The organism is Streptomyces marinisediminis (genome assembly GCF_026262575.1).
In the GTDB taxonomy this organism is placed as follows: Bacteria; Actinomycetota; Actinomycetes; order Streptomycetales; family Streptomycetaceae; genus Streptomyces; species Streptomyces marinisediminis.
Window position 1 is genome coordinate 1 of the sequence record NZ_JAPKFL010000004.1, and the last position, 113987, is coordinate 113987.

95 protein-coding genes, 3 tRNA genes, 3 pseudogenes and 1 riboswitch (1 of these 102 running past the window's edge) are annotated in these 113987 nt (G+C 75.1%); of the genes and pseudogenes, 44 read left to right on the plus strand and 57 right to left on the minus strand.

Annotation, left to right across the window (positions count from 1 at the left end):
* Positions 1-33: 33 nt before the first annotated feature.
* The 6 genes from OSB71_RS04265 to OSB71_RS04295 form a co-directional block, all read right to left on the minus strand.
* Entirely contained in the window at positions 34-678 is a 645-nt protein-coding gene (locus OSB71_RS04265) for a LysM peptidoglycan-binding domain-containing protein (RefSeq protein WP_265944350.1), read from the minus strand.
* A gap of 5 nt (positions 679-683) precedes the next feature.
* A riboswitch (cyclic di-AMP (ydaO/yuaA leader) is annotated at positions 684-843 on the minus strand.
* Between the two features lie 256 nt (positions 844-1099).
* Positions 1100-2182, minus strand: a complete 1083-nt coding sequence (locus tag OSB71_RS24455; RefSeq protein ID WP_323055249.1) for a transglycosylase family protein — start codon at positions 2180-2182, stop codon at positions 1100-1102.
* A 101-nt stretch (positions 2183-2283) separates the two neighbouring features.
* A complete protein-coding gene (locus OSB71_RS04280; protein ID WP_265944352.1) occupies positions 2284-3558 on the minus strand; it encodes a cytochrome P450 family protein in 1275 nt (424 codons plus the stop codon).
* Between the two features lie 144 nt (positions 3559-3702).
* Positions 3703-4038 (minus strand): DUF6479 family protein, encoded by a 336-nt coding sequence (locus OSB71_RS04285; RefSeq protein WP_265944354.1) that lies wholly within the window; start codon positions 4036-4038, stop codon positions 3703-3705.
* 48 nt (positions 4039-4086) lie between these two features.
* Entirely contained in the window at positions 4087-5118 is a 1032-nt protein-coding gene (locus tag OSB71_RS04290) for a nucleoside triphosphate pyrophosphohydrolase (protein ID WP_265944356.1), read from the minus strand.
* A 56-nt stretch (positions 5119-5174) separates the two neighbouring features.
* Positions 5175-5795 carry a SurA N-terminal domain-containing protein gene (locus OSB71_RS04295; RefSeq protein WP_265944358.1) on the minus strand — a complete coding sequence of 207 codons (621 nt, stop codon included), beginning with the start codon at positions 5793-5795 and terminating at the stop codon, positions 5175-5177.
* Positions 5796-6296: 501 nt separating this feature from the next.
* Between OSB71_RS04295 and OSB71_RS04300 the strand changes: the two genes are divergently transcribed.
* On the plus strand, positions 6297-7397 hold the full coding sequence (locus tag OSB71_RS04300) for an acyltransferase (protein ID WP_265944360.1): 1101 nt from the start codon (positions 6297-6299) through the stop codon (positions 7395-7397).
* A gap of 78 nt (positions 7398-7475) precedes the next feature.
* On the opposite strand, the gene OSB71_RS04305 is transcribed toward OSB71_RS04300, so the two are convergent.
* From OSB71_RS04305 to OSB71_RS04335, 7 genes are all read right to left on the minus strand, one after another.
* A complete protein-coding gene (locus OSB71_RS04305) occupies positions 7476-9755 on the minus strand; it encodes a polysaccharide pyruvyl transferase family protein (protein ID WP_265944361.1) in 2280 nt (759 codons plus the stop codon).
* Entirely contained in the window at positions 9752-11131 is a 1380-nt protein-coding gene (locus tag OSB71_RS04310) for a hypothetical protein (protein ID WP_265944362.1), read from the minus strand. The genes OSB71_RS04305 and OSB71_RS04310 overlap by 4 nt, the downstream gene beginning before the upstream one ends.
* Before the next feature lie 284 nt (positions 11132-11415).
* The gene (locus tag OSB71_RS04315; RefSeq protein ID WP_265944364.1) at positions 11416-12801 is read right to left on the minus strand and encodes a polysialyltransferase family glycosyltransferase; all 1386 of its coding nucleotides are present in this window, start codon (positions 12799-12801) and stop codon (positions 11416-11418) included.
* 2 nt (positions 12802-12803) lie between these two features.
* Positions 12804-13781 carry a glycosyltransferase family 2 protein gene (locus OSB71_RS04320; protein WP_265944366.1) on the minus strand — a complete coding sequence of 326 codons (978 nt, stop codon included), beginning with the start codon at positions 13779-13781 and terminating at the stop codon, positions 12804-12806.
* A gap of 178 nt (positions 13782-13959) precedes the next feature.
* Entirely contained in the window at positions 13960-15246 is a 1287-nt protein-coding gene (locus OSB71_RS04325) for a serine/threonine-protein kinase (protein WP_265944368.1), read from the minus strand.
* A complete protein-coding gene (locus OSB71_RS04330) occupies positions 15243-16055 on the minus strand; it encodes a hypothetical protein (RefSeq protein WP_265944370.1) in 813 nt (270 codons plus the stop codon). Before OSB71_RS04330 ends, OSB71_RS04325 begins: the two co-directional genes overlap by 4 nt.
* A 99-nt stretch (positions 16056-16154) precedes the next feature.
* Positions 16155-17972 carry an N-6 DNA methylase gene (locus OSB71_RS04335; protein WP_265944770.1) on the minus strand — a complete coding sequence of 606 codons (1818 nt, stop codon included), beginning with the start codon at positions 17970-17972 and terminating at the stop codon, positions 16155-16157.
* Between the two features lie 250 nt (positions 17973-18222).
* On the opposite strand from OSB71_RS04335, the gene OSB71_RS04340 reads away from it, so the two are divergent.
* Complete coding sequence (locus OSB71_RS04340) at positions 18223-18807, plus strand: DUF4352 domain-containing protein (RefSeq protein WP_265944372.1); 585 nt, start codon at positions 18223-18225, stop codon at positions 18805-18807.
* A 124-nt stretch (positions 18808-18931) separates the two neighbouring features.
* Here OSB71_RS04340 and mfd read toward each other — a convergent pair whose 3' ends face one another.
* Positions 18932-22489: a transcription-repair coupling factor gene (gene mfd / locus OSB71_RS04345; protein WP_265944374.1), complete on the minus strand. Its 3558-nt coding sequence runs from the start codon at positions 22487-22489 to the stop codon at positions 18932-18934.
* Positions 22490-22888: 399 nt separating this feature from the next.
* Positions 22889-22960 (minus strand) — tRNA-Gln (locus OSB71_RS04350).
* A 235-nt stretch (positions 22961-23195) separates the two neighbouring features.
* On the opposite strand from OSB71_RS04350, the gene OSB71_RS04355 reads away from it, so the two are divergent.
* The gene (locus tag OSB71_RS04355; RefSeq protein WP_265944376.1) at positions 23196-24518 is read left to right on the plus strand and encodes a sensor histidine kinase; all 1323 of its coding nucleotides are present in this window, start codon (positions 23196-23198) and stop codon (positions 24516-24518) included.
* A 155-nt stretch (positions 24519-24673) separates the two neighbouring features.
* Here the strand turns inward: OSB71_RS04355 and OSB71_RS04360 are convergent, their stop codons facing one another.
* Positions 24674-25168, minus strand: a complete 495-nt coding sequence (locus OSB71_RS04360) for an SUKH-3 domain-containing protein (RefSeq protein WP_265944379.1) — start codon at positions 25166-25168, stop codon at positions 24674-24676.
* Positions 25165-25674: a YwqJ-related putative deaminase gene (locus OSB71_RS04365; protein WP_265944381.1), complete on the minus strand. Its 510-nt coding sequence runs from the start codon at positions 25672-25674 to the stop codon at positions 25165-25167. The genes OSB71_RS04360 and OSB71_RS04365 overlap by 4 nt, the downstream gene beginning before the upstream one ends.
* A gap of 243 nt (positions 25675-25917) precedes the next feature.
* Here OSB71_RS04365 and OSB71_RS04370 point away from each other — a divergent pair, with 243 nt between their 5' ends.
* The 7 genes from OSB71_RS04370 (at position 25918) to pth (ending at position 34738) form a co-directional block, all read left to right on the plus strand.
* A complete protein-coding gene (locus OSB71_RS04370) occupies positions 25918-26892 on the plus strand; it encodes an SMI1/KNR4 family protein (RefSeq protein WP_265944383.1) in 975 nt (324 codons plus the stop codon).
* A 5-nt stretch (positions 26893-26897) separates the two neighbouring features.
* Positions 26898-29315 carry an SUKH-4 family immunity protein gene (locus OSB71_RS04375; protein ID WP_265944385.1) on the plus strand — a complete coding sequence of 806 codons (2418 nt, stop codon included), beginning with the start codon at positions 26898-26900 and terminating at the stop codon, positions 29313-29315.
* A 168-nt stretch (positions 29316-29483) separates the two neighbouring features.
* The gene (locus OSB71_RS04380) at positions 29484-30377 is read left to right on the plus strand and encodes a cellulose-binding protein (RefSeq protein WP_265944387.1); all 894 of its coding nucleotides are present in this window, start codon (positions 29484-29486) and stop codon (positions 30375-30377) included.
* A gap of 239 nt (positions 30378-30616) precedes the next feature.
* Positions 30617-32158, plus strand: coding sequence for a bifunctional UDP-N-acetylglucosamine diphosphorylase/glucosamine-1-phosphate N-acetyltransferase GlmU (gene glmU, locus OSB71_RS04385; RefSeq protein ID WP_265944389.1), 1542 nt, complete (start codon positions 30617-30619; stop codon positions 32156-32158).
* A 124-nt stretch (positions 32159-32282) separates the two neighbouring features.
* Positions 32283-33260 (plus strand): ribose-phosphate diphosphokinase, encoded by a 978-nt coding sequence (locus OSB71_RS04390; RefSeq protein ID WP_265944391.1) that lies wholly within the window; start codon positions 32283-32285, stop codon positions 33258-33260.
* A 173-nt stretch (positions 33261-33433) separates the two neighbouring features.
* Positions 33434-34018 carry a 50S ribosomal protein L25/general stress protein Ctc gene (locus tag OSB71_RS04395; RefSeq protein WP_265944393.1) on the plus strand — a complete coding sequence of 195 codons (585 nt, stop codon included), beginning with the start codon at positions 33434-33436 and terminating at the stop codon, positions 34016-34018.
* Between the two features lie 126 nt (positions 34019-34144).
* On the plus strand, positions 34145-34738 hold the full coding sequence (gene pth, locus OSB71_RS04400) for an aminoacyl-tRNA hydrolase (RefSeq protein WP_265944395.1): 594 nt from the start codon (positions 34145-34147) through the stop codon (positions 34736-34738).
* A gap of 134 nt (positions 34739-34872) precedes the next feature.
* On the opposite strand, the gene OSB71_RS04405 is transcribed toward pth, so the two are convergent.
* Positions 34873-35544, minus strand: coding sequence for a TetR/AcrR family transcriptional regulator (locus OSB71_RS04405; RefSeq protein WP_416237189.1), 672 nt, complete (start codon positions 35542-35544; stop codon positions 34873-34875).
* A 7-nt stretch (positions 35545-35551) separates the two neighbouring features.
* Positions 35552-36586 carry an acyl-CoA desaturase gene (locus OSB71_RS04410; protein WP_265944397.1) on the minus strand — a complete coding sequence of 345 codons (1035 nt, stop codon included), beginning with the start codon at positions 36584-36586 and terminating at the stop codon, positions 35552-35554.
* Between the two features lie 332 nt (positions 36587-36918).
* On the opposite strand from OSB71_RS04410, the gene ppc reads away from it, so the two are divergent.
* Positions 36919-39672, plus strand: coding sequence for a phosphoenolpyruvate carboxylase (gene ppc / locus OSB71_RS04415; RefSeq protein ID WP_265944399.1), 2754 nt, complete (start codon positions 36919-36921; stop codon positions 39670-39672).
* A 93-nt stretch (positions 39673-39765) separates the two neighbouring features.
* On the opposite strand, the gene OSB71_RS04420 is transcribed toward ppc, so the two are convergent.
* Positions 39766-40584, minus strand: coding sequence for a trans-aconitate 2-methyltransferase (locus OSB71_RS04420; protein WP_265944401.1), 819 nt, complete (start codon positions 40582-40584; stop codon positions 39766-39768).
* 143 nt (positions 40585-40727) lie between these two features.
* Here OSB71_RS04420 and OSB71_RS04425 point away from each other — a divergent pair, with 143 nt between their 5' ends.
* Entirely contained in the window at positions 40728-41225 is a 498-nt protein-coding gene (locus OSB71_RS04425) for a MarR family winged helix-turn-helix transcriptional regulator (protein WP_265944403.1), read from the plus strand.
* Between the two features lie 30 nt (positions 41226-41255).
* Here OSB71_RS04425 and OSB71_RS04430 read toward each other — a convergent pair whose 3' ends face one another.
* The 6 genes from OSB71_RS04430 to OSB71_RS04455 form a co-directional block, all read right to left on the minus strand.
* Positions 41256-41522 carry a DUF3072 domain-containing protein gene (locus tag OSB71_RS04430; RefSeq protein ID WP_265944405.1) on the minus strand — a complete coding sequence of 89 codons (267 nt, stop codon included), beginning with the start codon at positions 41520-41522 and terminating at the stop codon, positions 41256-41258.
* A 145-nt stretch (positions 41523-41667) separates the two neighbouring features.
* A complete protein-coding gene (locus OSB71_RS04435; protein ID WP_265944407.1) occupies positions 41668-43647 on the minus strand; it encodes an outer membrane protein assembly factor BamB family protein in 1980 nt (659 codons plus the stop codon).
* A 281-nt stretch (positions 43648-43928) separates the two neighbouring features.
* Entirely contained in the window at positions 43929-45770 is a 1842-nt protein-coding gene (locus OSB71_RS04440) for an ABC-F family ATP-binding cassette domain-containing protein (protein WP_265944408.1), read from the minus strand.
* 137 nt (positions 45771-45907) lie between these two features.
* Positions 45908-47557, minus strand: coding sequence for a penicillin-binding transpeptidase domain-containing protein (locus OSB71_RS04445; protein WP_265944409.1), 1650 nt, complete (start codon positions 47555-47557; stop codon positions 45908-45910).
* A 480-nt stretch (positions 47558-48037) separates the two neighbouring features.
* Positions 48038-48430: a Rid family hydrolase gene (locus OSB71_RS04450; RefSeq protein ID WP_265944410.1), complete on the minus strand. Its 393-nt coding sequence runs from the start codon at positions 48428-48430 to the stop codon at positions 48038-48040.
* Positions 48431-48518: 88 nt separating this feature from the next.
* On the minus strand, positions 48519-50204 hold the full coding sequence (locus tag OSB71_RS04455) for a dolichyl-phosphate-mannose--protein mannosyltransferase (protein ID WP_265944411.1): 1686 nt from the start codon (positions 50202-50204) through the stop codon (positions 48519-48521).
* Positions 50205-50316: 112 nt separating this feature from the next.
* On the opposite strand from OSB71_RS04455, the gene rsmI reads away from it, so the two are divergent.
* From rsmI to OSB71_RS04480, 5 genes are all read left to right on the plus strand, one after another.
* Positions 50317-51165: a 16S rRNA (cytidine(1402)-2'-O)-methyltransferase gene (rsmI, locus tag OSB71_RS04460; protein ID WP_265944413.1), complete on the plus strand. Its 849-nt coding sequence runs from the start codon at positions 50317-50319 to the stop codon at positions 51163-51165.
* Positions 51166-51396: 231 nt separating this feature from the next.
* Complete coding sequence (locus OSB71_RS04465) at positions 51397-51693, plus strand: hypothetical protein (RefSeq protein WP_416237190.1); 297 nt, start codon at positions 51397-51399, stop codon at positions 51691-51693.
* 49 nt (positions 51694-51742) lie between these two features.
* The gene (locus OSB71_RS04470; protein ID WP_265944415.1) at positions 51743-52582 is read left to right on the plus strand and encodes a TatD family hydrolase; all 840 of its coding nucleotides are present in this window, start codon (positions 51743-51745) and stop codon (positions 52580-52582) included.
* Positions 52583-52657: 75 nt separating this feature from the next.
* On the plus strand, positions 52658-53578 hold the full coding sequence (gene rsmA / locus OSB71_RS04475; RefSeq protein ID WP_265944417.1) for a 16S rRNA (adenine(1518)-N(6)/adenine(1519)-N(6))-dimethyltransferase RsmA: 921 nt from the start codon (positions 52658-52660) through the stop codon (positions 53576-53578).
* Positions 53575-54462 (plus strand): 4-(cytidine 5'-diphospho)-2-C-methyl-D-erythritol kinase, encoded by an 888-nt coding sequence (locus tag OSB71_RS04480; protein ID WP_265944418.1) that lies wholly within the window; start codon positions 53575-53577, stop codon positions 54460-54462. Before rsmA ends, OSB71_RS04480 begins: the two co-directional genes overlap by 4 nt.
* A gap of 22 nt (positions 54463-54484) precedes the next feature.
* Here the strand turns inward: OSB71_RS04480 and OSB71_RS04485 are convergent, their stop codons facing one another.
* Complete coding sequence (locus tag OSB71_RS04485; RefSeq protein ID WP_265944420.1) at positions 54485-54763, minus strand: hypothetical protein; 279 nt, start codon at positions 54761-54763, stop codon at positions 54485-54487.
* A 420-nt stretch (positions 54764-55183) separates the two neighbouring features.
* Here OSB71_RS04485 and OSB71_RS04490 point away from each other — a divergent pair, with 420 nt between their 5' ends.
* Together OSB71_RS04490 and OSB71_RS04495 are read left to right on the plus strand one after the other, a co-directional pair.
* Positions 55184-55612 (plus strand): hypothetical protein, encoded by a 429-nt coding sequence (locus OSB71_RS04490; RefSeq protein WP_265944422.1) that lies wholly within the window; start codon positions 55184-55186, stop codon positions 55610-55612.
* Between the two features lie 278 nt (positions 55613-55890).
* Entirely contained in the window at positions 55891-56388 is a 498-nt protein-coding gene (locus OSB71_RS04495; protein WP_265944425.1) for a CAP domain-containing protein, read from the plus strand.
* 22 nt (positions 56389-56410) lie between these two features.
* On the opposite strand, the gene OSB71_RS04500 is transcribed toward OSB71_RS04495, so the two are convergent.
* Positions 56411-57679 (minus strand): serine hydrolase domain-containing protein, encoded by a 1269-nt coding sequence (locus tag OSB71_RS04500; protein WP_265944774.1) that lies wholly within the window; start codon positions 57677-57679, stop codon positions 56411-56413.
* Positions 57680-58194: 515 nt separating this feature from the next.
* Here OSB71_RS04500 and OSB71_RS04505 point away from each other — a divergent pair.
* Positions 58195-58635: an SsgA family sporulation/cell division regulator gene (locus OSB71_RS04505; RefSeq protein WP_265944427.1), complete on the plus strand. Its 441-nt coding sequence runs from the start codon at positions 58195-58197 to the stop codon at positions 58633-58635.
* A gap of 19 nt (positions 58636-58654) precedes the next feature.
* Here OSB71_RS04505 and OSB71_RS04510 read toward each other — a convergent pair whose 3' ends face one another.
* Both OSB71_RS04510 and OSB71_RS04515 read right to left on the minus strand, forming a co-directional pair.
* Positions 58655-59674: a hemolysin family protein gene (locus tag OSB71_RS04510; protein WP_265944429.1), complete on the minus strand. Its 1020-nt coding sequence runs from the start codon at positions 59672-59674 to the stop codon at positions 58655-58657.
* Entirely contained in the window at positions 59671-60990 is a 1320-nt protein-coding gene (locus OSB71_RS04515; protein WP_265944431.1) for a hemolysin family protein, read from the minus strand. Before OSB71_RS04515 ends, OSB71_RS04510 begins: the two co-directional genes overlap by 4 nt.
* An 815-nt stretch (positions 60991-61805) precedes the next feature.
* Here OSB71_RS04515 and OSB71_RS04520 point away from each other — a divergent pair.
* Positions 61806-62024 carry a hypothetical protein gene (locus tag OSB71_RS04520; RefSeq protein WP_265944433.1) on the plus strand — a complete coding sequence of 73 codons (219 nt, stop codon included), beginning with the start codon at positions 61806-61808 and terminating at the stop codon, positions 62022-62024.
* A gap of 190 nt (positions 62025-62214) precedes the next feature.
* Here the strand turns inward: OSB71_RS04520 and OSB71_RS04525 are convergent, their stop codons facing one another.
* The 3 genes from OSB71_RS04525 to OSB71_RS04535 all read right to left on the minus strand — a co-directional run bounded on the left by OSB71_RS04525 (position 62215) and on the right by OSB71_RS04535 (position 66061).
* A complete protein-coding gene (locus OSB71_RS04525; RefSeq protein WP_265944435.1) occupies positions 62215-63147 on the minus strand; it encodes a M56 family metallopeptidase in 933 nt (310 codons plus the stop codon).
* A 5-nt stretch (positions 63148-63152) separates the two neighbouring features.
* Positions 63153-63638, minus strand: coding sequence for a BlaI/MecI/CopY family transcriptional regulator (locus tag OSB71_RS04530; protein WP_416237191.1), 486 nt, complete (start codon positions 63636-63638; stop codon positions 63153-63155).
* Between the two features lie 176 nt (positions 63639-63814).
* Positions 63815-66061 carry an MMPL family transporter gene (locus OSB71_RS04535; protein WP_265944439.1) on the minus strand — a complete coding sequence of 749 codons (2247 nt, stop codon included), beginning with the start codon at positions 66059-66061 and terminating at the stop codon, positions 63815-63817.
* A gap of 327 nt (positions 66062-66388) precedes the next feature.
* Between OSB71_RS04535 and OSB71_RS04540 the strand changes: the two genes are divergently transcribed.
* Positions 66389-69808, plus strand: coding sequence for a S41 family peptidase (locus OSB71_RS04540; RefSeq protein ID WP_265944441.1), 3420 nt, complete (start codon positions 66389-66391; stop codon positions 69806-69808).
* 94 nt (positions 69809-69902) lie between these two features.
* The gene (locus tag OSB71_RS04545) at positions 69903-70091 is read left to right on the plus strand and encodes a hypothetical protein (RefSeq protein WP_265944443.1); all 189 of its coding nucleotides are present in this window, start codon (positions 69903-69905) and stop codon (positions 70089-70091) included.
* A 215-nt stretch (positions 70092-70306) separates the two neighbouring features.
* On the opposite strand, the gene OSB71_RS04550 is transcribed toward OSB71_RS04545, so the two are convergent.
* From OSB71_RS04550 to OSB71_RS04560, 3 genes are read right to left on the minus strand one after another with little or no spacing between them, the layout of a single operon-like run.
* On the minus strand, positions 70307-71185 hold the full coding sequence (locus OSB71_RS04550; protein ID WP_265944444.1) for an SDR family oxidoreductase: 879 nt from the start codon (positions 71183-71185) through the stop codon (positions 70307-70309).
* Positions 71182-72129, minus strand: coding sequence for an alpha/beta fold hydrolase (locus OSB71_RS04555; RefSeq protein WP_265944447.1), 948 nt, complete (start codon positions 72127-72129; stop codon positions 71182-71184). The genes OSB71_RS04550 and OSB71_RS04555 overlap by 4 nt, the downstream gene beginning before the upstream one ends.
* Complete coding sequence (locus OSB71_RS04560) at positions 72126-73655, minus strand: flavin-containing monooxygenase (RefSeq protein ID WP_265944449.1); 1530 nt, start codon at positions 73653-73655, stop codon at positions 72126-72128. Before OSB71_RS04560 ends, OSB71_RS04555 begins: the two co-directional genes overlap by 4 nt.
* 249 nt (positions 73656-73904) lie before the next feature.
* On the opposite strand from OSB71_RS04560, the gene OSB71_RS04565 reads away from it, so the two are divergent.
* Both OSB71_RS04565 and OSB71_RS04570 read left to right on the plus strand, forming a co-directional pair.
* The gene (locus OSB71_RS04565; protein ID WP_265944775.1) at positions 73905-74624 is read left to right on the plus strand and encodes a MerR family transcriptional regulator; all 720 of its coding nucleotides are present in this window, start codon (positions 73905-73907) and stop codon (positions 74622-74624) included.
* Positions 74625-75126: 502 nt separating this feature from the next.
* Positions 75127-75840, plus strand: coding sequence for a L,D-transpeptidase (locus tag OSB71_RS04570; RefSeq protein ID WP_265944451.1), 714 nt, complete (start codon positions 75127-75129; stop codon positions 75838-75840).
* A gap of 34 nt (positions 75841-75874) precedes the next feature.
* On the opposite strand, the gene OSB71_RS04575 is transcribed toward OSB71_RS04570, so the two are convergent.
* Complete coding sequence (locus OSB71_RS04575) at positions 75875-76678, minus strand: exodeoxyribonuclease III (protein ID WP_265944453.1); 804 nt, start codon at positions 76676-76678, stop codon at positions 75875-75877.
* Between the two features lie 26 nt (positions 76679-76704).
* On the opposite strand from OSB71_RS04575, the gene OSB71_RS04580 reads away from it, so the two are divergent.
* Positions 76705-77184, plus strand: a complete 480-nt coding sequence (locus OSB71_RS04580; protein ID WP_265944455.1) for a GNAT family N-acetyltransferase — start codon at positions 76705-76707, stop codon at positions 77182-77184.
* Between the two features lie 145 nt (positions 77185-77329).
* On the opposite strand, the gene OSB71_RS04585 is transcribed toward OSB71_RS04580, so the two are convergent.
* A complete protein-coding gene (locus tag OSB71_RS04585) occupies positions 77330-77491 on the minus strand; it encodes a hypothetical protein (protein ID WP_265944457.1) in 162 nt (53 codons plus the stop codon).
* A gap of 572 nt (positions 77492-78063) precedes the next feature.
* Between OSB71_RS04585 and OSB71_RS04590 the strand changes: the two genes are divergently transcribed.
* Positions 78064-78417 carry a VOC family protein gene (locus OSB71_RS04590; RefSeq protein WP_265944459.1) on the plus strand — a complete coding sequence of 118 codons (354 nt, stop codon included), beginning with the start codon at positions 78064-78066 and terminating at the stop codon, positions 78415-78417.
* 312 nt (positions 78418-78729) lie between these two features.
* Here OSB71_RS04590 and OSB71_RS04595 read toward each other — a convergent pair.
* The 7 genes and pseudogenes from OSB71_RS04595 to galU all read right to left on the minus strand — a co-directional run.
* A tRNA-Ala gene (locus tag OSB71_RS04595) sits at positions 78730-78803 on the minus strand.
* Positions 78804-78859: 56 nt separating this feature from the next.
* Positions 78860-79792 carry a divisome protein SepX/GlpR gene (sepX, locus tag OSB71_RS04600; RefSeq protein ID WP_265944461.1) on the minus strand — a complete coding sequence of 311 codons (933 nt, stop codon included), beginning with the start codon at positions 79790-79792 and terminating at the stop codon, positions 78860-78862.
* A 172-nt stretch (positions 79793-79964) separates the two neighbouring features.
* A complete protein-coding gene (locus tag OSB71_RS04605) occupies positions 79965-80573 on the minus strand; it encodes a GNAT family N-acetyltransferase (RefSeq protein WP_416237192.1) in 609 nt (202 codons plus the stop codon).
* Positions 80574-80587: 14 nt separating this feature from the next.
* On the minus strand, positions 80588-81082 hold the full coding sequence (locus tag OSB71_RS04610) for a MogA/MoaB family molybdenum cofactor biosynthesis protein (protein ID WP_265944463.1): 495 nt from the start codon (positions 81080-81082) through the stop codon (positions 80588-80590).
* Positions 81079-81564 carry a cyclic pyranopterin monophosphate synthase MoaC gene (gene moaC / locus OSB71_RS04615; protein ID WP_265944464.1) on the minus strand — a complete coding sequence of 162 codons (486 nt, stop codon included), beginning with the start codon at positions 81562-81564 and terminating at the stop codon, positions 81079-81081. Before moaC ends, OSB71_RS04610 begins: the two co-directional genes overlap by 4 nt.
* 39 nt (positions 81565-81603) lie before the next feature.
* Positions 81604-82941: a molybdotransferase-like divisome protein Glp gene (gene glp / locus OSB71_RS04620; protein WP_265944466.1), complete on the minus strand. Its 1338-nt coding sequence runs from the start codon at positions 82939-82941 to the stop codon at positions 81604-81606.
* Positions 82942-83048: 107 nt separating this feature from the next.
* A pseudogene (gene galU, locus OSB71_RS04625) lies at positions 83049-83948 on the minus strand (UTP--glucose-1-phosphate uridylyltransferase GalU); the annotation flags it as partial.
* Positions 83949-84060: 112 nt separating this feature from the next.
* On the opposite strand from galU, the gene OSB71_RS04630 reads away from it, so the two are divergent.
* A complete protein-coding gene (locus OSB71_RS04630) occupies positions 84061-84666 on the plus strand; it encodes a 5-formyltetrahydrofolate cyclo-ligase (protein WP_265944470.1) in 606 nt (201 codons plus the stop codon).
* Positions 84667-84809: 143 nt separating this feature from the next.
* On the opposite strand, the gene OSB71_RS04635 is transcribed toward OSB71_RS04630, so the two are convergent.
* On the minus strand, positions 84810-87524 hold the full coding sequence (locus OSB71_RS04635) for a penicillin acylase family protein (protein ID WP_265944472.1): 2715 nt from the start codon (positions 87522-87524) through the stop codon (positions 84810-84812).
* A 507-nt stretch (positions 87525-88031) separates the two neighbouring features.
* On the opposite strand from OSB71_RS04635, the gene OSB71_RS04640 reads away from it, so the two are divergent.
* From OSB71_RS04640 to mscL, 6 genes are all read left to right on the plus strand, one after another.
* On the plus strand, positions 88032-89621 hold the full coding sequence (locus tag OSB71_RS04640) for a potassium/proton antiporter (RefSeq protein WP_265944474.1): 1590 nt from the start codon (positions 88032-88034) through the stop codon (positions 89619-89621).
* Positions 89622-89991: 370 nt separating this feature from the next.
* The gene (locus OSB71_RS04645; RefSeq protein WP_265944476.1) at positions 89992-91260 is read left to right on the plus strand and encodes an MFS transporter; all 1269 of its coding nucleotides are present in this window, start codon (positions 89992-89994) and stop codon (positions 91258-91260) included.
* A gap of 66 nt (positions 91261-91326) precedes the next feature.
* A complete protein-coding gene (locus tag OSB71_RS04650; protein ID WP_265944777.1) occupies positions 91327-91710 on the plus strand; it encodes an FmdB family zinc ribbon protein in 384 nt (127 codons plus the stop codon).
* Positions 91711-92320: 610 nt separating this feature from the next.
* Entirely contained in the window at positions 92321-93160 is an 840-nt protein-coding gene (locus OSB71_RS04655) for an S-methyl-5'-thioadenosine phosphorylase (protein ID WP_265944478.1), read from the plus strand.
* Positions 93161-93557: 397 nt separating this feature from the next.
* Entirely contained in the window at positions 93558-94133 is a 576-nt protein-coding gene (locus OSB71_RS04660; protein ID WP_265944480.1) for an RcpC/CpaB family pilus assembly protein, read from the plus strand.
* A 195-nt stretch (positions 94134-94328) separates the two neighbouring features.
* Positions 94329-94835: a large conductance mechanosensitive channel protein MscL gene (gene mscL, locus OSB71_RS04665; RefSeq protein ID WP_265944482.1), complete on the plus strand. Its 507-nt coding sequence runs from the start codon at positions 94329-94331 to the stop codon at positions 94833-94835.
* Between the two features lie 195 nt (positions 94836-95030).
* Here the strand turns inward: mscL and OSB71_RS04670 are convergent, their stop codons facing one another.
* Complete coding sequence (locus tag OSB71_RS04670) at positions 95031-95222, minus strand: hypothetical protein (protein ID WP_265944483.1); 192 nt, start codon at positions 95220-95222, stop codon at positions 95031-95033.
* On the minus strand, positions 95219-95731 hold the full coding sequence (locus OSB71_RS04675; RefSeq protein WP_265944485.1) for an AMP-binding protein: 513 nt from the start codon (positions 95729-95731) through the stop codon (positions 95219-95221). The genes OSB71_RS04670 and OSB71_RS04675 overlap by 4 nt, the downstream gene beginning before the upstream one ends.
* 133 nt (positions 95732-95864) lie before the next feature.
* On the opposite strand from OSB71_RS04675, the gene OSB71_RS04680 reads away from it, so the two are divergent.
* A complete protein-coding gene (locus OSB71_RS04680) occupies positions 95865-96917 on the plus strand; it encodes a P1 family peptidase (RefSeq protein WP_416237193.1) in 1053 nt (350 codons plus the stop codon).
* A gap of 286 nt (positions 96918-97203) precedes the next feature.
* Here the strand turns inward: OSB71_RS04680 and OSB71_RS04685 are convergent, their stop codons facing one another.
* Complete coding sequence (locus tag OSB71_RS04685; protein WP_265944487.1) at positions 97204-98211, minus strand: sigma-70 family RNA polymerase sigma factor; 1008 nt, start codon at positions 98209-98211, stop codon at positions 97204-97206.
* Between the two features lie 871 nt (positions 98212-99082).
* On the opposite strand from OSB71_RS04685, the gene OSB71_RS04690 reads away from it, so the two are divergent.
* The 3 genes from OSB71_RS04690 to OSB71_RS04695 all read left to right on the plus strand — a co-directional run bounded on the left by OSB71_RS04690 (position 99083) and on the right by OSB71_RS04695 (position 100763).
* A complete protein-coding gene (locus tag OSB71_RS04690; RefSeq protein ID WP_265944489.1) occupies positions 99083-99847 on the plus strand; it encodes a GNAT family N-acetyltransferase in 765 nt (254 codons plus the stop codon).
* Positions 99848-100047: 200 nt separating this feature from the next.
* A complete protein-coding gene (locus OSB71_RS24570) occupies positions 100048-100728 on the plus strand; it encodes a lysophospholipid acyltransferase family protein (RefSeq protein ID WP_416237197.1) in 681 nt (226 codons plus the stop codon).
* Positions 100691-100763, plus strand: a tRNA-Arg gene (locus tag OSB71_RS04695). The genes OSB71_RS24570 and OSB71_RS04695 overlap by 38 nt, the downstream gene beginning before the upstream one ends.
* A gap of 206 nt (positions 100764-100969) precedes the next feature.
* Here OSB71_RS04695 and OSB71_RS04700 read toward each other — a convergent pair.
* Both OSB71_RS04700 and OSB71_RS04705 read right to left on the minus strand, forming a co-directional pair.
* Positions 100970-101266, minus strand: a complete 297-nt coding sequence (locus tag OSB71_RS04700; RefSeq protein WP_265944491.1) for a hypothetical protein — start codon at positions 101264-101266, stop codon at positions 100970-100972.
* A 161-nt stretch (positions 101267-101427) separates the two neighbouring features.
* A protein-coding gene (locus OSB71_RS04705; RefSeq protein ID WP_416237194.1) for an IS5 family transposase occupies positions 101428-102245 on the minus strand; the annotation gives its coding sequence in 2 pieces (ribosomal slippage) (positions 101428-101903 and positions 101903-102245; 819 coding nt in all).
* Between the two features lie 276 nt (positions 102246-102521).
* Between OSB71_RS04705 and OSB71_RS04710 the strand changes: the two genes are divergently transcribed.
* Positions 102522-103583, plus strand: a complete 1062-nt coding sequence (locus tag OSB71_RS04710) for an IS630 family transposase (RefSeq protein WP_265944495.1) — start codon at positions 102522-102524, stop codon at positions 103581-103583.
* Between the two features lie 57 nt (positions 103584-103640).
* Here the strand turns inward: OSB71_RS04710 and OSB71_RS04715 are convergent.
* Positions 103641-103829 (minus strand): annotated as a pseudogene (locus OSB71_RS04715) (replication initiator); the annotation flags it as partial.
* On the opposite strand from OSB71_RS04715, the gene OSB71_RS04720 reads away from it, so the two are divergent.
* The gene (locus OSB71_RS04720; RefSeq protein WP_265944497.1) at positions 103782-104045 is read left to right on the plus strand and encodes a hypothetical protein; all 264 of its coding nucleotides are present in this window, start codon (positions 103782-103784) and stop codon (positions 104043-104045) included. The pseudogene OSB71_RS04715 and the gene OSB71_RS04720 sit on opposite strands and share 48 nt — an antisense overlap.
* A 221-nt stretch (positions 104046-104266) precedes the next feature.
* Here the strand turns inward: OSB71_RS04720 and OSB71_RS04725 are convergent.
* The 3 genes and pseudogenes from OSB71_RS04725 to OSB71_RS04735 all read right to left on the minus strand — a co-directional run.
* Positions 104267-104666, minus strand: a pseudogene (locus OSB71_RS04725) (tyrosine-type recombinase/integrase); the annotation flags it as partial.
* Between the two features lie 14 nt (positions 104667-104680).
* Entirely contained in the window at positions 104681-105304 is a 624-nt protein-coding gene (locus tag OSB71_RS04730; RefSeq protein ID WP_265944499.1) for a hypothetical protein, read from the minus strand.
* A 629-nt stretch (positions 105305-105933) separates the two neighbouring features.
* Entirely contained in the window at positions 105934-106458 is a 525-nt protein-coding gene (locus OSB71_RS04735) for a hypothetical protein (protein ID WP_265944501.1), read from the minus strand.
* 143 nt (positions 106459-106601) lie between these two features.
* On the opposite strand from OSB71_RS04735, the gene OSB71_RS04740 reads away from it, so the two are divergent.
* Together OSB71_RS04740 and OSB71_RS04745 are read left to right on the plus strand one after the other, a co-directional pair.
* Complete coding sequence (locus OSB71_RS04740) at positions 106602-107141, plus strand: aldo/keto reductase (RefSeq protein ID WP_265944503.1); 540 nt, start codon at positions 106602-106604, stop codon at positions 107139-107141.
* A gap of 236 nt (positions 107142-107377) precedes the next feature.
* Positions 107378-107560 (plus strand): hypothetical protein, encoded by a 183-nt coding sequence (locus tag OSB71_RS04745; protein WP_265944505.1) that lies wholly within the window; start codon positions 107378-107380, stop codon positions 107558-107560.
* A gap of 544 nt (positions 107561-108104) precedes the next feature.
* Here OSB71_RS04745 and OSB71_RS04750 read toward each other — a convergent pair.
* Together OSB71_RS04750 and OSB71_RS04755 are read right to left on the minus strand one after the other, a co-directional pair.
* Positions 108105-108773 carry a hypothetical protein gene (locus tag OSB71_RS04750; RefSeq protein WP_265944507.1) on the minus strand — a complete coding sequence of 223 codons (669 nt, stop codon included), beginning with the start codon at positions 108771-108773 and terminating at the stop codon, positions 108105-108107.
* On the minus strand, positions 108770-112213 hold the full coding sequence (locus tag OSB71_RS04755; protein ID WP_265944509.1) for a CHAT domain-containing protein: 3444 nt from the start codon (positions 112211-112213) through the stop codon (positions 108770-108772). The genes OSB71_RS04750 and OSB71_RS04755 overlap by 4 nt, the downstream gene beginning before the upstream one ends.
* 583 nt (positions 112214-112796) lie before the next feature.
* On the opposite strand from OSB71_RS04755, the gene OSB71_RS04760 reads away from it, so the two are divergent.
* Together OSB71_RS04760 and OSB71_RS04765 are read left to right on the plus strand one after the other, a co-directional pair.
* Entirely contained in the window at positions 112797-113549 is a 753-nt protein-coding gene (locus tag OSB71_RS04760) for an SCO4225 family membrane protein (protein ID WP_265944511.1), read from the plus strand.
* Positions 113550-113868: 319 nt separating this feature from the next.
* On the plus strand, positions 113869-113987 hold the start of the coding sequence (locus OSB71_RS04765) for an MBL fold metallo-hydrolase (protein ID WP_265944513.1). The gene runs 883 nt beyond the window's last position; 119 of the gene's 1002 nt are visible here — the first part of the coding sequence; the start codon lies at positions 113869-113871; its stop codon lies beyond the right edge, outside the window.

The window sequence follows — 113987 nt, forward strand, 5'->3', positions numbered from 1 at the left end:
CGCGCGCCGGGGCCCGGCCGGGTCCGCTCCGGGTCACACCGTGAGCTGCTGACCGGGGAAGATCAGGTTCGGGTCGGCGCCCACGACGGACTCGTTCTGGGCGTACAGCTCCTGCCACGACATGCCGTAGGCGGCCGCGATGCCGGAGAGCGTGTCCCCCGGCCGCACGGTGTAGGTCTGCCCGCTCGGCGGCGCGGACTGCCGGGCGGCGGGGCGCTCGGGCGCCTCGGCGGCGGGCGCGGCCTGCGGTGCGGCGGGGCGCTGGCCCGGCTGGACGTCGGCGGCCGGGCCGTTCGCGGTGAGGCCGCCCTCCTCCGCGCACGCCCAGGCTCCCGGGCCCTGCATCTCCAGCAGCCGCTCGGCGGTGGCGATCTGCTGCTCCTTGGTGGCCAGGTCGGCGCGCGGCGCGTACTGGGTCCCGCCGGCGGCTTCCCAGCTCGACTGGGCGAACTGCAGCCCGCCGTAGTAGCCGTTGCCCGTGTTGATGGACCAGTTGCCGCTCGACTCGCACTCGGCGACCCGCTCCCAGGTGTCGACGGAAGCGGCCTGCGCGGCACCGGCCATCGCGACCTGCCCGCCGGTGGCCGCGCCCGCGAACCCGGCCAGGGAGGCCGCGAGCCGGACGAAGACGGACTGGCGGTTCTGCTGCTTCTCGTAGCCCTTTTCGGTGAACAGCATCGGAGTCTTCCTCACCGGACGCCTGCGGGGTGAGCTGTCGGGTTCGGGCGGTGAGACGCCCGGCCCGGCGCGGTGACCCGCTCCGGACTTCACCCCTAGCCGCTGGGCGGCACGTGCCTGGTTCCCCCGCTCCTGCCAGCGGCGCGGACGCGACGACGATCCCGACGGACCGTCGGCAGGATTCGGCGTGACGGTCCACGGACCCGCGGTAGCGGGCGATGTGACGGTAAGCACACCGCAATAATCGGATCAAACACCTTCATATCGGACACACGAGGGTGATTTGACGCGTTGAGCGCCCCATCGCCGCAGGTCCGCCCATATCGCCACCGATCACCGCAACCGGGACACGCCGTCACGCGATGTGACGATCGTCACACTCGGCGCGAACGAGTGACGCGGCGCCCCCGCGCCCCGCCAACTAGGGCTGCTCGGTGGGCAGTTCGAGCGTCTGGCCGGGGAGTATCAGGTCCGCGTCGGCGCCGACGACCTCCTCGTTGACCGCGTACAGGGCGGGCCAGCCCCCGGCGACCCGGTGCTCGGCGGCGATACCGGAGAGCGAGTCGCCCGGGACGACGCGGTGGGCGGGCGCGAGGTCGGGGTCGTCCGCGGGTGCGGAGGGGACGGGTCCCGGGGGCGCGGTCTCCGGGGGCGCCGCGTGGCGGCCGCCGCTGCGGTCGGAGCGCTCGTCCGCGCTCGGCAGGCCCTCGGCGGGGTCCGGCTCGCCGCGGTGGCGCCCACCGCCGGACCGGTCGGTCCCGGCGGGCTCCCCGGTCTCGGCGCGCTGCGAGGGGGCGGGGGAGACGGCGCCCGCGCCCGGGGACGGCTCCGGCCGCGCGGAGGCGCCGTCCGGCGCGGCGCCGGAGGGCCGCCCGGTGGGCTCCGCCCCGGCGTCCGGCCCCTCCGCGGGCGCGGAGGGGCCGGCCTCCGGGGACGTGGCCTCGGGGCGGGCCGGGTCCGTGCCCGGCCGCGTCGCGTCCGGCCGGGCCCGCTCCGCGGGCTCCCCGGCCTCCGGCGCGCCCTCCCCGGCGGGCCCGTCGGCGGGGCCACCGGTGGGCCCCGCGCCGTCCGGCTCCTCCGGGGCGTCCGGGGCGGTCGGCGCCGGGGGCGACTCGGGCAACCCGTTCGCGGCCGCCGTCAGGCCGCTGGTGACGGCGCAGGTGGGCCAGGCGTCGGAGCCCTGGCCGGCCAGGATCTCCTCGGCCACGGCGATCTGCTGGCCCCGGCTGGCCAGGTCCGGGCGGTCGGCGTGGACCGTGCCGCCGTAGCGCTTCCAGGTGTCCAGGGTGAGCTGGAAGCCGCCGTAGTAGCCGGTGCCGTCGTTGGCGCTCCACACGCCGTCGCTCTCGCACTGGGCGACGCGGTCCCACACGGTGCCGTCCACGGCGTGGGCGCCGGACGCGCCGAGCAGCGGCAGCGCCACCCCGGCACCGGTCACCCCCGCGGCGACGACGACGGCTGGGGCCTGGCGGGGTCGGCGGTGCCGACCGGTCCCGGAACGCATGCGGAGCCCTCTCCTACGACTTGCCGGCGGCCCTGCCGGGCGCGCCCAGCGGCTGAAGGTAGCGGCGAACGTCCGTGCGTCACAAGCCAGTGTCGCGTAGATCACGCGTTGGTCACGGGGTCCGCACGCTCCGTGCGGGGCCGCGGGGTGAACTCCACCGGGAGGGTGCGCAGGCCGCGCATGATGAGTCCGCCGCGCCAGCGCAGGTCGGCCGGGTCCGCGGCGAGCCGCAGGTCGGGCAGGCGCCGCAGCAGGGTCGCCAGCGCGACCTGGCCCTCCAGCCGGGCCAGCGGCGCTCCCAGACAGTAGTGGATGCCGTGCCCGTAGCCCAGGTGCTGGTTGTCCCCGCGGGCGAGGTCCAGGGTGTCCGGACGGGCGAACTTGCGCGGGTCCCGGTCGGCGGCGGCCAGCACCACCAGGACGGGGTCGCCCGGCGCGACGCGCTGCCCGCCCAGCGTCAGCGGCTCGGTGGCGAACCGCCAGGTGGCCAGCTCCACCGGCCCGTCGTAGCGCAGCAGCTCCTCCACCCCCGTCGCCAGCAGCGCGGAGTCCCCGGCGGCCAGCGCGTCCTGGAGCCGGCGGCGCTCCCCGGGGTGGCGCAGCAGGGCCAGCGTGCCGTTGCCGATGAGGTTGACGGTCGTCTCGAACCCCGCGAACAGCAGGATGAACGCCATCGCGGCGGCCTCGCTCTCGCTGAGGTGCTCCCCGTGGTCGCTGGCCCGGATCAGGCCGGAGATCAGGTCGTCCCCGAGGTCGTCGCGCTTGCGGTGGATCAGCTCGGCCAGGTACCGGCGGATCTTCTTCACCGCCCGCCCGACGCCGCCGCGCGGACCGCCGCCGTGCCGCAGCATCATGCCGGCCCAGTCGCGGAAGTCGTCCCGGTCCTCCGCGGGGACGCCCAGCAGGTCGCAGATGGCGTAGATGGGCAGCGGGAACGCGAACTCGTGGATCAGGTCCGCCTCGCCGCGCTCCGCGAAGCCGTCGATGAGGGCGTCCGTCAGCTCCTGCACGCGCGGGGCGAAGGCGGCCACCCGGCGCGGGGTGAACGCGCGGGAGACCAAGCGGCGCAGCCGGGTGTGGTCGGGCGGGTCGATGTTGAGCAGGTGGGTCATCAGCCCCGCGCTGCGCTCCCCCGGGATGCCGACCTTGCCCCTGCCGTGCGCGCGCTCGCTGTGCGCGCCGGGGTTCTTGCTCAGCCGCTGGTCGGCGAGGGCCTGCCGGGCGTCGTCGTACCGGGTCACCAGCCAGGCCGACACGCCGCTGGGCAGCTCCGCCCGGTGCACGGGCGCGTGCTCGCGCAGCCACGCGTAGGCGGGGTAGGGATCGGCGGCGAACTCCCAGGTGAAGAGTTCCGGCGGGGTGTCGCGGTCGGTCACGCCCCCGACGCTACGCGGTCCCCCGCCCGCCCCCGTCCGGCGCCCCGCGCGCCCACCGCCCGCCCGGTCGCCCGGGCGGCGGCTCGTGGGGCGGGCGGCGCGGCGGCCCGGCCCCGGTGGCCGGGGGCCGCGGGGGCGGCGGGGTCACTCGCCGCCCTTGGGGGTGCCGCCGCCGCGGGTACCCTCGCTCCAGCGCGGGCGCTCGCTCCACTCGCCGCGCCGGGAGGTCGCGGTGCCGCCGCCGTGCATGTCGTGCGGCAGGCGCCGCTTGCCGTCCTTGGGCAGCTCGTCCGGCTCCCGGAACTCCCGTTCGTGCCCGGTCTCCTCGGCCTCGCCCGGGGCCGGGGTGTGCCGGGCGGGCGGCCGGGAGATCCCGGTACTGCGCAGCCGGCGGATGCCGTAGAGCACGGCGAACGCCAGGAGGGCGGCGACGACGAGGCCCGCCGCAAAAGGTGCGATGCCGACAAGTAGGTCCCTCATGCTGTGCGGGTACCCGGCTGGGCGGCGCTTACGCGACCGGCCGGGGGGTCACCGTGCCCGTGCCCGCTCCTCGGCGGCGAGGACGGCGTCCCGGTAGGCCCGGGCCGCCGCCCGCAGCGCCGTCTCCGGGTCCACGCCCCCGGCCTCGGCGCGCACGGCCAGCGCGAGCAGCTCGTAACCGACACCGGACGCCGCGTCGGGCGCCGCGTCGGGCGCCCCTTCGGCGCGGGCCGCCTCGGCGGGCACGTCGAGCCCTGCCGTGCGGGCGCGGCCGGCGAGCTTGGCGGCGAGCGCCAGCGCGGGCTGCCCGAGCGGCACCCCCTCGGTCACCGACGTGCGCCGCTTCTCGGCGGCCTTCGTGCGCCGCCAGTGCGCCTTGACGTCCTCGGCCGTCTCGGCGCTCTCCTCGCCGAAGACGTGCGGGTGGCGGTGCACCAGCTTGGTGACGATGCCCGCCGCGACGTCGTCGACGGAGAACGGCTCCTCCTCGGCGTCCTCGGCGATCCGGGCGTGGAAGACGACCTGGAGCAGCACGTCGCCCAGCTCCTCGCGCAGCGCCTCGCGGTCCCCGGACTCGATCGCCTCGACGAGTTCGTACGCCTCCTCGATGCCGTACTTGACCAGGTCCTCGTGCGTGCGCGGGCCCGTCCACGGGCAGGCCCGCCGGATGCGGTCCATGACCTCGACCAGATCCAGCAGCCGCGCGCCGGGCAGGTCGTAGGAGCCGGGCAGCAGCTCCAGGTCCGGCATAACCTCCCGGCCGCTCCCGGCCAGGCGGGCCAGGCCGTCGGTCAGCGCCGACTCGCCGTCGGCCCCGGCGACCACCACGACCGTGCGCCCGCCCGCGCACTCCGCCAGCAGCTCGCGCGCCGCGGGCGCGGCCACCTCCACCGCCACGCCCGCTTCCCGCAGGTACGGCACCTGCGGATGGCCGGCGTCCGCGCACACCACCCGGTCGGCCGACCGCAGCGCCTGCCAGGCGGGCCAGGACAGCAGCCCCGGCGCGACCCGGTGGCTGGTGGTGAGCAGGACGACGCGGCCGGCGTCGGCGGAGTCGGGTACGGGTTCGGCTGTGGTCACCCGACGAGCCTAACCCCGGGCGGAGCGGCTCCGGCCGGGCCCGCGGCGGTCGCCGGTCAGGCCGGTTCCTGCGGGATCGTGGCGGGCTTGAGCCACGGGTCCTGCGTGCCGGTCAGCGTCACCTGCTCGGCGCTCCACGTGCCGTAGCGGGGGTTGACGTCGATGCCCAGTTCCCGCGCCGTCTCGGCGAAGACGCGTTCGACGTCCGCGCCGAGCTTCTCGGCCGTGCGCTGCGCCAGCATCTCCACGCGCAGCGCGTCGTCGATCTGCTCCGGCGCGACGGCCCGCTCGCGCAGCATGACCGCCTCCAGCATCTCCGCCCCGCGGAACCGCTCCTCCTCGGCGGCCCGGTACTCCTGCACGTCCCGGCGGCTGACGCTGACGCCCGCGTCCCGTGCGGCCTCCTCCACCACGCGCTCGACGAGCAGGTAGTTGAGCATGTACCGCTGGAGCGGACCGGTGCTCTGGATGAGCTGCTCGGCCTCCGGGTCCGCCCGCTGGGCGTCGCGCACGGCCTCGGCACGCGCCTGCACGGCCGAGACGGCGATCTGCTCGCCGTCCACCACGGCGGCCGCCCCCGGATGCGCGTCCGCGCTGCCGCACCCGGACAGCAGCGGCACGCCGAGCAGCAGCGCGGCTGCGGCGGACACGGTGAGCGCGGACCTACGGCGGTGCATGGGGGCCTCCTGCTGGGCCGAAACGACGAGGTTGCTCCTGCCCGGTGATCGTAAGGACTCCCCGCCCCCCACCACCACTGTTTCGCCACAACCGGCCCACCGGACCACGCGGACCGGCCCGGATTGGGCCGGGTGGAGCCACGCCGACGCCGGAGCGCACCGCGCACCGCGCCCGCACCGCCCCACACCGGACCGCACCGCACCACGCCGGACCGCGCCGCGCCGGGGTGCGGCCGCGTGCGAACGGGTGCGGGCCGGCCGGGTGCCGCCCGGAGGAGTGGGGCGGCCGGGCGGCGCGGGCGCCCGGGCCGGGCCCGGCCCGCGGAACACCCGCCCGCCCGCGCCGATCGCCCCGGACCGGGTGGGCGGCGGGCGTCACCCGGGTGGGGCAGGCGCACATGCGGTGTTCACCGGGCGGCCATGTGTGCCATGCATGGTGTTGCGGCGGGGCCGGGTTCGGGTTCCGCGTGTCCCCTTCCGTTCCGCCGAGATCGCAGGACCATGTCACCGAGAATCCTCGCCGCCCGTGACGCGGCCGCACCCCCCACCGCCGCCGACGGCCGGCCCTCCACCCCGCCCGGCGCGCGCGAGCACCGGTTCGACATCGACGTGCTGCGCCTGGTCGCCTCCTGCACGGTGATCCTCGGGCACGTGGCCGCCGCCTTCGTACAGGCCGTGGACGACGACCGGGCGGGTGGTCCCGGCGTCTACTGGACCGGCCACCTCTTCGAAGCGGTCAACTCCTTCGCCGTGCCCGTCTTCTTCGCCATCGCCGGCTGGGGCGTCCTGGTGGGGGCGCGGCCGCGCGACGAGGCCAAGATGTGGCAGCGCATCGCGCGCACCGGGCTCCCGCTGTTCGTGTGGACCGGGCTCTACCTGGTGTGGGCGTGGCTGCGGGACCGCAACGAGGAGCCGATGGTCCACCTGGCCGTCGACGCGCTGTTCGGCTCCGTGCGCCCCGCCTACCACCTGTGGTTCCTCTACGCCTACCTGCCCGTCGTCGCCGTGCTCGCGTTCGCCGTGCTCGTCCGCGACGGCAAGCGGCCCTGGAAGCTGGGGCTGGCGCTGCTCGGGGTGGCGGCGCTGCCCAGCCTGCTGGGCACCGTCCGCGAGGTGACGGGGTGGGCGGCGCCCACCGTCGGCTGGAGCTTCGGCACGTACTCGGTCGTCTACGCCGTGGGCGGCGCCCTGCTGCTGGCGCTCCCGGCCGACGCGCTGCGGGGGCGCCGGTGGCCGCTCGCGGTGCTGCTGCCGCTCACGATGGCCGGCTGCTTCTGGTACCACACCCAGGTGCACTACGTGATCCCCAACGCCCACCTCTTCGTCGGCGCCATGACCGTCTGCGTGGTGCTGCTGCTGAGCCGGGCGCGGGTGCCGGAGCGGTGGCGGCCGCTGCTCGGCCGGTGGGGCGGGGCGGCGATGGGCGCCTACATGGTGCACGTCCTCTTCGTCGAGGAGCTGCTGCGGCCGCTCATCTCGCCGGGCATGGGCGCGGTGGCGGCCACCGGCCTGCTGCTGGCGATGTTCGTCGTGGTCACGGCGCTGTCGTACGCGGTGAGCCTGGCCTGGGGCCGCCTCGGCCTCCGCCGCTACCTGGGCTGACCCCCGCGCCGGGCCTCCGTCCAACCCCACGGGCCCGGCCCCGGCCCGCGCCGGGCCGGGCCGGGCCGGGCCCGCGGGTCAGTGGAAGGGGAGGGCGGCGACGTTGCGGCGGGTGGTGTCCCACAGGCCGGCCTGGAGCGCGTGGACGTCGGCGACGGCCGCGTCGTGGGCGTCCAGCACCGCCACGGCCCGCTCGGTGAGGCGGGCGGCGAGGTGCTCGGCGTGCACGGAGACGCCCCACTCGGGCCGGCCGAGGTCGGCGAGGAAGTACGCCATCTTCGGGTGCGACACCAGGCTGATGATCGGCGTGCCGCAGCCGAACGGGATCATCCCCGCGTGGCCGCGCATGCCGACGACGAGCCGGGTGCGGGCGTAGACGGCGTGGATCTCGTCGTTGCCCCGGTCGTACAGCGGGACGACGGGCAGGGAGATGCCGTGCGCGCGGCGCAGGTCGTGGGCGACGCGCTCGTCCTCGGGGGCGTGGGCGACGCAGCGGACCTCGGCGTGCGCGCGCAGCGCGGTGACGGCGCGGGCCAGCTCGCCGAGGAAGTGCTCGTAGTCGTGGCCGAAGCGCAGCCCCGCGCGGTCGTAGGCGCAGTTGAGCAGGACGGTGTCCTCGCGCGTGGCCGGGTCCTGCCAGCCGGGCACCAGGTGCCGGGTGACCGTCGTCGGGCAGGGCTGGTACCGGACCCGGTCGTGCAGCTCGGCCGGGAGCAGGTCGCGGACGCGTTCGATGGATCCGTGGTTGCGCAGGCCGAAGAACGCCGACTTGGCCACCAGCAGACGCAGGCTCGCGGCGAACCGGGCGGAGCGCGCGTAGGGCTGGCCGTCGAAGGCGTTGTAGCCGACGCCGAAGACGGCCAGCGGCACCCGCAGGCGCCCGAGCACCGCGTCGGGCACGTTCCACTGCCAGGCGGTGTGGCCGTTGGGCGCGGTGTCGGGGATGAACAGGCCACCCCCGCCGACGACGAGACCGCGCCGGGCGTTCACCCGGTCGAGCGCGGCGTCGTCGAACAGCCGGTGGGCGTGCTGGGCGTGCCAGCGGGCCGGTGAGGTGTCGGGGCCGAAGCACCGGCGCACGGCCTCGGGGAGCACCTTGTCCCCCGCGTTGCCCTGCCGGTCCATGTAGAAGGCGACGTGGGCGAGCTGCTCGGCGGGGTCCTGCGGTGCGCGCGGCGCGGGCACCTCGGGCCGGGTGCGCTCGTGCAGGGTGCGGCAGGTGCGGTGCAGGGGGTCGACGCCGAGCCCGGCGGTGGCGTACCGGTGGGCGGCGGCGTCCTCGCCCCGGGTCCAGGCGAGCTGGGCCAGGCGGCCGTAGGCGTTGGCGGCGCCCTTGGGGTCGGCGGTGGCGAGCAGCAGGTGGGACTCGGCCTCGTCGTACCGGGACAGGGCCATCAGCGCCGTGCCGAGCACCTCGTGCGGCCACGGGGTGCGCACCGGGATGCGGACGCCGCCGAGTACGTCGGCCGCCGCCTGGTAGTCACCGGTGCTCAGGCAGGCGGCGGCCACCTGGCGGGCGGTGCCGGCGTCGCCGGTGCGCGCGACGACGCGGTGGCCCAGGTGCCGGACGAGGTCGGGGTGCTTGGTGCCGGGGAGCGCCAGGTACTGCTTCGCGAACGGGTCGTCGCCGAGCGCGTACCGGCGCCAGGCGGCCTCCGCCGCGGCGTGGCCGCCGTCTCCGCCGCCCGTCCACGGCGCGTGGCGGGTCGCCAGGCGCAGCACGACGGCGTCGTCGGGGACGGGCGCGTCGGCCGCGAGGTCCCGCGCGGTGACGTCGTAGCGGGCGTCGAGGCGGACGGCGTCGCTCTCCGGCACCGCGTCGGCCGGGGACTCGCCCGCCGCCAGCCGGGTGCGGAGCGCGTCGGTGAGGTGGGAGCGCTGGAGGACCATGAGTCCCTCGCCGGGCCGGACGGCGGCGAACCCGGTGCGCAGGCGCAGCAGCGGGCCGAGGTCGCCGAGCACCACGGTGTCGGGGGTGAGGACCACGACGGTGTCGTAGTCGCGCACGCCGAACAGCTCCCGCGCGCCGCGCGCCGGGCGGAACACCACGCGCGGGTGCAGGCGGCGCACCGCGCTGACGGAGGTGGGCCGCAGGTCGTCGTGGAGGACGAGGAAGTCCTCGCAGACGCCGGGGTTGGACAGGGCCAGGCTGCGCAGGAGCGCGAGCAGGCCGGGCGCGTCGTCGTCGCGGACGTACGCCGCGAAGGCCACGCGGCGCTTGCCGGTGCGCGACGGCTCGGCCGGGGCGGCCCAGGCAGGGGCGCCGGTGCTGTTGGCGTCCGTGGTGGAGGCGGTGGGCGTGCGGCCCGGGGAGTCCGTCGGAACCGGGCGGGCGCCGGGGGCGGCGGGGGCCGTCATCGCAGGGAGATCCTCGTGTCGGTGCGGTCCGTGGCGCGGGCCGCGAGCCAGTCCCGCTCGTGCGGGCGGTCGGGGAGGTCGAGGCCGACGGCGTCCAGGCGCGGGCAGACGTCCAGGAAGTCCAGCAGCCACAGCACGTGCAGCGCGGTGCCCGGCGGCGCGGGCCAGGGGCCGCCGCCCAGGGTGCGCAGCGGCCAGCGCAGCGAGGCGTCCCCGACGCGGTGCTGCGCGCCGGGCACGAGGCGTTCGCGCACGGCGCGCTTCCAGGGCTCGTCCTGCTCGCACAGGACGATCCGGGTGCCCACGGGCTCGGCCCAGCCGTCCGGGGCGGCCGGGGTGGTGACGTGGAGGTCGGTGCGGGCGCCGGGCCCGGCGCGGCCGGGGCGGAAGGCGTCGCAGCGGACGACGAGGTCGTAGCCGTCCCCCGCGAACTCCCCGGAGGAGCCCTCGGCCACGACGCACACGCTGCGGCCGGCCACCAGGGAGCGCAGGTCGCCGACGCCGACGGCGCGGGCCGCCCCGAGCGTGGGGTCGGGCACCGGGGCCTGGGCGCGCAGCCGGACGTGGTCGGCGTAGTGGGCGAACAGCGCGGCGCAGCCGGTGAGCGGGCCGCCGGTCTCCTCGCGGTGCCGGAGCAGGAAGCGGTCCATGAACTCGGTCAGGGCCGCGCCGGTCTCGGCGGCGTGGAGCGGGCGCTCGGCCATCGCGTGCAGGGCCGCCACCAGGCGGGGCGCGGCGCCGGCCCAGTCCCCGGCGGCGTCCCGGGCGAGCCCGTCCGCCCACAGCTCCGTCGCGCCGCCACCGGTGAACTCGGCCGCGCGCGGGTACCGTTCGCGCAGCTCGCGCAGGAGTTCGCCCCGGTGCGCGGCGCTCGCCCGCAGCCCGGCCGCGCGGGCGGACAGCTCCGGGACGGGCTCCGGCCGCAGCGCCAGGTAGCGTTCCCAGGCCGCGGCGGCGGTCACGTCCTCGCCGAGCGCGTCCAGCGCCCGGGCGCGCAGCCGCCAGCCGCCGCGCGAACCGCCGCGCTCGGTGAGCACGGTGTCGGCGATGGTGACCGCGAGCCGCAGGCCGTCCTCCTGCTCGCCCGCGAGCGCGGCCTCGCCCGCCGCGAGCAGGGCGTCCAGCAGCGCGGGACGCGCCGTCGACCAGCCCGGGGGCAGGGCGGCCGCCTCCGGGTGCTCGCTCAGCAGGCGGCGCAGGGCGGCGGCGCGATCCCGGCGGTGCCGGTCGCCGCTGCCCGCCAGGGCGTCGGCGTGGGCCGCGCAGCGTGCCAGGCCCTCGGCGAGCGGCACGGTGGCGGCGGGCGCCCCGGGCGCCTCGCCGCCGCGTGCGGAACGGCGGCGGCGTGCCAGCCACCCGGTTCGGACCCTCTTCATGGTGCTCCCGGATCGATCCGCCGCCCTCGGGGCGGCCCAGCGAGCACCGTAGGGAGCCGAGGTGGCGCACCGGTGAACGGGCCCCGTCCTGCGGCCGAACGGCGCCACCCCGGCACCGGCGCCGACCGGCACCCGTGCGCGCGCCGACCGGGGGCTCTCCCCCGCACACACGGCCCGGCCGCCAGGGCACCGGTCGACGCGACCCCGCCGTCCCCAGGGCCGGGCGCCGCACCCCGGCAGCGGGACACCCCCGGACGCCGGGGCCGGGCGGCCGGGCGCCGGCGTCAGCGCTTCTTCGTACGCTCCGTGCGCGCCCGGTGGGTGGCGCGCTTGACCCGCCGGGCCACGTGCAGCGCGGTGCGGCCGCCGGGGAAGCGCTCCGTGGCGGGTACCAGGCTGCCGGGCAGCTCCAGGCTGGTGAGGCGGCGGCGCTTGAAGTAGTGCTGGGTCTGGGGCCCCCAGTGCTCGGCGAGCCAGGCGTGCGCCTCGCCGCGCAGGTGCGGGTAGAGCCGCGGCTGCATGCAGTAGCCCACCGCGCGCACCAGCGCCTCGGCCTCCGCGACGCTCATCTCCGGCCCGGCGCCCCGCTCCTCCAGGTCGGGCACGGTGGCGTCGACCAGGGTGAGCGGCACCCGGTTGCTGTTCTGGTACGGCACGATGCGGTCCAGCAGCTCCCGGGTGCCGACGCGGGCGACGGGCACGTCGTAGAAGGCGGACGCGGTCAGCAGCGCGGTGGAGAAGCAGCCGACGACGAGCCGGGGGCGGTAGCGGTCGAAGAGGCACTCGGCCAGCAGCGCGGTCGTCGGCGTCAGCAGCCGCACCCCGCAGTCGGCGGCGGCCTTCTCCAGCGCGCGCGAGTAGCGGGCGGGGGCGGTGGGGTGGGCCTTGAACAGCACCGTCTGGTGGCCGGCCGCCGCCGCCGCGCGCACCATGCGCGCGTGCAGCTCCTCCTCCTCCTCGGCGGTGAGGATGCCCAGGGCGGCGAGGTACTGGCCCAGGATGACGGCGCCGGGCGCGTGCGCGCGGTCGGCGGGCAGGCCGGGGTCGGCGTCGGCGGCGTCGGTCAGCTCGTCCAGCACCGCGCGGAAGGCGTGCGTGGGCACCGTCTCGGCCGGGACGTCGTACTCGGACAGCAGCAGGGGGCGCAGGCCGGGGACGAGGTCGAGGTGCAGCAGGCGCTGGATGCGCGGTGCGGTGGCGGCGGGCAGCCGCTCGCGGGTGGGCCCGTAGCTCATCAGGCCGTCGGCGTACACGTGGACGTCGGCGTCGGCGAAGATCCCGGCCAGCGCGGCGGCGGGGTTGACGTGGACGGACTCCACCACCAGGTCCATCGGCCCGTCGGCCAGGCCCCAGGCGTCGCGCAGCATGCGCTGCCACAGCGGGCGGTCCTGCTCGCGCGGCGTCCAGTGGCTGGGGTGCAGCGGGCGGATGGTCTCGTTCCAGTCCACGACGCGGTCGAAGCGGGCCGCGACGGCGTCCCAGCCGGACATCTCGGACAGGTGGGTGGCCGTCTCCGGGACGGTGGCGTTGAGCGAGACCACCAGGATGCGGCGCGCCGCGGCGGCCGGGCCGAACTGGCCGGCGTCCAGGGCGGCGGCCAGGGTCGCCGCGCCGTAGAGGGTGGAGACCTCGAAGATCTGCGGGCGCCGGGCGTGGGAGGTCACGGGCATGGTCAGGCCGCCTTTCCGCTCTTCGTGCCGCCGCGTCCCAGCAGCCGCCTCAGGACCTTCGCGCGGGGTGCGTCGAGCACCCGGAGCACCTCGTCGAGCACGTCCGGCGGCATGCGGCGCAGGGCCGCGGCCGACTCGCGGCGCAGCGCCTTGGCGGTGGCGGGCTCGTAGCGCGCGGCACCGGCGGCGTGGAAGGCGATCATGGCGCAGTAGGTGCGCACGATCTTGGGCAGGAAGCGCTCGGCCTCGGCGTCGGCGGCGACGGCGCGCAGGATGTGGTCGTGGGCCGGGATGAAGTCGAGCTGCCGTTCGTCGCCGATCTGGGTGAGGGAGGTCGTCACGCCGCGCCGGTAGTGCACGCCGTACAGGCCGACGGTGGCGAACGTGCGGGCACGCAGGTGGAGTTGCCAGGTGAACACCCGGTCCTCCGCGGTGCGCAGGTGGGGGACGAAGCGCAGCCCGTCGTCGAAGAGGGCGCGGCGGTAGATCCCGGCCCAGACGAAGGGGTAGTCCACCATCGTCTTCATCGCCGCCGGGGCGATCGCGGTGCGCGGTGAGAGGGCCACGCCGCGGCGCGGGGCGGGGGCGCGCTGCACCACGCGGGCCCGGTCCGTGACCTGGACGTGATCGGTGCGCACGAAGTCGGCGTCCAGCCGGCGGGCGGCGGCGAGCAGCGCGTCGAGGTAGCCGGGGGCGTACCAGTCGTCGCCGTCCAGGAACGTGAGCCAGTCGCCGCGGGCGGCCTCGATGCCGGAGTTGCGGGCCTGGGAGATGCCCTGGTTCGTCTCGTGGCGGAGCACTCTGGCTCCGGGGACGCCGGGCGCGGCACGCTCCAGCAGGTCCGCGGTGGCGTCCGTGGAGCAGTCGTCCACCAGGAGGAACTCCGTGTCCGGACCCGCGTTGCGGGCGAGGCTGCGGAGGGTGTCCGGGACGAACTCCTGGACGTTGTGGCAAGGCACGATGACAGAGAGCTTGGGCACGTGGTTTCCAGACGCTGCGGGCAGGTCAGGAGACCGGTCCAGGCCACGGCCTCCGTCCCGGAGCGTAGGGCGGGCCGCTGGTCGCGGGATGCCGCGCAGGCAACGCCCGGGTGAACGTCACGCGTCGTGTGACTGAAGCCGATATCACGCCGGGGCGCGCGGCCGGGCCCGGCCCGCCTCAGCCGTGCCCGGTGAGGCGGTGGCGGCAGAACGCCTCGTCCTGGAGGAGCTGGGTGACCACCGGGTCGTGCGGCCCGAGTTCGGCGGCGTACTCGCGGACCAGGCGCGTCACCTCCGGCAGGGCTCGGGCGTACTCCCCCGCCTCCAGCAACGTCGCGGCGTACTGCTTGCGCAGCGTGCGCACGACGGGCGAGCCCTCGCCGTGCTCGGCGGCCGCGGCGGGCAGCGCGTGGCCGAGCACCTCGGCGACCCGCGCGTACCGCCCGGCCGCCAGCAGGCGCCGGACCTCCTCCAGGGTGGCGGCCAGGCCGGTGGCCGGGGGCGGGCCGAAGCCGGGCGGCGCGGGCGCGGGGCGCGGCGGCCAGGGGGCCATGGGCTCCAGGAACGGCCGGGTCGGGTCCAGGGGCAGCGCGGGGCCGCGGGGCCCGCCGGCCCGGGGCAGCAGCGGGGCCAGCTCGTCGTAGACCTCGTGCGCGTCGGCGGGGCGCGCGGCGGGGTCCCGGTGCAGGAGCCGGTGCACGAGGTGGGCCAGGCGCTCGGGGACCTCCGGGCGCAGCTCGCGCACCGGCGGGGGCTCCTCGTGCAGCTTCTTGTAGAGCAGGCCGGAGGCCTCGGGCGCCTCGAAGGGCGCCTGGCCGGTGAGGAGTTCGTAGAGCATGCCGCCGAGCGCGTACAGGTCGGCGGCCGGGCCGACGGCGGCGCTGCCGGTCGCCTGCTCGGGGGCCATGTAGACCGGCGTGCCGATGAGCGCGCCGGTGCGGGTCAGGCGGGTGGCCTCGCCCGCGGTGCCGACGGCGGCGATGCCCAGGTCGAGGATGACGGCGCGGCCCTCGGGGCGCACGATGACGTTGCCGGGTTTGAGGTCCCGGTGCACGATGCCGACGGCGTGCACCGCGACCAGCGCGGAGCACAGTTGGGCGGCGACCGCGACCGCCCAGGGGACGGGGTAGGGGTCGTGCTCGGCGAGGTGGTCGGCCAGGTCGCTGCCGTCCAGGCGCTGCATGACGAGGAACAGCTCGTCGCCCTCCCGGCCCGCGTCGAAGACGGTGACCAGGTTGGGGTGGTCGAGCTGCGCCGTCACCCGGCACTCGCGCTCGAACCGCTCGCGCAGCTCCTCCGGCCCGGCGCTGCCCGACAGGGAGGCCAGGTGACCGGAGTGCATGAGCTTCACGGCCACCGAGCGGCCGCCCAGGCCCCGGTCGTGGCCGCCCCAGACCTGGCCCATCGCCCCTTTGCCCAGGGGCTCGGTCAGTTCGTAGCGGTCCGCTATGACGCGCCCGGTCACCGGCCGCCGTCCCGCTTGCGCAGGAGCTCGTCCAGCTCGTCCAGCTCGGAGGCGACCTGCCGCATGCGGCCGTGCCGCCCCGACGGCGCCGCGCCCGGGTGCGGGGCGGCACCGGGGTGCGCGCCGCCGGGCGGGGGCGGCGCCGGGTTTCCGGGGCGCGGGACGGCGCCGGGGTACGGGGCCGGACCCGGGCCGGCGGCGGGCCCGGGCGCGGGGTGGGGCGCGTGAGCCGGGTGGGGCGCGGGGTGGGCGTAGAGCGTCGGCTCGTGGTGGGCGGGCGGGGCCGGACGGAGCGGCGGGGCGGTGTGCGGGCCGGGCGGAACGGGTCGCGGATAGCCGTAGCCGGTGGGCTCGGGGGCGGCGGCCGGGGGCGGGTACCCGTAGCCGTAGGACGCCGGCGAAACCGGGTGAGCGGGGTGAGCGAGGTGGCCGGGGTGGGCGGGATGGCCGGGGCGCGCGAAGCGGTCCGCCAGGATGGCGTGCGTCGTGGCGACGACGATCAGGCCGAGCAGGAAGAACCCGAGGAGGTCGCTGATGGTCGACTCCCCGGAGGGGTCCTCGGGCGTGCGGGCCAGGCCCACGATCTCCACGACGCTGCCGAGGGCGAACAGCGCGAACACCGCCCAGTCCAGCGGGCGTCGGCGAAGGACGGCGAAGCGCAGCGAGGGCACCCAGGCGAGCAGGCCGAGCGACCACACCGGGAACGACGCGAACAGCAGCCGGACCGTCATCGCCTTCGCGCCGGGACCCGCGCGGTAGGGCGGTGGCGGCGGTGGCGTCGGATGTGCGCCCGCCCCGTACATCTGCAAGCTCCCGTCCCTCGCCTGGCGTCATCGTAGGAGGCGAGGGTATCCGCGGGGCGGGCGGACCGGGGGCCGGGTCCGGGAATCGGCCGGGCGGCGCGGCCGTCAGCGCGGGTCGAGGCTGCCGTCGGTCAGGCCGTCGTAGAGCCCTTGCACCAGGCGTTCGCCCAGCTCACCGGCGAGCCGCAGCGCGGCCTCGAACTCCGCCAGGCGCCGGAAGTGCGCGCCGTAGCGGCGCTGCCCGGCCAGGTCGAGGCGGGGCAGGCGCAGGCGGCGCACGTCGAGCCGGGAGGCGCTGGACGCGTAGCTGCTGGCCTGCCGGGTGTTGGCGGTCGAGCGCAGGAACCCGGCGAGGAACCACGGGTCCAGCGCGGCCGGTTCGGGGCGGAGCAGGTACAGCGGCTTGGCCAGCGTCTCCCCCGCTCCGGCGGCGTCCACGACGTAGGCGGCGCCCCGGCCCTGCACGGGGATGACGACGTCGCCCTCGCGGGTCACGGCCGGTTCGCCCTCGGCGCCGCCGGCCCGGACCTGGAGGGCGCCCGCGCGCGCCAGTTCGCCGACGGTGGTCACCGTCCAGCGCGGCGTGTGGTCGTCCTCGGCCGGGGCGGGGGCCGGGGTGAGGTCGAGGCTGCGGCGCAGGGTGCGGGTGAGGTCGGCGCGGGTCCCGGCCAGCTCCGCGACGCCCCCGGCGCCGGGCGCGGGGGGCAGGTGGCGGGCGGGGGCGAGGTCGACGTCGTCGTCCAGCAGGTCGATGACGGGCCGGGTGCCGCACAGGCCGGGTTCCTCGGGCACCGCGGCGCCGCCGGCGAACGCGTGCCAGGCGGTGAGCACGGTGGCGCGCAGCGCGTCCCAGGGCAGCGGCTCGCGCCCGTCGGCCTGGTACCGGGTGCTGGTGTCCAGCAGGAGCAGCCGGGGGTCCGGGGCGGCGGCGCCGTCCGGCTTGCGCAGCACCCACAGGTGCAGCGGCAGGCTGTGCGGCGGGGCCGCCCCGGCGGGCAGCGCGACGACGGCGCGCAGCGCGCCCCGGCGCAGCAGCGCGGCGCGGACGCGGCGGCCGGTGCGGCGCGAGGCGGCGGCCGGCGGCATCAGCAGCACGGCGACGCCGCCGGGCCGCAGCCGGGCCAGGGCGTGCTGCACCCAGGCCAGTTCGGACTCGGTGCGGGCGGGCAGGCCGTACTCCCAGCGGGCGTCGTAGGCCAGTTCGTCGTGGCCCCAGTGGCGCTCGTTGAACGGCGGGTGGCACAGCACGGCGTCGGCGGCCGGCTGCCCGGTGGGCGGGGTGCGCAGCGCGTCCTCGGTGCGCACGTGCACGGCGGCGGGCCGGGGGGTGCCGCACAGGGTCAGGCGCAGCGCGGTCAGCCGGGCGAGCACGGCGTCGGTCTCCTGGCCGTGCAGACCGGGGCCGCGCCGGGTGGTGGCGGCGCGCTGGACGGCGGCGAGGAGTTCCCCGGAGCCGCAGGCCGGGTCCAGGACGGTGTCGGGGCGGCCGGTGGCGGCGGCGAGCGCGGCCATCAGGTCGGCGGCCGGGGCCGGGGTGAGGGTGTGGGCGCGCGGGTTGGCGTCGAAGTAGCGGCCCAGCAGGAAGGCGAACGCCGCCCCCGGGCCGCCCAGCTCGCCCGCCAGGTGGTCCAGCGGGGTGGGCTCCGCGGGGTCGGGCCCGGCCAGCAGGGCTTCCCCGGCGCGGACCAGGGCGGCGGCCGGGCCGTCGGGGTCGGTCTCGATCCGCTGCCACACCCGCTCGCGCAGGGGCACCTCGGCGAGCTTGCCGTGCGCGCGCAGCCACTCCTCGACTTCGCGCAGGGCGAAGGCGGGGCTGGCCTCGGTGCCGCCGACGGGCTGCGGGAAGTGCGCGTAGCGGCGGCGCCAGTTGCTGACGGCGGCCCGGCCGACGCCGGCGAGCCGGGCGATCCCGGCCGCCGTCACCTCCGGTACTTCGGGCGTGCTCTGCGACACGTCAGGGCCTTCCTGCAAGTCGTCGTGGCGGTGTGTCGAGCATACCCGCGCTTTTGTCGTGTGTACCGGTTCACTTGGTGAACCGTCTGGCTTGCGTGAACCGTGTTGACTCGATTCACAAACTCTGCTGTGATTGACCCATCGGTTCACCGCGAGCCGCGTTGACGTCCCTCTCCGGCACGTCATGCCTTCCGTCACAGCTCCAACGAGGGGTCCTGCCATGTCCGTGAACACCACCCGCACTCGCACGCTCGTCGCCGCCGTGGCCACCGCCGTCCTCGCGGTCGGGGGACTGTCCGCGTGCGGTGGCGTGGACGAGCCGTCGAAGGAGAGCGGCAGCAGCCAGGAGTCGACGGACGACGGCGGCTCGGAGACCGAGGCGGACGGCGGCTCCGAGGGCGGCTCCGAGGAGGGCCCGTACGCGGCCGGCGACACCGCCGCCTACGAGAGCGGGCTGAAGGTCACCGTCTCCGAGGCGAGCGCCTACGAGCCCGACGAGTTCTCCATCGGGCACACCGAGGGGAACGAGGCCTACCAGCTCACCGTCACGCTGGAGAACACCGGCGAGGAGAACGTCTCCACCGACCTGCTGACGGTCTCCGCGCGGGCCGGCGAGGAGGGCACGACGGCCGAGGAGATCTACGACGACACGATGGGCACCGGCTTCACCGGCGAGCTGCTGCCCGGCAAGAAGGCCACCGCGAAGTTCGCGTTCGACGCCCCGGCGAGCGCGGAGGTGCTGGACGTGGAGGTCGAGCTGCTGGACCTCTCGACGGCCCCGGCCCAGTGGAGCCTGACGCTCTGAGCGCGCACCACGACGCGCACTAGCACGCGCCCCGCGCACCACGGTGGGCCCGCCGGGACGATCCCCGTCCCGGCGGGCCCACCGGCCGTTCCCGCCCGCGTCCCGGACGGTCACCGCCCGGGGCTCAGGACCCCAGGACCGTGGTGAGGAACTCGCCCGTCCAGGCGAGCAGGTCGCGGCCCACGACCGGCTTGCCGCCGATGCCGCCGGCCTTCGGGCGCGGCACGAGGACCTGGCCGGCGGACGCCTTCACCACCGAGCCGGGGTAGACCCGCTTCAGCCGCAGCTCCTGGGACTCGCGCAGCTCCACCGGGGAGAACCGCACCTTGGTGCCCTGGAGGGTGACGTCGGTGACACCGCACGCCCGGGCCAGCAGCCGCAGCCCGGCGACCAGCAGCAGGTTCTCCACCGGCTCCGGCAGCGGGCCGTAGCGGTCGGCCAGCTCCTCGCGGACGGCCGCGATGTCCTCCTCGGAGTTCACCGAGGCGATCGACCGGTAGGCCTGGAGCCGCAGCCGCTCGCCGGGCGCGTAGTCGTGCGGCACGTGCGCGTCGACCGGGAGCTCGATCTTGACCTCCAGCGGCGCGGCCTCCTCCTCGCGGCCCTCGAGGCCCGCCCGGAAGTCCGCGACCGCCTCGCCGACCATCCGCACGTACAGGTCGAAGCCGACGCCGGCGATGTGGCCGGACTGCTCGCCGCCCAGCAGGTTGCCCGCGCCGCGGATCTCCAGGTCCTTCATCGCCACGTACATGCCCGCGCCCATCTCGGTGTGCTGGGCGATCGTGGCCAGCCGCTCGTGCGCCGTCTCCGTGAGCGGCTTCTCCGGCGGGTACAGGAAGTAGGCGTACCCGCGCTCGCGGCCCCGGCCCACCCGGCCGCGCAACTGGTGGAGCTGGGAGAGGCCGAAGGTGTCGCCGCGCTCGACGATGAGGGTGTTGGCGTTGGAGATGTCGATGCCGGACTCCACGATCGTCGTCGAGACCAGCACGTCGAACCGCTTCTCCCAGAAGTCGACCACCACCTTCTCCAGCGCGGCCTCCGTCATCTGCCCGTGCGCGGTGGCGATCCGCGCCTCCGGCACCGCCTGGCGCAGCCGCGCCGCCGCCCGGTCGATCGACTCCACCCGGTTGTGGATGTAGAACACCTGGCCCTCGCGCAGCAGCTCGCGCCGGACGGCCGCGCCGATCTGCCGCTCCTCGTAGGGGCCGACGAACGTCAGCACCGGGTGCCGCTCCTCCGGCGGCGTGGTGATCGTCGACATCTCCCGGATGCCGGTCACCGCCATCTCCAGCGTGCGCGGGATGGGCGTGGCCGACATGGTCAGCACGTCCACGTTGGCCCGCAGCTTCTTGAGCTGCTCCTTGTGCTCGACGCCGAACCGCTGCTCCTCGTCGACGACGACCAGGCCCAGGTCCTTGAACTTCGTCTCGGAGGAGAACAGGCGGTGGGTGCCGATGACGACGTCCACCGAGCCGTCGCGCAGCCCGTCCAGTACCGCGCGCGCCTCGGTGTCCGACTGGAACCGCGACAGCGCCCGCACCGTGACCGGGAACTGGCCGTAACGCTCGCTGAACGTGCCGAAGTGCTGCTGCACCAGCAGGGTGGTCGGCACCAGCACGGCGACCTGCTTGCCGTCCTGCACCGCCTTGAACGCCGCCCGCACGGCGATCTCCGTCTTGCCGTAGCCGACGTCGCCGCAGATCAGCCGGTCCATCGGCACGGCCTTCTCCATGTCCTCCTTGACCTCGCCGATCGTGGTGAGCTGATCGGGGGTCTCGGCGTACGGGAAGGCATCCTCCAGCTCACGCTGCCACGGGGTGTCCGCGCCGAAGGCGTGCCCGGGGGCGGCCATGCGCGCCGAGTACAGCTTGATCAGGTCGGCGGCGATCTCCTTGACCGCCTTCTTCGCCCGCGCCTTGGTCTTCGTCCAGTCCGCGCCGCCCAGCCGGTGCAGCGAGGGCGCCTCGCCGCCGACGTACTTGGTGATCTGCTCGAGCTGGTCCGTCGGCACGAACAGCCGGTCCCCCGGCTGGCCGCGCTTGGCGGGCGCGTACTCCACCACCAGGTACTCGCGGGTGGCGCCCTGCACCGTGCGCTGCACCATCTCCACGTAGCGGCCCACGCCGTGCTGCTCGTGCACGATGTAGTCGCCCGGGTCGAGGGTGAGCGGGTCGATCGTCTTGCGGCGCCGCACGGGCATGCGCGCCGCCTCCCGGCCCGCCGCCTTCTGGCCGGTCAGGTCCGTCTCGGTGAGCACGGCCAGCCGCAGCTCCGGGGCGAGGAAGCCGTGCTCCAGCGCGCCGCAGGAGACCTGGACGACCGACTCCGCCAGCGTCGTCAGCTCCTCGTCCAGCCGCGCCGCGACGCCCTCCCCGCCCAGCACCTCGACCGTGCGCTGCGCCGGCCCGTGGCCCTCGGTGAGGTAGACGCACCGCCAGCCGTCGGCCAGCCGCCCCTTGGTGTCGGCCAGCGCCCGCGCGGTGTCGCCCCGGTAGGACTCGGCCGCCCGCAGCCCGAGGCGCACCACGTCGTCGCCGTCGCCCTCGCCCTCGTCGTCGGCCGTCAGCTCCGCGTCGGCGGTGAACGGGCTCACCGACCACCACGGCAGCGACAGCTCCCGGGCGCGCTCCCGCACGTCCGCCAGGGACCACAGGGACGCGGCGCCCAGGTCCACCGGGGCCTCGCCGCCGCCCGCGCTCGCCGCCCACGAGGCCTGGAGGAACTCCTGGCTGGTGGCCACCAGGTCGGCGGCGCGGGCGCGCACGCGCTCCGGGTCGCACACGAGCGCCATGGCCCCGGCCGGGAGCACGTCGAGCAGCAGCTCCATCTCGTCCACCAGCACCGGCGCCAGCGCCTCCATGCCCTCCACGGCGATGCCCTCGGCCACCTTCCCGAGCAGCTCGCCCAGCTCCGGGTGCTCCTCGGCCAGCCGTGCCGCGCGCGAGCGGACCTCCCGCGTCAGCAGCAGCTCCCGGCACGGCGGCGCCCACAGCCCGTGCTCGGCGACCTCCAGCGAGCGCTGGTCGGCCACCTTGAAGTACCGGATCTCCTCGACGTCGTCGCCCCAGAACTCCACGCGCAGCGGGTGTTCCTCGGTGGGCGGGAAGACGTCCAGGATGCCGCCGCGCACCGCGAACTCCCCGCGCTTCTCCACCAGCTCCACGCGCGCGTACGCGGCGGCCGCCAGGCCGTCCACCACCGTGTCCAGGTCCGCCGTCTCCCCCGTGCGCAGGCTGACCGGCGTCAGCTCGCCCAACCCCTTGACCTGCGGCTGGAGCACCGAGCGGACGGGCGCCACCACGACGGAGACCGGCCCGGCGGCCGGGTCGTCGGCGCTGGGGTGGACCAGTCGGCGCAGCACGGCCAGGCGGCGGCCGACGGTGTCGCTGCGCGGGGAGAGGCGCTCGTGCGGCAGCGTCTCCCACGCCGGGAACTCCGCGACGCCCTCGGGCGGCAGCAGCGAACGCAGGGCCGCCGCCAGGTCCTCGGCCTCGCGGCCCGTCGCCGTCACCGCGAGCACCGGGCGCCGCGCGTCACGCGCCAGCGCGGCCACCGCCAGCGGGCGCGCGGCGGCGGGACCCACCAGGTCCACGTGCGGGCGGCGCCCGGCCCGGGCGGCCTCCACCGCCTCGTGCAGACCCGCGTCGCGGGTCACGGCGTCAAGCAGACCAGGCAGGCTCATGACCGCATCACTTTCGTCCCACAACATCATCAACCGGACAGCGCGAAGGCCCGGCACGCGCCGCGAGCCGGGCCTTCCACCCTACGCGCCCACGCGCTCCCGCCGACGGCCTCCCGTCGCGCACGGGCGGGCCCGGCGTGCGCCGGCAGCCGCCGCGGGCGCCCTTCCGGCGGTTGTGCCGCGGGGTCTGCGGCACGCGCGGGCGGGCGGTGCGGAAGGCCGGGCCCGACCCGTGGCCGGGCCGACCAGCGCGGCGCCGGGAAGGACGGTCGCGATCACCGCCCGCGGGGTCGCGGTCCGCCTCCGCGCGGCCCGGGGCCGCCAGGGCGCGTCGCGGCGTCGGGCGCGGGAGAACGGAAAAGGCCCCGGCCGACGCACGACCGGAGCCTTCGCGGGCAGCTCCCCCGCCAGGACTCGAACCTGGAATGATGGGACCAAAACCCATAGTGTTGCCAATTACACCACAGGGGACCGCTTTTGCCGCACTTCGGGCATTCGGCCCCGCAGCCCGCAGTGCTGCCCCCCACTATGCCGTACCACCCGCCTCCGACGCGACGAGGCCGCCGGCGACACCGCCGACGCCCCCCACGGCGACGCCGGTCAGGGGCACGGCGGGGGTGCCGGCGCCGGGCCCGCGCGAGGGGCCGGTTCCCTACCCCGCCCACGGCCGGGAAAACCAGTGGCAGCGGGTCTTAGGGTGGGCGGTATGACCGAGTCGGGGGTTGGGGCGTCGCCCAGGCGGCGGGCGGGACCGCTGTGGTGGGAGCGCCCGCGCGGAGCCGTGCTGGACGTGGCGCTGGGCGCGGCGTCGGCCGTGGAGTGCGCGCTGGAGGGCGTGCCGTTCGCCCGGGAGTCCGGCGTCCCGGTGGAGCTGGCCTTGCTGCTCGGGGTGGTGGCGGGCGGCTCGCTGGTGCTGCGCCGCCGCTTCCCCGTCGCCGTCGTCCTGGTGGCCATCGCGGTGCTGCCCGCGCAGATGGGCGCCCTGCTGGCCACCGTGGGCCTGTACACGCTGGCGGCCACGGACGTGCCCCGGCGGATCATCGCCCTGCTCGCCGGGCTCCAGGTGACCGGCGGGTTCGTCGTCATGTACGTGCGCATGCAGCCCGGCGGTGTGGAGGACGTCGGCGGGCCCCCCTGGTTCCCGCTCCTCGTCGCCTCCCTGCTGGCGGTGGTGACGGTGCTGCCGCCGGTGCTGCTCGGCCTGTACGTGGGTGCCCGCCGGCGGCTGGTGGACGCCCTGCGGGAGCGGGCGGACGGCCTGGAGCGCGAGCTGTCGCTGCTGGCGGAGCGCGCGGAGGAGCGCGCGGAGTGGGCGCGCAACGAGGAGCGCACGCGGATCGCGCGCGAGATGCACGACGTGGTGGCGCACCGGGTGTCGCTGATGGTGGTGCACGCGGCGGCGCTGCAGGCGGTGGCGCTGAAGGACCCGGCCAAGGCGTCGCGGAACGCGGCGCTGGTGGGCGACATGGGGCGGCAGGCCCTGTCGGAGCTGCGCGCGATGCTGGGCGTGCTGCGCGCCCACGAGGAGGACGGCGCCCGGGCGGCCGGGGAGCGCCCGCTGGAGCGGGTGGCGGCGTCGGCGGCGGCCGCCGCGGCGGCCGCCGAGCGCGACACCGAGCGGCCCGAGGACGGCGACGGGCCGCGGCTGTGCGAGCTGGAGCAGTTGGTGGGGCAGTCGCGGGCCGCGGGGATGGCGGTGGAGCTGTCGGTCGAGGGCGAGGTCCGCGCCTACGCCGCGGCCGTGGAGCGGACGGCGTTCCGGGTGGTGCAGGAGGCGCTGACCAACGTGCACAAGCACGCGGGCGGCGCGCGGACCCGGGTGCGGCTGGCCCACCGCGGCGCCGAGGTGGCGGTGCTGGTGGAGAACGCCGCTCCGGCCGACGGAGTGGCCGACGCCGGGCTGCCCAGCGGCGGCAACGGGCTGCTGGGCATGAAGGAGCGGGTGACGGCGCTCGGCGGCGGCTTCGTCTCGGGCCCGACCCCGGCGGGCGGCTTCCGCGTCTCGGCGGTCATCCCGGACCGCTCGTAGCCGACGCGCCCGGCGTGCCCGACCCGCCCGGTGCGCCGGTGCACCCGGCCCGCGCACGCTCCGCGCGGCGCCCGCCGGGCGGTTCCGGCCGCCCGTCCGCACGCGTCCCGGAGCCGCCGTCGGAAATCACCCGGAAGGGGGAGGAACCAAGCGCGCTACTCCGCCTCGTACGCGAGCCGCAGCGGCTGCGTGCCGGTGACGAGGACGCCGAGCGCGGCGTCGAAGGTGGCCCCGAGGTACCAGTCGCCGCTGTGGTCGAGGCTGTAGACCCGGCCCTGGGCGTCGATGGCGACCAGGGCGGTGGCCTGGCCGTGGTGGCCCTCCTCCGTGCCGAGCGGCGCGACCTCGGTGTCCAGCGCGCGGCCCAGGTCGCCGAGGGTGCGCGCCCAGTGCAGCCCGGCGGCCGGGTCGACGGTCAGCGGCGTCGGGGCGATGTGCCGCCCCGGGGCGGTGCCGGCGACGCGCAGTCCGCCGAACTCGGCCCACACCTCCACCGCGGCCGGGAAGACGGCGTGCCGGTACCCGGAGGGCGAGGTGTGGGCGCGCAGGGTGTCGGCCCAGACCTCCGCCTGCCGGATGTCCCAGCGGCCCGGGCTCCAGCCCGCGTCGCGCAGCGCGGCGTCGACGGCGACGGGGAAGCGGGTGGTCATGCCGGCTCCACCTGCGTGGGCTCGACGGCGCGGACGCCGAAGTGGTCCAGCAGCGCGGCGCAGGAGCGGCACGGCGGCGCGTACGTGCCGTGCCACGGATCACCTTGTTCGCGAATGCGACGGGTGGTGAGCTTGGCGTGCTTGAGCGCGCGCCGTGCGTCACCGGCCGTGAACGGCTTGCGGGCCGCGCGCTTGGAGCGGTCGGCCTCGGCGGACGTGAGGTAGCGGGTGAGCAGGACGGCCTCCGGGCAGCGGCCGGTGTGGCGTTCGCGACGTTCGCTGGTGAGCGTGTCGAGGAAGTCCTGCACGAGCGGGTGGTGCGTGGGGGGCGTGGCGGACTTGCCCCCGGCGCAGGTCAGGGTGGTGCCGCGCACGGAGAGCGCCGCCGCGGTGGTGGGCATGATGCCGTCCCGGCGGTGCCGGGGCACGGGCGCGCTGCCGTCGCCGGGCCCCGGGGTGCTGCCCCAGCCGATCCGGGGATCGGCCGTGTGGTGAGTCGCGGGCATGGTGTGGCTTCCTCCCCGTCGCGTCCCCGGTGTGCTGTGAGACTTTGCCAAATATTCGCGCGATTGCGGAATCCGGGTCCGCCGGGGCGCGGGCGGGTGGACGGTGCCGCGCCGCCCCGGGACGCGGCCGGCACCGCGCACCGCCGCGGGCGGCGCGGGGAGGAGCCACGGGCCCGGGTCCGGTCCGGGGGCGAGCGCATACCCTGTGGTCCGACAGTCGCCACGCAGCAGGGGAGCACCGCCATGACGACAGGTCGGCTCGGGCAGCAGGCCGCGCCGCCGAACGCGGCCTACGCGGGGCAGGTGGTGCACTTCCCCGATCCGGTGCGGGCCGCGCGCTTCCCCGGCGGCGTGCGGGTGGCCGCCGACGGGTTCCCCGACTTCTCCCCGTTCGCCCGGGCGGCCGCGGAGGTGGCCGAACCCCCGGAGGGCTTCGGCGTGGACGAGCTGCGGCTGACGGACTACGTATCGGCGAACGTCGCCCAGCACGCGGCCGGGCACGAGCTGTGGGCGGACCTGCCGCCGGTGGCCACCCCGCACGGCTGGACCTGGCACCACGTGGCGGGTGGCCGCCGGCTGGAGCTGGTCCCGGTCGAGGTGAAGGCGCTGCTGCGGCACCACGGGGGCCTGGCGACGGCCGCCGTGGACCACGGCAAGCGCGGCACCCGGCCGTTGCAGGAGACCCGGCCCGCGCACTTCGAGGTGCCGCACGACGTGGCGGTGGCCGAGGAGCAGGTCGCCCAGGTGGAGGAGGCGCTGGGGTACCGGCTGCCGGGCGCCTACCGGGCGTTCCTGAAGGCCGCGGGCGGCTGCGCGCCGGTCGGCGTGGCGCTCGACGCGGAGCTCGGCCTGCTGGTGGACCAGCCGTTCTTCACGGTGCGCGACGAGGCGGCCGTCAACGACCTCGTCTACGTCAACAAGTGCCTGCGCGACCACGTCACGAAGGACTACCTCGGCGTGGCCTTCGTGCACGGCGGCCTGCTGGCGGTCAAGGTGCGCGGCGAGGCCGTCGGTTCGGTGTGGTTCTGCGCGTACGACGACGCCCGCGACGGCGACGGGCTGGACGTGACGCAGCGCGTGGAGCGGCTGCTGCTGCCGTGCGGCGAGGACTTCGACGCGTTCCTGCTGCGCCTGGCGGGCAACCCGCCGGAGTTGGAGACGGTGGCCAATCTGATGGTCGACGGCGGCTTCGCGCGCGCCGTCGCGGTGGAGGGGTGAGCGCGGTGGTGACGTTCGCACAGGCACAGGAGCGCGCCGAGCGCTGGATCAACGGCGGGGTGCCCGCCTACCAGCACCGGGCGGTGCGGGTACGGGAGTTCGACCTCGGTTTCGTGGCGTGGGCCGAGGACCGGCCCGGGGGCCCGCGCTCGGACGGCGGCGCCGCGCGCCTGGTCATCGCCCGCGACAGCGGGGAGTCGACGCTGTGGCCGGGGCTGCCGGTGGGCGAGGTCATCCGCCGGTACGAGGAGGAGTACGGCACGCGCGCGGAGGCGCCCCCCGCGCCGGTACCGCAGCAGCGCGTCGATCTGAACGCGACCTCCTTCCTGCTCACCCCGCCGGAGTGGCTCCAGGAGGCGGCGGACCGCCTGGGGATCGGGGACGACGGCGACCGCGGCGGCCCCCGGGAGGCCACCCGGGCGGAGCCCGCCCCCGCCCCGGCGGACGCGGCCCCCGCACCCGACGCCGCCGTCGGCGCCCCGGCGGACGGCCCGCCGCCCGGACCCCCGGAAGCGCCGCGGGCACCGCGGCAGGCCGCCGACGCGCCGCGGCAGCCGGCCGACCGGCCGGAGCGCCCGGCGGAGCCCGCCGCGCCGGTGGTCGGCGGCTGGGCCGACACCTCCGACTCGGGCGCGGGCGAGTCCGTCGCGCCGCCCGCGACGGTGCTCACGCCCCCCGTGGGCGACCGGGACGAGGAGCCGGAGGCCGACGGCGCGGGCGGCACCGAGGCTCCGGCGGCGCCCGCGGAGACCCGGACGGAACTGATGCCCGAGGGCAGCCGCCTGCCGCCCACCCGGATGAACCCGGCCGTGGACGGCCCCCCGCCGGGCCCGGACGCCCCGCACGGCCCGGACCCGGCGGGCGAGGAGGGCATCGCCCACGCCGCGACCGGCGAGGCGCGGCCCACCCCGGCGCGCGGCGGCGGCCCGACCGTGCCCCCGCCCCCCGGCGAGCCGGGCGTGCCGGGCGCGGGGCGCCGGACGGGCCCGGCCGCGTCCGGCGGCGTCGCGGGCGGCTACGTGCCGACCCAGATGGTGTCCGCCGACGACGTGACCGCCCAGGGGCCCGGGCACGGCCAGGAGCCCACCCCAGGGGCGGGCCACGGCCAGGGGCCCGGGCACGGGCAGGGACCCGCGTCCGGCGGCGGGGGCGCCCCGGTGCCGCCTCCGGCTCCGCCCGGCGGCGTGCACCACGCGGCGACGATGCTCGCGGGCCCCGGCCAGGGCGGCGCCCAGCCGCCCCCGCCGCCGCCCTCCGCGCCGAACGCCCCGGGCGCCGGGGCCCCCGCGGGCCCGGGCGGGGGCGTGCACCACGCCGCGACCGTGCTCGCCGGGCCCGGCGGCCCCGGCACGCCGCCTCCCCCGCCGCAGCCCGCCCCACCCGGTCCGCACCACGGCGCGCCGGGCGGGCCGCCGCCGGCGTACGGGTACCCGCAGCAGCCGGGGGTGCCGATGGTCGGGCCCGGGTACATGGCCGTGCTGCGCTACCGCGCGCCGGACGGCTCCGAGCAGCAGGTCATCCGCCGCTCGGCGCCGGGCATGCCGCACCCGGAGTGGCAGGTGCTCTACGAGCTGCGCGCCCTGAACGTGCCGCCGCAGCAGGTGCTCGAACTCCACACCGAGCTGGAGCCCTGCGACCTGCCCGGCGGGTACTGCGCCCGGATGATCCGCGAGACGTGGCCGCAGGTGCGGGTGAGCCACACCGCCCCCTACGGCACCGACCACGCCTCGCGGCAGCAGGGCATGCACCACCTGCTCGCGCACCAGGGCGAGCTGCACCAGGTGGCGGACGGTCCGGCCCGCCCGGCGCCGGCGCGCGCGCCGCTGCAACCGGTGCCGCAGGCCCACCCCGTCCCACCGGACGCGATCGGGCACGAGCTGCTCCAGGCGTTCGGCCCGCAGGGCGTGTTCCGCTTCGACCAGCGCGCGGTGTCCCGCCAGGGCGTGCCCGAGGCGGTGGCGCACACGCTGGTGTGGGCGGGGCTGCCCCTGGAGTTCGGCCCGTTCTTCTGGGCGCAGGCGCAGCCGGGCCGACCGGTGCCGACGCTGGCCGAACTGGCCCGGGAGCGCGGCGTGCCGGCGGGCCCGGACGCCGGTTCGTACCTGGTGATGGGCAGCGACTTCGGCCGCCAGCTCTGCGTGCAGTACGGCACCGCGCACATCGTCGCCGTCCCCCTGGAGGCGGCTCCGGGCGGGCAGGCCGCGACGCCGCAGTTCGTCAACACCGGGCTGCCGGAGTTCGTCCGCTGCCTGGCGATGGCGGGCGGCATGTGGCGGCTGCGCTACGGGCTGACGCCGGACCAGGCCGGGCGCTGGACGGTGGACTTCCAGCAGCAGCTCGCGGCCCTGGACCCGGCGGCGCTGGCCCACCCGGAGAACTGGTGGGCGGTCCTGCTGGAACAGCTCTGGGACGGCCTGCTGTAGCGCGCCGTGGGCGACCGGCGGACGATCGTGTCGCGCCGGTCGCGCACTCCTCCCCTCGCATGGCGCATCCTTGGGGCTGAAATGACCCAGGGCGTGAGCAAAGCGCCCGGTACGCCACCGGGTGGTCGCTTTGGGCGCACCAGCGCTGACGTGGGAGAGAGTGCGCGGATGTCTTCGACTCAGTCACCGCACGGCTTCGAGGTCGTACGGGGCCGCGGCTACCGGCCGGAACAGGTGGACCGGCGGGTGACCGCGCTGTGCCAGGAGGCCGCGGCGGCGGACGAACGGCTGGGCCGGCTCGACGTGCTGGCCCGGGAGCTGGGCGAGGAGGCCGAGCGGCTGCACGGGGTGGTGGCCGCCCTGCCCCCGCCGACGTACGAGTCCCTGGGCGAGCGGGCCGTGGCCCTGCTGGCCGAGGTCGAGGCGGAGGCGGACGACGTGCGCCGCCGCGGGGAGGACGAGGCGGCCGCGCTGCGGTCGGAGGCGGAGGCCGAGGCGGGCGGGCTGCGCGCGACGGCCCGCTCCCGCGCGGACGCGGTGCGGGAAGCGGGCCGGAAGGCGGCCGAGGCCGTCTCGGCCCGGGCCGCGGCCGCGGCCGAGGAGGCCCGCGGAGCCGCCCGCGAGGAGGCCGAGCGGGTGCGCGGCGAGGCGGCGGCGCGGCTGGCCGACGCCACCGAGCGGTGCGCGGCCCTGCTGGACGACCAGGAGCGCGACCAGGCGGCGTCCCGGGAGGCCGCCGAGGAGGAGCTCGCCGCCCGGGAGGCGGAGGCCGCGGCGCACACCGCGGAGCTGACGGAGCGCGGGCGGACGGTGCTGGACGAGGCCCGCCGCGGCTACGCCGAGGCCGAGCGGGCGGCGGACGCCGCGGAGGAGGCCGCCGGGGCCGAGGCGGCGGCTCTGCTCGCCGAGGCCCGCGCCCGCGCGGAGGCCGTCGACCGCGAGACGGGCCGCGTCCTGCGCGAGCACAACCGCCGCGCCGACGAGCTGCGCGACCACCTCGCCCGCGTCCGCTCGACCCTCTCCACGCTGACCGGCCGCGTCGACAGCCGCTCCGGGGCCTGAGCCCGGCCGCCGCCCCGGAGGGGCCGGGCGCCGGACGTCAAGCCGCCCCGGACGCCGGTCACGCCGCGCGGGGCCGCCCGGGACAGGGCCGGGCCGCGTGGGGCCGCGTGGGACAGGACGGGCGGGCCGGGGGTGCGCCGCGCGGGCCGGGTGGGCGCCGTCGCGACGCCCTTTTCGGCCGCTCGCAGGGCGCGCGGGTATTCTTCCGGTGACATTCACCCGAAGCCGAAGGGCACACCGTGAGCGCCAACCGCCCGGCAGCCGTCGTCGTTCTCGCAGCGGGTGAGGGCACCCGCATGAAGTCGGCGACACCGAAGGTCCTGCACGAGATCTGCGGGCGGTCGCTCGTGGGTCACGTCGTCGCCGCCGCGAGGGAACTCGATCCCGAGCACCTGGTCGTCGTCGTCGGCCATGCCCGTGAGCGGGTCGGCGCCCACCTCGCGGAGCTGGACGGCGGCGTGCGCACGGCGGTGCAGCACGAGCAGAACGGCACCGGGCACGCGGTGCGCATGGGCCTGGAGTCGCTGGCGGCCGAGGGCGTCACCCTCTCCGGCACGGTGCTGGTGACCTGCGGCGACACCCCGCTGCTGACCGCCGACACGCTCACCGGGCTGGCCGGTGCGCACGCGGCGCAGGGCAACGCGGTCACGGTGCTGTCCGCGCGGGTGCCCGACGCGAGCGGCTACGGCCGGATCGTGCGCGGCGCCGACGGCGCGGTGACGGCCATCGTCGAGCACAAGGACGCCACCGACGAGCAGCGCGCCCTCGACGAGATCAACTCCGGCGTGTTCGCGTTCGACGCGGTGCTGCTGGCCGACGCGCTGGGCCGGGTGCGCACGGACAACAGCCAGGGCGAGGAGTACCTGACCGACGTGCTCGGCATCCTGCGCGCGGACGGGCACCGGGTGGGCGCCTGGGCGGCCGGGGACCACCACGAGATCGTCGGCATCAACAACCGCGTCCAGCTCGCGCAGGCGCGCCGGCTGCTCAACGACCGGCTGCTGCGGCACGCGATGCTGGCGGGCGTCACCGTGGTGGACCCGGCGACGACGTGGGTGGACGCGGGGGTGACCTTCGAGCCGGACGCGCTCGTGCACCCCGGCACGCAGCTCCTGGGGGCCACGCACCTGGCCGCGGGCTGCGAGGTGGGCCCGAACACGCGGCTGACGGACACCGCCGTCGGCCCCGGGGCGTGCGTGAGCAACACCGTCGCCGTGGGCGCCCGCATCGGCGCGCACGCCTCGGTGGGCCCGTACGCGTACCTGCGTCCGGGCACGGAGCTGGGCCCGCGGGCCAAGGCGGGCACGTACGTGGAGATGAAGAACGCGCGGGTGGGCGAGGGCTCGAAGGTGCCGCACCTGAGCTACGTGGGCGACGCCACGATCGGCGAGCACACCAACATCGGCGCGGCCAGCGTCTTCGTCAACTACGACGGCCAGGCCAAGCACCACACCACGATCGGCTCCCACTGCAAGACGGGCTCGGACAACATGTTCGTGGCGCCCGTCACGGTCGGGGACGGCGCCTACACGGCGGCCGGTTCGGTCATCACCAAGGACGTGCCGGCCGGTTCGCTGGCCGTCGCCCGCGGCCAGCAGCGCAACATCGAGGGCTGGGTGGCGCGCAAGCGGCCCGGGAGCGCCGCCGCCCAGGCAGCCCAGGCGGCCGACCGGCCGGGAGAGCCCGGCCAGCCCGGGGAGCCCGCGCGGCCGGAGGAGCCCGCGCAGCCCGGGGGCGCGGCGCGCGGACCCGCGGACGCGTCGGGCGGCGGCCGCGCGTGACCCGGCACCCCGCGCGCGGCACCAGCCCGTCGAAAGCACCGAAAACGGCCGAAAGCGAGCCGCCCCGCGGGGCGCGTACCGTGATAGGCGCACCACTGGCAGAGCCCACCAAGGAGACACCGCAGTGACCGGGATCAAGACGACCAGCGAGAAGAAGCTGATGCTCTTCTCCGGCCGCGCCCACCCCAAGCTGGCCGAGGAGGTGGCCAGCGAGCTGGGGGTGGAGCTGGTCCCGACGAAGGCCATCGACTTCGCGAACGGGGAGATCTACGTCCGCTTCCAGGAGTCGGTGCGCGGCGCCGACTGCTTCCTGATCCAGAGCCACACCGCGCCGATCAACAAGTGGATCATGGAGCAGCTCATCATGATCGACGCCCTGAAGCGGGCGTCGGCGCGCAGCATCTCCGTCGTCATCCCCTTCTACGGCTACGCGCGGCAGGACAAGAAGCACCGCGGCCGCGAGCCCATCTCCGCCCGCCTGATGGCCGACCTGCTCAAGACCGCGGGCGCCGACCGGGTGCTCAGCGTGGACCTGCACGCCGACCAGGTGCAGGGCTACTTCGACGGCCCCGTGGACCACCTGTTCGCGCTGCCCGTGCTCACCCAGTACATCGGCGAGCGCGTCGACCGCGAGAAGCTGACCGTCGTCTCCCCGGACGCCGGCCGGGTGCGTGTGGCCGACCGCTGGGCCGACCGGCTCGGCGCCCCGCTGGCCATCGTCCACAAGCGCCGCGACCCGGACGTGGCGAACCAGGTCACCGTGCACGAGGTGGTCGGTGACGTGAAGGGCCGGGTGTGCGTCCTGGTCGACGACATGGTCGACACCGGCGGGACGATCTGCGCGGCGGCGGACGCGCTGTACGCCAACGGCGCCGAGGACGTCATGGTGACGGCCACCCACGGCATCCTGTCCCACCCGGCCCCCGACCGGCTGAAGAACTCCCGGGTCAGCGAGTTCGTCTTCACCAACACCCTGCCGACCCCCGAGGCGCTGGACATGGACAAGATCACCGTCCTGTCCATGGCGCCGACGATCGCCCGCGCCGTGCGCGAGGTGTTCGAGGACGGCTCGGTCACCAGCCTCTTCGAAGAGCAGAGCTGAGGCGCGCTGATCGATTTACGGTGCGGCCTCCGCGCCGGGTAGCATCTGCGACGTTGCTCGGCGAGGGAGGCCGCACCGCGGGTGCGGCGGTCCGTAATCGACGCGCTCTTCGTAGCAGGCCTGTCGTGGGCCGGGTGACCGCACGCCGCACACCCACACGAGGAGCGAGAACCATGGCTGACGTCAAGATCTCCGGCACGATCCGTACCGAGTTCGGCAAGGGCGCGTCCCGTCGGCTGCGCCGCCAGGAGCGGGTCCCGGGCGTGGTCTACGGCCACGGCGCCGAGCCGCTGCACGTCGAGCTGCCCGGCTACGACCTGATGATGGCCCTGAAGACCTCCAACGTCCTGATCCACCTGGACATCGAGGGCAAGAAGGAGCTCGTCATCCCCAAGGCCGTGCAGCGCGAGGCGATCCGCGGCTTCCTGGTCCACATCGACCTGCTCACCGTCAAGCGCGGCGAGAAGGTCCACGTCGAGGTCCCGCTGGTCACCGAGGGCGACCTGGGCCCGGGCCAGTTCATCCTGGAGCACTCGCTCGACACCCTGCCGGTCGAGGCCGAGGCCACCCACATCCCCGAGTCCTTCACCATCTCCATCGAGGGCCTGACCGGTGGGGACAGCGTGCTGGCCAAGGACGTGAAGCTGCCCGCCGGCGTCACGCTGGACGTGGACGAGGACACCACCGTCCTCCAGGTGCTGGCCGCCCAGGCCGAGGAGCGCGACGAGGACGCGGAGGCCGGCGAGTCCGCGGAGTGATCCGTGCGGGCCGGCCCGCGCGGGTGCGTCCCACCCGCGCGGGCCGGCCCGCTATCCATGTCCCGGGCCGACCGCCGGGGCGGTCCCCCGGGCCCGTGCGGCCCCGTGCAGAGCGGGAGAACAGGTATGAGCGAGTCGTCCACCGGGCCCTGGCTGGTCGCCGGCCTGGGCAATCCGGGTCCGGGCTACGCGGGCAACCGGCACAACGTGGGGTTCATGGTCGCCGACCTGCTCGCCGAGCGGATGGGCGGCCGCTTCAAAGCCCACCGGGCGCGGGCCCAGGTGCTGGAGGGCCGCGTCGGAGCGCCGGGCCCGGCGAACCAGCGCGTCGTGCTGGCCAAGCCGATGACGTACATGAACCTCTCCGGCGGCCCCGTCACCGCCCTGCGGGACTTCTACAAGACCGACGTCGAGCGGATCGTCGTCGTACACGACGAACTCGACCTCGACTACGGGGCGCTGCGCCTCAAGCGCGGCGGCGGGGACAACGGGCACAACGGCCTGAAGTCCCTGACGAAGTCGCTGGGCCCCGGCTACCACCGCGTGCGCTTCGGGGTGGGCCGCCCGCCCGGCCGCATGCCGGTCGCGGACTACGTGCTCAGGGACTTCGGCCCGGCCGAGCGCAAGGAGCTGGACTACCTCGTCGACCGCGCCGCGGACGCCGTGGAGGCCCTGCTCCTGGACGGCCTGGAGCGCGCCCAGAACACCTACAACTCCTGAGCCCGGCCCGCCCCGGGCGGGACACGTCGCCCGCCCCGGTCCCGCGGCGTTCGACGCTCACGGGCCCGGGGCGGGCGGGGGCGGGGCGTGGACCCGGGCGCCGCCCGGGCTCCGGCCGATCGGCCAACGGCCGGCTACGCCCTGCGGTGGCCGATCAGGCGGGGCTTGGGCTCCAGGCCGTCCAGGCCGTGCCAGGCGAGGTTGACCAGGTGCGCGGCGACGTCGGCCTTCTTGGGCTTCTTGGCGTTGAGCCACCACTGCCCGGTCAGCGCCACCATGCCCACCAGTGCCTGCGCGTACAGCGGCGCCAGCTTCGCGTCGAACCCGCGGGCCTTGAACTCCAGCCCGAGGATGTCCTCGACCTGCGTGGCGATGTCGCTGATCAGTGAGGCGAAGGTGCCCGTGGTGGAGGCCACCGGAGAGTCCCGCACGAGGATGCGGAACCCGTCCGTGTAGGCGTCGATGTAGTCGAGCAGGGCGAAGGCGGCCTGCTCCAGCAGCTCGCGCGGGTGGCCCGCGGTGAGCGCGCTGGTCACCATGGACAGCAGGCGCCGCATCTCCCGGTCGACGACGACGGCGTACAGCCCCTCCTTGCCGCCGAAGTGCTCGTAGACGACGGGCTTGGAGACCCCGGCCTTGGCGGCGATCTCCTCCACCGAGGTGCCCTCGAAGCCGCGCTCGGCGAACACGGTGCGGCCGATGTCGAGGAGCTGCTCCCGTCGTTCCTTGCCCGTCATGCGGCGGCGGGCGCGCCGGGAGGTAGCCGGGGGCGGGTCCTGGGAGGTGCTGCGGTCGTCGGTCGCCACGGCACCATCATGCCGCGTGGGTGGTGGTCCCCTGGCGGCGGGACGCCCCGGGGTCGGCGGAGCGCTTGGCGTCGAGCCGGTCCGCCTTGGGCCAGCGGACGTCGTAGGCCCAGCCGGCCTTCTCGAACCAGCGGATCAGCCGGGCGCTGGAGTCGATCTGCCCGCGCTGGACGCCGTGCCGCGCGCAGGTGGGGTCGGCGTGGTGCAGGTTGTGCCAGGACTCGCCGCAGGAGAGCACGGCCAGCCACCACACGTTGCCCGAGCGGTCCCGGGACTTGAAGGGGCGCTTGCCCACGGCGTGGCAGATGGAGTTGATCGACCAGGTGACGTGGTGCAGCAGCGCCACGCGGACCAGCGAGCCCCAGAAGAACGCGGTGAGCGCGCCCTGCCAGGACCAGGTGACCAGGCCGCCGACGAGGGGCGGGATCGCCAGCGACACGACCGTCCAGAGCACGAACTGCCGGGAGACGCGGCGGAGGTCCGGGTCCTTGACCAGATCCGGCGCGTACTTGTGCTGCGGGGTCTGCTCGGTGTCGAACATCCAGCCCACGTGGGCCCACCACAGGCCCTTGAGCAGCGCGGGCACGGTCTCGCCGTAGCGCCAGGGGGAGTGCGGGTCGCCCTCGGCGTCGGAGAACTTGTGGTGCTTGCGGTGGTCGGCGACCCAGCGCACGAGCGGGCCCTCGACGGCCATCGACCCGGCGATCGCGAGCGCGATGCGCAGCGGGCGCTTGGCCTTGAACGCGCCGTGGGTGAAGTAGCGGTGGAAGCCGATCGTGATGCCGTGGCAGCCCAGGTAGTACATGCCGACCAGCAGGCCGAGGTCGAGCCAGCTCACGCCCCAGCCCCAGGCGAGGGGCACGGCGGCGAGCAGGGCGAGGAAGGGCACGGCAATGAACAGCAGCAGGGCGATCTGTTCGACGGAGCGGCGCTTCTCACCGCCGAGGGTGGCGGAGGGCAGGGCCTCCGCCGGTCGGGTGGTGCGGGCGGTGTCGGCGGTGCTGTCGACGGCGCCGTCGACCACCTCTGGTGTCGTCGTCATCTGCGTCCTCGTGGCGGGGGCGGGGTTACGGGCACTTACGGAACCGTAACCTACGGTTTCGTAAGTATGGCAGTCTCGGCCGGGTGGGAACACGCCGGAGGTGGCGGCGTCGCCGCCGCCCAGGTCACGGGTGGGCTGCCCGGTGCGTGGACGGGTGGGGAGCGGGGTAGGGGCCGGTTCTATCCTTAGGGCGTCGGACAGCGCGGTCCGTGACGTGCCAAGAGCAAGATTGCCCTGAAAGCCAGGTACCCCGGCGACGGTCACGCACACACCGCCGACGGCTGCCGCCGAGCTGCCACAAGCTGCCGAGAAGCTGCAAGGAGCCGCCCCTCATGAGCAGTGCCGACACCCGTTCCGAGCCCCTGGAGTCCCCCGGGGCCCCCGGAGCCTCCAGCGCCCTGCGCGCCGACATCCGCCGCCTGGGCGATCTGCTGGGTGAGACGATCGTCCGTCAGGAGGGCCCGGAGCTGCTGGACCTGGTCGAGCGCGTCCGGGCGCTGACGCGCGAGGACGGCGAGGCCGCCGCCGCGCTGCTGGGTGAGACCGACCCCCAGACGGCCGCGAAGCTGGTCCGCGCGTTCTCCGTCTACTTCCACCTGGCGAACGTCACCGAGCAGGTGCACCGGGGCCGGGAGCTGCGCGCGGCGCGGGCGGCCGAGGGCGGGTCGCTGGCCCGCACCGCCGTGCTGCTCAAGGACGCCGACCCGGCGCACCTGCGGACGACGGCCGAGCACCTCAACGTGCGGCCGGTGTTCACCGCGCACCCCACCGAGGCGGCGCGGCGCTCGGTGCTGACGAAGCTGCGCGGCATCGCCGAGCTGCTCGGGGAGACCGACACCTCCGAGCGGCGCCGCACCGATGTGCGGCTGGCGGAGAACATCGACCTGATCTGGCAGACGGACGAGCTGCGCGTGGCCCGCCCGGAGCCGACCGACGAGGCGCGCAACGCCGTCTACTACCTCGACGAGCTGCACCAGGGGGCCGTCGGCGATCTGCTGGAGGACCTGGCCGCCGAGCTGGAGCGCGCCGGGGCGCCGCTGCCGGCGGGCACGCGTCCGCTGACGTTCGGCACCTGGATCGGCGGCGACCGGGACGGCAACCCCAACGTCACGCCGCAGGTGACGTGGGACGTGCTGCTGCTCCAGCACGAGCACGGGATCGAGCGGGCGCTCGGCCACGTGGACGAGCTGCGCGGCGCGCTGTCCAGCTCCATCCGCAACGTCGGCGCCACCCAGGAGATGCTGGACTCGCTCAGCGACGACCTGGAGCGGCTGCCGGAGATCACCCCCCGCTACAAGCGGCTCAACGCCGAGGAGCCCTACCGGCTGAAGGTCACCTGCGTCCGGCAGAAGCTGCTCAACACCCGCGAGCGGCTGGCGCAGGACAAGCCGCACCAGCCCGGCCGGGACTACCTGGGCACCGGAGAGCTGCTGCGGGACCTGGAGCTGGTGCAGACCTCGCTGCGCGAGCACCGGGGCGGACTGGTGGCCGACGGCCGCGTGGAGCGGGTGCTGCGCACGCTGGCCGCGTTCGGGCTCCAGCTCGCGACGCTGGACGTGCGCGAGCACGCCGACGCCCACCACCACGCGCTCGGCCAGCTCTTCGACCGGCTGGGCGAGGAGTCCTGGCGCTACGAGGACATGCCGCGCGACTACCGGCACCGGCTGCTGGCCAAGGAGCTGCGCTCGCGCCGCCCGCTGGCGCCGACCCCGGCGCCGCTGGACGCGGCGGGCGCGCGGACCCTGGGCGTCTTCGAGACCGTCCGCAAGGCGCTGGACACCTTCGGGCCCGAGGTCGTCGAGTCCTACATCATCTCCATGTGCCAGGGCGCCGACGACGTGTTCGCCGCCGCCGTGCTGGCCCGCGAGGCCGGGCTGGTCGACCTGCACGGCGGCTGGGCGCGCATCGGCATCGTGCCGCTGCTGGAGACCACCGACGAACTGCGCATCGCCGACGAACTGCTGGACGCGATGCTCTCCGACCCCTCCTACCGCCGCCTGGTCGCGCTGCGCGGCGATCTCCAGGAGGTCATGCTCGGCTACTCCGACTCCTCGAAGTTCGGCGGCATCACCACCTCGCAGTGGGAGATCCACCGCGCCCAGCGCCGGCTGCGGGACGTGGCGCACCGGCACGGGGTGCGGCTGCGGCTCTTCCACGGCCGCGGCGGCACGGTGGGCCGGGGCGGCGGGCCGACGCACGACGCGATCCTGGCGCAGCCCTACGGGACGCTGGAGGGGGAGATCAAGGTCACCGAGCAGGGCGAGGTGATCTCCGACAAGTACCTGGTGCCCTCGCTCGCCCGGGAGAACCTGGAGCTCACGGTCTCCGCGACGCTCCAGGCATCGGCGCTGCACACCGCGCCGCGCCAGTCCGACGAGGCGCTGGCCCGCTGGGACGCGGCGATGGAGGCCGTCTCCGACGCGGCGCACGCGGCCTACCGCGGGCTCGTGGAGGACCCGGACCTGCCCGCCTACTTCTTCGCCGCCACGCCGGTGGACCAGCTCGCCGACCTGCACCTGGGCTCGCGCCCCTCGCGCCGCCCGGACTCCGGCGCGGGCCTGGACGGGCTGCGGGCGATCCCCTGGGTGTTCGGCTGGACCCAGTCGCGGCAGATCGTGCCGGGGTGGTTCGGCGTCGGCTCGGGGCTGCGCGCCGCCCGCGAGGCCGGGCTGGACGGCGTGCTCGCGGAGGCGCACGAGCACTGGCACTTCTTCCGCAACTTCCTGTCCAACGTGGAGATGACGCTCGCCAAGACCGACCTGCGCATCGCGCGGCACTACGTGGAGACGCTGGTGCCCGCCGAGCTGCGGCACGTCTTCGACGTCATCGAGGCCGAGCACGCGCTGACCGTGCGCGAGGTGCTGCGCGTCACCGGGGAGAGCGAGCTGCTGGAGAGCAACCCGGTGCTGCGGCAGACGCTGAAGATCCGCGACGCCTACCTGGACCCGATCTCCTACCTCCAGGTGGCGCTGCTGCACCGGCAGCGGCAGGCCGCCGAGCGCGGCGAGGAGCCCGACCAGGTGCTCTCGCGGGCGCTGCTGCTGACGGTCAACGGCGTGGCGGCCGGGCTGCGCAACACCGGCTGACCGCTGACCGCACGGCTCCGCGCGCACCCGGCACCGGCGCGCACACCGCCACGGGCGCCCCGCGCACACCGCGCGGGGCGCCCGCGCACGCCGTCAGCCCGCCTTGCGCGCCACGGCGAAGACGCGGCGGAAGGGGAACACCGTGCCGTGCGGCCCGGGCGGGTAGGCGGCGTGCAGGGCCTCCCGGTACTCGGCGACGAACGCCTCCGCGGCGGCCGGGTCGTCGGCGAGCGCGGTGAGCACCGGGCGCAGGGCGGTGCCCCGCACCCAGTCCAGGACGGCGTCCGGGCCGTGCAGGAGCTGCACGTACGTCGTCTCCCACACGTCCGCGGTGCAGCCGAGGTCGGCCAGGCGGCCCAGGTACTCGTACGGCTGGAGGATGAAGACGTAGCGGCGGCCGTGCGCGCCGAGCCGCTCCCGCCAGTGCGGGGCGTCGCACAACTCGCCGAGCAGGGCGTGGCTGGGCGAGGTGAAGTTGCCGGGCACCTGGAAGGCGAGCACCCCGCCGGGCGGCAGCGCCTCCAGCCAGGACTTGAACCGGTCGGCGTGGCCGGGGACCCACTGCAGCGCGGCGTTGGAGACGATCAGGTCGTAGGGCTCCTGCGGTTCCCAGTCCGCGATGTCGCCGGGGGCGAAATCGAGCCGTCCGCCGCCGGGGGTGGGCCCGGCGTGGGCGCGGGCGGCGGCCAGCATCTCGGGGGAGCTGTCATAGCCGGTGACGTGGGCGTCCGGCCAGCGGTCGGCCAGCAGCCGGGTGACGTTCCCGGGGCCGCAGCCCAGATCCGCGATGCGCGGCGGACGCGGGCCGGCGGGCAGCTCGGGTAACCGGGCGAGCAGGTCGAGGAAGGGGCGGGTGCGGTGGTCGGCATGGCGGAGATAGACCTGGGGGTCCCAGGTGGGGGGGTGTGGCATGAACGGCCTCCTTGCGGATGACGGGCCTGCCGTGGCAGGCGATCCCGGCGCTCGGAGCCTTCCACCCTGGACAGCCCGGCACCCCTCCCAGTTCATCTTGACATCAAGAAACTTTACGCCGACAGAACTACTAGACTGTCCCCATGGAGGACGAGGTCGACCGACTGGTGGCAGCCTGGCGCCGAGAACGCCCTGATCTCGACGTGGAGCCGCTCGAAGTGCTGAGCCGGGTGAGCCGCCTGGCGCGGCACCTGGACCGGGCCCGGCGCATCGCCTTCGCGGAGCACGGGCTGGAGTCCTGGGAGTTCGACGTCCTGACCGCCCTGCGCCGGGCCGGTACGCCCTACCAGCTCTCCCCCGGCCAGCTCCTCACGCAGACCCTGGTCACCTCGGGCACCATGACCAACCGCATCGACCGGCTGGCCAAGAAGGGCCTCGTGGAACGCCTGCCCGACCCCAGCGACCGGCGCGGCGTCCTGGTGCGCCTCACCGCCGACGGCCGCGACCGCGCGGACCAGGCCCTGGCGGGCCTGCTCGACCAGGAGCGCGCCCTGCTCGTCGCCCTCTCCCCCGCCCAGCGGGACGACCTCGCCGGCCTCCTGCGCTGTCTGACCGCCCCCTTCGACAACACCCCGGCCTGAACGCGGGCCGCCCCCGGCCGGACGCGGGAGTCAGCCTCCCCGGGGGCCGGAGCCGGGTTCGGCGCCGGAGCCGGGTTCCCCCTCGGGCGGGGCCGTGCGGGGCGAGCGGCGCCGGAGTCGGTCGATCATCCGGGAGGCGTCCCCCTTGGTGATGTCCCGGGGGACCTCCTCACCGGCCTCGCGGGCCAGCGTCCGCAGGTAGCTGAGCTGGGGGCCGGTCGCCGGCTCGCCGGCCGTCGCCCAGTCCTCGACGTTCTTGCTCGGGTCCTGTTCCGACCTCGCGTCCTGTTCCGACATGTCCCAGACGGTACCCACGCGGCGCGTCCCTACGCGGACGCCGCCGCAGGCCCCGCGCGCCGACCGCGCGCGCCCCGGCACCCCCGGGTGGGGGCGCCGGGGCGCGGGCGCCGCTCCGGCGCGGCGTGCCCGCCTGCCGCGGGCGTCAGCGCACCGCGGCGAGCATCGCGTTGTTGAGCGACTCGTCGCGGTAGATCTTCAGCGTGACGAAGAAGAGCGTGTCGTTCGCCCACACCATCTTGGTGTTCGTGGAGTAGCCGAGCTGCTGCACCAGCTCTTCCTCCTCCTTCGGCATCTCCATGTACGGCTCGGCCTTGCCGGTGGCCGGGTCCAGCACCCTGAGCGCGCCCGGCTCGGAGAACCCGCCGTCGCGGTAGGCCAGCACCTTGCCGCCCCGCACGGCGATCGGCGTCATGCCGCCGTTCTCGCCGTGTTCGAAGACCTGCTTCAGCTTGCCGGTGCCCAGGTCGTAGGAGACCACCTCGTTGGTCCGCACGTCACCGCTCTGGTGCATGTCGGTCTCCAGGTAGACGAGGTCGTTCTCGGAGTCGACGACCACGTTGTAGGTGTCGGCCAGGCCCTGCTCGACGGAGCGGAAGCGGAAGCGGTCCTCGTCGATGCTGATCTTGCGCTCGTACTCCAGGGTGTCCGAGAGCACGAAGAGGTCGGTGATCGCGATGCTGTCCGAACCGCCCGCGTTCACGCCGACGACGAGCGGACTCGTGGAGAACACGCGCTGGATCTCCGTGCCGTCCGGCGCCTTCCACTCGTGCTTCTTCTTGCCCTCGGCGTCCACCGAACGCAGCGACGTGGGGCCGTCGAAGCCGCACTCCACCAGCGCGATGAGCTGCTCGCCGCCGACGTAGCCGCTCTCCTTGCACTCGGGGCGGGCCTCCTCGGGCTTCCACAGCAGGTCGCCGGTGGTCAGGTCGTAGGCCGCGTGACCGCCGATCCAGGCGACGGCGCCGATGTCGCCGCTCACGGCGGCCTGCGGGTAGCTGACGTCGGCCATGTCCGCGCCCTCGGGCGCCGGCAGGTCCTGCTTCCACAGGGCCTTGCCGTTCACCAGGTCGATGCCCATGGCCTTCTCGCACTTGCGGCCCCACAGGACCATCGTCTTGCCCTCGGCGCTCTGCGGGGCCGCGGCGCACTGCTCACCGCGCACGGCGTCGATCGTCCACAGCTCCTCGCCCGACTCGGTGTCGTAGGCGCGGACCGCGTCGTGCTCGTACTTCACGGCGGCCTCGTCGGTGGTCCAGAAGCCGGCCGTGGACATCAGGATCTCGGCGGGCACGTTCTTCGGCCCGTCCACCTTGAAGGCGAACTCGCCCCGGCTCTTCGTCCGCTCGGGGAACTCGCCCTCGGCCGTCTCCTCCTTCTCCTTCTCCTCCTCCCGCTGCTGCTTCTGGCTGGTCCCCTTGCCGTCGCCCTTGCTCTCGTTCTCCGAGTCCTGACCGGACAAGAGGGCGATCCCGCCGACGGCTATGACGGCCACCGCGACCACGGACGCCACGATGGCGACGAGCTTCTTGTTGTAGCTGCCTCCCGCACGCGGGGCCCCGGGCACGGTCTGGTGCGGCTGGCCCGGCTGACCCGGCTGGCCGTAAGCGCCCGGTGGCGGGTAGCCGCCGGGCGGCGGGTAGGCCCCCGGAGGCGTCGGCGCCCCGTACGGGCCCGGCTGGGCGGGCTGCTGGTAGGCGCCGGAGTCCTGGCCCGGGTACCCGTAGCCGGGCTGCGGCGCCGTGGGCTGGTCCGGCGACCCGGGGTGGGGGCCCGGGGCCTGCGGGGCGCCGAAGCCCGCGGCGGGCGCCTGGCCGGGCGGGGGCGGCGGCGTGCCCCGCGGCGGCTGGTGCGGGGAGGGGTGGTCCTCGGACGGCGGCGCCGGGTAGCCGTACCCGGGCCGCTGCGGCGGTGGCGCGCCGAACGCGCCCGGCGCGCCCCGCGGCGGCGCCGGCTCGGCCGGTGGACCGGCGGGCGGGGCCGCGGGGGGCTGCTCGGGCGGGACCGCGGCGGGCGGCTGGTCCGGCCGACCGGGCTCCGGCCGGGGCTGCTCGGCCGACGGGTCGGCAGGCGGCTCCTCGGGCGGCTGGTTCGGCGGCTGGCTGGGCGGGGGCGGCTGCGACATGACGATCCTTCTGCGCACGCGGACCGACTGCCCTGCCCCTCATTCCCCCGTAGGGACGAGCGAATCGGACATGTGGCCCGCCGATTTCCGGACACACGATGGTGCTTGGGCGAAGCCCTTTGTACCACCGGACCGCATCCGGCCCCCGGCCGGTTCCCGCCCGTCAGGCACCCGGTACCGAGCCGCGACACCGCCGTGACCGCTCCGCCACCGCCACCGCGCACCGGTCCGCGCGACCCACCGGGCGGCTCGCGCTCGGCCCCCGACCGGCCACCGGCCGGTCACTGCTCCTCGGCCAGCTCCAGCCAGCGCAGCTCCAGCTCGTCCTTCTGCTCCGTCAGCTCCCGCAGCTCGCCGTCCAGTTCGGCCACCCGCGCGAAGTCGGTGGCGTGCGCGGCCAGCTCCGCGTGCAGGGCGCTCTCCCGCGTCCCGATCTTGTCGAGCTGCCGCTCGATGCGCTGGAGCTCCTTCTGCGCCGCCCGGGAGACGGCGGCGGGCTTGGCGGGGGCGGACTTGGCGGGGGCGGTGCCCGCGCCGCTCGCGCCGGACGCCGGGGCCGCGGCGGGCGCGGGGGCTGGGGCGGCCTCGCGCTGCCGGGCCCGGCGCTCCAGGTACTCGTCGATCCCGCGCGGCAGCATCCGCAGCGTCCCGTCGCCGAGCAGCGCGAACACCCGGTCGGTGGTGCGCTCGACGAAGAACCGGTCGTGGCTGATGACGACGAGCGAGCCCGGCCAGCCGTCGAGCAGGTCCTCCAACTGCGTCAGCGTCTCGATGTCGAGGTCGTTGGTGGGCTCGTCCAGGAAGAGCACGTTCGGCTCGTCCATCAGCAGCCGCAGGAGCTGGAGCCGGCGCCGCTCGCCGCCGGAGAGGTCGCCGACCGGCGTCCACTGCTTCTCCTTGCCGAAGCCGAAGCGCTCGCAGAGCTGGGAGGCGGTCATCTCCCGGCCCTTGCCGAGATCCACCCGGCCGCGGACCTGCTCGACCGCCTCCAGCACCCGCCACGCCGGGTCGAGCTCGGCGACCTCCTGCGAGAGATAGGCCAGCCGCACCGTGCGGCCGACCGTGACGCGGCCGGCCGCGGGCTGCCGCTCGCCGTCGCTCTCGGCCGCCGCGGCCAGGGTGCGCAGCAGCGAGGTCTTGCCGGCGCCGTTGACGCCGACCAGGCCGACGCGGTCGCCCGGGCCGAGCTGCCAGGTCAGGTGGCGCAGCAGCACCCGGGGCCCGGCCTGGACGGTGACGTCCTCCAGGTCGAACACCGTCTTGCCGAGCCGGGAGCCGGCGAACCGGGACAGCTCGGCGCTGTCGCGCGGGGGCGGCTCCTGGGCGATGAGCGCGTTGGCCGCCTCGATGCGGAAGCGCGGCTTGCTGGTGCGGGCCGGGGCGCCGCGCCGCAGCCAGGCCAGCTCCTTGCGCACCAGGTTCCGCCGCTTGGTCTCCTCGGTCGCGGCGATGCGCTCCCGCTCCGCGCGGGCGAAGACGTAGTCGCTGTAGCCGCCCTCGTACTCGTGCACCACGCCGCGCTGCACGTCCCACATGCGGGTGCACACCTGGTCCAGGAACCAGCGGTCGTGCGTGACGCACACCAGCGCCGAGCGGCGGGCGCGCAGGTGCCCCGCGAGCCAGGCGATGCCCTCGACGTCGAGGTGGTTGGTGGGCTCGTCCAGGATGATGAGGTCCTGCTCGGCGATGAGGAGCTGGGCGAGGGCGACGCGGCGCCGCTCGCCGCCGGAGAGCGGGCCGATCACGGTGTCCATGCCGTGCTCGAAGCCGGGCAGGTCCAGGCCGCCGAAGAGGCCGGTGATGATGTCGCGGACCCGGGCGTCGCCGGCCCACTCGTGGTCGGCGAGGTCGCCGAGCACCTCGTGGCGCACCGTGGCGGCCGGGTCGAGCGAGTCGTGCTGGGTGAGCACGCCCAGGCGCAGGCCGCCGGAGTGCGTCACCCGGCCGCCGTCGACCGGCTCCTGCTTGGCCAGCGTCCGGATCAGGGTCGTCTTGCCGTCCCCGTTGCGGCCGACGACGCCGATCCGGTCCCCCTCGTTGACGCCGAGGGAGACGCCGTCCAGCAGCGTGCGCAACGTGTACGCCTTGCTGACGGCTTCCAGATTGACGAGGTTGACAGCCATGCGGTGCGGCTCCTGAGGCGGACGGGACGGGCAACGCCCCAGCGTAGAGCCTCCGGGTGGACGGCCCGCACCCGCGCGGGGGCGCCGACGGGCCGCCCGGCCCCGCGGGTGGTGCCGCGGGGCGGGGCGGTGCGGCGTCAGCCGGCGTTGAGGATCTCCGCGACCACCGGCCCGGCGTGCGTGCCGCCGTGGCCGGAGGCGGGGACGACGGCCGAGGCGGCCAGGTCGTCGCTGTACCCGATGAACCAGGCGTTGGGCTGCTCCTGCCCGTCGACCTCGGCCGAGCCGGTCTTGCCGCCCTTGTCGCCGCCGACGGAGGCGAGCGCCGCGGTGGCCGTGCCGTAGGGCGCGGTGGCGGTGGTCCGCATCAGCGAGCGCAGCTCCTGGGCGAGCGCCGGGCTCATCGCGCGCGGCGCGCTGGCCAGCGTCCGGCCGTCCACCGACGGCGGGACGAGGTAGGGCTGGTGGAAGGCGCCGCTGCGCACGGTGGCGGCCACGGAGGCCATGGTGAGCGGGTTCATCCGCACGCCGCCCTGGCCGATGAGCGAGGCGGCCATCTGTGCGTCGGACTGCACCGGCACCGAGCCGTCGAAGGTGCCCGTGCCGACCTGCCAGGTCAGGCCGAGACCGAAGAGGTCGCGCGCCTGCTGGGTCAGGTCGTCGTCGGACAGCTCGCCGGCCTGGCCGATGAAGGCGGTGTTGCAGGAGCGGGCGAAGCTCTCCCGGAAGGTGCCGCCGTCGATCTGGAACTCGTCCAGGTTCTGGAACTTCCAGCCGCCGTGCGTGAAGAACTGCGGGCACGGGTGCGGCGCGTCGGCGGAGGCCAGCCCCTTCTCGATGAGCAGCGAGGCGCTGACGACCTTCCACGTCGAACCGGGCGCGTACGAACCGCGCAGCGCGGGGTTGAAGGCCTCGACCGGGGTCGCGGCGACGGCCAGCACCTCGCCGGTGCTCGGCTTGATGGCCACCGCCGAGGCCCCGCCGGTCTTCTCCACGGCCGCCTGCGCGGCCCGCTGGAGGCCGGCGTCGAGGGTGGTGGGGACCTCGCCCGGGGTGCCCTCGGTGTGCTCGGCGAGCACCTTCTTGTCCTCGCCCGCCGCGTCGACGATGCGTGTGCGCACCGGGGCGGTGCCGCCGGCCTGGTCGGCGTAGCGCTTGCGGATGTCGGCCAGGACGGACTTGAGCTCGGGGAACTCCTCCGCCGTCAGCTCGTTGCCCGCGCGGTCCACGGCGACGACCTCCGGGTCGCCCTCGGCGTCGGTGACGAGCGTGTCGCCCGGGGCCAGCTCGGGGTGGAGCACGGACGGCTCCCAGTCGACGACCGGCTCCCCGGTGCCCTCGTCCCGGACGACGGTCAGCTCGGAGACGTACTCCAGGGTGCCGGTGGCCTCCTCCCGCGCCACCTCGGCCGTCACCTCGAAGGGCACCTCGGTCTCCCGGGGCGCGCGCTCGTCGAGCCGGACGCCGGTCACGCCGCCGTCCTCGGCGAAGGCGGTGAGCGCCGTGCGGGCGGCGGACTCCTCGTCGGTGAGGGCCGCGGCCGCGGCGGCGTCGCCGGACTCCCACGCGGTCAGGAACTCCGTCGCGGCGCCGCGCACCTCGGCGGCGCTGAGCGGGCCCGTCTCCACCGCCCGGGGCTTGGCGTCGTCCTCGCCGCCGGTGGTGCGGCTGGTGCCGGTGGCGGCGGTGCTCTCGTCACCGACCAGCGCGTACGCGCCGAACCCGGCGGCGCCCACGGCGACGGCACAGACGGCGCCGATCACCGCCATCTTCTGACCGTCTCGCATATGTCCCCTGAAACCTTCCACCCCGCCCCGGCGTCCACCGGGGACCTCGGCCGCGTCCGGCTCGCGGGCCGCGAGCGGCTCGCGAGCGTCCGCCGGACCGCCGTCCACCGTGCGCGGCGGCCACGCGCGGCCGCTCGGCCGCTCCGGCCCTACCGCACCCTAGAGCACCGCGCGCCGCGAGCGCCGTGGTGGGACGCGCACCGCGCCGGGCGTTGCGAAGGTGTGACACGGAACGCCGGCGCGGCGCGCCCGCAGGCCCGCGTGCCCGGCCACGTGCGCGCGTCAGGCGTCCTCGGGGACCTCCCGGCCCGGCGGGCCGGGCTTCCGCACGGCCCGCCGGTGCACACCGGGCGGCGCTCGACGGACGGCACGCCCGGCGCACCCGCGTCGGCGCTCTGCGCGGGGACGTACCCGGTCCGCCACGGGGCGGGCGTGCCGGTCACAGCCGTCGACGGGTGGTCGTGCCCGGTACCGCCGGGCTCAGCCGACTATGGCGTCGAGCTCCACTTCGACGAGCCAGTCGGGGTCGATGAAGCGTGAGACCTCGACGAAGGTGCAGGCGGGCCGGACCGCCGCGAACCGCTCTCCGTGCGCTCGCGCGGCGTCCGCCCAGCGCGTCACGTCCGTGAGCATGACACGGGTCCGCACGACGTCCCCTGGCGAGGCCCCGGCCGCCTTCAGCGCGGCCTCCGCGACGTCCAGACACCGCACGGTCTGGGCGTAGACGTCGCCCCGCCCCACGGTCGTCCCGTCCTCCCCGATGGGAGCGGTGCCGGCGACCGCGACGTGCGCCCCTTTGCGGACCGCCCGGGAGAATCCGATGCGGGGTTCGAGTGGTGAGCCGGAACTGACCGTCCGCCGAACAAGATCCATCGGACCACGATCCCAGACCGCGGCCCTGGCGGAACAGGCCCCAGGGGGTATCGGTCACGGGCGTTGTCGACGCCCGTGGCCAATGCGCCTAGATCCACGTGCCCAGCCACATGCGGGCGCGCCAGGCGTCCATGGGGATCTCCTGGCCGGTGTAGAGCGGCCAGAAGTAGACGAAGTTCCACACCACCAGCAGCACCAGGACGCCGGCGACGACCAGCCCCACGCTGCGGCGCACCTCGCTCACCCCCGGCGGCCCGGCCACCGCGCCGAGCAGCATCGCCACCGCCAGGCACAGGAAGGGCACGAAGACGACGGCGTAGAAGTAGAAGATCGTGCGCTCCTGGTAGAGCAGCCACGGCAGGTAGCCGGCCGCGACCCCGCACAGCAGCGCGCCGGCCCGCCAGTCCCGGCGCAGCGCCCAGCGGTAGACGGCGTAGACCAGCGCGGCGCAGGCCAGCCACCACAGCATCGGGGTGCCCAGGGCCAGCACCTCCTGGGCGCACCCCCCGGCGGCCGTGCAGGTGCCCTCGCCCGCCTCCGGGGACTCGTAGAAGTAGGACACCGGGCGGCCGGCGACGAGCCAGCTCGCCGGGTGGGAGTCGTAGGGGTGGTCGTCGGTCAGGCCGACGTGGAAGCGGTAGACCTGCGCGTGGTAGTGCCACAGGCCGCGCAGCGGGCCGGGCACGAAGCCCCAGGACGTGTCGGCCCCGGCGCCCTCGTGCCAGTCCCGGTAGTAGCCGCCCGTGCTGCCGAACCAGCCCGCCCAGGAGACCAGGTAGACGAGCCCGGCCACCGGGACGAGGGAGGCGAACGCGGGCCCGGCGTCCCGGCGCAGCACGGTCCGCAGCGGACGCGCGGCGCCCGCGGTGCGGCGCGCGCCCCAGTCCCAGGCGACCGTCAGCAGCCCGAACGCGGCCAGCACGTACAGGCCGCTCCACTTCGTGCCGATCGCCAGGCCCAGGCACACCCCGGCGGCCAGCCGCCAGCGGCGGTCGCCGAGCGCGGTGGCGGCGGCGCGGGCGTCGGGGCGGCCGCCGGGCAGCGCGGCGGCGAGCCGGGCGCGGGTCCGGTCGCGGTCGACCAGCAGGCAGCCGAACGCGGCCAGCACGAAGAACATCAGCACCAGGTCGAGCAGCGCGGTGCGGCTCATCACGAAGTGCAGCCCGTCCACGGTCATGAGCAGGCCCGCCAGGCAGCCCAGCGCGGTGGAGCGGAACAGCCGCCGTCCGATGCGGCACAGCAGGAGCACCGAGAGCGTGCCGAGGACGGCGACCACGAACCGCCAGCCGAACGGCGTCAGCCCGAAGAGCTGCTCGCCCAGCGCGATGGCCCACTTCCCCACGGGCGGGTGGACGACGTAGGAGGGCGCCTCGCTGAGCGGGGCGAGCCCCGGGTCGGCCAGGATCGTGTCGTTGGCCTCCTCCGGCCAGGTGCCCTCGTAGCCGAGGTTGAGCAGCGACCAGGCGTCCTTGGCGTAGTACGTCTCGTCGAATATCACCGCGTGCGGGCGGCCGAGCTGCCAGAACCGCAGCAGCCCGGCGAGGAGCGCGACCAGCAGCGGGCCGCCCCAGCCGCGCAGCCGCGGCTCCAGGCCGAGCGCCGACCACACCCGGCCGCCCGCCGCCGACCCCGGGAACGGCGGTGCGAGCCGCTCGCCGGCGCCCGGGCGCGGCCGCGGGGCGTGGCCGTAGCGGCGCAGCCGGTCCGCCCAGCCGCCCGGCGCCTCCGGCCGCGCCGCGCTCTCCTGGGCCCCCGTCGCCGTCTCACTGCTCACCGGGCCATCGTAGGGAACGCCGCCGACGGCACCGGTCAGGACGCCGCGGAGGAGGCCGGGGCCGCCCCGCGCGCGGCGCGGCGGCGAGCCCGGCGGGTGCGAGGATGGCCCGGTGACCGGAACGCTCGTACTCGCAGGCACCCCCATCGGAGACGTCGCCGACGCCCCGCCCCGGCTGGCCACGGAGCTGGCGGAGGCCGACGTCGTCGCCGCCGAGGACACCCGGCGGCTGCGCCGGCTCACCCAGGCGCTGGACGTGCGGGTGGGCGGGCGGATCGTCTCCTACTTCGAGGGCAACGAGGCCGCCCGCACCCCCGAGCTGGCCGAGGCGCTGGCGGGCGGGGCGCGGGTGCTGCTGGTGACGGACGCGGGCATGCCCTCGGTCTCCGACCCCGGCTACCGGCTGGTGGCGGCGGCCGTCGAGCGCGGGGTGCGGGTGACCGCCGTCCCCGGCCCCTCGGCGGTGCTGACCGCGCTCGCGCTGTCCGGGCTGCCGGTGGACCGGTTCTGCTTCGAGGGCTTCCTCCCGCGCAAGGCCGGCGAGCGGCGGGCCCGGCTGGCGGAGGCGGCCGGCGAGCGGCGCACCCTGGTCTACTTCGAGGCCCCGCACCGGCTGGCGGCGACGCTGGCGGCGATGGCCGAGGTCTTCGGCGCGGACCGGCGGGCTGCGGTGTGCCGGGAGCTGACGAAGACCTACGAGGAGGTGCGGCGCGGGCCGCTGGCGGAGCTGGCCCGGTGGGCGGCCGACGGGGTGCGCGGCGAGATCACCGTCGTCGTCTCCGGCGCGCCGGAGCCGGACGCGGGCGCGCTGGACGCGGACGAGCTGGCCCGCCGCGTGGCCGAGCGCGAGGCGGCCGGGGAGCCGCGCAAGGAGGCCATCGCCGCGGTGGCCCGGGGCGCGGGCGTGCCCAAGCGCACGGTGTTCGACGCCGTGGTCGCCGCGAAGACGGCGTCCCGCTGACGCCCGCGGCCCGGCGGACGGGAGCGCCACGGCGCCGGGGCCGGGGCGCTCCCGGCGGCCCTACCGCCGGGTAAAGGGCTAGCCTCGAAGGTGAAACCACGGCGGCGCGCGGCACCGCGTACCCCGCCCCTCCCCGGCGGGACGAGCACGGGCGCGATCGTTCCGGGATTCGGCACGGGCCGCCGCGCGCGCAGCCGGAAGGGCGTCCACCGGTTGGCGAGAGGAGCTGCCATGACGGACTACAGGGGTGGCCCGGGAACGCCGCCGCGCGCGGCCCGGGAGTCGTACGCCTTCGCCTGCCTGGAGTGCGGGCACGCCTGGGAGCAGACGTACGACATCGAGCACCACGTGGACAGCGACGACCGGCCGTTCTTCCTGTACTTCGCCGACGGGCGGCGGGTGCCCTCGCCGCTGGACCGGCTGACCTGCGTGCAGTGCGACGACCACAACGTCCGCATCGTGCGCGCGGGCAACGCCTCCAGCGTGCACTCCGCCGTCGGCCTGGGCTGGCCCCCGCTGCCCACCTGACCGGCCGCCGCGCCCCGGCCGCCCGGCGCGGGAGCCTAGGATCGGGCGCATGCCGAGCTCACCCTCCGACCGGACTCCGCCGCCGCCCCCCGCGCCGCTCGACGTGGCGGTGGCGGACTCCCACACCCACCTGGACATGCAGGACACCACCGTGGCGGAGGCGGTGGCCCAGGCCGCCGCGGTCGGCGTCACCACGCTCGTCCAGATCGGCTGCGACCTGGCGCGCGCCCGCTGGGCGGCCGAGGTCGCCGCCGAGCACGCGAGCGTGTGGGCCGCCGTCGCCCTGCACCCCAACGAGGCGCCCCGGCTGGCGCTGGAGGAGGGCGAGGACGCGCTCGACGCGGCGCTCTCGGGCATCGCCGAGCTGGCGCGGCTGCCGCAGGTGCTGGCCGTGGGCGAGACCGGCCTCGACTACTTCCGCACCGGCCCGGAGGGGATGGCCGCCCAGCAGCGCTCCTTCCGGCGGCACGTCGCGCTGGCCAAGGAGGTGGACAAGGCGCTGGTCATCCACGACCGGGAGGCACACGCCGACGTGCTGCGCATCCTGGAGGAAGAGGGCGCCCCCGAGCGGACGGTCTTCCACTGCTTCTCCGGCGACGCGGAGATGGCCGCACAGTGCGCGGCCCGCGGGTACTACATGTCCTTCGCCGGGAACGTCACCTTCAAGAACGCCCAGCCGCTGCGCGACGCCCTCGCGGTCGCGCCGCCCGAGCTGGTCCTGGTGGAGACCGACGCGCCGTTCCTCACCCCCGCGCCCTACCGGGGCCGGCCGAACGCGCCGTACCTCGTGCCCGTCACGCTGCGCGCGATGGCCGAGGTCAAGGGGCTGCCCGTGGACGTGCTGGCCCGCCACGTCCAGGAGAACACCGCCCGCGCCTTCGGGTACTGACCCGCCCGCGCGCACCGGGCCCCGCCCGCCCCGGCGCCGGGACGCGGGGCGGGCGGGCCCCCGTAGACTGCCCCGGTGAGCACCGCCCCCGACCCGTCCGCCGAGCCCCCCGCCGCCGAGGCGCCGGACGCCCTGCTCGGCCCCTCCGACGTCCGGTCCCTGGCGTCGGCGCTGGGCGTGCGGCCCACCAAGCAGCGCGGTCAGAACTTCGTCATCGACGCCAACACCGTCCGCCGCATCGTGCGCACCGCCGGGGTGCGGCCCGAGGACGTGGTGGTGGAGATCGGCCCCGGGCTCGGCTCGCTCACGCTGGCGCTGCTGCGCACGGCACGCCACGTCACGGCGGTGGAGATCGACGACGTGCTGGCCGCCGCGCTCCCGGCCACGGTGGCCGCGCGGCTCCCGGAGGCGGCCGGGCGCTTCTCCCTCGTGCACTCCGACGCCCTGCGCGTCACCGCGCTCCCGGGCCCCGAGCCGACGGCGCTGGTGGCGAACCTGCCCTACAACGTCGCCGTCCCGGTGCTGCTGCACATGCTCGCCACGTTCCCCGGCATCGAGCGGACGCTGGTGATGGTGCAGGCGGAGGTCGCCGACCGGCTGGCCGCGCCGCCCGGCTCGAAGGTGTACGGGGTGCCGTCGGTGAAGGCGGCCTGGTACGCCGACGTCCGCCGCGCCGGGTCGATCGGGCGCAGCGTCTTCTGGCCGGCGCCCAACGTCGACTCCGGGCTGGTCGCGCTCGTGCGCCGGGACCCGCCCGTCACGCGCGCCACCCGCGAGGAGGTCTTCGCCGTCGTCGACGCGGCCTTCGCCCAGCGGCGCAAGACGCTGCGCGCCGCGCTCGGCGGGTGGGCGGGCTCCGCGGCCGCCGCCGAGGCCGCGCTGCGCGCCGCGGGCGTCTCGCCGCAGGCGCGCGGGGAGTCACTCACGGTCGAGGACTTCGCCTCGATCGCGGAACACCTGCCGGCGCGCGGAGCACGCGGGGAGGGGTCGGCGTGAGCGTCACCGTCCGGGTACCGGCGAAGGTCAACGTGCAGCTCGCGGTGGGGCCGCCCCGGGACGACGGCTTCCACGACCTGGCCAACGTCTTCCTGGCCGTCGGCCTCTACGACGAGGTGACGGCCACCCCCGCGCCATCCCTGCGGCTGACCTGCTCCGGCCCGGACGCCGACCAGGTGCCGCTGGACGACGGCAACCTCGCCGCCCGCGCGGCCCGCCTGCTGGCCGCCCACCACGGCGTCGAGCCCGCCGTCGCGCTGCACATCGCCAAGGACATCCCCGTCGCGGGCGGCATGGCGGGCGGCAGCGCCGACGCGGCGGGCGCTCTGGTGGCCTGCGACGCGCTGTGGGGCACCGGCACCCCGCGCGAGGTGCTGCTGTCGCTGTGCGCCGAGCTGGGCTCCGACGTGCCGTTCCCGCTGCTCGGCGGGGCCGCGCTGGGCGAGGGCCGCGGGGAGCTGCTGACCCCGCTGGAGGTGGGCGGCACCTTCCACTGGGTGTTCGCGGTCGCGGACGGCGGCCTGTCCACCCCGGCCGTCTACCGCGAGTTCGACCGCCTCACCCCGGACGCCCCCGCCCCGGCGCCCTCGCCGGACCTGCTGGCCGCCCTGCGCTCCGGGGACCCGCACGCGCTCGCGCCCACCCTGGCCAACGACCTCCAGCCCGCCGCGCTCTCCCTCCGCCCGGCCCTGGCGGCGGCCCTGGCCCGCGGCACCGCCGCGGGCGCGCTGGCCGCCCTCGTCTCCGGGTCCGGGCCCACCTGCGCCTTCCTGGCCGCCGACGCGGGCGCCGCGGCCACGGTCGCCGACGCGCTGGCGGCGTCCGGTACGTGCCGGGCCGCCCGCCCCGCGTCCTCCCCGGCTCCCGGCGCCCGCGTGGTCTGACGCCGACCGGTGCCGGGGGCGCTCAGTCCCAGGTGTAGCCGTCGCCGAAGTTGAGCGTGTGCTCCAGCACGTCCTCCATGGGGTCGTCGACCTCTCCCGTGCTCACCACGACGACCGGCGCGTAGTGGTTGTGGTGGCTGTGGTGGCTGTGGTTGTGGCCGTGCTGGCTTTGGTGGCCGTGCTGGCCCTGGTGGCCGTGCGGGCTCTGGGGCGGCGCCACGGCGGCGGTCGCGGGGTGGGCGCCGCCGAGCGCGGCGCCCACGACCAGGGCCGCCGGGACGAGTGCGGTACGGACGCGCATGGCGGTTCTCCTTCGGCTCGGGGCCCCGCTCGCGGGGTCCGCAGCGGGTGTTACCGCGCCGGGTGCGCGCCCACTCCCCGCCCGGGCGGAGTTCACCTGGTCGCCGCATGCCGTGGGGAGACCTGCGCGCTCCGTACACGCCGGGCCGGCGACGGTTTCCGGCCAGGAACCATTCGCCCTCCCGCCGCACGAGGCGACCGGAGTTTCCTCCCGTCACAGACATATCGTTTCTGCACCGTTCCAGATCTGGCGCATTTCCCTCACCGTCGCGGACGCGAAAAACGATTCTCCGGCGAATACCCACCTATCGACAGCATGGATTTCACTGTGCACCACTCACTCGGTCGAGTGATGGAACTGCGCGCCCGAAACTCCCTAGGCTGTTTTCCGTCAACCCGTTCCTTCACGAAAGGGAAAATCATGCGGAAGGTATTCTCCGTGGCCCTCGCCGCGGCGGCCTGCCTCGGAGCGACGCTCCTGTCCCCCGTGGCCTCGGCCAACGGGGCGGACGACGCGGCCGACACACTTCGCGGAGGCACGCCGAACGCGACGACGCCCGAGTGCCGGGCCGGCAAGATCGTCATCGGCTTCGAAGGGTCGATTCTGACGCCGAGGGACTGGTACGGCCTCTACAACAAGAAGCCGAACAACGCCAACTGGCGTGACGGCCTGGTCGCCTACCGCTCGGGCAACGACAACTCCGGCGAGTGGCAGTGGGCCACGGAGAGCCCGCACTACTACACGAACCAGAACAACGGACAGGAACTGCGCACGGTCTACTGGACCCGCGCTGACGGCAAGTACGAGTACGTCGACTACACCGTTCCGACCAACCTCTTCTGCAAGTAAGGAGAAGATCGCCGTTTCCGGCTGTTCACACGGCAGCGGACAGCCGGAAACGGCTCCTTCACTTCGCGGAGCGCCCTCCGTTCGCACCATTACCGGCACCTTTTGCACGCCGCACCGCATTGTTTTCCATGCGTGGCGACCGGAGGGCCGTCCGCGTTTTTCGTATTCCCCTCCCTTTCTCCTCCCTTTCCCCTCTCCTACTGTTCCCTTTCCGTTCCGCACTACACCCCCTACACCGCTCGCGCACGCGGCGGGCACCTCGTGAGAAACGGGAGAACATGAGCGACAAGTCGTTGCGACGCGGTGCGGGCACCGCCTTCGTGGGAGCGCTGGTCGCGGTGTGCGCGCTGGCGGCGCCCGCGCCCGTCTCGGCCGAGTGGACCGGTGACGCGGCGCGCTCCGGCAGCCGGGTCGTCGAGCTGGTCAACGCGCACCGCGCCGAGGCGGGCTGCGGCGCGCTGCGGCCCGACGGCGCCCTGGACGCCGCGGCGGACGCGCACAGCGCCCACCTGGCCGAGCGGCGGGTGCTGTCGCACCGGGGCGCGGGGGGCTCCCGCGTCTTCCAGCGGGCCCGGGCGGCCGGGTACGAGGCCGGGCGGCTCGGGGAGACGCTCGCCGACGGCCACGGTGACGCCGCGGCCGTCGTCGACGCCTGGCTGGGCAGCCCGGAGCACCGGGACATCATCCTGGACTGCGGCTACCGGGACGTCGGCGTGGGCGTCACCCGGGGCGAGACCTCGACGTGGTGGGTCCAGGTCGTCGGCACCAGGCGCTAGCTGTTCGGTCCGCGCGGGGCGGCTACGCGTCGAGGCAGCCGCGCAGCGCGCGGACCAGGGCCTGCGGGCGGGCGTCGGAGGTCACCGAGGCGTGCATGGTGTTCGTCGTGTACGCGAAGGCGACGCCGGCCTCCGGGTCGGCGAAGGCCAGCGGGCCGCCGCGCCCGGGGTGGCCGAACGAGGCCGGGCCGAGCATCGGGGCCGCCGGGCCGTGCAGCATGTAGCCCGAGCCGAAGCGGGTGCGGACGACGAGCGTGCGGTCGGGCCCGGCCGACTCCTCGCTGCGTGCCAGCGCGAGCGTCGCCGGGGCGTACAGCCGCACACCGTCGACGGGGCCGATGAGGGCGGCGTAGAACCGGGCCAGCGCCCGCGCCGTGGCGACGCCCCCGGAGCCGGGGTGCTCGGCGGCGAGGTGCGCGGGGTCGTTCTCGTCCGGGTGGGGCGCGACGGCGCCGAACGCGCGCCGGGTGAGCGAGCCGGGGTCGGCGTAGGCGGCCGCGACGGTGGGCTTGGCGCGCAGGCGCAGCCCGGCGGACGCGGGCGGGGCGGGCGCCTGGCCGGTGGCGACGCGGCCGACGCGGGCCCGTGCGGCGTCGGGCAGGCCGATCCACAGGTCCAGGCCGAGCGGCGCCGCGATCTCGCGGGCGAACCACCGGCCGAGCGTGCACCCGGTGGCCCGGGCGACGACCTCGCCGAGCAGCCAGCCGTAGGTGTACGGGTGGTAGCCGTGGGCGGTGCCGGGCTCCCACAGCGGTGCCTGGGCGGCGAGCGCGCGCGGACCGCTGACGCCGTCGCGGGCCTGCTCGGGCGTGAGCGGAGCGTCCAGCGCGGGCAGCCCGGCGCGGTGGGCGAGGAGGTGGCGGACGAGGACGCCGTCCTTGCCCCGGGCCTTGAACTCCGGCCAGTAGGTGCCCACGGGCGCGTCGAGGTCGATGCGGCCGCGCTGGTGGAGGAGGTGGAGGACGGCCGCGGCCGGTCCCTTGGTGGCCGAGCGCACGACCTGCGCGGTGCCGGCCGTCCAGGGCCGGGGGGCGGGGGTGCCCTCCGGCGGGGCGGCGGGCGCGTCGCCGGGCGCGTCTGCGTCCGGCCCGGCAGCGTCCGCCCCGGCCTCCGGCGCCCCGGGCGGCGTCGCGTCGGCCTCGGCCCGGCCGCCCCACAGGTCCACCACCGGCACGCCGTCCCGGTAGACGGCGACGGCGGCGCCGACGTCACCGCGCTCGGTGAAGCAGCGCTGGAAGGCGTGCAGGACCGGCTCGTATCCGGCGGCCACCGTGCCCTGGACGTCGGTCACTGCGGTCACTGCGCTGGTGCTCCTGTTGCTCTGGTCGGCGAACGGTCTGCGGGGGCGGCGGCGGGAAGGCGCCCGGCCCCGGTCCATGGTCCTATGCGTCCGGCGGCACGGCAGCGCCGGGGTCGCGGCCACGGTTCCGGCCGGGGCCGCCGACCGCTTCGGCCGCCCCGGGGGGACGGCTCCGGCCGGCGGCCGCGCGGCGGCCCGGGCCCCCGGCGGCTCCGCGGGCGGGCGACCGGATGGCCCCGGCCCGTCGCGAACGTCCGCGCGTCGAAGGCCGGCTGAGCCCGCGTCACCGGGCGCGCGGGAGGTTCGGAGGCTTTCGGCCCGTCGCCGCGCCACCGGCGGGCACGCCCCGCCCCGCCGGACGCCGCGGTGCGCGCGGGCGCGGCGCTTCCGGCGCGGCCGGGACGCGGAGCCGCTGTGGGGCAGCTCACAGCTTTCGCGCGGTACCGAAGGCGGGGTTCGGGAGTCTTACACGGCGACGGGCAACCGCCCGCGAAGGAGCACTGACCATGCCGTTCCCGCCGTCCACCCCCTCCATGCCGTCCACCCCGATCACCATCGACCACACCGTGCGGGCGCGCCTGCTGAGCCGCCCCGCGGCCGAGCACGTCGCCGCGACCCTGCACTACGACAGCGCCGACCCGCTGGCGCTCGCCGTCACCTTCCCGGCCGAGGCCGCGCTGGAGGGTACCGAGGTGACGTGGGTGTTCGGGCGTGAGCTGCTGGCCGCCGCGCTGCGGGGGCCGGCCGGCGAGGGCGACGTGCGGTTCTGGTCCCACCGCCCCGGCCGCACGACGCTGGAGCTGCGGGCCGCGCAGGGCGCGGCCCTGGTGGAGCTCGGCACGGAGGAGCTGGATCGTTTCCTCGCCGCGACGTACGCCTTCGTCCCCGCCGCCGAGGAGACGCGCCGCCTCGACCTGGACGCCGCCATCGCGGCCCTGCTGGCCTGAGCCGGGGCCGGGCCCACGGTCACGCCCCCTTGGGGTGCAGGAGGCGGGCCAGCAGGTCGTCGAGGGTGACCAGGCCGACCAGCCGCCCCGCGTCGTCGCGCACCACGGCGAGGGAGGCGCGACGCCGGCGGAGCTGCTCGATGGCGTGGCCCACGGTGTCCCGCTCGGCCAGTTCGGGTACGGGCCGCGCGAGCTCGCGGGCGGTGACCGCACGCCCCCGGCTGCGGGAGACCAGGGCGTCGCGCGTGTGCACGGAGCCGACCACCTCCGGTCCGTCACGGACGAGCAGCCGGCTGCGGTCGTGCTCGGCCGCGGTGGCGAGGACGGCGTCGACCCCCGCCCCCGCCGGCACGGAGATGATCTCCTCGGCCGGTACCCGAAGGTCGCCGACGGGGGTCTGCGGCTCGGTGAGCGAGTTGGTGATCAGTTCCGAGTCGCCCTTGCTGATCAGGCCGAGCCGTTCGGACTCGACGACGAGGCGGGTGAGTTGCTCGCGGTTGTGGACCGAGGCCAGTTCGTCGCGCGGAGCGACCCGGCACAGGCGTACCAGCGCGTTGCTGATGTGGTTGAGCAACCAGATCAGCGGCCGTACGGCCTTCACCACGCCGCGGAACGGCGGGGCGAGCAGCATCGCGGACCGCTCGGGGTGGGCGATGGCCCACGACTTCGGAGCCATTTCACCGACCACCATGTGCAGGAACACGACCACGGTCATGGCGACGGCGAAGGCGACGCCGTAGCTGAGCGCGCTGGGCAGGCCGAGCTGGAACAGCAGCGGGTCGAGCGCGTGGGAGATGGCGGGCTTGGAGACCGAGCCCAGGCCCAGGGTGCAGACGGTGATGCCGAGCTGGGCACCGGCCAGCATGAGGGACAGCTCGCGCATGCCGGCCAGCGCGGCCTTGGCGCCGCGTCGACCCTCGGCCACGGCCTTCTCCACGCGGTGCCGCTTGGCGGCGACCAGCGCGAACTCGGCGGCGACGAAGAAGCCACTGGCGATGAGCAGCAGCACGGTGACGAAGAGGGCCATCGGGAAGCTCATGCCTGGGTTCCTCCCAGTCGCTGGAGGCGGACCCGCGCGGGCACGTGCCGGTCCAGGGTGCGTACGTCGATCACCGCCTGGTCACCGTCGGGCAGTTCGACGGTGACGCGGTCCCCGATGGCCGGGAACCGGCCGAGCCGGTAGACGATCAGCCCGGCCACGGTGTCGTAGTCCTCTTCGTCAGGCAGCTCGACGCCGGTCACGTCGGCCACCTCGTCCGGTCGCCGCCCGGCGTCCACCAGCCACCCCCGCCCGTCGGCGACCGCGACCTCGGTGACGACGTCCGACTCGTCGGCGATGTCGCCCACGAGTTCCTCGGCGATGTCCTCGTAGGTGACGATGCCGGCCACCCCGCCGTGCTCGTCCAGGACGACCGCGAACTCGTCGTCGGCCGCCCGCATCTGCCGCACGGCATCGGGCAGGGACAGGGTGTCGGGCAGGAGCAGGGGGCGGCGGGCCACCGCCCCCGCGGTGGTGCCGGACAGCCGGTCGGCGGACAGCCGGGCCAGCTCCCGCACGCCGAGCACTCCGGCGACGTCGTCGGGGTGCTCGCCGAGTACCGGGTAGTTGGAGTGCCCGTGCGCGGCGATGAGCCGTACCGCCTCGGCGGTGGTGACCTCCTTGCGGACGAAGACGGCGTCGACGCGTGGCACCATCACCTCGTCGAGCGCCCGGTCGGAGAACTCCAGGGCGTGGTCGAGCAGCTCGGCGGTGTCCTTGGGGAGCTGGCCCTGTTCGTGGGACTCGCCGATCAGGTGGCCCAGCTCCTCCAGTGTCGCGCCGTGGTGCAGCTCCTCCACCGGTTCGATGCCGATCCCGCGCAGCAGCCTGTTCGCCGCTCCGTCGAAGACCCGCACCACCGGGCCGACGACCTTCAGGTACGCCAGCGTGGAGGCGGCCAGCGACTTCGCCAGCCGCTCCGGCACGGCGATCGCGAGGTTCTTGGGCGCCAGTTCCCCCAGCACCATCTGCACGGCCGTGGCCAGGACGAAGGCGGAGGTCACGGAGATGCCGGTGATGGCGGCGTCGGGGACGCCCAGTCCGGTGAGCGCCGGCCCGAGTACGGCCGACACCGAGGGCTCGGCGATGAACCCCACGATCAGGCCGGTGACGGTGATCCCCAACTGGGCGCCCGACAGCATGAAGGAGAGCCGTTCGAGCACCTTCAGCGCGCGGGCGGCCCGCTTGTCGCCCCGCTCGGCCTCCCGGGCCAGCGCGAGCCGGTCGACGGAGACGTAGGCGAACTCCTGGGCGACGAAGTAGCCGGTACCGGCGGTCAGGACGAGAACGGCCAGCAGCCCGAGCACGGCGTTCAACGATGCTCACCCCGCCACACGCCGTACTCGGTGGCCGGAGGGCGGGAGGGTCGGGGGCCGTGCCCGGGGGCACCCGCCGGTTCGGTGGGCATGCTGTGACTCCTTGTCGGTCGGCTGCGCGCTGGTGGGGTACTGGAATCGGGGGCTCGCGGCACGTCGGTGGGGCGCGCGTCCCCCCGGGGAGGCCGTCGGCCCGCGGGCTCGGGCGGCACGTCCCCCGTCACCACCGGCCGACCACCCCGCCACTCGCACCCGCCACGACGGCGGGACGGCTCCCGCCCGCCCGCGGTGCGGTACGTGGAGGCGCCCGGCGGAGGGGGACGCCCGCCCGGGCGGTCAGGTGCGACGCGGGGAGGCGGGCGGCCCGGGCGCACGCGGCGAGGGGGTCGGCGGGACCGCGGTCACCGCGCCGTGCCCGCCCCCGCCCGCGGGGGGCGAGGAGCGTCACGGCACAGCCGGTTCTAGGGAGGCTCACCCATCCTGGGCACGTCACTCCCTCTCACGACGACGGGGTACCGGACGACGACAGTGGCCGAAAGCGGGCTCGCCTGCTTCTACACCACTGTAAAGGAGCGGCAAAGGGGCGTCCGCCGACGCCTCCCCCGCTCGGTGCGCGGACCGATCCGGCGCGGGCTACCAAAGGGACGACGAAAAGCACGTCGGGTACGCGAACGGACGACCCGGTGAGCGGGTTTCGGCCCTTCCTCGCCCACGGCGGGAAGCCCGCCCCCGCCGCCCCAACTCCCCCTATACTTCTACGCGTTTGTAGAAGGACCGCGCGCGAGGCGGCCTCGCACCGTTGGAGGATGTGGCACATGGCTTCGATCGACCTGGACAAAGTGCTGGACAAGGCGTGGGCTGACAAGAGCCTGCCCGAGATACTGGCCGCCCCCGTGGCGGCGTTGAAGGGCGTGTCCGACCGTGACGGCGAGCTGCTCCAGGAGGCGTTCGGCGTCAAGACGGTCGCGGACCTGGCCGACCTGAAGTACGCCCGCTGGGCACAGGCGCTCGCCGCGCTGGACAGCACCAGGTAACACGTGACCGGTCGGAGACCGCGGTGGGCGCCGCGCACCCCGGCGAGCGGCGTTCACCGCGGGACGAGACGTACCCGCACGGGGTGGACACCACGCTGGTGTGCGCACGGCTGCCCGGCTCACTCGGCGTGGGCGGCACCGGCATCGGCCCGGGCGCGGCCGGTGCCGTCGACGAGGCCGGGAGCCGTCCTCACAGGGGCGTCGCCGCGTGCAGGATCGCGATCATGGTCACCGCGGAGTTCGCCGACGACATCGCCGACACGGCGGCTCCGGCCGCGGCACCCCACATCGCCAGCCCCACCGACGTGAACACCGGCGGCCAGCGGCACACCGTCGGCGCCGGGCCGAGCAGCGCCGCCACCCGGCGGGGTACCGGCCCCGGCGCCGCGAGACCCGCCAGCGTGGGCGCCGGGGTGCCACGTGACACCAGGGCCGCCTTGCCGATCGCGCGGGCCACGGCCCGGCGGTCGCCGACCACCTGGGCCGCCTCCTCGTCCGCCCACCGCTCGGCCGTGTACGACACCGCGGTACGCAGCGGCCGAAGGAACGGGTTGGCCCGGGCGGCGAGCTGCACGGTGAGCAGGAAGCGGTGGTGCCGGGCGGCCAGGTGCGCCCGCTCGTGCGCGAACAGCGCCCGGCGCTCGGCGGGTTCCAGGCGGGCGAGGAGCGCCGTGCTCACCACGACGCGGTCCCGCCCGCCTCCCGGCAGCGCGTACGCGTACGGGACGGCGTCGGGCAGGACGGCCACCCGCTTGCCCGGCAGCCCGACCAGCGCGCGGTGGGCGCGGCGGCGCACCCGCGCGTGCCGCCACAGCGTCCGCCCGCAGGCGGCGATCACCGCGGCGAGCGCGGGGACGGCCGCCTTGCCGGCGACCTCGTCGTAGGGGACCGCCGCACGCACCTCCGGGTCGGACCAGCCGTCGGGCAACGGGTTGCCGGGGAGCTGGGCGGTGCCGACCACCATGACCAGCCCGAGACACACCGTGCTGCACACGACCATGACCGCCGCCACCCCGGTCAGCAGCGCGGTCGCGGTGCGCGGGTGCAGGTGCTGCTCGGCCAGCCGCGCGATCGGCCATGCCGTCAACGGGAGGACGAGCGGCAGAAAGACGAAGACTCCCACGAGGGTCAGCCCTCCCCCTCGCCCCGGGCGTCTCCTTCGCCCCGGGGGTCCCCCTCGCCCCGGGCGTCGCCCTCGTCCGGGGACCGGCCCACCAGCTCGCGCAGCAGCCGCTCGTCGTCCGGGCCGAGGCCGGTGACGAAGCGCGCCAGCACCGCCTCCCGGTCGCTCTCGGCGTCCAGCACGCCGCGCATCCTCCGGGCGGCCAGGCCCGCCTCGTCCGACGCGGGCGCCCAGGCGAAGGGCCGGCCCGACCGCTCCCGGGTGACCGCCCCCTTGGCCAGCAACCGGGTCAGGATCGTGACCACCGTCGTGTAGGCGAGGTCGCCGCCCAGGCGCTCCCGCACCCAGCCCGCGGTCGCCGGACCGTCGGCCGCACGCAGCGCCGACAGGACCAGTGCCTCCAGCTCCCCCTGCCCCCGCCGCCGAGGACGCCGCGGGTGATCCGCCACGTCCGCCTCCCTTCCGCAGCCCTCCGTTTCCCGGACGGACATCGTATAGAGGCCCCTGGTTTCTCCGGGCCGTCCGGCGGCGTACCGGACGGCCCCGGAACTCGGTCCGGATCGCGGGCGTCGCGCGGGTCGGCGGCGCGTGCGGGCCGGCGCCGAGCGCGGACCGCCCCGGTCGGCGGGGGCTCCGGGGAGCCGTCCGCCGGCCGGGGCGGTCGCCGTCACACCCGCGCGGGGTCGCCCTCGCGCTGGGCCGGCACCGTCGGCGCCGAGCGCGCGAGGTGCTGCCGCAGCCGCTCGCCCTCCACGTCGACGTTGGGCAGCACGCGGTCCAGCCAGCGGGGCAGCCACCACGCCTTGTCGCCCAGGAGGCCGAGCACCGCCGGGACGATGGCCATGCGGACGACGAAGGCGTCGAAGAGGATCGCGACGGCCAGGCCGAAGCCGATCATCTTGACCATCGCGTCCCCGGCGCCGATGAAGCCCGCGAAGACGCTGATCATGATGACGGCCGCCGCCGTGACCACCCGGGCGCCGAGCTGGAACCCGGTGACGACCGCCTGTCCGGGCCGCTCGCCGTGGACGTGGGCCTCGCGCATCCGCGTGACGAGGAAGACCTCGTAGTCCATCGCCAGGCCGAAGATCACGCCCACCATGAAGATCGGCATCATGCTCATGATCGGCCCGGTCTGCTCCACGCCGATGAGTTCCGCGAGCCAGCCCCACTGGAAGACGGCGACGACCGCGCCGAGCGCGGCGAGCACCGACAGCAGGAAGCCGAGTGCGGCCTTCAGCGGCACCAGCACGGAGCGGAAGACCATCAGCAGCAGCACGAACGCCAGCCCCACGACGAGCGAGAGGTAGGGGACCAGGGCGTCGTCCATCACCTGGGAGAAGTCGATGGCGATGGCGGTGGCCCCGGAGACGAGCACGGTCGCGCCGGTGTCCGCCCGGAGGTCCTGCGAGCGCTCGCGCAGGTCCCGCACCACCCGCTCGGTGGCCGGGCTGCTGGGGCGGGACTCGGGTATGGCCTGGATGACGGCGAGGTCGCCGTCGCGGTTGAGCTGCGGCGGGGACGCGGCGACCACGCCGTCGACGGCGCCCACCTCCTGCGCGAGCTCGCCCGCCACCCGCTCCCGCTCGTCGGCGGGCACGTCGGCGAGGTCGGCGACGGCCAGCAGGGGGCCGTTGAAGCCCGGCCCGAAGCCCTCGGCTATGAGGTCGTAGGCGCGGCGCTGGGTCGTCGAGGTGGACTGGTTGCCCTCGTCCGGCAGCCCGAGGTTCATCGAGCCGACCGGGACGGCCAGCACACCGAGCCCCAGCACGGCGGTGAGCAGGACGAGCACCGGGCGGCGCAGGGTGAGCCGGGCCCAGCGGACGCCCAGCGGCGGCCGGGCGTCCGGCGCGGCGGGCGCGGGCACGCCGGTCTCCGGGTTGGCCGCGCGGACCTTGCGGCCGAAGATGCGCTTGCCGACCATGCCCAGCGCGGCCGGGACGAGGGTGATGGCCACCAGCACCGCGACGACGACGGTGCCGGCGGCGGCCAGCCCCATCTTGGTGAGCAGCGGCACGCCGACGACCATCAGCCCGGCGAGCGCGATGACGACGGTGAGCCCGGCGAAGACGACCGCCGAGCCCGCGGTGCCGACGGCCCGGCCCGCCGCCTCCTCGCGGCTGCGCCCGGCGATGAGTTCGGCGCGGTAGCGGGAGGCGATGAACAGCGCGTAGTCGATGCCGACCGCGAGGCCGATCATCATGGCGAGCGTGATGGTGGTGGCGGACAGGCCCAGCGTCGCGCCGAGCGCGGTGATGCCGGTGACGCCGACGCCCACCCCGAGCAGCGCGGTGAGCAGCGGGAGCCCGGCGGCCACCAGGGAGCCGAAGGTGAGGACGAGGACGACGGCGGCCACGCCGATGCCGATGATCTCGCCCTGGCCCATGTCGGGTTCGGTGAACAGGGCGTCGCCGCCCACCTCGACGGTCAGCCCCGTCTCGCGTCCGGCCGCCGCGGCGTCCCGGAGCTCGGTGCGGGTCTCCTCGGTGAGTTCCATGGTCGGCACCTGGTAGGTGACCGACGCGTAGGCCACGGTGCCGTCCCGGCTGATCTGCCCCTCGCCCTGGAAGGGGCTGAGCACCCCGGCGAGCTGCGGGTTCTCCTCGGGGTCGAGCCGGCCGAGCACCTGCTCGACGGCCTCGGGGCGGCCGTCTTCGGTGATCTTGGCGCCGTCCGGCGCGCGGAAGACGATGCGGGCCTGGGCCCCGTCGGCGGCGTATTCGGGGGCGCGCTGCTCCAGCAGGTCGAAGGCCGCCTGCGCCTCGGTGCCGGGCAGGGCGAAGTCGTCGTCGGGCGGGGCGGAGGCGACGGAGGCCGCGCCGATGACGCCCGCGAGCAGCGCCGCCCACAGCAGGGCGACGATGCGGCGGCGCCGGAAGGCGAGCCGTCCGAGTCGGTACAGGAACGTGGCCACGGAGCGTTCTCCGGTCTGTTCGGGCGGTGGTGACCCGCGGTGCTGGCTGGTGCTGGGTGCGTGGTTCCGCGTGGGTGCGGGATGGTGCGGTGCGGTGTGGCGCGGGGTCGCGTGGTGCGGCGCCGCGCCGGGCGGGACGGTGCACGAAGTGACAGTCCCTGCCAGAAGAGACGCCGCGCGGCCCGGTCCGTGTGAGCCGTCCGGCCGCACTGAGGCGCACGTCACACCCGCCGCGCGGAACGGAGCGTTCCGCTCCCACGTCCCCGTCCGGCCCGCCGGGGCCCCGCCGAGTTGCCGGGGCCCCGGCGCGGCCGAACCATAAGAGGGGTGAGCGACGACGCCGCGTACCTCCGCTATCCGCACGTCCACGGCGAGCTGCTCTGCTTCGTCACCGAGGACGACCTGTGGGCCGCCCCCCTCGTCCCCCGGGGGGAGCGCCCGGGCCGCGCCTGGCGCCTGACCGTGGACCGGACCCGCACCGGGCCGCCCCGCTTCTCCCCCGACGGGCGGCACATCGCCTTCACCAACTGGCGCAACCTGGACCCGGAGGTCCACCTGGTCGCCGCCGCGGGCGGCCCGGCGCGGCGGCTGACGTACTGGGGCGCGCCCGACACCCGGGTGTGCGGCTGGACGCCGGACGGCGACATCCTGGCCGTCGCCTCGCACGGGCAGCCCTTCTCCTACTTCACCTGGGCCTACCGGCTGCCGCTGGACGGCGGCCCGGGCGGCCGGCTCCCGTGGGGCCCGTGCGCGGACATCGCCGTGGCCGACCTGCACGGCTACCCCGGCGGCGAGCGGCGCACGCTGCTGCTGACCGGCAAGCCGCCGCACGAGCCGGCCGCCTGGAAGCGCTACCGGGGCGGCGCGGCCGGACGGCTGTGGCTGCACGGCGAGCGGCTTCTGCCGGACCTGGCCGGCCACCTCGACAGCCCGCTGCTCGTCCGCGAGCGGCACGCCGGCCCCGACGGCCGCCCCGCCTGGCGGGTGGCGTTCCTCTCCGACCACGAGGGCGTGGGCAACCTGTACTCCTGCCGGCCCGACGGCTCCGACCTGCGCCGGCACACCGACCACGCCGAGTTCTACGCCCGCAACGCCGCCACCGACGGCACCCGCGTCGTCTACCAGTGCGCGGGCGAGCTGTGGCTGGTGGACGACCTCGCCCCGGACGCGACGCCGCGGCGGCTGGCCGTCGAGCTGTGCGGTCCGCGCACGGGGCGGCGCGCCTACCAGGTGCCCGCCGCGCTCCACCTGGACGCGCTCGCCGTGGACACCACCGGACGGGCCAGCGCGGTGTGCGTCGGCGGGAGCCTGTACTGGCTCACCCACCGCGACGGCCCGGCCCGCGTCATCTCCACCGCGCCGGGCGTGCGGGTGCGGCTGCCGGAGATGCTGGGCTCGACCGGCCGCATCGCCTACGTCACCGACGCCGAGGGGGAGGACGCCGTCGAGATCGCCTACCTGCCCCGGGCCAGTGGCGGCCAGAACCCGCTGCGGTGTGCCGCCGGGCGGCTGGGCCGGGTGCACGAGCTGGTCGCCTCGCCCGACGGCGACACGCTCGCCGTCGCCACGCACGACGGACGGCTGCTGCTCCTGGAGCTCGACGCCGTCCTGGCCGACGGCGCCGCCGGGCCGGCCGCGGCGAACGGACCGCCCGCCCGGCCGGGAACGGCCGGCCGGGCGGAGGCGGCCGAGGCGGCCGAACCGGCCGCCGCGGCCCCGGCGACCGAACCACCGGTCACCGAGCTGGTCGCCTCCGGCAACGGCCCCGTGCGGGACCTGGCGTTCTCCCCCGACGGCCGGTGGCTGGCCTGGTCCCACCCCGGCATCGGGCGCACGCTGCGGCAGATCCGCATCGCCCGGCTGACCGACGGCACGGTGCTGGACGTCACCGACGGCCGCTTCGAGGACGAGCAGCCCGTCTTCACCCGCGACGGCCGCTACCTGGCCTTCCTGTCCTGGCGCGGCTTCGACCCGGTCTACGACGTGCACACCGGCGACCTGTCCTTCCCGCTGGGCTGCCGCCCGCACCTGGTGCCGCTGTCCTCGGCGACGCCGTCGCCGTTCGCCCTCAACCCCGAGGGCCGCCCGGCCGCCGGAGGGCTGGACCCGCACGACCTGCCGGGCGGGGCGGGCGAGGACCGCCCCGTCATGGTGGAGGCGGAAGGCCTGGCCAGCCGGGTCACGCCGTTCCCCGTCACCGCGTCGAAGTACAGCGGACTGCGCCCCGTGGCGGGCGGCGGGCTGCTGTGGCTGCGCTACCCCATCTCCGGCGCGCTGGGCGAGACGTTCGCCAACCCCGCCGACACCTCCGGACGCCCCACCCTGGAGCACTTCGACCTGGCCCGCGCCCGGCGCACCGAGCTGAGCGTCGACGCCGACTCCTTCGCCGTCAGCGGCGACGGCACCCGCATCGTGGTCAACGACGACGGCGACCTGCGCGCCGTCCCCGCCACCGAGCCGGGCGACGCGGACACCACCGTCTGGCTCGACCTGCGCCGCATCCTGCACGAAGTGCGGCCCGGCGCCCAGTGGCGGCAGGCCTACGAGGAGGCGGGCCGCGTCACCCGGACCTACTTCTGGGACCCGGGCATGTGCGGCATCGACTGGGACGCCGTGCTGGCCCAGTACCGCCCGCTGGTGGACCGGGTGGCCAGCCCCGACGAGTTCGCCGACCTGCTGCGGGAGGTGCTGGGCGAGCTGGGCACCTCGCACGCCTACGTCGCGCCGCCCCGCCGCGACGAGGGCCCGCCGCACTACCGGCGTCCGATCGGGCTGCTGGGCGTGGACCTCGCCCACACCGGGGACGGCGCGTGGCAGGTCTCCCGCATCCTGCCGGGCGAGTCCTCGGACTCCAAGGCCCGCTCCCCGCTGGCCGGCTCCGGCATCCGCGACGGGGCCGTGCTCACCCACGTCGACGGCCGTCCGGTGGACCCGGTCGCCGGTCCGGGCCCGCTGCTGGCGGGCGCGGGCGGCACCACCGTGGAGCTGACCTTCCGCGGCCCGGACGGCGGCGGACCCGCGCGCCGCGTCGCCGTCGTCCCGCTGATCGACGAACGCCCGCTGCGCTACCAGGACTGGGTCGCCAAGCGCCGCGCGGTGGTACGGGAGCTGAGCGACGGCCGGTGCGGCTACCTGCACATCCCGGACATGGGCGGCTCCGGCTGGGCTCAGTTCAACCGCGACCTGCGCATGGAGGTCTCCCGGCCCGCGCTCATCGTCGACGTGCGCGGCAACGCGGGCGGGAACATCAGCGAGCTGGTCGTCGAGAGCCTGACCCGGGCCGTCCTCGGCTGGGACCTCACCCGCGACGCCGAGCCGGTCTCCTACACCTCCAACGCGCCGCGCGGCCCCGTCGTCGCGCTGGCCGACGAGGCGACCTCCTCCGACGGCGACATGATCACCGCCGCGTTCCGGCTGCTCGGGCTCGGGCCGGTGGTCGGCACCCGCACCTGGGGCGGCGTCGTCGGCATGACGGGACGCCACCGGCTGGGCGACGGCACGGTGATCACGGTGCCGATGAACGCCGCCTGGTTCGACGCGTACGGCTGGGACGTGGAGAACCACGGCGTGGCGCCCGACATCGAGGCACTGCGCACTCCGCTGGACTGGGCCGAGGGCCGCTACACCGTGCTGGGCACCGCCGTGCGCACCGCGCTGGAACTCCTGGCCGAGCACCCGCCGAGCACCCCGCCCGGCTACGACGCCGTCCCCGACCGGCGCCGCCCGCCCCTCCCACCGCGCGGCTAGCCCGGCCTGCGCGACAGGCGGCCCCGTGGCAGGCTGGGAAGCGGCTCGACGACCGCTGAGCCGCCGACCTCACCGCACGGGGAGTGGACGCGACATGGGCATGCCGGACCGGTCCGAGGACGCGGCGCGGGGCGGGCGGGACGCCGCCGACCGCGAGGAGGAGCGCGGCGAGGAGCTACAGCAGCGCCTCCAGGACGACCGCGACCACCTGGGCGCCCCCGCGGGCGACCGCGTGGAGCCCGCGGACGAGCACCGGGACGACCCGCGCGACCGCGACCGCTGAGCGCCACCCGGCCGGAACACGCCCCCGCAGCCCTCGGGACGCCGCCGGCACGCACGTCCCGCCGCGGGGCGCGAGGACGGGCGCCGGACGGGCCGACCCGCCCGCCCGGTGCCCGCGCGCGGGGCCCGAAGGCCCGGTCCGCGTGGCCGCCGCCGCCCGGGAGCGCGGCGCGCCCCGGGCGGCGGCGCCCCCGGCGGCGGCCACCGGACCGGGCGTCAGCCCCGCTCGCGCTCGTCGGCCGCGCCGCCCGCGCCCACCAGGCCGGTGAGCCGGGGGCCGGCTTCCATCCGGGGGCCGAACTTCGCCACCTTCCCCGCCCCCACCGAGCCGATGAGCGGCGGCAGGTAGCCGCGCACGGCCTGCATGCCGCGCAGCCACCACTGCCCGTAGACGTGGTGCGCGCGCCGCTCGACACCCTCGACGAGCCGCTCGACCGCCGGCTCCAGCGGATAGGTTTTGTTCGCCGGCCACGGCAGCGTCTGCCGCAGGTCGCGCATGAGGTCGTCCGCGTCCGCGCCGCGCACCATGTCGGTGTCCGTCCAGCTCAGGTAGCCGACGCCGACCCGCACCCCCCGGTAGGCGACCTCCGCGCGCAGGCTGTGCGCGAACGCCTCCACGCCGGACTTCGAGGCGCAGTACGCCGTCATCATCGGCGCCGGGGTGATCGCCGCCAGCGAGGCGACCTGGAGGAAGTAGCCGCGGGACTCCAGCAGCAGCGGCAGGAAGGCCCGCGCGGTGACCGCGCCGCCGATGAGGTTCACCTCGATCACCCGGCGCCAGGAGTCCGCGCGCGAGTTCACGAACGGGCCGCCGGAGGCGACGCCCGCGTTGGCCACGACGACGTCCACCGTGCCGAAGTGGTCCCGCACCTTGCGGGCGACCTCGTCCATGGCGGCGTCGTCGGTCACGTCCGCGTGCCAGTACGCGCTCTCGGTGGCCAGGCTCGCGCAGACCTTCCGCGACTCCTCCGGCTCCAGGCCCACCAGCGCGATCCGCGCGCCGCGCGCCGCCAGCTTGCGCGCCATCAGCGCGCCCACCCCGCGCGCGCCGCCGGTCACCACCGCTACCTGGCCGTCCAGGTTCCAGCGCCTCATGCCGTCTCCTCCCACTCACTTCGCCGTACGCCCGGGGCGACCAGGTGGTCGCGCACCAGGTCCCGCAGGACGTCGGCCACCGCCGCCGGGTCCTCGACGGGTGTCATGTGCCCGAGGCCCGGCAGCTCGTGCAGCCCCACGCAGTGCGGCAGCGCGGCGACCAGTTCACGGGCGTGGCGGCGCGGCGTCAGCCGGTCGTGCGTGCCGACGACGACGGCCGTGGGCACGGTCAGCCGCGGCACCTCGCGCGCCAGCGCGAGGGTGTGCAGCACCGCGCCCCAGCCCGCCCGGACCCGGCGCGGGCAGGCGTGCACGACGCGGGCCACCGCCTCCTGCTGGTCGGGCGTGGCACCCGGGCCCATCGTGGCGTACGTCAGCGCGCGCCTGGTCACCGGCGTCACCGGGCCGAGCGGGAGCGAGGCGCCCAGCAGCAGCCGGTGCGCCAGCCCGCGCGCGGCGCGGCCGGGCAGCGGCAGGACGCGGGCCTCCCGCGACAGGTGCTCGGCGCCGGTGCTGCACAGCATGAGCGCGGCGGCCCGGTGGCGCAGCGTGGGGCGGGACGCGGCGGCCATGAGCGTCATGCCGCCCATGGAGTGCCCGCCGAGCACGGCCCGCCGGCCGGGCGGGAGCACCGCCTCCAGGACGGCGCACAGGTCGTCGGCGAGCGCGTGGGTGCTGTAGCGGCCGGGAGTGGGGGACGAACGGCCGTGCCCGCGCTGGTCGTAGGCGACGACCCGGTGCCCGTCCGCCACCAGGCGGCGTATCACCGGCGCCCAGAAGGCTATGGAGCACGTCCAGCCGTGCACGAGCACCACCGTCGGCCCGTCCGCCGGGCCGTGCTCGGCGACGTGCAGCCGCGCCCCGGTACTGGAGGTGACGTCGAACTCGCGGCCGGGCGCGGGCGGCGCGTAGGGCCCGTAGAGCACGTGTGGCACACGGCTCATATGGCGGCCTCCTCGGTGGTGGCCGCGCGGGCGCCGGCCGGGGCCGGGCCGCCGGGGCGCAGGACGTGGTACTCGGCCAGCCGCACCTGCCGCGTGACCCGGCGGAACTCGGCGGTGGTGCCCGGCCAGACGGTGGTGTTGCGGCCGGACGCGTCCTGGTACCAGCTCTCGCAGCCGCCGGTCTGCCACACCGTGCGCTTCATCCGCTCCTGGACGTGGTCGCTCCAGGCCGTCACCGCCTCGGGGCGGGCGTCGAGCGCGACGCGCCCGCCGAGGGTGTCGAGCTGGCGCAGGTAGTCGATCAGGTAGTTCACCTGGGCCTCGATGATGAGGATCATCGAGCTGTTGCCGAGCCCGGTGTTGGGCCCGATGATCGTCATGAAGTTGGGGAACCCGGCCGCGCTCGCGCCGCGCAGCGCCTGCATGCCGCCGCGCCACGCCTCGGCCAGCGTCGTGCCGTCGGCGCCCTTGACGCGCTGGGCGATCGGCATGTCCGTGACGTGGAAGCCGGTGCCGAAGATGACGGCGTCCACCTCGGTCTCGGTGCCGTCGGCGGCCACCAGCGTGCTGCCGCGCACCTCCTTCAGCCCGGAGGCGACGACGTCGACGTTGGGCCGCGCGAGCGCCGGGTAGTAGGAGTTGGACAGCAGGATGCGCTTGCAGCCGATGCGGTAGTCCGGGGTGAGCCGCTGGCGCAGGGACGGGTCCTTGACGGCGCGCCGCATGTGCGCGGACGCCAGCTTCTCCACCACGCCCAGCTCGCCGGGGTGCTTGGTGAACGCGCTCACCTGGAGCTCGCGGATGCCCCACAGGAGCTGGCGGCGCAGGTAACCGGTGAGCGGCAGCGCGCGGTGCAGCTTGCGTTCGGCGCCGCTGATGCGCCGGTCCACCCGGGGCAGCACCCACGGCGGGGTGCGCTGGAACAGGGTGAGCCGGCCGGCCTCGGGCTGGATCGCGGGCACGATCTGGATCGCGGAGGCGCCGGTGCCGATCATGGCGACGCGCTTGCCGCGCAGGTCGTAGTCGTGGTCCCACTGGGCGGAGTGGAAGACCTTCCCGGGGAAGCTCTCCAGCCCGGGGATGTCCGGGATCTTCGGGTCGGACAGCGGCCCGGTGGCGGAGACCACCACGTCGGCGCTGAACGTGCCCCGCGAGGTCTCCAGCACCCAGTGCAGCGCGTCGCCGTCCCAGGTGGCCTGGAGCACCTCGTGGCCGAACCGGATGTGCGGCCGCAGTCCGAAGGTGTCGGCGACGCCCTCCAGGTAGGCCCGGATGTGCTCCTGCCCGGAGAAGCTGCGGGGCCAGTCCGGGTTGGGTGCGAAGGAGAAGGAGTACAGGTGGGAGGGGACGTCGCACGCGCACCCGGGATAGGTGTTGTCGTGCCACGTCCCGCCGACCGCGTCCCGCCGCTCCAGCACCACGAAGTCCGTGATGCCCGCGCGGCGCAGCCGTACGGCGGCCCCCAGGCCGCCGAACCCCGATCCGATCACCGCCACCCGTACGTGCTCGTGTTCCCGCTCGGCCATGCCGCGCCCTCCCGGTCTGAACCGTGCCAGCAATCACTGGCGCAGTTGCACTGTAGGGGAGCCGCGTACTCATGGGTAGGGGGTGCGCGCGAAAAAAGTTACCGCCGGTTGCACCTGCCGGTGCCCGACCTGATCCGGCATAGGCTGGGCCGAGTGGGGATCTTCGACGAGCAGCACTCCGACCGGCCGGGGGACGCGTCCGACACCGTCGGCGCGCCGTCCGCGCCCGGCGCGGAGCGCGAGTACCGCATGGGCGAGCTGGCCGAACAGGCCGGGATCACCGTCCGCACCGTCCGCTTCTACCGCGAGCGCGGACTGCTTCCCCCGCCGCGCCGCGAGGGCCGCATCGCCTGGTACAACGAACACCACCTCGCCCGGCTGCGCACCATCGCCGCCCTCCTGGCCCGGGGCCACACCCTCGGCGGCATCGCGGACCTGCTGACGGCGTTCGAGAAGGGCCGCGACTCGCGCAGCGCCGCCGAACTCCTGGGCCTGGGCCCCGCCCCGGCCCCCCGGTTCGCCGAGGAGACCCCGGTCCGCCTCACCCCCGAGGAGCTTGCCGCGCACTTCCCCGGCGAGGACACCCCGGACAACCTCTCCGAGTCCATCGCCCTCGGCTACCTCTCCATCGAGGGCGACGAGATCGTGCACGTCAGCCGCCGCCTGCTGGACGCCTCGGCCGTACTGGTGCGCGAGGGCATCCCGCTGGCCACCGTGCTGGCCGGGGCCCGCCAGGTGCGCCACCAGGTCGAGGCCATCGCCGCCGTCTTCGGCGGCATCCTGGCCGACCACCTGCTCACCGCCGGCCGGCCGCTCCCGGAGGCCACCGCCGCCGTCGACCGGCTGCGCCCGCACACCAAGCAGGTCGTCGACGCCGAACTCGCCATGGCCCTGGACCGCCGCGTCCGCGTCGAGTTCGAGCGCTGGCTCTCCGCCCGACCGGCCCCGGACGAGCCGGAGCGGCCATAACCCGCGGGCGGCACGCCGAGAGGTGGACGCCGCCCGGCGCGCCGACCGGGGCCGGAAACCCCCCGCGCCCGCCCACGACCGGGCCGGGACCGCCCGCACCACCGGAGCGCGGGGCGGGCGGCGGGCTCCCCACCGGCCGGCCCCGGGGGCCCGGGGAACCGTCGTCCCCGCCCGGCGCACGGGCGGCTGGACACCGACCCGCCGCGCCGACCGGGGACGACGGCTTCGCACCCGCCGGATGTGGAACCGCCCGCACCACCGGCGGGCGGCGCGGGCGGCGCGGGCGGGGGCGTGAAAGCCGGCGTGCGCGGCGCGCCTCGCCGACGCGCACCGCGTTCCGCTCCCGCGCGCCCCGGGAGCCCGCGGCACGGTGCGCCCCCGCGTCGGCACGAGCGCGGGGCAGGCGCCGTAGCGCGACCGTCACCCGGGGTGCGACCGTCTACCTACCGCGCGGCCTCACCCGGTGAGCGCCGGAGCCGCGCGGCAGGGAGGGAGGCACCTCATGGCACGGGAGAACGGCGGATCGCGGCGGCGCAGGGCCGGTGCGCTGGCGGCCGCGGCCGCGATCGCGGCCCCGCTCGGGCTGGTGGCCACCGCCGCGCCCGCACAGGCGGCGGCGTACTGCAACCCGAGCGCGGGGCCGTACCAGCGGCAGGTGGAGAAGTTCCTCGGCCTGCCGGTCGACGGCAGGCAGTCCGGCAGCGACTGCCGGGCGATCCGGGGCTTCCAGACCACCCACGGCATCGCCCCGAACGTCGGCTACGCGGGTCCCATCACCTGGGGCGTGATGAGCCTGATGAACACCCAGAAGGCGGCGGGCAAGAACCCGAACAAGGCGCGCGCGTGCCCCACGAACAAGGGCCGCGTCGCCTGCGTCGACCTCACCCGGCAACTGAGCTGGGTGCAGGACGGCGCCAGGCTCGTCTACGGCCCCGTGCCGGTGCGCACCGGGCGCGACGGCGCCGAGACGCGCACCGGGGCGAAGAAGATCTACTGGCGCAACAAGAACCACTGGTCGACGCTGTACCACGTACCCATGCCCTACAGCCAGTTCTTCGACGGCGGGATCGCCTTCCACGCGACCAAGGGCAGCGTGTGGTCCCCGCCCGGCTCGCACGGCTGCGTCAACATGCGCGACGCGGACGCGAAGAAGTACTGGAGCCTGCTGAAGTCCGGTGACGACGTCCACGTCTGGGGCCGCAAGCCCGGCACGTGAGGCGCGGCCGCGCGCCGGACACCGCGAGGCGCCGCTACGCGCCGAACACCGCGGTGACCGGCGCGTGGTCGGACCACCGCAGGTCGTGGCTGGCCGCCCGCTCCACCCGCGCCTTCAGGCAGCGCGCGGCCAGCCCCGGCGTCGCGGCCAGCAGGTCGATGCGCCAACCGCTGTCGTTGTCGAACGCCCGGCCCCGGTAGGACCACCACGAGTAGGGCCCGGCCTGGTCCGGGTGCTGCCGGCGCACGACGTCGGTGAAGCCGCCGTCGGCCGGGTCGAACACCCGGCTCAGCCAGGCGCGCTCTTCGGGCAGGAAGCCGGAGTTCTTCCGGTTGGCCTTCCAGTTCTTCAGGTCGGCCTCCTGGTGGGCGATGTTCCAGTCCCCGCACACCAGCGCCTCCCGCCCCTGCGCCGCCGACCGCTCCCGCAGCTCCTTGAGGTAGGGCAGGAACGCGGCCATGAAGCGCTCCTTCTCGGCCTGCCGCTCGGTGCCGACCTCACCGGAGGGCAGGTAGAGGCTGCCGACCGTCACCCCGGGCAGGTCCACCTCGACGTACCGACCGGCGGCGTCGAACTCGCTCACCCCGAAGCCCACGCGCACCGCGTCGGGCTCGCGGCGTGTGAGAACCGCCACACCGGCGCGGCCCCGCGCGGCGGCCGGAGCCCACTGCGCGTGCCACCCCCGCGGGGCGCGCACGGCGTCGGCCAACTGCTCCGGCAGCGCCCGCACCTCCTGCAGACACACCACGTCGGCGGCGCAGCCCTGGAGCCAGGTGGTGTACCCCTTCCCGGCGGCCGCCCGCAGACCGTTCACGTTCACCGTCGAGACCTCGAGCACCCCTGAACCCTACATACGATGCGGGCATGCAGATCGCCCCCATCCGGTACGACCACCCCGACGCGCAGAAGCTCGACGCCGAGGTCCAGCAGGAGTACGCCGAGCGCTACGGCAGCGAGGGTGACATCACCCCCCTCGCGCCCGAGATGTTCGCCCCGCCCCGCGGTCTCTACCTCATGGCCTACGACGACGCCCAGCACCCCGTCGCCACCGGCGCCTGGCGGGCCATGGACCGCAACGGCGAGGGGTACGAGGACGGCGACGCCGAGATCAAGCGCATGTTCGTCGTGCGCGAGGCCCGCGGCCGGGGGCTGGCCCGCGCCATCCTGGCCCGGCTGGAGGACGACGCCCGCGCGGCCGGGCGCGTCCGCATGGTGCTGGAGACGGGGACGCAGCAGCCCGAGGCGATCGCCCTGTACCTCTCCTCGGGGTACGAGGCGTGCGCCAAGTTCGGCGTCTACCGCCACGAACCCGGCAGCCGCTGCTTCGCCAAGCCCCTGCGCTGACACCCCGCCTCGCCCGTGCCGCACGCCGCCAGCCGCCGTGCCGCCCGGCACGGCGGCTTCGGGCGGCGGGCCCGGCCCCGCCCGGCGCCGCGTGCCCCCGGCACGGCGGCAACGGCGGCGCCGGGCCCGCCGCCCGCTCACGCGGTCACTGTTCGTAGTCCTCGGGCGTGATCCCGGCCTCCTCCATCGCTTCCCCCATGGTGCGGCTCGACGCCTGCGGGGTCTCCTGGTCGGTGTCGGGCGGGGAGTCCGGGGTGGCCTCCTCGGCCTTCGGGCTCTTGGGCCGGTTCTCCTCCGGGACCGTCATGCGTGCTCGCGTCCTCTCCACTGAGTCGTTGTTCTGGCTGGCCACCGGGTACCCACGTGAGCCCGTCACACACCGAACACACCCAGCGCCCACCACCCGCGCCCCTCCCCCCACCACCCACGACGACGCCGCGAAGCCGCACCGTCACAGCCGCAGACGGACTCGGAGACCACCGCCTGCCGGCACGACCGCCCCGCCGCCCACCCCCGCGCGGCCGGACTCGGAGCGTTCGCCGGCCTGAGCCTCGTCGGCCTCGACGACAGCGACACGGACGCCGAACCCGGGAGGTGACCACCCGTTACAAGGCCGATCCCGACCGTTTCCTGACCCGGAACCAGAAACCGCCCGGACGCGCCGACGTCCGGGCACCGGCCGAGCACGGCTCCGCACGTCCGGAGAACCAGCGCGTGCTCCGCACGGCCCGTACCGGCCCGAAAGTGAGCGACGGGCGTCCTACACCCACGGCCAGCGACGAGGGCCCCGGAGCCCGTGCACGTCGGGCCTGTGACCTGGGTGTTCACGGTACGCACAACTCAGTGGTCCGCGCCGCCTGGTGTGCATAAGCTGGGCGGATGGCCTTGGAATGGGAACAGGTACTCGTCCACGCGGAAGACCCGGCGGCCCTGGGGCAGTGGTGGGCGGAGGCACTGGGCTGGGTCGTCGTGCACTCCTCCGATGACGAGTTCGAGATCCGCCCGGCGCCGGACCGCCTGCCGGGGCTGGACTTCGTCCGGCTCGCCGAGAGCAGGAAGGCCAAGAGCCGACTCCATCTCGACTTCAGGCCCGACGACCAGGAGGCCGAGGTGGCCCGTCTGCTGGCCCACGGCGCACAGCGTGTGGACATCGGCCAGGGCGACCAGTCGTGGGTCGTCCTGGCAGACCCCGAAGGCAACGAGTTCTGCGTCCTCGGCCAGCGGCTCCGGTAACGCTCCCGCGGCCCCGCGACGGCCGGGCGGCCGTCCGGGGCGCGGAACAACCACGGCCGTGCGTCCCGGGCTGCCGGAACGGGCGCCCCCGGCGCCGCGGGTGACCAGCGGAACCAGGAGCCCCTCCACCGCCGCGAGCGCGGGCGCGCTCAGCTCACGCCCCCACGGGCAGGGGCTGGCCATGCCCGACGACATGGGCTGTCCCCGGACAGCCCTCGAACGGTCGCGTGAACGACGAAGATCCCACTCGGTCTTGCGACCAAATGGGATCTCGTGAACTCTTCCTGAGTTAACTCAGCAACAGTCGTGCGGTGGACCTGAGGGGATTCGAACCCCTGACCCCCTCGTTGCGAACGAGATGCGCTACCGGACTGCGCTACAGGCCCTTGCTTGCGACGGGTGAAACTGTAGCACCCCTGGTGGTGGGGGGTGAAATCCGTGGTTACTCGTTGGCGGCGCGGGGGCGGGCGTCGTCGGCGTACTGGTCGTAGAGGGGGGTGCGGGTGGGGCGGCGGTCGTCGCCGGGGGGCTCGGCGCGGGCGGAGCTCCAGGCGTCCGGGGCGCCGAGGTCGACGCCGGCGGCGCTGCGCGGGGCGACCGGGGCGTTGACGTAGGTGGGCAGCGGGACGGGGACCGGGTCCCAGCCGTCGGCGTCCTGCGTGCCGCGCGGGGTGCGCTGCTGGTCGACCCACTCGGCGTGGTCGGTCTGCTCCACCAGGGCCCGGCGGTCGGCGGTGGCGGCGAGGGCCGGGGCCGGGGCGGGGTCGGCGGCCGGGGCGGCGGGCGCGGGGGCGGCGGCGCGGCGGCGCTCGTGGAGGTGGCGGGCGGCGGCCTCGGCGCGGCGCTGGTCGATGCGCACGGCGTGGCGGCGGCGCTCCTGGGCCCGGAGGTAGACGACGTAGGCGGTGAGCAGGGCGGCGGGCAGGCCGGGTGCCCACAGCAGGTGGAGTCCGCCGACGGCGGCGGTGACGGCGCCGCCGGTGAGGGCGAGGAAGAGCACCATCGTGGTGCGGCGGCGGCGGGCGAGGACCTTGGCGCGGGCGGTGCGCTCCTCCGGGGCGACGGGGCCCGCGGCCGCGGGGGCGGGGGCGGGGGCCGCCGGGGTGAGGATCGCGGGGTCGGCGCGGAGCGCGTCGGCGTCGTAGGCGCCCTCCGGCACCTCGGGGGCCGGGGCGTCGTCCACCCGGTCGCCGCGCTCCGGGGCCGGGCGCCGGTCGCCACCGGCGCGGCCGGTCAGCATCCGGATGGCGGCGGTGGTGAACCGTTCCGTCGGACGCGCGTCGTTCAGCTCGTCCTGGCGGCGAAGCCACATCGGCACCAGGTAGGCGGCCCAGGCCCCGACGATGACTGCGTAGATGAGGCCGCTGCTGCTCACGCCTCACACCGTAGAGGGGTTTGAGGAAACGCATCAGCCAATTGACGCGGTGTGTCGCACGATCTGCCAGACATCTCGAAACTTTTTCGGGGTGGGAACGGAAGAGACACGGCTGTGAAATTCGAACACATTAACGAATTTCCACGGAACAGAACGGATCGGCGCCAGCCCGTTATTGCGGCGGCGGCCCGGGAACGGTGCGCTCGTGCCAGCGGGCCAGCAGGCCCTCGGGCACCTCCTCGACCGTCAGCGCGTAGACCAGGTGGTCACGCCAGGCGCCGTCGATGTGGAGGTAGCGGGGACGCATTCCCTCCTCGCGGAATCCCAGCTTTTCCACCACCCGGCGGCTGGGCACGTTCTCGGGGCGGATGCACACCTCGATGCGGTGCAGTCCGACGCGGTGGAAGCAGTGGTCCACGGCGAGCGCGACCGCCGTCGGGGTGATGCCGCGTCCGGCCACCGACTGGTCGATCCAGTACCCGATGTGTGCCGAGCACATCGAGCCCCAGGTGATTCCGGCGACGGTGAGCTGCCCGGCGAGCCGCCCCCGCCACAGCATGACGAACGGCAGCATCCGCCCGGCCTGCGCCTCGATGCGCAGGTGGCGCACCATCTGCCGGTACGTCGGCCGCTGCGGCGGCGCGTGGCCGGGCGGGACGGGCGGGACGGTGGCCTCCCAGGGGCGCAGCCAGCCGCGGTTGCGCTGGTTGACCTCGCGCCAGGCGCGGTGGTCGCGCAGCTTTATGGGGCGGAGGGCGACGTCGCCGTCCACCAGCTCCACCGGCCATACGGCGTTCAGTGGGAGTCCCCTCTGGGATGGTCGCCGCCGCGCACCTGGTCGACGGCGTGCGGCAGCACTCCGGCGAGGACGGCCAGGCCGTCCCGCACCCCGCCCCGGGAGCCGGGGAGGTTCACGATCAGCGTACGGCCGGCCACGCCCGCCAGGCCACGCGAGAGCGCGGCGGTGGCCACCTTCGGGCGCCCGTGGGCGCGGATGGCCTCGGGGATGCCGGGGATCTCGTAGTCCAGGACGCGGCGGGTCATCTCGGGCGTGCGGTCCGTCGGCGTCAGGCCGGTGCCGCCGGTGGTCAGGACCACGTCGTAGCCGGAGGCCACGGCGGCGCGCAGCACCTCCTCGACCGCCTCGCCGTCGGGGACGACGCTCGGACCGTCGGCCGCGAAGCCCATCCCGCGCAGCCCCTCGACGAGCAGCGGCCCGCCGGTGTCGGCGTAGACGCCGGCCGAGGCGCGGTTGGAGACGGTGACCGCCAGGGCGCGGACGGGGCTCATGCGCGCCTCCACTCCCCCGACGCGCCGCCGGTCTTCTCCTCCACGCGGACGTCGCTGATGACCGCGCCCTTGTCCACGGCCTTCACCATGTCCACCACCGTCAGCGCGGCGACGGAGACGGCGGTGAGCGCCTCCATCTCCACACCGGTGCGGTCGGTGGTCCGCACCGTGGCCGCGATCTCCACGGCGTCCTCGGCCACGGTCAGCTCGACCTGGACGCCGGAGACGGCCAGCGGGTGGCACAGCGGGATCAGCTCCGGCGTCTTCTTCGCGCCCATGATCCCGGCGATGCGGGCGGTGGCGAGCGCGTCGCCCTTGGGCAGTCCGCCGTCGGCCCCGCGCAGCAGCTCGACGACGCGGGGGGCGACCAGCACCCGTCCGGTGGCGCGCGCGGTGCGCGCGGTGACGTCCTTCCGCGAGACGTCGACCATGCGGGCGGCCCCGGACTCGTCCAGGTGCGTGAGGTGTTGCTGGCTGTTCATGGGGGAACACCGTACCGGCCCGGGGCGACGGCGGCGCCGTCAGCCGAGCGGCACGACCTCCACCTCGTCGCCGTCGGCGGCCTCGGTGACGGCCTCGGGGACGACGATCAGCGCGTCCGCCCGCGCGAGCGCGGCGATCAGGTGCGAGCCTGCGCCGCCCACGGGGCGCACGGTGCCCGGTTCGGCCGCGTCCGCCGGCGGGGTGTACCGGCCGCGCAGGAACTGGCGCTTGCCGTCGGGCGAGGACAGCCGCGCGTCGGCGCCGGAGAGCGCCAGCCGCGCGCGCACCCGGGGCCGGTGCACCTGCGCGCAGCCCAGCAGGGTGCGGATGACCGGGCGGACGAACAGCTCGAAGGAGACGTAGGCGCTGACCGGGTTGCCCGGCAGGGCGAGCAGCGGCACCCGTTCGGCGCCGACGAGCCCGAACCCCTGCGGCTTGCCCGGCTGCATGGCCAGGCGCCGGAACTCCACGCCGCTGCCCCAGGCGACCAGGGTGTCGCCGGGCGCCGAACCGATGCCGCTCAGCGCCTCCTTGACGACGTCGTAGGCGCCGACGCTGACGCCTCCGCTGGTGACGATCACGTCGGCGCGGGAGAGCTGGTCCTCGACGGCACCGCGCAGGGAGTCCGCGTCGTCGGCGACCGCTCCGACGCGGTAGGGCAGGCCCCCCGCGTCCCGGGCGGCGGCGGTGAGCACGTAGCTGTTGGAGTCGTGGATGCGGCCGGGGGTGAGCTCCTCGCCGGGCGGGACGAGTTCGCTGCCGGTGGACATCACCACGACCCTCGGCCGGGGCCGCACGGGCACCGAGCCGCGGCCGATCGCGGCGAGCAGCCCGAGCTGCGGCGGGCCGAGCACGGTGCCGGCGGTCAGCGCCAGCGTGCCGGGGCCCACGTCGCTGCCCCGCTCCCGCACGTGCTGCCCCGCGCTCACCGGCCGGTGCACGCGGACCTCGCCGCCCGCGCCCGAGGGGTCGGCGGAGTGCGCGGTCATCGCCTCGGCCGGTCCCGCGCCGGTGCCGCCGTCGGTCCACTCCACGGGGACGACGGCCTCGGCGCCGGGCGGCAGCGGGGCGCCGGTCATGATCCGGGCGGCCTGACCGGGCGCCACGGCGGGCGAGTGCCCGCTGCCCGCCGCGACGTCACCGACGACGGTGAGCACCGCCGGATACTCCTCGCTGGCCCCGTCGACGTCCGCCACGCGCACGGCGTAGCCGTCCATGGAGCTGTTGTCGAACGGCGGCAGCGCGGCGGGGACGAGCACGTCCTCGACGAGCACGCAGCCCTGGGCCTCCAGCAGCGGCAGCTCGATGGGCTCCAGCGGACGCACCGAGCCGAGCACGTCGGCCAGGTGGTCGTCGACGGACCAGACGTCGTTCACCGGCGTGCGGCTCCCTGGGTGACGGCCTCGCGGGCGCCGGCGGCCGTCGGCCGGGCGGTGGCCTCGGCGCCCTCCGGGATCGAGGCCCGGCCGTCGGCGGCGCCGGGCATCTCCTCGGTGACGAAGTGCCGCAGCCACTGGCGGAAGTCCGGCCCCAGGTCCTCGCGTTCGCAGGCCAGGCGGACGATGGCGCGCAGGTAGTCGGCGCGGTCGCCGGTGTCGTAGCGGCGGCCGCCGAAGACGACGCCGTGCACCGGGCCGCCGAGCTCGGGGTCGGCGGCCATCGTCTGCAGGGCGTCGGTGAGCTGGAGTTCGCCACCGCGCCCGGGCTCGGTGCGGCGCAGCACGTCGAAGACCGCCGGGTCGAGCACGTAGCGGCCGATGATGGCCAGGTTGCTGGGCGCCCGCGCGGCGTCCGGCTTCTCCACCAGGTCGCTGACGGTGACCACGTCGTCGTCGTCGGTGGACCGGGCGGCGGCGCAGCCGTAGAGGTGGATGCTGGCCGGGTCGACCTCCATCAGCGCGACGACGCTGCCGCCGTGCCGCTCCTGCACCTCGATCATCCGGGTGAGCAGCGGGTCGCGCGGGTCGATGAGGTCGTCGCCCAGGAGGACGGCGAAGGGCTGGTCGCCCACGTGCGGCGCGGCGCACAGGACGGCGTGGCCAAGACCCTTGGGGTCGCCCTGGCGGACGTAGTGGATCGTGGCCAGGGCGCTGGACTCCTGCACGCGCTCCAGGCGCCCCTCGTCCCCCTTGGCCCGCAGGACCTGCTCCAGCTCGTAGTTGCGGTCGAAGTGGTCCTCCAGCGGACGCTTGTTGCGGCCGGTGACCATGAGCACGTCCGCCAGGCCGGCGGCGACGGCTTCCTCGACGACGTACTGGATCGCGGGCTTGTCCACGACCGGGAGCATCTCCTTGGGCGTGGCCTTGGTGGCGGGCAGGAAGCGTGTACCGAGGCCGGCGGCCGGAACGACGGCCTTGCTGATCCGGGTACGTGTCGAAGTCATGCCGGGAACCCTATCTGCTGGTGTGCGCGTGCGGGCGGAACGTGCGCGGAGGGTGGCACGATGCCGCCGGACGGATGATGCGACAGAAGTGCTGACGGAAGGTGTACGACACGTGAACCGGACGGACACCGGGGCGGCCGGGGCCGAGAAGCGCGCGCTCCGCCGGGAACTGCTGGAACGGCGGGCCGGGCTCCCGCGCGAGACGGTGGACGCGGCGGCCCGGGCGCTGGCCGCGCAGGCGCTGCGCCTGCCGGAGCTGGCCGACGCCGGCACGGTCGCCGCGTACGTGTCCATCGGCTCCGAGCCGGGGACGCGGGAGCTGCTGGAGGCGCTGCGGACGGGCGGGGTGCGGGTGCTGCTCCCGGTGCTGCTGCCCGACAACGACCTCGACTGGGCCGAGTACACCGGGCCCGGCGCGCTGCGGGCCGCCGGGCGCGGGCTGTGGGAGCCCGCGGGGCCCCGGCTGGGCCCCCACGCCGTGGTCTCGGCGGACGCCGTGCTGCTGCCGGGGCTCGCGGTGGACGCGGGCGGGCTGCGGCTGGGCCGGGGCGGCGGTTCGTACGACCGCGTGCTGGCCCGGCTCGCGGCGGCCGGCGCGGCGCCCGCGCTGGTGGTGCTGGTGTACGCGCACGAGCTGCTGGAGTGCGTCCCGGCCGAGCCGCACGACCGTCCGGTGACCGCCGCGATCACCCCGGCGGGCGTGCACCGCTTCGGGTAGGCCCCGCGGGCGGGGCGCGGCGGTTCCGGACGCCGGGTGCGCCACCGGGGTGGGCCGCGCCCCGGCCCGGTGGGGCGGGGCCGGGGCGCGGCGCGCCGTCCCGGTGGGAGTGGGAGCGTCCCGGTGGGGCGGGTGCCGCGCGCCTACGGCGTCAGGGCCATCGTGTCCTGCGCGGCGTCCTCGACCGCCTCCCGGCTGTGCGCCCACGGCAGCAGTTCGCCCCGGGCCCACAGCTCCGTCTGGTCGACGTAGTTCGGGTGGTAGGCGTGCCCGGAGGCGCCGGTGAGGTTGATCCAGCGGGACTTGTCGAAGTCGGCGAGGCTGACCACCATCCGCATCGAGGGCACCCAGGTGACGCTGTAGCCGCCGGCCGCGTTCCAGCCGTTGGCGTTGACGGCGTCCTTCCCGCCCGCCAGCTCGTAGGGACCGCGGTTGAGCAGCCGCTGCACCAGGTCCGGGCCCTCCGTGCCGAGCGTCTGGTTCCGCAGCAGCAGGCTGTGCAGGCGGCCCCAGCTCCAGGTGTCGATGTTCTTGCCGAGCTTGGTGGTCAGCTCCCAGCGGGCGTCCTTCATCGCGCGGGCGAGCACCTCGTCGCGGCCCTCGGCGGCCGGGGACTCCAGGCCGTCGGCCGGGGCGCTCCACCACGCGTTGTCCGGGTCGTCCAGCAGGCGCCGGACCACCTCGAACCAGCGGTCGCCGCCGTCGGGCTGGGCGGTGGCCGGGCTGCGCTCGCCGCACTCGCGCACGGTGCGGGCGGTGCCGTCCAGGTCCTCCAGCGGCCCGGAGTCGTCGGCCGGGCGCACGCTCAGGCACTCGCCCTCCACGCGCAGTTCCTTGGGCAGCTTGCTGCCGAAGGCGAGCACGAGCAGGTTGCGCCAGACGCCGTTGAAGTAGGCCGCGGGCGCGGAGTCGGCGCCCTGCGTGTAGTCCCACCCCTCCAGCAACTGCTGCGCCTCGCGGACGTAGGGGTCCTGGATGTCGATCTTCAGCAGGTGGGGGACGAGCAGCTTGGCGATCTCGCTGCTGTCGTCCAGTTGCATCTTCTCCATGTCGTCCATGGAGATCTTCCCGCCGTCCTTGATCTTCGACTGGATGAGGTCGTCGATGCGCTGGCTGCGGGTGCCGTAGCTCCAGTCCTCGGTGAGCAGGTGCGGGTACTCGTCGCCCTCGATCACGGCCTGGTTGGCGGTGACGATGTAGCCGCGCTCGGGGTTGTACTCGTACGGCAGGGCGCTGTGCTCGACGTAGCCGTCCCAGGCGTAGTCCGCGTCCCAGCCGGGCGCCGGGTAGCGGCCGTCACCCTTGCCGCGCACGGGGATCAGGCCGGGCGCCTGGTAGCCGATGTTCCCCTCGGTGTCGGCGTAGATCAGGTTCTGCGAGGGGGCGGCGAAGTCGGCGGCGGCGGCGCGGAAGCTCTCGAAGTCCCCGGCGCGGTTGAGCGCGAAGACGGAGTCCATGGTCTTGGACGGGGTGAGCGCGGTCCAGCGCAGCGAGACGGCGTAGCCGTCGCCCCGGTCGGGTGCCGGGCCGGCGACGGGGGCGCTGCCGCCGACGTCGCCGAGCTGGGGGTCGCGGTCGGAGACGATCGGCCCGTTGCGGGTGCTGCGCACGGTGATCTCGCGGTCCTCGCCGCCCGCGACCTCGATCACCTCGGTGCGCGTCTCGTACGGCACCATCTCGCCGTCGTGGAGGGCGGCGCCGTCCTCGATCTTCTCCAGGTAGAGGTCGGTGACGTCGGCGCCCAGGTTCGTCATGCCCCAGGCGATGTCCTGGTTGTGGCCGATGACGACGCCGGGCATCCCGGAGAAGGTGAACCCGGAGACGTCGTAGGGGCACTCCTGGTTGACGGTGGTGCAGTGCAGGCCCATCTGCGCCCAGACCGAGGGCAGTTGCGGGGCCAGGTGCGGGTCGTTGGCCAGCATGGGCTCACCGCTGGTGGTGTAGGTGCCCGAGACGACCCAGGAGTTGGAGCCGATGCCGCTGCCGTTGGGGCCGAGCAGCGTGGGCAGCGCGTCCAGCGACTCGGCGAGCCCGCCGAGCTGGGTCCGCACCCCGCCGGGCAGGCCGCCCGGCACGGTGCCGTCCCCGGTGTCCGTCCCCGGCTCGGCGTCCGGCTCGAACTCGCCCGTGACCGGGTCGACGGCGCCCTCCCCGACGATCGGGCGGTTGCGGTCGTAGGGGTACTCCGGGTACAGGTCCTCGATCTGCTCCTCGTCCAGCCGGGAGCTCATCAGCGCGCGGTCGATCTCCTGCTTGAGATTGCCCCGCAGGTCCCAGGCCATGGCCTTGAGCCAGGCGACGGAGTCCACCGGCGTCCACGGCTCCGGCTCGTAGTCCTTGTTGACCAGGCCCAGCGCGGCGTACTCCACGGACAGCGCCGAGCCGCCGTGCCGCGCCAGGTAGGCGTTGACGCCCTCCGCGTAGGCCTGGAGGTTGCGCCGGGTCTCCTCCGAGAGCTCGGTCTCGTACTCCTCCTCGGCGACGTGGCGCCAGCCGAGCGTGCGCAGGAAGGCGTCGGTGCGCACCTGGCTCTCGCCGAACAGCTCCGACAGGCGCCCCGCGGTGGTGTGGCGGCGCACGTCCATCTCCCAGAACCGGTCCTGGGCGTGCACGAAGCCCTGCGCCATGAACAGGTCCTCGGCGTCGGCCGCGTAGATCTGCGGGATGCCCCGCTCGTCGCGCTTGACCTCCACGGTGCCGGACAGCCCGTCGATCTTGACTGAACCCGTCGTCTGCGGGAAGGAGTCCCGCACGGTGCCGACCGTCCAGAAGGCGCCGCCGACCAGGCCCCCGAGCACCAGCAGCACCAGAGTGATCACAACCACGCGGTTGCGCCGGGAGCGTTTCTTTGCGGGCATCGCTGTCCTTCGCGGGGTGGGACGTACGGCCGGGGATGGCGGGGAACCGCGCTGGGGCAACTCTAGGCGGCGGCCTCGGCGGCCCATACGGGGAGTCACGACTGAGCCGGAGCCCGCGGTTCCACGGCGCGCGGGATCGTGGCGCGGGGCGGCCGCGGGGAGACGGCGACGCGGGGACGAGGGCCCGGACCCGGGGACGGCGGCGGTGGCGGTGGCGCGGAGGCGGGGGCCGGGGCCGTGGCGCGGGGCCGGGGCCGTGACGCGCGGGCCGGGGTGGTGGCGCGGGGTCTTCAGCGCCGGAGCCGGGCGTGGGCGGGCGCGCGGGGCCGGTGGCGCGCCGGGGCCCCCGCGCGGGCGACCGGGGATGCGAGCCGTTCCCGGGGAGCGGAGGTTACGAGTGCGCCGGACCGCTCCCGGGGCTGGTTGTTAGACTAGGCAACGATTATTTACGGATTCTTAGCGCCCGGGTGGGCTTGCGCGACCGCGTGCCCGGTGGAAGCCGACCGCATGTCCCCGGTGCGACGACGCGCCCCCGAGAGGAAGGACCGGCCCCTGACTGTCGACCGCCTCAACGAACTCCTGCTCGTGTGCGCCCTGGTGCTCCTCGTGGCCGTCGCGGCCGTGCGGATCTCCACCCGCAGCGGGCTCCCGACCCTGCTGATCTACCTGGGCATCGGCGTGGCCATGGGCCAGGACGGCCTGGGCGTGGAGTTCAACGACCCCGAATTGATGCAGGTGCTCGGCTATGCCGCGCTCGTGATGATCCTCGCCGAAGGCGGGCTCGCCACGAGATGGCGCGACATCCGGCCCGTCATGCCCGGGGCGGCGGTGCTCGCGACGGTCGGCGTCGGCATCAGCGTGCTGGTCACCGCGGCGGCGGCGCACTTCCTGGTGGGGCTGCCCTGGCAGCTCTCGCTGATCCTCGGCGCCGTCGTCTCGTCCACCGACGCGGCGGCGGTCTTCTCGGTGCTGCGCACCATCCCGCTGCCCCGGCGGCTGAGCGGCATGCTGGAGGCGGAGTCCGGCTTCAACGACGCCCCGGTCGTCATCCTCGTCATCGCCTTCTCCGAGCTGGCCACCGACCCGATGCCCTGGTACCAGCTCATCGGCCAGATCCTCTTCCAGCTCCTGGTGGGCCTGGTGGCCGGCGTCCTCGTCGGCAAGCTCGGGGAGCTGGCGATGCGGCACGTGGCCCTGCCCTCCTCCGGCCTGTACCCGATCGCCGTGCTCGCGCTGTGCGTCCTGTCCTACGCCACCGGCGCGCTCGCCCAGGGCAGCGGCTTCCTCGCGACCTACATCTGCGGCCTGATCCTCGGCAACGCCAAGCTGCCGCACCGGCCCGCCGTGCGCGGGTTCGCCGACGGGGTGGCGTGGATCGCGCAGATCGGCATGTTCGTGCTGCTGGGCCTGCTGGCCACGCCGAGCGAACTGGCGGACGACTTCTGGCCCGCGATCCTCATCGGCCTCGCCCTGACCGCCGTCGCGCGGCCGCTGTCGGTCGTGGTCTGCCTGCTGCCGTTCCGCATGCCCTGGCGGGAACAGGTGCTGATGTCCTGGGCCGGGCTGCGCGGCGCGGTGCCGATCGTGCTGGCGACGATCCCCATGGTGGCGGGCATCGAGTCCAGCGACCGCATCTTCAACATCGTCTTCGTCCTCGTCGTCGTCTACACCCTCCTGCAGGGGCCGACGCTGCCCCGGCTCGGCCGGATGCTGCGGGTCGGCCCGGCGGACGGGACGACCGACGTGGAAATCGAGTCGGCGCCCCTGGAGCGGCTGCGCGGGCACCTGCTGTCGGTGGCCATCCCCAGGGCGTCGCGCATGCACGGCGTCGAGGTCAACGAGCTGCGGCTGCCGCCGGGCTCGGCCGTCACGCTGGTGGTGCGCTCCGGCAAGAGCTTCGTGCCCTCGCCGACGACCGTCCTCATGCACGGCGACGAGCTGCTCGTCGTCGCGACGGACGCGGTGCGGGACGCGGCCGAGAACCGGCTGCTGGCCGTGGGCCGGGGCGGCAAGCTGGCCGGCTGGCTCGGACGCTGGCCCCACCCGGTCCCACCGGGCGCCTCCGGCCCGCCGGGCCGTTCGGCGCCGAGCCGGTGAGCGCGGGCCGGGCGACCCACGGCTCAGGGCGACGCGGGGCTCAGGGTGACGCGGGGCTCACGGGGCCGCCGCGGGGCGGGCGCGCGCGGGGATGCGGCGCGCGGTCGCGGGAGTCCGCGGGCCGGCGCTCGCGGTGTGGAAGGCGTGGCGGCCCGCCGACCTGGGAATGCCAGGGTCCCGACGCCCGTTACACTCGAGGTACCCAAACCGGAACCAACCCTGCCTGACGCAGAACTGGCGCCCCCGGACGGCGCGAGGCGCATCCGACGCCCGCATGCCGACGGCGTCGCGCGCGAGTGGACAGTTCTCGGTGCGCACGGCCCGCAACCAGGGGCCGCGGCGTGCTACCAGGCGGCAGAAAGGCCCGGCCGTGGCCTCCCAGCCCGGCTACCGTCAGCTCTTCCGCACTCCTGGTGCCTGGTCCTTCGTGCTGCCCGGCTTCCTGGCCCGCCAGCCGTTCGCGATGCTGACGATCGGCATCGTCCTCCTCGTGCAGCACACCACCGGTTCGTTCGGTGCCGCCGGCGCCGTGTCGGCCGCCACCGGCGTCGCGATGGCCCTGTGCGCCCCGCAGGCCGGACGCCTGGCCGACCGGTTCGGGCAGCGCACCGTCCTGGTCCCCGGCGCGCTGCTGCACGCCGCCGCCGTCGGCGCGCTCATCACCCTCGCGCTGGTCGGGGCGCCGCTGTGGGCGCTGCTGCTGACCGCCGTCCCCGCCGGTGCCACGGTGCCGCAGGTCGGCCCGATGGTGCGGGCGCGCTGGGCGCACCGGCTGGACGGCGGGCCCCTGCTGCCGACGGCCGCCGCCTTCGAGTCCGTCACCGACGAGTTCACCTTCGTCGTCGGCCCCGTGCTGGCCACCGCCCTGTGCACCGGCGTGCACCCGGCCGCCGGACTGCTCGCCGAGGCCGCGCTGACCGTGCTCGGCGGGCTGCTGTTCGCCGCGCAGACCCGCACCGCGCCGCCCGCCCACCGCGACCTGTCCGGCACCACCGGACGCCGGGCCTCGGCCCTGTCCGTGCCGGGCGTCCGCGTGCTGATCCCGGCGTTCCTGGGCATCGGCGCCGTGTTCGGCGGCATGCAGGTGTCGCTGACGGCGTTCACCCAGGCCATCGGGCACCCCGGCGCCAACGGCCTGCTCTACGGCGTCTTCGCGGGCGGCAACATGCTCGCCGGCGTCGCGTGCGGCGTGATCGCCTGGCGCTCGGCCGCGCACCGCCGGCTGCCGGTCGCCTACGCGGCGCTGGCCCTCGTCACGGTCCCCCTGTGGTTCGCCGCCACGGCCGGGTACGCGCCGCTGCTGGGCGCGGTGGGCCTGCTCGTGGGCCTCGCCGTCGCACCCGCGATGATCACCGGGTTCACGCTGGTGGAGCGGCTGGTGCCCGCGGGCGCCCGAACGGAGGCGTTCACCTGGCTGACCGGCTCCGTGGCGCTGGGACAGGCCGTCGCGGCGACCTCCGCCGGGCAGCTCGCCGACGCGTTCGGAGCCGCCGCCGGCTTCACCGTCCCGCTCGTCGGCACGGCCCTGGCGGCGCTGGCCGTCGGCCTGCTGCGCGGCCGGCTGGCCCCGCGGGCGGACGCCGAGGGCCGCGTGGTGGCGCGTGGCGCCGGTCACCGCGTGCCTGCCGCAGTGGACTAAGGCGCGGGAATGCTGCACCATGGAGCGTCGTTAGCACTCCACAAGGACGAGTGCCAGGAGGAGCAAGTGCCGACCTACCAGTACCAGTGCACCGAGTGCGGCGAGGGCCTCGAGGCGGTGCAGAAGTTCACCGACGACTCCCTCACGGAGTGCCCGAGCTGCGACGGCCGTCTGAAGAAGGTGTTCTCCGCGGTCGGCATCGTCTTCAAGGGCTCCGGCTTCTACCGCAACGACAGCCGCGGCTCCTCGTCGGGCGGCAGCTCGGCCGGTGGCGGCTCGTCGTCGGGCGGCTCGTCGTCCTCCTCCTCGCCCTCGTCCTCGTCGGGCACGAGCGGCTCCTCCGACTCGTCCGGCTCGTCCGGCTCCGCGAAGAGCGAGGGCAAGAGCGGCGGCTCCGGCGGCAGCGCCAAGAGCGACTCCGCGAAGCCCGCCGCCGCCCCGGCCTCCTGACGGCCGCACCGCCTGGGCTCGCACCACGTTCGGACGCGGTCCGCACCGGCTCACCGGCCGGGCGCGGACCGCGTCCGGTTGTGTGCGGGGCGGGCGGGGTGCGCTGGGCGGGCGGCGCGGCGGGGGTGAGCGGCCCGGCGGGGGTGAGCGGCCCGGCGGGGCGCGCACGGTGTCGTGGGGGCTTCGGGTGCGGGGTGTCGGCGCGCTCGGGCCCGCCGTCAGCGGAGGTCGTGGACGAGCCGGGAGGGGCGGATTCGTCCGACTCTAACCGGTTCCGCCCGGCTTCATCCGGTTCCGCCCGGCTCCTCCGGTGTCCCGCCGGACGCGGCGGTCCCGGCCGACGCGAGGGCGGCACGCCTTCGTGCGGCCTGCCCGTGGGCCGGCGCAGGTTCTCCCCGTGACCGCGGGCTGTGGGCGGTCACGGCGTCCGCCGGTGGCCGGGGGCCCGGCCCTCCCGCCGGTGTGGTGGCGTCGGCTCTCCTGCCCGTGGCGGTGACGGGGCCTGGCCCCGGCGCCCCGGTGGGACGGTACGCGGTTCCCGCCCGGTCGTCCCGGGAACCGGGCCGCCCGGCCCGGTCACCTCCTGACGGCCCGTTCTAGGGTGTGGCGCATGAGTGGACTGGCGGCACAGGCGGAGATCGGCGTCATCGGCGGATCGGGCTTCTACTCGTTCCTGGAGGACGTCCAGGAGGTACGGGTGTCGACGCCGTACGGGGAACCCAGCGACGCGCTGTTCGTGGGCGAGCTGGCCGGGCGCCGGGTGGCGTTCCTGCCCCGGCACGGCCGCGACCACCACCTGCCCCCGCACCGGATCAACTACCGGGCCAACCTGTGGGCGCTGCGCGCCGCGGGCGTGCGGCGCGTGCTGGGGCCGTGCGCCGTCGGAGGGCTCCAGGAGAAGTACGGGCCCGGCACGCTCGTCGTCCCCGACCAGCTCGTGGACCGCACGAAGGCGCGCGCCCAGTCCTACTTCGACGGCGAGGAGCGGGCCGACGGCGCCCGTCCGAAGGTGGTGCACGTGTCCTTCGCCGACCCGTACTGCGAGACGGGACGCGAGGCGGTGCTCGGCGCGGCGCGCGGACGCGGCTGGGAACCGGTGGACGGCGGCACGCTGGTCGTGGTGGAAGGGCCCCGGTTCTCCACCCGCGCGGAGTCGCGGTGGCACGCGGCGCAGGGCTGGGCGGTGGTCGGCATGACGGGCCACCCGGAGGCCGTGCTCGCCCGGGAACTGGGGCTCTGCTACAGCTCGCTCGCCCTCGTCACCGACCTCGACGCGGGCGCGGAGACGGGCGAGGGCGTCTCGCACGCCGAGGTGCTCGCGGTGTTCCGGCAGAACCTGACGCGGCTGCGCGACGTGCTCTTCGACGCCGTGGCGGCCCTGCCCACCGAGCGGACCTGCGACTGCGCGGACGCCCTGAACGGCGTGGAGCTGGGCATCGACCTGCCCTGAACGGCGACGGGACGGCGGCGGGCGGGCCGCGTGGCGCACGGGCCGCGTGGCGCACGGGCCGGTGGCGCACGGGCCGGTGGCGCACGGGCCGGTGGCGCGCGGGCCGCGTGGCCCGACGCCGTGTTGTCCACAACCCGTGAGTTGTCCACAGGCGCAAGCGGGATCTTGCGGAACGCGGCACCGTGGTGTGCGCCCGGGGCCTCCGGGCGGTCCGCTCCCCCAGCCGTGAGGCGGTGCGTCGATGTCCGCTCCTTCAGCCTGGCCACGTGACGACGGCCCGCTGTTCGGCGTCGCTCCTTCGAGCGGCGCCCCGGCGGAGCCCGTGCCACCGGGTGCGTCCCCTCCCCCGGCGCCGCCCCGCCACGCCGCCACGGGGCAACCACCGCCGGAGGTGGCCGTGCCGCCCCCGGTGCCGGTCCCGCAGTTCGACCCGGTGTGGCCCGGGGGCGTCCTGCGCCAGCGGGCGCGCGGTGCGCTGCGGCGGGTCCGGCGTGCCGCGGGCGTGGCGCTCGCCCTCACCGCGCTCGCTCTCGGAGCTCTGGGCTGGGTGGGGCCGCCGGGGCCTTCGGTGGCCGCCGTGGAGCCGCGGGGCGGCACCGGCCCCGGCGAGGCCCGGGACACCGGGCCGCCGGCGCGCGGTGACACACCCCGGGCTGCCGGGGCGGAGCGCGTCCGGGCTCCGGTGCGCCTCGCCGACCGGGCGGTCGCCGCCCTGCTGCGCCCGGGCGACCGGGTGGACGTGGTGGCCGCCGCCCCGCACGACGGCCTGGCCGCCGAGCCCGGCCCGGCCCGCGTCCTGGCCCGGCGGGCCACCGTGGCGCAGATTCCGGGGCGCCGGGCGGCCGAGGGCGAGGACGCGCCGCCACCGGGCGCCGAACAGGGGGCCCTGGTGGTGCTGTCGGTGCCGCCCGGCACGGCCGCGCGGCTCGCCGGAGCCGCCGCCCACGCGCCGCTGGCGGTGACGCTGTGGTGAGCGGCGGGGCGACGGCACGCGCGCGCACGTCCCGCACACCTGCGCACAGGCCCGACCGTACGGGGTGCTCCGACTGGACAGCCGGTGCCGGGCTCGGGCAGCGTGCCCGGGGCGGCGTCACGGAACCGGGTCGTCCGGTGTCCTGCGCGCCGCTGCCCCGACCGTGGGCCCGGGCAGACGGAGAAAGGCAGTCCTTTGAGCGAGAAGCAGAGCGTCCTGGCGGGATTCAAGGCGTTCCTGATGCGGGGCAACGTGGTCGAACTGGCCGTTGCCGTCGTCATCGGGGCCGCGTTCACCAAGATCGTGACCGCCGTGGTCGAGGGGATCATCAATCCCGTCGTGGGTGCGATCGGCCCGAAGGACCTGGACGCCTACCAGTTCTGCCTGAAGGGTCCCTGCGGGGTGGACGAGGCCACGGGGGAAGCGATCGGCATCGTGATCAAGTGGGGCTCGGTCCTCAGCGCCGCGCTCACCTTCGTGATCACCGCGGCCGTCGTCTACTTCCTGATGATCATGCCGCTGACCAAGTACAAGGCCCGGATGGACGCCCGCAAGCCGCTGGCCGACACCTCACCGGCCAAGACGGAGCTGGACGTGCTGACCGAGATCCGGGACACCCTGATCGCGCAGCGCACCGCAGCCGAACCCCGGACCGCGGCGGCCGTGGGCGGCCGGCGCGAGGGCGGCGGGCAGCCGGGCTGAGCCATCGGGGGCGGCCCGGCGGCCTGCGGGCGGGCAGCCCGCTCGGCCCCGTTCCGCGCCTCCGCGCGCCCGTCCCGGCACCGACCGGGTGCGCCCGGCAGCCGGCGCACGGCGCGCACGTCTCGCACGTCGCGCACGTCTCACCGGACGCGCCGTGGCCGCCGAACGCCCGGCGCGGCCCCGCCGGGCCGGACATCACAGGTGGTGCGGGGGCACATCGTCCAGGAACCGGGCCAGGTCCGCCGCCGCGTCCCCGGTCATGGCGGGCCGCTCGCCCCAGCCCCGGTCCGTGTCGTCCCCGGCCCGGCCGCTCAACGGGTCGTCGAAGACCAGCGCGGCCGCCGGATCGCGGGGCGCGGGCGCGGGGGTGTGCTGTGGTGCGGTCATGCCTTCAGGGTAGCCAGCGCCTCGTGCCACCACTGGTCGCGTCCCGGCGTCCACGGCACCGGCCCGCCGCTCTGATGCACGACGAGCACGGAGCGGACGTTCGGGCAGTCGGCCAGCGCCCGGTCCAGTGTCCGCTTGGCCGCATACCGACGCCCGGCGCGCACCCCGGTGTCGGCGACCACCAGCACCCCCGCGCCGGAGCGCTGCACGGCTTCCCGGAGCAGCAGCGCCGAGCCGTCCCACGGCAGGGTGACGCGCAGGGCGTCCATGCGGCCGCACGCCATCGTCGTCACCACCGACTCCGGGCACATCGGCAGCAGCACGCCGACGCGTTCACCGGGCCGGACGCCCAGCCGGGACAGCGTGGCGGCGGCGCGCCGGGTCTGCTTGAGCAGCCGGGTGTGGACGTACTCCGCGGCGGGGGCCGGCGCCCGCGTCTGCCGCGGTCGGGGTGCGCGCGAGGGCGGGATGCGGCTGCTGAGGGAAAGGTGCTGTTGGTCGACCGACATGTGTAGCAGCCTGCTGCGAGGCCATGAACGTCCGATCAACGTTCGCTGTACGCGCCCGGTGCGGGCCTGCGGGCGGTGCGCGGGACGCCGACCGAGCACGCCCCCGGGCCTGGCCGCCTGGTAAGTATGGGCCGTGGCTGAGGACAGGCAGGAGACGGCGCACGGCGGCACGGCGTCCGCCACGGACACGCTGGCCGCGGTGCCCGGCATGCGGGTCGGGCACGCCCAGCGGGCCGGGGACGGATGGCTGACGGGGACGACGGTCGTGCTGGCGCCCCCCGGTGGCGCGGTCGCCGCGGTGGACGTGCGCGGCGGCGGCCCGGGCACCCGGGAGACCGACGCGCTGGACCCGCGCAACCTGGTGGAGCGGATCGACGCCGTCGTCCTCACCGGGGGCAGCGCGTTCGGGCTCGACGCCGCCTCCGGCGTGATGCGTTGGCTGGAGGAGCGGGGCCGGGGCGTGCCGGTGGGTCCGGACCCGGCGCAGGTGGTGCCGGTGGTACCGGCGGCCTGCGTGTTCGACCTGGGCCGGGGCGGTGACTGGCACGCACGTCCCGATGCCGCGCTCGGCCGGGCCGCCGCCGAGGCCGCGCACGCGCACGGCGACCGGGTGCGGGAGGGCAACGTCGGCGCGGGCACCGGGGCGGTGGCCGGAGGGCTGAAGGGCGGTGTGGGCACGGCCGCCACGGTCCTGCCGGACGGGGTCACCGTCGCGGCGCTCGCCGTGGTGAACGCCGTCGGCTCGGTACTCGACCCGGGCACGGGCGCGCTCTACGGCGAGCTGGCGATGGGGCGGGTCGCGGTGCCGGACGCGGCGCGGCACGCGGTCGCGCGCGAGCGGATCGCCCGGGCGCGGGAGGCGCTGGGCGTGCCGCCGCTCAACACCACCCTCGCCGTGGTCGCCACCGACGCGGCGTTGGGCCCGGCACAGGCCCAGAAGCTCGCCGGGACGGCGCACGACGGGCTCGCCCGCGCGGTGCGCCCGGTGCACCTGATGCACGACGGCGACACCGTCTTCGCCCTGGCCACCGGCGCGCGGCCGGTCGCGCTGCCGGGGCTGAACGACGTCCTGGCCGCCGGGGCCGACGCGGTGACCCGCGCCGTGGTGAAGGCGGTGCTGGCGGCCGGGACCGTCAGCACGCCGGTCGGGGAGTTCCCCGCCTACCGCGATCTGTACGGCCGCTGACGCCACACGGCCCCAGCAGGCCGTCGCGGCGCCGTCCGCCCGGGTCACGGCATCCGTGCGCGGGGGCTGCCCACCGGCGCTCCGTTCAGCGCCGGCGCCCACCCCCGCGCTGACCAGCGTGCCCGCGGAGCCGCCGCCGCTACGGCGGCGGTCGGCCGAGGAGCCGGGCGGCGAGCACCCCGCCGGTGCGCAGCGCCCCGCGTGGCGCCGAAGGCCCTGGTGAACGCACCGGTGCGGGCACCCGCCGCCGCGCTGCGCGCCGACCCGGCACAGCGCCGGTCGCGCGTCAGGCCACGGCGTCGAACCCGGTGTCGTGGGCCATGCGCTTGAGCTCCAGCAGCGCGTGCTTCTCGATCTGCCGGATGCGCTCCCGAGTCAGCCCGTGCTGCTTGCCGACCTCGGTGAGCGTCCGCTCGCGCCCGTCCTCGATGCCGTAGCGGGCGCGGATGATGGACGCCGTGCGGTCGTCGAGGCGCCCGATCAGGTCACCGAGCTCCTCGCTGCGCAGCAGCGTGAGCACCGACTGCTCCGGGGAGACCGCCGAGGTGTCCTCCAGGAGATCACCGAACTGCGTCTCACCCTCGTCGTCGACGGACATGTTCAAACTCACCGGGTCCCGCGCCCAGTCGAGCACGTCGGTGACGCGCTCGGGGCTGGAACCCAGCTCGGCGGCGATCTCGGCCGGCTCCGGCTCCCGCCCGAGCTCGCGACCGAACTCTCGCTGCACCCGGCGGATGCGGCCGAGTTCTTCCACCAGGTGGACCGGCAGCCGGATCGTGCGCGACTGGTCCGCTATGGACCGCGTGATGGCCTGGCGAATCCACCAGGTCGCGTACGTCGAGAACTTGAAGCCCTTGGTGTAGTCGAACTTCTCCACCGCGCGCACCAGGCCCGCGTTGCCCTCCTGGATCAAGTCCAGCAGGGGCAGGCCACTGCGCGGGTAGCGGCGGGCGACGGCCACCACGAGGCGCAGGTTGGAGCGGATGAACACGTCCTTGGCGCGTTCACCCGCCATGACGATCGCCTCCAGCTCCTCGCGGCTGGCCCCGGCCACGGGGCCGCCCTCGACGGGCCGCTCCCTCCCCTGGAGGATGCGCTGCGCGTAGACCCCGGCCTCGATGTCCAGGGACAGCTCGACCTCCTTGGCCGCGTCCAGCAGCGGGGTGCGGGCGATCTCGTCCAGGTACATGCCGACCAGATCACGGTCGGCGACGTCGCCGCCTGCGCGCACACTGGTTGCCGCCTCAGCGCCTTCGGTGGCGGGCTGACGACGGGCGACGGCACGGGTTGCCATGCGCTCTCCCTTGCGTGTGATCACTTACTGGTCGGTGGCGGACCGGATGACCCCTGGCGAATGACGCCCGGAGCGCCGTCCTCCCTGACCGGGTAACCGTTTCCGAACGTCTCAACGAGTCGAATCCGGACAGAATTCCCAATGCGCCCCGCCCAGTTGTCGATCATGCAGTACCCTGTCCACCCACACCCGCGGCAGGCGACTGTGCGGTCTGCGTCAGAACCCCAGGTCACAGCGGGGGAACGAGCCCACCGGCCGCCGCGGGCCACCCACCCACCCGCCTGCCTCGCTGAGACGGTGATCACACTTCACCGCCCACCCGAGCGAGGGCTCGCACCGCTTTCACCCCCCATAGACGGCCCCACGCCCCCGCTGGTTGCGACGCAGCGGTACCCGCCCGGAACCCCCGCGCCCCCACGGCCCCGGTGGGCGGTCCCCAGCCCGATCCCCGACCCATCCGGGAACGGATCGGCCCGAGCCTCACCAGCCCGGAGACGGACCGGCCTGGGAGCCGAGCCGACCAGCCCCAGACCGGACAGCCCGGCGACGACCGCCCCGGCGCCCGGACCCGGGCGGTTGCCAGGCCCACGCGGGCGAGGCGGAACCGCCCCGCCCGCGGCCCCGGGGCCGCGCGCCTCCCGCGCCGGCCCGCCCCGGCCCGCTCCGGGACGGCGCCCGTACGGCAGGCCACCGCCCGGTGAACGCCGTCGGACGGGCCGCGTCGCGATCCCCAGTTCCCCGCCCGCGAACCCCTATGTCCACACCCCGCGCCTCGCCACGCCGCCCGGCGTCCGAGAACGGTGGGACACCAGGACGCCCGCGCTCGGCCGCGTCCGGCAGCCCCAGGCCGCAACGGGAAGCGAGACGCACCATGCCCGCCACCTCCGCACATGCCCGCTCCGCCGGGACGCACACCACCGGCGACTACGAGGTCTCGGTCGCGCACACCACCGACCAGGTCCGCGCCGCCCAGCGACTGCGCCACCAGGTGTTCGGCGAGGAGATGGGCGCCCGCCTGCACACGCCGCTGCCCGGGCACGACATCGACGCGGTCGACGAGGTCGCCGACCACCTGCTGGTCACCGAGCGCGCCACCGGCGCCGTCGTCGGCACCTACCGCCTGCTGCCGCCCGGCCGCGCCGACCGCCTGTACTCCGACTCCGAGTTCGACCTCACGGCACTCGCCCCGCTGCGTCCCGCGCTCGTCGAGGCCGGCCGCTCCTGCGTCCACCCCGAGCACCGCACCGGCACGGTGATCGACCTGCTGTGGTCGGCCCTGGCCCGGTACGTCCTCCTCTCCGGGCACCGCTACCTCGCCGGGTGCGCCTCGGTGCCGCTGACCGACGGCGGGCGCGCGGCCGACGCCGCGTGGCAGTTGGCGCACGGCAAGCACGCCTGCCCACCCGAACTGCGCGTCACCCCGCACCGGCCCTGGCACCCCGCGCACCCGCCCGCCGAGCGCCCCCACTACGCCGACCTGCCGCCGCTGCTGCGCGGCTACCTGCGCGTCGGCGCCTGGCTGTGCGGCCCGCCCGCCCACGACCCGGAGTTCCACACCGCCGACTTCTTCACCCTCCTCCCCCTGGACCGCATGTCCGACCGCTACCGCCGCTACTTCCTCGGGGACCCGCAGTGACCACGGCGACGCGCACGACCCCGGTCCCGCTCACCCCGCCCACCCCGAGCGCCTGGACCGTCACCTCCCCGTGCACCTCCCGCTGCGTCGTCCCCGGCCCCACCGTGCCCCGTCCCACGGCCGCCCTCCGCTGCGCCGCGTTCGCCCGCGTCGTCACCCGGGCCACGCTCCTCGACGGGGCCCGCCTGGCCGACCCGGCCGTGCTCGGCGCCCGCGCCCGCGCCACCCTCGCCGCACTCGGCGTACGCCTCCACCGCACCGGCGCCCCCCTGGCTACGACCCCGGGCACCCTGCTCGTCGCCAACCACGTCTCCTGGCTCGACGCCCTCGCCCTCCTCTCGTCGGCCCCCGTCCGCCTGCTCGCCAAGCGCGAGGTCGCCACCTGGCCGCTCGTCGGCCCCCTCACCACCCGCGCCGGCACCCTCTACATCGACCGCACCGCCTTCCGCGACCTCCCCCGCGCCGTGGCCACCCTGGCCGCCGCCCTGCGCTCCGGCCAGCACATCGCCCTGTTCCCCGAGGGCACCACGCGCTGCTCCGCCCCCGCGGGCACCTTCCGCCGCGCCACCTTCCAGGCGGCCATCGACGCCGGCGCCCCCGTCCAGCCGGTCACCCTCACCTACCGCCAGCACGGCCACCCCACCACCGCCCCCGCCTACGTGGGCGACACCGCCTTCCTCACGTCCCTACGACACGTCGCCCACGCCGCGGACCTCACCGTCACCCTCCACGCCCACCCCCCGATCCCGTCCCACCACCACACCCGCCGCACCCTCGCCACCGCCGCCCAACACACCGTCCACCCCCCAACCCCACCCGCTACACTGGCGCCGGTACCTCCCCGCCTCCGTAGCTCAGGGGATAGAGCACCGCTCTCCTAAAGCGGGTGTCGCAGGTTCGAATCCTGCCGGGGGCACAGACCGAAGGGCCAGCTCAGGAGGGGTTTCGTCTTGAGCTGCCCTTCAGCGTTTCAGGGTTCGTGCCACAAGCGTGCCAGTACGCATTAACGGGTCGGGGAGCATGCGGTCGAGAAGCTGAGCCCCGTGAGCGGGATCGCCACATGAGCGGCCGCCGCTCATGACCCTCGCGGAATGCGGGCTCTGTACCGCAGGTCGCAGATGTTCAGCCCGTGAGGGGAGCCCGCCTCAGCCTCTTGAGCACATCCTCAAGAGACAACTGTGAGTTTCGCAACTTCTCGTATCCGGCAACGACCTCGTCCGGGTTCAAGCCTGCCTCTTGCGCCTTGTTACGCAGTTCAGCAAGGTCGATGGCATCTGTAAGCGCCTGATTCGCGGCCTCGGCGTCCTGATGCTGCAGCCGCTTGGCCGCTTCCTGCAGACCACGCTTCCACATGTACCACCCTCCACCGGTTCCGCCGACAAAGAGGGCACCAGCGGCGGCGAAGAAAAGAATGGGCATATCCGGTCCTTTCGTTGCCGCTCATAGGCTGCCATGTTCGTGCCGTCATCGCGGGCGAATCGGAGGAAATGGGCGATCCGTGACTTTGCTGCGAGCACAGGGAGAGGGGCCAGCTCAGAGGGGGCACCCCGGGCTGGCCCTTCGACGTTTTAGAGCGTGTTCTATGTGGTGAGGCGGGTCAGTCGCTTGTAGCAGCAGAGGGCTGCGGCCAGGCCGAGGAAGGCCAGGTAGTTGCGGGAATGGCGCTCGTAGCGGGGTGACAGGCGGCGGTAGCTGGTCAACCAGGCCATCGTGCGCTCGATGACCCAGCGGTGGTGCCACAACCGTTCGCTGGACTCGATGCCCTTGTGGGCGATCCGTGCCGCGATGTGTTTGCCGCGGAGCCATCGGCGCGGGTCAGGGTTGTCGTAGGCCTTGTCGGCGTGGAGCTTGCCGAAGGTGTAGTCGCGGCCTCGGTCCCGGTCGTGTCTCGTGTGGAGGCCGGCCAGCATCGGTTTCAGGCCCTGGCTGTCGCGGGTGTTGCCAGTTGAGATGCCGACCACGAGGGGCAGTCCGGACCGGTCGGACAGGATGTGCATCCTGGTACCCGGCTTGCCCCGGTCCACGGGGCTCGGACCTGTGTGTTCGCCCCCCTTTTAGCCCGCACGTGGGCCGAGTCGAGAACGATGCGGGAGAGGTCCAGCAGACCGTGGTTGGCGAGTTTGTCGAGCACCGCCTGGTGCAGCCGGCCCCACACTCCGGCCCGGAACCAGATCAGGAAGCGGCGGTGGGCGGTGGACTTGGAGATCCCGAAGCACGGCGGCAGCGCCCGCCAGGCGCAGCCGCTCACCAGGACGTAGACGATCGCGGCGAACACCGCCTCATCAGGGGTGTTCTGCGTACCTCCGCCCTGCGGCCGCACCTTCGCTGGCGGCAGCAGCGGCTGCGCGAGCTCCCACAAGCCGTCCGGAACGATCCATCCCCACCGAGCACTCCCCATGACCGGCACAACGAGCCGACCGCCACATAGGACACGCTCTTACACGGCGGCCTGATAGCGGCCGTCCTTGCACTTGGTGATGCTTCCGGCGCCGTTGGGGTTGCGCTTGCGCTGACTGGCCATCAGGCTGCCTCCTCGATCTGCTCGCGGATGAAGTCGTGCAGCGAGTCGGCCGGGATGCGGCGAGCGCGGCAGATGGTGATGGACGTCAGCCGGTGGGAGCGGGTGAGGTCCTATTGATCCGAAACGGTTCGGGTTCTGGGTCGTTGGTGGTGTGTGAGCGATCTGGTGGTGGATGCGCGGCATCTGTCGCCGTCGGCGCAGGAGGCCCTGCGGCTGCGGGCGGTGGCCGCGTTGGTGGCGGGGCGGGACCGTGAGGACGTGGCGGAGCTCTTCGGGGTGTCGTTGAAGGCGGTGGACGGCTGGTGGGCGAAGTGGCTGGCCGGCGGCCGGGAGGCGCTGGTCATGCGGCCACGGGGCAAGCCGGTTGGGGTGTACCAGGTGCTCGGCGAGGCCGAGCAGGCCGCCGTGCGGCAGGCGATCCTTGATCACCGGCCCTGTGACGTGGGGCTGAGCGGGCAGCTGTGGAGGCGACGGCTGGTGGGCGAGCTGATCGCGAAGCTGTACCGGGTGGGGCTGACCGAGCCCGGGGTGGGCAAGTACCTCAAGCGGTGGGGGCTGTCCTTCCAGCGGCCGGACAAGCGGGCCGTCGAGCAGGACCCGCAGGCCGTCCGGCGCTGGCATGAGGAGATCTGGCCGAAGATCCGTGCCAAGGCGAGGAAGGACGGGGGCGAGGTTCTGTTCGCCGACCAGGTCGGTATCCGTTCCGACCAGGTCACCGGCCGCACCTGGGGCGAGAAGGGCAGGACACCCGTGGTGCCGCGGAGCGGGAACCGGTTCTCGGTGAACGCGATGTCGGCGATCAGCACCAAGGGCCGGATGCACTTCATGGTCTTCACGGAGAGCTTCACCGCCGAGGTGATGTGCCGCTTCCTGGACCGGATCGCCGGCCACTTCGACCACAAGGTCCACCTCGTGGTCGACGGACACTCCTCCCACCGCTCGAGGAAGGTCCGCGACTGGCTCGCCGCCCACCCCGACGACGTCGAACTGCACTTCCTCCCCGCCTACTCGCCCGAGCTGAACCCCGACGAGCTGGTCAACGCCGACCTCAAGCACAGCCTGCCCAAGCAGCACCGAGCCCGGAACCAGGCCGAACTCACCCCCGAGACCCGCCGGTTCTTCCGCAGACGCCAGCGACAACCGCACATCGTCCGCGGCTACTTCGGCGGCCCCACCGTCCGTTACACCCTGGACGAGAACCCCATGAGTTTCTGATCAATAGACAGTGGAGCGTCCGAGCTTGAGCCGTGCCATGACCTCCGGCACGGTCAGCAGCTCAGCGGTTGCGGTGGTTATGCGGCGGCTCTTGCTAGAGAAGTGGCCGCGGAAGCCGAGCATGTGGACCCAGGCCCACAGCTTCCGGTCCGGATACACGCCGTCGAGGTCCCAGCAGGCCCGGATGAGCCGCCGGGCGTGGTCGGGCACCCGCGCCCCCTCTCCGGGGAACTCCGCAGCCTGGCCGCCTTCGACACCACCACACCCGCCCAGGCGATCCGCTGGATCCGCACGGCCCTGCAAGCCATCGTCCCGGCCCTGCACGGACCAGCCCGCACCCGAGCAGAACGCTGGCTCACCACCGGACACATCGAAGCCCAACGCGACCTTCATCCAGAGCTTGCAGAAAACTTCCGAAAGATGCTGACTCGAAACGCAAACATTATTTTTATCAAGGATTGACCGTAGGTCTACTCAAGGTATCCGATGTTTCAGCTCCCGTCTTTTACAAGGGTGGGATCTATGAAAGAGCAGGGTTGGAAACTCCGGAAGTCCCCAATACGGATTATATGCGAGTCTTCTCCCGCTTCCAATCTTGAGAACTGCCAGGTCGCTTCCGCAAAAGAGACAAGCTGATAGCGTGGCTGAGGTCGGCGGGAGTGCAGCGAGACATATGCGCGCCCGACGGCCGGTGCGACACCGGCCGCCGTGAGGAGCGTGGTCGTGCCGTGCCGGGCGTCATGGAGTTGGACTACCCGAAGACCGGCACTCTGGGCGACCCGCGTGAAGGACCGAAGACGTTGCGTTCACTGGTCGACCGGTCCGCGTAGTGAACACGCAATCGGACTCCTGCCACCCCTCCCCCGCCTTCGCCCGAGCATCCGATGCCAGCGCAACGGAGCGATGCACAGCGCGGGCAGCGGTACAGCACGACTGCGGCAGCTCTTCGGGTCATCGTCGTACAGCACGCCACAGCGCCACTGAGTCTGCTTCCGGACGTACAACGCCCGCCCGTCGAGATCCACGTCCGACCACCGGAGCCAGCTCCATGACGATCGCCAACACGAAGGCGGCATAGAGCGGGACTTGGTGCAGCTTCAGGCAAAGGGCGAGAGGAGGGTGAAGTGGTCCCGCAGTCCGTCAGCATGGTGAGCGGTTACATGCTGCAAGCGACTCGCTTCGGGGGCTGCAAGGAGGTCAAGTGACGCCACGTGTGGTTGTGCAGCGCCGCTGTAAGGGGAGGGCACTCGCTGGTGGTCAGGATAGGCGTGGAGGGCGACGTGGCCGTTGTCGGGGGCTGCGGAGGCGCTCACGCGGTTCATCAGGCCCAGTAGTCGGTGCGGAAGGAGGAGTTCTGCCATCCATTCGCCGGTCCAGAAGCTCCAGTGAGCGTCGTCTTCCGGTCGGCCGGTGTCCAGCCGCTGGTGCTGCTGACGACCGGCTAGGTCGAGGTAGAGGTCCGGGCCCTGGCGGCTGATCTGTCCTCCGTCGTCGCGCCTGACCATCCACTCGCAGCTTTCGGTGATCTGCAGCTCCACACGGGAGTGGAGGAGAGTGCCGGGACGCTTAGAGGAGTCGGGCTCGTAGTCGCTGTAACCACGTGGCTCACCCTCGGGGTCCACGGAGGGGACCGCGCGTTCTGCTTCGCCGATGAAGTGGCCGCCGGCAGGGTCGATCAGGCCGTGGCAGAGCCTACCTAGCACCGTCGTGGGGTCGGTCATGACGTTACCTACTTCATTTGCAGTGGTTCGGTGACCGCCAACCATAGGAGGCGGACGCTTCCCTGAGCTCATCCTCTGGTGTCAGGGTGGTGGAGGTGTCGACCCAGGAGACTTGGATGATGTGGTATGCACCACACGCCTTTTGCGGCAGCTCGATGACCGTGGACCGGCCAGCGGGTGCGAAGGCACAGGTTTCCGGACTATGGGGGAGGGGCGCGGCGCGGTGTTCATGGCAGCGTTGTTCTGTGGCCGTGGTGACGTCAGGTATGCCTTGGTCGTCAACGCTGTCGTAGACGAGGTGGACAACACGCAACGGGATGCTGGCTCCTTTCACTTCGATGCCGCCGCGCTCATCCGCCCCCGGCCACGTCATTATTCTCGGTGGCGACGTGGGGTCTTGGCGCGGCCAGCTTTCGTGGAATGGCTCGAGCGTGGCATCTGCAACTTTTGCCGTAGGCGCGGCCTGGGGAATGTAGCGGTCCTCGGCAGCCCTCCACGGCGCGGTGTCCGTCTGGTCGCGCGGCGACGCCGACGCAGAAGGAGCGGGCACGGGCTCCGGTGCGAGACTCTGGCCGCAGCTAGTTGCTGCGGCCAGAGCTGCTACGACAAGCAGGTACCGGGCCTGGCGGTCAGCGGCACACAATCTCATCGTCGTTCTGCTCGTAGGCGGCGGCAGAGTAGCTCTGCACACCGGTGCTGATAGTGCCGAATCCCTCGGTGCGGTAGCGGTACCAGTTGCCTTCGCTGCAGTTGGCCACCACGGTGCGCCGGTACTCCTGCACGTTCCCGGCCGTCTTGGTCTTCGCCGGCAGGGTGGCCACCTGCTGCCACCCGTACCAGCGGGACCGGTAGGTTTTACCGGACACGGTATTGGAGGCCAGCGGCAGCACGTCACAGGCGCTGACGATCCGGGTGTGTATCTCGTGCTCGTAAGAGTTGCTGGCGTGCGGGAAATTGACCTGAATGCCGCACCCCTTGGGGTAGGCCAGCGTCCCGACGCCATCAGTGTCAGCACCATAGGCCGCGTCCCCACGGGCTAAACCCTCGGTCGCCTGCGACTGCGGCGGCACCTGCCCACCGTCTTCGGCTATCGCCGTGGCCGGAGCCGCAAGGATCAGCAGACCGGAGACAGCGAGCGTAGCGAACTTCTTCATACTTTCCCCCAGCATCGTGCGCCTCACAGGCGCCTTGCTCTTCGGTCGACGCCGACGCTACCCACGCTGGCTATCAGAATCCCGCCAAACTTACCGAGCATCCCGCCGAGGCTGCGGTATGGCAGGCTGCCCAGGGAGTACAGGTGAAGGCGGCCACCGACCCCACCACCGCGTGGGTTGACACCGCGCCCAACTACCTCGGCGGACGGGCGCAGCCGCTGCTTGCGCCCGTTCTCGCCCAGCATCCTCTTCAGGTCTCCACCAAGGTCAGATTTCTGACCGGTCAATCCGCCAAGGATGCTGTATCGGAGGGAGCCATCACCAGCGATGACGCGGAGCACGGGCACTGCCTGAGCAGCCCGTACGTCCACTGGCAATGTGCCCGCAACCGCACCGAACTCGGCCGCGACCGCCTGGACCTCGTCTTCGCCCACAACCCCGAGCGCACCATCGGTGGCCCGTACGAAGCCCTCCGCGACACCTTCACCGCCTTCGCCCGGGCCCTGGACGGAGAGGGACCCATCCCCCAGGTGGCCGACCTCGGGTGGCAGGTGTACGCCTCGGCACCCCTGTTCGGCAGCGACCTGCCGCACCTTGCCACCCGCGAACTCACCGCCCTGCTGAACCCGGACCTCACCGCCGTCCAGGCATGCCTGCTGGCGGCGGCACCTGCCCTGGGGTGACGCGGATTCTGCTCTCCGTCTCCACCCCCGAAACACTGGGCCGAAGCCCAAGCCGCCCTGCGGAACCCGGACCTCCCTGTCCCTCCACTGCGAGGGGTGCTGGATGTACTCGCCGCCGGCTGACCCTACGGACCAACATCGCATGCGCCGGGTCTTCGCGCGGTCCGCCGAGACGCTGGGCGTCGCAATTGCCGGTCCCGAGATCTGGGGCTGGCACGGTCGCACCCTCAGCAGCCGTGTCGAGCACCCGAACCGAGGCGTCTGCTGGCTGCGTCTGCTATCCACGCCACAGGAGAGCAGCGGGAAGGATCTGGAAGGGAAACCGCCAGGCCGCCGCGCTCTTCGACAGACGCGTCCACAAGCCCCTGCTCCACGGCACCGCGGAGTCCAGCAGCGACGGCTACGCCTACCAGGCCTAGCTGCACGAGTACATCGCCGAGCCAATCTGCTCCCACAGCCCCGTCCTGCGCACGGGTTCAGACCTGCCGACCACCTGGTGGCACTCCCCCGTACCGACCTCGACTACGTGAGCACCCGTCCCCACAGACCGCGTGGCCGTACGACAGGTGTGGGTGGACCGCAGCGTCCCGCGCTTTCTCGGCATGCCTGCCCCGAAAATCACGGACTGAGCGACGGCTTACGGAGACCTGCACACGGCCAACCTCACGATCACCACCCCCTGTCTGCTCGATTGGGAGGGCTTCGGAATCGCACCTGTCGGCTACGACGCCGCCATGCTCGTGACGTGCTCCCTACTCGTCCCCGCCTTCGCGAACCGCGTCCGCGACACCTTCCCCATGCTCGAGATGGCGGACGCATCGCCCGGATCATCGTCGTCACCGAGCTACTGCAGTCGGCCTCACGGGGAGACCACCCCGAGCTCGTGCCAGCGCTCCACTTCCGGGCTGCTGAACTGGTCTGACCGGTTCTTGGGCGGGGACGGCTGTCAGGGATGGCGGCGGGTCAGCCGGCGAGGACGATGGCGTGGGGGGAGGGGGCGAGGTGGGCTCGGTAGCGGCGGATGCCCCAGGTGCGGTGCTCCAGCTCTGCCGCCACCAGCACCTCCGCCGCGTTCAGCCGGTCGGGGACGAGTTCCACGAGTGCGGCCACGGGGTGGTCGCCGACCAGCGGGAAGCCCTTGACCCGGCGGAACTCCCACTGCGGGTCCGGCTGGGACGCGCCGTGGCCGCGCACGATCCACTCGCGCCGCTCCGCGCCCGCACCCGGCGGCCTCTCCACGCCCACGTCCAGCAGGCCCGCGTTGACCGTGAAGCTCATGCCCATGCCGGAGCCGACGACCGGACGGGTGCGTTCGCCGGGGTCGATCAGCCGCGCGACGGGGCGTGCCCGGCCGTCCGGTGTGGACAGCGCCACTCCCAGGGAGGCGTGGCGGAACGCGCCTTTGCCGGCCGGTGTCTCCGGCCGGAACGAGCACACCATCACCAGTTGCCGGAACTCACGGTCGGGCATTGCCTTGACGTAGGCCGCCCACTGAGCGGGCACGCCCTCGTGGTCGGCGGGCAGCACGTCCCAGCCGAACGTGAGCCTGCCGCGCAGCGGCTCGTCGTCGGCCGGGCTGCCGAGCGTGTGCTCCGGCACGAGATCGACCTCGTGCGACCGGACCTCGCTCATGCCACGGCTCCCTTGCTCCGACCACCCCGTCCACGCAGGTAGGTGAACGCTCCCCAGTCACGGTAACGGGGATGCCGGGCACGGGTGGCGAGTTGGGCCTCGCGGTAGGCGCGCTCGGGGTCTGTGCCGTGCGCGATCCGATGGTGCATGTGGTGGTAGAAGTACGTGGTCGGCTCCGGGCGCACGGGCCACAGGCACCCGACGACGGCCTGCGCACCGGCGGTGATCAGTGCCGACGGGATGCCCCGGACGTTGTCCGCGCGGTCGAACCGGCCCAGCGCGGACTCGCACGCGGCGAGGGTGACCAGGCGGACACCGCGCAGGTCGGCCTCCAGGAAGTCGTAGGCGAAGACCCGGCCGTCGTCGTCCCGGTCCGGGGTGAGGTAGAGGCAGTGCATCCACGGCGCGTCCTGGTCCAGCGTCCCGTGTACGGCGATGTGGACCACGTCCGCCGTGGCCAGTTCGGCGAGCAACCGTTCACGCGTGGCCGCGGGCCCGGTGACGGCGTCCCCGCCGACCGCGGCGGCGACCGTCCGCGCGTGCTCCTCCAGCGCCGGTTCGGCGTTCAGCCCGTAGGGCACGCCGCCGTGGGCGGAGGCCAGCACCGCGGTGCGGCGCGGCCGGGCGGGGCCCGCGGCGGGCGTGAGGGCTTCGAGGCCGGCGATGGTGACGACCGTCCAGTCGTCGGCGATCATCCGGTCCCCGGTGCGGCACAGCGGTAGCGGCAGGTAGTGCAGCGCGCCGTGCGGCCAGGCCAGGACCCGGTCCTTGCCCTGGGCCCGCCACCTGTCCCACGGTTCGCCGCCGCCGAGGGCCACGTCGCCCGGTTGCCGCAGCAGTCGGCCGCCTTCCGGCGTCACGTCGCCGAAGAGCGGGTCACGTTCGACCTCCGTCCGGATCGCCTCGACCCGGTCCGCCACCGGGTGCCGGTCGTCGTTCCCGTCCGCGCCGTCGCCCAGGTGCACGAAGAGCTCCCGGCCCTGCCTGGTGACCGCGAGGAGCACGGCCGCGCCGCTCACAGCGGCGGGCAGGAACCAGGTCAGCAGTACGGTCCGCTCGTCCAGCAGCTCGTGCGTCTTCGCCCAGAGCCGCTGGTCGTCGATGAGCGGTGCCGAGCGGCGCCTCAGCTCGTCGTCGATGAGCGACGAGACGCGCCACCGCAGGTTCCGGGCGATCTGCTCAGCGTCGTGGCCGCCGGGGCGGCGGTCGGCGTCCAGCGCGTTCAGCAGGTGCGGCGCCGCGCCGGGGGAGGCGGCGGGCTCCTCCAGGTCGCGCAGTTTGCCGAGGAAGTGCTGGATGTGCGCGGGCAGCGCGAGCGGGCCGTCGATCCGCCACCACGCGCCCAGCTCCGGCCCCTTGCCCGCCTGGTGCAGACCGAGCATCAGTCCCAGCGGCAGGGTCTCGGATTCCGCGGTGAGCCGCCAGATCGCCGCGTGCACGAGGTCGCGCAGGACGCGGCCGAGTTCGGGCGTGCGGCTCGTGTCGAAGTTCGGCACGTCCACGATGACCGCGGACAGCGCCGCCTCGAGTTCCTCGCCACGGAGGTCGCCCACCCGCCGCGCGAACGGCACCAGGCTCGCGCGCGCCAGTTCCTCGAAGCCGAGCGAGGCGTAACCGAGTGCCGCGTACGTGTAGTAACCCCACGGGAACGGGACGGGGCTGGAGACCGGCTCGCCCGCCTGCGCCGACTGGTGGTACAGGTCCGCCGTCAGCAGCCTGGCCGCTTCGCTGCGCACGTCGCCCGCCTGCCTCAGAAGGGTCAGCCCGAGCGCCGGCTGCCGCAGGTCGCGGGCGTGGGCGGCCGTGTGCAGCAGCGCCGCCGACCGCTGCGCCGGCGTCCAGGACCGCGGGAACGGCGCCGCGAGCGGATGGCCGGGCCCCGGGCAGTCGGTGGGGTCGTCGGGCAGCACGTGGAGCCGCGCCTCGGTCAACTGCCTGCGGTGGGCGGGGCCCCAGTGGACGCCGAGCTGCTCCGCCCAGTTCAGCACGGTGCGCAGCAGCGGCCGGTCGGCGCGTTCCCGGGCCAGGTTGACGCCCTGGCTGATCACCTTCGCGGTCACGTCGCGGCCGTGGGCGGCGACGAAGTCGGCCAGGGGCGACCCGAACACCGCCCTGGGCAACCCGTCGGCCAGGTCAGGGGGAACCCCCTCCACCACCCTGAGCAGGAACAGGGCGACATCCGGATCGTCGGCGGCGGACGAGTCGAGCCACGCCGACAGCGCGGCGTCGGCGGACTCCCGGTGGACTCCCCGCTCGTCCGCGAGGATCTGCGCCAACGACGCCAGCAGCCGGGGCCTGCGCGTCCCGCCGTCCAGCTCCAGCGCGCGCACCACCAGGCGTCCCGCCTCCGCCACCAGCCGGTGGGACTCGGCCTGGAAGGGCTCCTCGTCGGTGAACCACGTCCGGTACAGGTCCGCGTCCAGCCGAGCGGACCAGACGGTACGGCCCCCGCGGGCGTAGTGGTCGGCGGCGAAGTCCTCCGCTCCCCGGGTGGCCGTGCGCAACCGGGCGGCGGCCAGCAACGCGGCGCCCGACTCGGCGGGATCGCTCACCGTGTTGATCAGCCGTGACACCACCGCGTCGGCTTCCTCGAACACCGCGCGGTCGCACCGGTCCGCCACCAGGTGGACGGCCGACTCGACGGTGCGGAGCGCCGCGTCCCGCCAGGCGGCCTCCGCCCCGCAGGCGTCGGCGACCTCGGCGACCAGCCGCCAGTAGACGTACATGAGCTCGACCAGTCCGCGGTGGTCGAGGAACTCGTCCCGGAACAGCAGTTCCACCATCGCCCGGGCGGACAGCGCGTGCTCCGCGTGTTCCGTCAGGGCTTGCCGCGTCCTCTCCAGCTCGCGCGCCCGTCGCTTCGCCTGGGGCAACGACAGGATCCGGTCGCACGCGTGAAGTGCCAGCTCCATCAGCGTGCCGACCGGGTCGACGAGGTACCTGACCGTCGGCGCGCCGTCGGCCTCGTCACGCGGTGCGTGGTCCGGCCCGCCGAAGCGCACGGGGCCCGCGCACACCATCCCCTCCCGCGTCTCGACGTCGAGCGCGCCGACCGGGTCGTCCACGGCGGGCAGCACGTGCGAGACGACCAGCATGACCGAGCCCGAGGCGGTCGCCGCCCCCCGCCAGCCCGGCGGCTCGTCCAGGCGGAGGTCGTGCGCGAAGTACGCACCGTCCGGGCTGAGGACGGACAGCACGCCTCCGTCGTCCCGCGTGACACACCACCGGTGATCGACAGGGTGGTCGAACGGCAGCTCGTTCAGCGAGCGGAGCGCCGGAAGGCCCCACCAGCCGTTCGCCCGGGTGAACAGGCTGCCTCCGGCCCCGCCGCCGGCGGTGAACGGGCTGACGCCGACCAGTCCCACCGCCAGTCCGGCATGCCGGACACCGTCCACCTCCACGATGAACGCCCACCCAGTGATGTCCCGCGACAGCCGCACTGCCGTTCCCCTCGCGCCAACCGGTGACCAACGGTGCAACCATGGCACGCGGGTTCGGCCGCTCGGCGGTGAAGTCGCGGCCGACGGCATCCGGCGACCCCGGCGCGGCCGACTCCGGGGCGGGGGCGCGGCGCCGCTGCCCGTGGACGGCGCTCCCCAGACCGAGCCCCCGCACCGGCCGCTCGACGGCGCACCGGGGGCCAGGAACTCCCCCGCGTCCGGGCGGGCTCCGCGGCGCTCGGAGCGGGGTGGGGCCTTTCCCGGACATCGCCAGCGCCCTGATGTGGTGCAACAACTCGCGTTCTCCGGGCAGTTGCGAGCTCCGGTGGGGGCGTCACACGCGCGCCACGCCTTTCGGCGCGCGCCGCGCCGTGGCCGTCGTCTCCCCCCTTCCGTCCGGAGACGGTCGTCCCGCACCGGCCGTGCCGCAGGTGAGCGAGCTTCCTCCGCGTGAAGACCGGGGTCGGGGCTTCGCGCGCGCCCTGGAGCTCCCCGTCGGGATGAGTACCCGTACTCATGCCCGCGGCGCACCGCACGGTTCATCGTGTGACGACCGACCTGGCTCAAGGTGAAGGAATCCGCGATGCCGAGTACGTCCCGCCCCCGCCGCGTGCCGCGCCTGCGCCGGCTTCTCGGGCTCGCCGCGGGGAGCCGGCTGGCCCGGGGCTATCTGGCGGTCGTCGTGGCCTCCGTGCCGGCCTCCTTCGTCTTCCCGGACAGCCCTGTCCTCCTCTTCCTGAACCCCCTGACACTCACGGCACCCCTCTCCTTCCTGAGCCTGCTTCTCCCCTTCGGCCCTGGCACGGAGGGCGGCGGGGCGGTCGAAGTGCTGGCCACCGGTTGGGCGGTGCTCTGGACCCTGCTGTGCGCGCTGGTGAACGCCGCCGTGCTCGGCGCGCTCACCGCACGGTCCGCGCCCGCCGCGTCGCGTGGCGCGCGCGAACCCCTCCCGCGCCGTTCCGCGCAGCAGGGACCGGGCCTCGTGCGTCCTGCCCACCCCCGGCTGCGGAGGGTTCGGGCCCAGTTGGCGCCCGCGGTGGACAACTGGCTCGCGCGTGGGTATCTCGCCGTGGTCGCGGCGTCGCTGGGGTTCTTCCTGAGCGTCGTGTACCTGTCGCCCGAGCCGGGGTTCGCCGGGATCTGGCCACTGATGGCCACGGCGCCGCTCAGCGTCGTCGCCTTCCTGCTGGCGTCACCCGACCTGGGGCCGTCCCTTGCCTGGTTGAACCCGCTGCTCTTCACCGCCGGCACGGCCCTGTCCGGACTGATCAACGCCGTGCTGATCGGCCGGCTCGCCCACAAGCTGCGGACGCGCGAGGCGGGCCCGGCCGCCTGAGCGAACGCCGGATCATCCGCCGGTCGGACGGCCCTCAGGAACCGTCTCCTGCGGCGAGCCCGCGGTAGCAGACGGCCGGGTCGGCCTCGGCAGCGGGCCGACCGTCCTGGCACGCGTCACGGCAGGCCACCAGGGCCCGCCCAACGCGGTGAGCGGCCTGCCACCCGTGGGGCGGCGGCTGGCGGGCGGTCGAGGGGGAACGGAGTCCAGGCCAGGGGCGGGGCTGCGCTCGGGCCGAGGTAGCCGGTCCGACGGGGCGGCCGGAAGATCCTTCGCCTATCGTGATCGCGTTGGGCTCACGCGTCGGAGGAGACTCACCATGACCCGTTCACCCGGAAACGGCGGCTTAGCGGGCCGCCTGTCCAGACGTCGCTTCGGTCAACTCGCCGCACTCGGGCTCGCCGCCGGCGCCGGTTCGGTCGCGCTCACCGCACCGGC

What these genes read in the sequence shown, in the direction of transcription:
- OSB71_RS04265 (WP_265944350.1), bottom strand. Translation starts at nt 678, where the DNA reads ATGCTGTTCACCGAAAAGGGCTACGAGAAGCAGCAGAACCGCCAGTCC.
- OSB71_RS24455 (WP_323055249.1), bottom strand. Translation starts at nt 2,182, where the DNA reads ATGCGTTCCGGGACCGGTCGGCACCGCCGACCCCGCCAGGCCCCAGCC.
- OSB71_RS04285 (WP_265944354.1), bottom strand. Translation starts at nt 4,038, where the DNA reads ATGAGGGACCTACTTGTCGGCATCGCACCTTTTGCGGCGGGCCTCGTC.
- OSB71_RS04295 (WP_265944358.1), bottom strand. Translation starts at nt 5,795, where the DNA reads ATGCACCGCCGTAGGTCCGCGCTCACCGTGTCCGCCGCAGCCGCGCTG.
- OSB71_RS04300 (WP_265944360.1), top strand. Translation starts at nt 6,297, where the DNA reads ATGTCACCGAGAATCCTCGCCGCCCGTGACGCGGCCGCACCCCCCACC.
- OSB71_RS04305 (WP_265944361.1), bottom strand. Translation starts at nt 9,755, where the DNA reads ATGACGGCCCCCGCCGCCCCCGGCGCCCGCCCGGTTCCGACGGACTCC.
- OSB71_RS04310 (WP_265944362.1), bottom strand. Translation starts at nt 11,131, where the DNA reads ATGAAGAGGGTCCGAACCGGGTGGCTGGCACGCCGCCGCCGTTCCGCA.
- OSB71_RS04315 (WP_265944364.1), bottom strand. Translation starts at nt 12,801, where the DNA reads ATGCCCGTGACCTCCCACGCCCGGCGCCCGCAGATCTTCGAGGTCTCC.
- OSB71_RS04340 (WP_265944372.1), top strand. Translation starts at nt 18,223, where the DNA reads ATGTCCGTGAACACCACCCGCACTCGCACGCTCGTCGCCGCCGTGGCC.
- mfd (WP_265944374.1), bottom strand. Translation starts at nt 22,489, where the DNA reads ATGAGCCTGCCTGGTCTGCTTGACGCCGTGACCCGCGACGCGGGTCTG.
- OSB71_RS04355 (WP_265944376.1), top strand. Translation starts at nt 23,196, where the DNA reads ATGACCGAGTCGGGGGTTGGGGCGTCGCCCAGGCGGCGGGCGGGACCG.
- OSB71_RS04360 (WP_265944379.1), bottom strand. Translation starts at nt 25,168, where the DNA reads ATGACCACCCGCTTCCCCGTCGCCGTCGACGCCGCGCTGCGCGACGCG.
- OSB71_RS04365 (WP_265944381.1), bottom strand. Translation starts at nt 25,674, where the DNA reads ATGCCCGCGACTCACCACACGGCCGATCCCCGGATCGGCTGGGGCAGC.
- OSB71_RS04370 (WP_265944383.1), top strand. Translation starts at nt 25,918, where the DNA reads ATGACGACAGGTCGGCTCGGGCAGCAGGCCGCGCCGCCGAACGCGGCC.
- OSB71_RS04380 (WP_265944387.1), top strand. Translation starts at nt 29,484, where the DNA reads ATGTCTTCGACTCAGTCACCGCACGGCTTCGAGGTCGTACGGGGCCGC.
- OSB71_RS04395 (WP_265944393.1), top strand. Translation starts at nt 33,434, where the DNA reads ATGGCTGACGTCAAGATCTCCGGCACGATCCGTACCGAGTTCGGCAAG.
- pth (WP_265944395.1), top strand. Translation starts at nt 34,145, where the DNA reads ATGAGCGAGTCGTCCACCGGGCCCTGGCTGGTCGCCGGCCTGGGCAAT.
- OSB71_RS04410 (WP_265944397.1), bottom strand. Translation starts at nt 36,586, where the DNA reads ATGACGACGACACCAGAGGTGGTCGACGGCGCCGTCGACAGCACCGCC.
- ppc (WP_265944399.1), top strand. Translation starts at nt 36,919, where the DNA reads ATGAGCAGTGCCGACACCCGTTCCGAGCCCCTGGAGTCCCCCGGGGCC.
- OSB71_RS04420 (WP_265944401.1), bottom strand. Translation starts at nt 40,584, where the DNA reads ATGCCACACCCCCCCACCTGGGACCCCCAGGTCTATCTCCGCCATGCC.
- OSB71_RS04425 (WP_265944403.1), top strand. Translation starts at nt 40,728, where the DNA reads ATGGAGGACGAGGTCGACCGACTGGTGGCAGCCTGGCGCCGAGAACGC.
- OSB71_RS04430 (WP_265944405.1), bottom strand. Translation starts at nt 41,522, where the DNA reads ATGTCGGAACAGGACGCGAGGTCGGAACAGGACCCGAGCAAGAACGTC.
- OSB71_RS04435 (WP_265944407.1), bottom strand. Translation starts at nt 43,647, where the DNA reads ATGTCGCAGCCGCCCCCGCCCAGCCAGCCGCCGAACCAGCCGCCCGAG.
- OSB71_RS04440 (WP_265944408.1), bottom strand. Translation starts at nt 45,770, where the DNA reads ATGGCTGTCAACCTCGTCAATCTGGAAGCCGTCAGCAAGGCGTACACG.
- OSB71_RS04445 (WP_265944409.1), bottom strand. Translation starts at nt 47,557, where the DNA reads ATGCGAGACGGTCAGAAGATGGCGGTGATCGGCGCCGTCTGTGCCGTC.
- OSB71_RS04450 (WP_265944410.1), bottom strand. Translation starts at nt 48,430, where the DNA reads ATGGATCTTGTTCGGCGGACGGTCAGTTCCGGCTCACCACTCGAACCC.
- OSB71_RS04465 (WP_416237190.1), top strand. Translation starts at nt 51,397, where the DNA reads ATGACGGACTACAGGGGTGGCCCGGGAACGCCGCCGCGCGCGGCCCGG.
- OSB71_RS04470 (WP_265944415.1), top strand. Translation starts at nt 51,743, where the DNA reads ATGCCGAGCTCACCCTCCGACCGGACTCCGCCGCCGCCCCCCGCGCCG.
- OSB71_RS04485 (WP_265944420.1), bottom strand. Translation starts at nt 54,763, where the DNA reads ATGCGCGTCCGTACCGCACTCGTCCCGGCGGCCCTGGTCGTGGGCGCC.
- OSB71_RS04490 (WP_265944422.1), top strand. Translation starts at nt 55,184, where the DNA reads ATGCGGAAGGTATTCTCCGTGGCCCTCGCCGCGGCGGCCTGCCTCGGA.
- OSB71_RS04495 (WP_265944425.1), top strand. Translation starts at nt 55,891, where the DNA reads ATGAGCGACAAGTCGTTGCGACGCGGTGCGGGCACCGCCTTCGTGGGA.
- OSB71_RS04505 (WP_265944427.1), top strand. Translation starts at nt 58,195, where the DNA reads ATGCCGTTCCCGCCGTCCACCCCCTCCATGCCGTCCACCCCGATCACC.
- OSB71_RS04510 (WP_265944429.1), bottom strand. Translation starts at nt 59,674, where the DNA reads ATGAGCTTCCCGATGGCCCTCTTCGTCACCGTGCTGCTGCTCATCGCC.
- OSB71_RS04520 (WP_265944433.1), top strand. Translation starts at nt 61,806, where the DNA reads ATGGCTTCGATCGACCTGGACAAAGTGCTGGACAAGGCGTGGGCTGAC.
- OSB71_RS04530 (WP_416237191.1), bottom strand. Translation starts at nt 63,638, where the DNA reads ATGTCCGTCCGGGAAACGGAGGGCTGCGGAAGGGAGGCGGACGTGGCG.
- OSB71_RS04545 (WP_265944443.1), top strand. Translation starts at nt 69,903, where the DNA reads ATGGGCATGCCGGACCGGTCCGAGGACGCGGCGCGGGGCGGGCGGGAC.
- OSB71_RS04550 (WP_265944444.1), bottom strand. Translation starts at nt 71,185, where the DNA reads ATGAGGCGCTGGAACCTGGACGGCCAGGTAGCGGTGGTGACCGGCGGC.
- OSB71_RS04555 (WP_265944447.1), bottom strand. Translation starts at nt 72,129, where the DNA reads ATGAGCCGTGTGCCACACGTGCTCTACGGGCCCTACGCGCCGCCCGCG.
- OSB71_RS04560 (WP_265944449.1), bottom strand. Translation starts at nt 73,655, where the DNA reads ATGGCCGAGCGGGAACACGAGCACGTACGGGTGGCGGTGATCGGATCG.
- OSB71_RS04565 (WP_265944775.1), top strand. Translation starts at nt 73,905, where the DNA reads ATGGGCGAGCTGGCCGAACAGGCCGGGATCACCGTCCGCACCGTCCGC.
- OSB71_RS04570 (WP_265944451.1), top strand. Translation starts at nt 75,127, where the DNA reads ATGGCACGGGAGAACGGCGGATCGCGGCGGCGCAGGGCCGGTGCGCTG.
- OSB71_RS04580 (WP_265944455.1), top strand. Translation starts at nt 76,705, where the DNA reads ATGCAGATCGCCCCCATCCGGTACGACCACCCCGACGCGCAGAAGCTC.
- OSB71_RS04585 (WP_265944457.1), bottom strand. Translation starts at nt 77,491, where the DNA reads ATGACGGTCCCGGAGGAGAACCGGCCCAAGAGCCCGAAGGCCGAGGAG.
- OSB71_RS04590 (WP_265944459.1), top strand. Translation starts at nt 78,064, where the DNA reads ATGGCCTTGGAATGGGAACAGGTACTCGTCCACGCGGAAGACCCGGCG.
- OSB71_RS04610 (WP_265944463.1), bottom strand. Translation starts at nt 81,082, where the DNA reads ATGAGCCCCGTCCGCGCCCTGGCGGTCACCGTCTCCAACCGCGCCTCG.
- moaC (WP_265944464.1), bottom strand. Translation starts at nt 81,564, where the DNA reads ATGAACAGCCAGCAACACCTCACGCACCTGGACGAGTCCGGGGCCGCC.
- OSB71_RS04635 (WP_265944472.1), bottom strand. Translation starts at nt 87,524, where the DNA reads ATGCCCGCAAAGAAACGCTCCCGGCGCAACCGCGTGGTTGTGATCACT.
- OSB71_RS04640 (WP_265944474.1), top strand. Translation starts at nt 88,032, where the DNA reads ATGTCCCCGGTGCGACGACGCGCCCCCGAGAGGAAGGACCGGCCCCTG.
- OSB71_RS04655 (WP_265944478.1), top strand. Translation starts at nt 92,321, where the DNA reads ATGAGTGGACTGGCGGCACAGGCGGAGATCGGCGTCATCGGCGGATCG.
- OSB71_RS04670 (WP_265944483.1), bottom strand. Translation starts at nt 95,222, where the DNA reads ATGACCGCACCACAGCACACCCCCGCGCCCGCGCCCCGCGATCCGGCG.
- OSB71_RS04675 (WP_265944485.1), bottom strand. Translation starts at nt 95,731, where the DNA reads ATGTCGGTCGACCAACAGCACCTTTCCCTCAGCAGCCGCATCCCGCCC.
- OSB71_RS04685 (WP_265944487.1), bottom strand. Translation starts at nt 98,211, where the DNA reads ATGGCAACCCGTGCCGTCGCCCGTCGTCAGCCCGCCACCGAAGGCGCT.
- OSB71_RS04690 (WP_265944489.1), top strand. Translation starts at nt 99,083, where the DNA reads ATGCCCGCCACCTCCGCACATGCCCGCTCCGCCGGGACGCACACCACC.
- OSB71_RS04700 (WP_265944491.1), bottom strand. Translation starts at nt 101,266, where the DNA reads ATGCCCATTCTTTTCTTCGCCGCCGCTGGTGCCCTCTTTGTCGGCGGA.
- OSB71_RS04730 (WP_265944499.1), bottom strand. Translation starts at nt 105,304, where the DNA reads ATGACCGACCCCACGACGGTGCTAGGTAGGCTCTGCCACGGCCTGATC.
- OSB71_RS04735 (WP_265944501.1), bottom strand. Translation starts at nt 106,458, where the DNA reads ATGAAGAAGTTCGCTACGCTCGCTGTCTCCGGTCTGCTGATCCTTGCG.
- OSB71_RS04750 (WP_265944507.1), bottom strand. Translation starts at nt 108,773, where the DNA reads ATGAGCGAGGTCCGGTCGCACGAGGTCGATCTCGTGCCGGAGCACACG.
- OSB71_RS04760 (WP_265944511.1), top strand. Translation starts at nt 112,797, where the DNA reads ATGCCGAGTACGTCCCGCCCCCGCCGCGTGCCGCGCCTGCGCCGGCTT.